Source organism: Streptomyces sp. NPDC059092 (assembly GCF_042756365.1).
GTDB lineage: Bacteria > Actinomycetota > Actinomycetes > Streptomycetales > Streptomycetaceae > Streptomyces.
This window is the reverse complement of sequence record NZ_JBHZEJ010000006.1, coordinates 57332-172674: the sequence shown is the minus strand read 5'-3', so window position 1 is coordinate 172674 and position 115343 is coordinate 57332. Positions and strand designations below refer to the sequence as shown.

Annotated in this window: 97 protein-coding genes and 5 pseudogenes (2 of these 102 running past the window's edge); 54 read left to right on the top strand and 48 right to left on the bottom strand. The window is 69.9% G+C overall.

The features are described 5' to 3' along the window. On the top strand, window positions 1–106 hold the end of the coding sequence (locus ACFXPL_RS06325) for an ATP-binding protein (protein WP_384913326.1). Its footprint begins 329 nt before the window's first position; only the last 106 of its 435 coding nucleotides appear in the window; its start codon lies beyond the left edge, outside the window; its stop codon occupies window positions 104–106. Window positions 107–264: 158 nt separating this feature from the next. Here the strand turns inward: ACFXPL_RS06325 and dapC are convergent, their stop codons facing one another. Together dapC and fdxA are read right to left on the bottom strand one after the other, a co-directional pair. Further along, window positions 265–1359, bottom strand: a complete 1095-nt coding sequence (gene dapC / locus ACFXPL_RS06320; protein ID WP_384913323.1) for a succinyldiaminopimelate transaminase — start codon at window positions 1357–1359, stop codon at window positions 265–267. Between the two features lie 90 nt (window positions 1360–1449). Then, window positions 1450–1770 (bottom strand): ferredoxin, encoded by a 321-nt coding sequence (gene fdxA / locus ACFXPL_RS06315; RefSeq protein ID WP_003985062.1) that lies wholly within the window; start codon window positions 1768–1770, stop codon window positions 1450–1452. Between the two features lie 140 nt (window positions 1771–1910). Between fdxA and ACFXPL_RS06310 the strand changes: the two genes are divergently transcribed. Together ACFXPL_RS06310 and ACFXPL_RS06305 are read left to right on the top strand one after the other, a co-directional pair. Further along, window positions 1911–2930 (top strand): GNAT family N-acetyltransferase, encoded by a 1020-nt coding sequence (locus ACFXPL_RS06310; protein WP_384913319.1) that lies wholly within the window; start codon window positions 1911–1913, stop codon window positions 2928–2930. After that, window positions 2927–3748 carry a tetratricopeptide repeat protein gene (locus tag ACFXPL_RS06305; RefSeq protein WP_384913317.1) on the top strand — a complete coding sequence of 274 codons (822 nt, stop codon included), beginning with the start codon at window positions 2927–2929 and terminating at the stop codon, window positions 3746–3748. Before ACFXPL_RS06310 ends, ACFXPL_RS06305 begins: the two co-directional genes overlap by 4 nt. Window positions 3749–3858: 110 nt before the next feature. On the opposite strand, the gene ACFXPL_RS06300 is transcribed toward ACFXPL_RS06305, so the two are convergent. From ACFXPL_RS06300 to ACFXPL_RS06285, 4 genes are all read right to left on the bottom strand, one after another. Then, on the bottom strand, window positions 3859–6072 hold the full coding sequence (locus ACFXPL_RS06300) for a hypothetical protein (RefSeq protein WP_384913314.1): 2214 nt from the start codon (window positions 6070–6072) through the stop codon (window positions 3859–3861). A 197-nt stretch (window positions 6073–6269) separates the two neighbouring features. Continuing rightward, a complete protein-coding gene (locus ACFXPL_RS06295; protein ID WP_384913311.1) occupies window positions 6270–6665 on the bottom strand; it encodes a DUF6113 family protein in 396 nt (131 codons plus the stop codon). 26 nt (window positions 6666–6691) lie between these two features. Continuing rightward, a complete protein-coding gene (gene mshB / locus ACFXPL_RS06290) occupies window positions 6692–7636 on the bottom strand; it encodes an N-acetyl-1-D-myo-inositol-2-amino-2-deoxy-alpha-D-glucopyranoside deacetylase (RefSeq protein ID WP_384913308.1) in 945 nt (314 codons plus the stop codon). A gap of 199 nt (window positions 7637–7835) precedes the next feature. After that, window positions 7836–8030 (bottom strand): hypothetical protein, encoded by a 195-nt coding sequence (locus tag ACFXPL_RS06285; protein ID WP_329829152.1) that lies wholly within the window; start codon window positions 8028–8030, stop codon window positions 7836–7838. A 218-nt stretch (window positions 8031–8248) separates the two neighbouring features. Between ACFXPL_RS06285 and ACFXPL_RS06280 the strand changes: the two genes are divergently transcribed. Next, on the top strand, window positions 8249–10558 hold the full coding sequence (locus tag ACFXPL_RS06280; RefSeq protein WP_384913304.1) for a prolyl oligopeptidase family serine peptidase: 2310 nt from the start codon (window positions 8249–8251) through the stop codon (window positions 10556–10558). A 169-nt stretch (window positions 10559–10727) separates the two neighbouring features. Here ACFXPL_RS06280 and ACFXPL_RS06275 read toward each other — a convergent pair whose 3' ends face one another. The 5 genes from ACFXPL_RS06275 to ACFXPL_RS06255 are packed head-to-tail and all read right to left on the bottom strand — an operon-like array spanning window position 10728 to window position 16433. Beyond that, window positions 10728–11777 (bottom strand): ABC transporter ATP-binding protein, encoded by a 1050-nt coding sequence (locus ACFXPL_RS06275; RefSeq protein ID WP_384913301.1) that lies wholly within the window; start codon window positions 11775–11777, stop codon window positions 10728–10730. Then, a complete protein-coding gene (locus tag ACFXPL_RS06270) occupies window positions 11770–12795 on the bottom strand; it encodes an ABC transporter ATP-binding protein (protein WP_384913298.1) in 1026 nt (341 codons plus the stop codon). Before ACFXPL_RS06270 ends, ACFXPL_RS06275 begins: the two co-directional genes overlap by 8 nt. Window positions 12796–12808: 13 nt before the next feature. Further along, on the bottom strand, window positions 12809–13831 hold the full coding sequence (locus ACFXPL_RS06265) for an ABC transporter permease (protein WP_384913295.1): 1023 nt from the start codon (window positions 13829–13831) through the stop codon (window positions 12809–12811). Then, complete coding sequence (locus ACFXPL_RS06260; RefSeq protein WP_384913292.1) at window positions 13824–14747, bottom strand: ABC transporter permease; 924 nt, start codon at window positions 14745–14747, stop codon at window positions 13824–13826. The genes ACFXPL_RS06265 and ACFXPL_RS06260 overlap by 8 nt, the downstream gene beginning before the upstream one ends. A gap of 51 nt (window positions 14748–14798) precedes the next feature. Then, window positions 14799–16433 carry an ABC transporter substrate-binding protein gene (locus ACFXPL_RS06255; protein WP_384913288.1) on the bottom strand — a complete coding sequence of 545 codons (1635 nt, stop codon included), beginning with the start codon at window positions 16431–16433 and terminating at the stop codon, window positions 14799–14801. A gap of 337 nt (window positions 16434–16770) precedes the next feature. Here ACFXPL_RS06255 and ACFXPL_RS06250 point away from each other — a divergent pair, with 337 nt between their 5' ends. From ACFXPL_RS06250 to ACFXPL_RS06220, 7 genes are all read left to right on the top strand, one after another. Further along, window positions 16771–17799, top strand: coding sequence for an ABC transporter permease (locus ACFXPL_RS06250; protein WP_384913285.1), 1029 nt, complete (start codon window positions 16771–16773; stop codon window positions 17797–17799). 142 nt (window positions 17800–17941) lie between these two features. After that, entirely contained in the window at window positions 17942–19747 is a 1806-nt protein-coding gene (locus ACFXPL_RS06245) for an ABC transporter substrate-binding protein (protein ID WP_384913282.1), read from the top strand. Window positions 19748–19813: 66 nt separating this feature from the next. Continuing rightward, window positions 19814–20794 carry an ABC transporter permease gene (locus tag ACFXPL_RS06240; RefSeq protein WP_384913279.1) on the top strand — a complete coding sequence of 327 codons (981 nt, stop codon included), beginning with the start codon at window positions 19814–19816 and terminating at the stop codon, window positions 20792–20794. Between the two features lie 22 nt (window positions 20795–20816). Then, window positions 20817–21863, top strand: coding sequence for an ABC transporter ATP-binding protein (locus ACFXPL_RS06235; RefSeq protein WP_384913276.1), 1047 nt, complete (start codon window positions 20817–20819; stop codon window positions 21861–21863). Window positions 21864–21919: 56 nt separating this feature from the next. Next, window positions 21920–22957 (top strand): ABC transporter ATP-binding protein, encoded by a 1038-nt coding sequence (locus ACFXPL_RS06230; RefSeq protein WP_384913273.1) that lies wholly within the window; start codon window positions 21920–21922, stop codon window positions 22955–22957. Between the two features lie 247 nt (window positions 22958–23204). Next, window positions 23205–23504, top strand: a complete 300-nt coding sequence (locus ACFXPL_RS06225; RefSeq protein ID WP_384913270.1) for a Scr1 family TA system antitoxin-like transcriptional regulator — start codon at window positions 23205–23207, stop codon at window positions 23502–23504. Between the two features lie 3 nt (window positions 23505–23507). After that, window positions 23508–23732 carry a DUF397 domain-containing protein gene (locus ACFXPL_RS06220; RefSeq protein WP_384913267.1) on the top strand — a complete coding sequence of 75 codons (225 nt, stop codon included), beginning with the start codon at window positions 23508–23510 and terminating at the stop codon, window positions 23730–23732. Window positions 23733–23819: 87 nt separating this feature from the next. Here the strand turns inward: ACFXPL_RS06220 and ACFXPL_RS06215 are convergent, their stop codons facing one another. The 9 genes from ACFXPL_RS06215 to ACFXPL_RS06175 all read right to left on the bottom strand — a co-directional run bounded on the left by ACFXPL_RS06215 (window position 23820) and on the right by ACFXPL_RS06175 (window position 36147). Continuing rightward, entirely contained in the window at window positions 23820–24419 is a 600-nt protein-coding gene (locus ACFXPL_RS06215; protein WP_384913265.1) for a DUF4291 domain-containing protein, read from the bottom strand. Next, a complete protein-coding gene (locus tag ACFXPL_RS06210; RefSeq protein WP_384913262.1) occupies window positions 24416–24715 on the bottom strand; it encodes a hypothetical protein in 300 nt (99 codons plus the stop codon). The genes ACFXPL_RS06215 and ACFXPL_RS06210 overlap by 4 nt, the downstream gene beginning before the upstream one ends. A 303-nt stretch (window positions 24716–25018) precedes the next feature. Next, a complete protein-coding gene (locus tag ACFXPL_RS06205; protein WP_384913259.1) occupies window positions 25019–26191 on the bottom strand; it encodes an ABC transporter ATP-binding protein in 1173 nt (390 codons plus the stop codon). Beyond that, window positions 26184–27242 carry an ABC transporter ATP-binding protein gene (locus tag ACFXPL_RS06200; protein WP_384913257.1) on the bottom strand — a complete coding sequence of 353 codons (1059 nt, stop codon included), beginning with the start codon at window positions 27240–27242 and terminating at the stop codon, window positions 26184–26186. The genes ACFXPL_RS06205 and ACFXPL_RS06200 overlap by 8 nt, the downstream gene beginning before the upstream one ends. 11 nt (window positions 27243–27253) lie before the next feature. Further along, window positions 27254–28219 (bottom strand): ABC transporter permease, encoded by a 966-nt coding sequence (locus ACFXPL_RS06195; RefSeq protein WP_384913254.1) that lies wholly within the window; start codon window positions 28217–28219, stop codon window positions 27254–27256. Beyond that, complete coding sequence (locus ACFXPL_RS06190) at window positions 28212–29141, bottom strand: ABC transporter permease (protein ID WP_384913251.1); 930 nt, start codon at window positions 29139–29141, stop codon at window positions 28212–28214. The genes ACFXPL_RS06195 and ACFXPL_RS06190 overlap by 8 nt, the downstream gene beginning before the upstream one ends. 124 nt (window positions 29142–29265) lie before the next feature. Then, complete coding sequence (locus ACFXPL_RS06185; RefSeq protein WP_384913249.1) at window positions 29266–30888, bottom strand: ABC transporter substrate-binding protein; 1623 nt, start codon at window positions 30886–30888, stop codon at window positions 29266–29268. Between the two features lie 518 nt (window positions 30889–31406). Continuing rightward, the gene (gene typA, locus ACFXPL_RS06180; protein ID WP_384913245.1) at window positions 31407–33281 is read right to left on the bottom strand and encodes a translational GTPase TypA; all 1875 of its coding nucleotides are present in this window, start codon (window positions 33279–33281) and stop codon (window positions 31407–31409) included. A 385-nt stretch (window positions 33282–33666) separates the two neighbouring features. Continuing rightward, window positions 33667–36147, bottom strand: coding sequence for an ABC transporter substrate-binding protein (locus tag ACFXPL_RS06175; RefSeq protein ID WP_384913243.1), 2481 nt, complete (start codon window positions 36145–36147; stop codon window positions 33667–33669). Between the two features lie 324 nt (window positions 36148–36471). Here ACFXPL_RS06175 and ACFXPL_RS06170 point away from each other — a divergent pair, with 324 nt between their 5' ends. From ACFXPL_RS06170 to ACFXPL_RS06155, 4 genes are all read left to right on the top strand, one after another. Next, window positions 36472–36702 (top strand): hypothetical protein, encoded by a 231-nt coding sequence (locus ACFXPL_RS06170; protein WP_384913240.1) that lies wholly within the window; start codon window positions 36472–36474, stop codon window positions 36700–36702. 109 nt (window positions 36703–36811) lie between these two features. Continuing rightward, window positions 36812–37654, top strand: a complete 843-nt coding sequence (locus tag ACFXPL_RS06165) for a hypothetical protein (protein WP_384913237.1) — start codon at window positions 36812–36814, stop codon at window positions 37652–37654. 68 nt (window positions 37655–37722) lie between these two features. Beyond that, a complete protein-coding gene (locus tag ACFXPL_RS06160; protein ID WP_384913234.1) occupies window positions 37723–39654 on the top strand; it encodes a fumarate reductase/succinate dehydrogenase flavoprotein subunit in 1932 nt (643 codons plus the stop codon). After that, entirely contained in the window at window positions 39651–40475 is an 825-nt protein-coding gene (locus tag ACFXPL_RS06155; protein WP_384913231.1) for a succinate dehydrogenase/fumarate reductase iron-sulfur subunit, read from the top strand. Before ACFXPL_RS06160 ends, ACFXPL_RS06155 begins: the two co-directional genes overlap by 4 nt. A gap of 58 nt (window positions 40476–40533) precedes the next feature. Here ACFXPL_RS06155 and ACFXPL_RS06150 read toward each other — a convergent pair whose 3' ends face one another. From ACFXPL_RS06150 to ACFXPL_RS06140, 3 genes are all read right to left on the bottom strand, one after another. Next, complete coding sequence (locus tag ACFXPL_RS06150) at window positions 40534–41088, bottom strand: isochorismatase family protein (protein WP_384913228.1); 555 nt, start codon at window positions 41086–41088, stop codon at window positions 40534–40536. A 79-nt stretch (window positions 41089–41167) separates the two neighbouring features. Continuing rightward, on the bottom strand, window positions 41168–41656 hold the full coding sequence (locus tag ACFXPL_RS06145) for a MarR family winged helix-turn-helix transcriptional regulator (RefSeq protein ID WP_384913224.1): 489 nt from the start codon (window positions 41654–41656) through the stop codon (window positions 41168–41170). 150 nt (window positions 41657–41806) lie between these two features. Continuing rightward, a complete protein-coding gene (locus ACFXPL_RS06140; protein ID WP_384913221.1) occupies window positions 41807–42826 on the bottom strand; it encodes an acetylxylan esterase in 1020 nt (339 codons plus the stop codon). A 181-nt stretch (window positions 42827–43007) separates the two neighbouring features. Between ACFXPL_RS06140 and ACFXPL_RS06135 the strand changes: the two genes are divergently transcribed. Beyond that, window positions 43008–44741: a TPM domain-containing protein gene (locus ACFXPL_RS06135; protein WP_384913218.1), complete on the top strand. Its 1734-nt coding sequence runs from the start codon at window positions 43008–43010 to the stop codon at window positions 44739–44741. Window positions 44742–44900: 159 nt separating this feature from the next. Here the strand turns inward: ACFXPL_RS06135 and ACFXPL_RS06130 are convergent, their stop codons facing one another. The 5 genes from ACFXPL_RS06130 to ACFXPL_RS06110 all read right to left on the bottom strand — a co-directional run bounded on the left by ACFXPL_RS06130 (window position 44901) and on the right by ACFXPL_RS06110 (window position 50137). Continuing rightward, window positions 44901–47453, bottom strand: coding sequence for a SpoIIE family protein phosphatase (locus ACFXPL_RS06130; protein ID WP_384913215.1), 2553 nt, complete (start codon window positions 47451–47453; stop codon window positions 44901–44903). 146 nt (window positions 47454–47599) lie between these two features. Continuing rightward, window positions 47600–48091 carry an ATP-binding protein gene (locus tag ACFXPL_RS06125; RefSeq protein ID WP_384913352.1) on the bottom strand — a complete coding sequence of 164 codons (492 nt, stop codon included), beginning with the start codon at window positions 48089–48091 and terminating at the stop codon, window positions 47600–47602. Window positions 48092–48340: 249 nt separating this feature from the next. Further along, entirely contained in the window at window positions 48341–48736 is a 396-nt protein-coding gene (locus ACFXPL_RS06120; protein ID WP_384913212.1) for a (deoxy)nucleoside triphosphate pyrophosphohydrolase, read from the bottom strand. A gap of 65 nt (window positions 48737–48801) precedes the next feature. Next, the gene (locus tag ACFXPL_RS06115) at window positions 48802–48981 is read right to left on the bottom strand and encodes an SPOR domain-containing protein (protein WP_384913209.1); all 180 of its coding nucleotides are present in this window, start codon (window positions 48979–48981) and stop codon (window positions 48802–48804) included. Window positions 48982–49384: 403 nt separating this feature from the next. Continuing rightward, window positions 49385–50137, bottom strand: coding sequence for a GntR family transcriptional regulator (locus ACFXPL_RS06110; protein WP_384913206.1), 753 nt, complete (start codon window positions 50135–50137; stop codon window positions 49385–49387). An 89-nt stretch (window positions 50138–50226) separates the two neighbouring features. Here ACFXPL_RS06110 and ACFXPL_RS06105 point away from each other — a divergent pair, with 89 nt between their 5' ends. Further along, complete coding sequence (locus ACFXPL_RS06105) at window positions 50227–53016, top strand: discoidin domain-containing protein (protein ID WP_384913204.1); 2790 nt, start codon at window positions 50227–50229, stop codon at window positions 53014–53016. Window positions 53017–53033: 17 nt separating this feature from the next. On the opposite strand, the gene ACFXPL_RS06100 is transcribed toward ACFXPL_RS06105, so the two are convergent. Both ACFXPL_RS06100 and ACFXPL_RS06095 read right to left on the bottom strand, forming a co-directional pair. After that, a complete protein-coding gene (locus ACFXPL_RS06100) occupies window positions 53034–53396 on the bottom strand; it encodes a hypothetical protein (RefSeq protein WP_384913202.1) in 363 nt (120 codons plus the stop codon). Between the two features lie 71 nt (window positions 53397–53467). Next, entirely contained in the window at window positions 53468–54217 is a 750-nt protein-coding gene (locus ACFXPL_RS06095; protein WP_384913199.1) for a LysR substrate-binding domain-containing protein, read from the bottom strand. Window positions 54218–54275: 58 nt separating this feature from the next. On the opposite strand from ACFXPL_RS06095, the gene ACFXPL_RS06090 reads away from it, so the two are divergent. Next, window positions 54276–54683, top strand: a complete 408-nt coding sequence (locus tag ACFXPL_RS06090) for a DUF5997 family protein (RefSeq protein ID WP_384913196.1) — start codon at window positions 54276–54278, stop codon at window positions 54681–54683. Window positions 54684–54917: 234 nt separating this feature from the next. Here ACFXPL_RS06090 and ACFXPL_RS06085 read toward each other — a convergent pair whose 3' ends face one another. Then, the gene (locus ACFXPL_RS06085) at window positions 54918–55364 is read right to left on the bottom strand and encodes a PPOX class F420-dependent oxidoreductase (protein WP_384913193.1); all 447 of its coding nucleotides are present in this window, start codon (window positions 55362–55364) and stop codon (window positions 54918–54920) included. A gap of 279 nt (window positions 55365–55643) precedes the next feature. Here ACFXPL_RS06085 and ACFXPL_RS06080 point away from each other — a divergent pair. From ACFXPL_RS06080 to ACFXPL_RS06025, 12 genes and pseudogenes are all read left to right on the top strand, one after another. Continuing rightward, window positions 55644–55784: pseudogene (locus ACFXPL_RS06080) on the top strand (type II toxin-antitoxin system Phd/YefM family antitoxin); the annotation flags it as partial. A gap of 215 nt (window positions 55785–55999) precedes the next feature. Continuing rightward, entirely contained in the window at window positions 56000–57730 is a 1731-nt protein-coding gene (locus ACFXPL_RS06075; protein ID WP_384913190.1) for a serine protease, read from the top strand. Window positions 57731–57733: 3 nt separating this feature from the next. Further along, complete coding sequence (locus ACFXPL_RS06070) at window positions 57734–59881, top strand: tetratricopeptide repeat protein (protein ID WP_384913187.1); 2148 nt, start codon at window positions 57734–57736, stop codon at window positions 59879–59881. Between the two features lie 84 nt (window positions 59882–59965). Next, on the top strand, window positions 59966–61402 hold the full coding sequence (locus ACFXPL_RS06065) for a VWA domain-containing protein (RefSeq protein ID WP_384913183.1): 1437 nt from the start codon (window positions 59966–59968) through the stop codon (window positions 61400–61402). Further along, window positions 61399–62247, top strand: coding sequence for a hypothetical protein (locus tag ACFXPL_RS06060; protein ID WP_384913181.1), 849 nt, complete (start codon window positions 61399–61401; stop codon window positions 62245–62247). The genes ACFXPL_RS06065 and ACFXPL_RS06060 overlap by 4 nt, the downstream gene beginning before the upstream one ends. After that, entirely contained in the window at window positions 62244–63476 is a 1233-nt protein-coding gene (locus ACFXPL_RS06055; protein WP_384913176.1) for an extracellular solute-binding protein, read from the top strand. Before ACFXPL_RS06060 ends, ACFXPL_RS06055 begins: the two co-directional genes overlap by 4 nt. 18 nt (window positions 63477–63494) lie before the next feature. Then, window positions 63495–63824 carry a CU044_2847 family protein gene (locus tag ACFXPL_RS06050; RefSeq protein WP_384913173.1) on the top strand — a complete coding sequence of 110 codons (330 nt, stop codon included), beginning with the start codon at window positions 63495–63497 and terminating at the stop codon, window positions 63822–63824. Window positions 63825–64213: 389 nt separating this feature from the next. After that, the gene (locus tag ACFXPL_RS06045) at window positions 64214–64600 is read left to right on the top strand and encodes a CPCC family cysteine-rich protein (protein WP_384913170.1); all 387 of its coding nucleotides are present in this window, start codon (window positions 64214–64216) and stop codon (window positions 64598–64600) included. Further along, window positions 64597–65361, top strand: a complete 765-nt coding sequence (locus ACFXPL_RS06040; RefSeq protein ID WP_384913167.1) for a HEAT repeat domain-containing protein — start codon at window positions 64597–64599, stop codon at window positions 65359–65361. The genes ACFXPL_RS06045 and ACFXPL_RS06040 overlap by 4 nt, the downstream gene beginning before the upstream one ends. Window positions 65362–65759: 398 nt before the next feature. After that, window positions 65760–67121, top strand: coding sequence for a hypothetical protein (locus ACFXPL_RS06035; RefSeq protein ID WP_384913164.1), 1362 nt, complete (start codon window positions 65760–65762; stop codon window positions 67119–67121). After that, on the top strand, window positions 67118–67681 hold the full coding sequence (locus ACFXPL_RS06030) for a hypothetical protein (protein ID WP_384913161.1): 564 nt from the start codon (window positions 67118–67120) through the stop codon (window positions 67679–67681). Before ACFXPL_RS06035 ends, ACFXPL_RS06030 begins: the two co-directional genes overlap by 4 nt. Beyond that, a complete protein-coding gene (locus ACFXPL_RS06025; RefSeq protein WP_384913158.1) occupies window positions 67678–69597 on the top strand; it encodes an AAA family ATPase in 1920 nt (639 codons plus the stop codon). The genes ACFXPL_RS06030 and ACFXPL_RS06025 overlap by 4 nt, the downstream gene beginning before the upstream one ends. 188 nt (window positions 69598–69785) lie before the next feature. On the opposite strand, the gene ACFXPL_RS06020 is transcribed toward ACFXPL_RS06025, so the two are convergent. Next, a complete protein-coding gene (locus tag ACFXPL_RS06020) occupies window positions 69786–70316 on the bottom strand; it encodes an NUDIX domain-containing protein (RefSeq protein ID WP_384913155.1) in 531 nt (176 codons plus the stop codon). Between the two features lies 1 nt (window position 70317). After that, window positions 70318–71673, bottom strand: coding sequence for a tetratricopeptide repeat protein (locus ACFXPL_RS06015; protein WP_384913152.1), 1356 nt, complete (start codon window positions 71671–71673; stop codon window positions 70318–70320). Between the two features lie 202 nt (window positions 71674–71875). Between ACFXPL_RS06015 and ACFXPL_RS06010 the strand changes: the two genes are divergently transcribed. The 6 genes and pseudogenes from ACFXPL_RS06010 to ACFXPL_RS05985 all read left to right on the top strand — a co-directional run bounded on the left by ACFXPL_RS06010 (window position 71876) and on the right by ACFXPL_RS05985 (window position 76265). Further along, on the top strand, window positions 71876–72625 hold the full coding sequence (locus ACFXPL_RS06010) for a hypothetical protein (RefSeq protein WP_384913149.1): 750 nt from the start codon (window positions 71876–71878) through the stop codon (window positions 72623–72625). Between the two features lie 78 nt (window positions 72626–72703). After that, window positions 72704–73614 (top strand): annotated as a pseudogene (locus tag ACFXPL_RS06005) (aminoglycoside phosphotransferase family protein). Next, window positions 73615–74308 (top strand): annotated as a pseudogene (locus ACFXPL_RS06000) (class I SAM-dependent methyltransferase). Between the two features lie 15 nt (window positions 74309–74323). Then, window positions 74324–74869 carry an HAD domain-containing protein gene (locus ACFXPL_RS05995; RefSeq protein WP_384913147.1) on the top strand — a complete coding sequence of 182 codons (546 nt, stop codon included), beginning with the start codon at window positions 74324–74326 and terminating at the stop codon, window positions 74867–74869. 116 nt (window positions 74870–74985) lie between these two features. Next, complete coding sequence (locus ACFXPL_RS05990; RefSeq protein WP_384913144.1) at window positions 74986–75651, top strand: hypothetical protein; 666 nt, start codon at window positions 74986–74988, stop codon at window positions 75649–75651. Window positions 75652–75780: 129 nt separating this feature from the next. Beyond that, window positions 75781–76265, top strand: a pseudogene (locus tag ACFXPL_RS05985) (SMI1/KNR4 family protein). A gap of 51 nt (window positions 76266–76316) precedes the next feature. Here the strand turns inward: ACFXPL_RS05985 and ACFXPL_RS05980 are convergent. The 4 genes from ACFXPL_RS05980 to ACFXPL_RS05965 all read right to left on the bottom strand — a co-directional run bounded on the left by ACFXPL_RS05980 (window position 76317) and on the right by ACFXPL_RS05965 (window position 80677). Beyond that, a complete protein-coding gene (locus tag ACFXPL_RS05980; protein WP_384913141.1) occupies window positions 76317–78014 on the bottom strand; it encodes a relaxase/mobilization nuclease domain-containing protein in 1698 nt (565 codons plus the stop codon). After that, window positions 78004–78573, bottom strand: a complete 570-nt coding sequence (locus ACFXPL_RS05975) for a hypothetical protein (RefSeq protein WP_384913349.1) — start codon at window positions 78571–78573, stop codon at window positions 78004–78006. The genes ACFXPL_RS05980 and ACFXPL_RS05975 overlap by 11 nt, the downstream gene beginning before the upstream one ends. Before the next feature lie 314 nt (window positions 78574–78887). Further along, the gene (locus tag ACFXPL_RS05970) at window positions 78888–80339 is read right to left on the bottom strand and encodes a DUF3631 domain-containing protein (protein ID WP_384913137.1); all 1452 of its coding nucleotides are present in this window, start codon (window positions 80337–80339) and stop codon (window positions 78888–78890) included. Between the two features lie 143 nt (window positions 80340–80482). Continuing rightward, window positions 80483–80677, bottom strand: coding sequence for a helix-turn-helix domain-containing protein (locus ACFXPL_RS05965; protein ID WP_329147669.1), 195 nt, complete (start codon window positions 80675–80677; stop codon window positions 80483–80485). A gap of 120 nt (window positions 80678–80797) precedes the next feature. Between ACFXPL_RS05965 and ACFXPL_RS05960 the strand changes: the two genes are divergently transcribed. Beyond that, window positions 80798–81298, top strand: a complete 501-nt coding sequence (locus ACFXPL_RS05960) for a helix-turn-helix transcriptional regulator (protein WP_136204661.1) — start codon at window positions 80798–80800, stop codon at window positions 81296–81298. A gap of 24 nt (window positions 81299–81322) precedes the next feature. Next, entirely contained in the window at window positions 81323–82432 is a 1110-nt protein-coding gene (locus ACFXPL_RS05955) for a tyrosine-type recombinase/integrase (RefSeq protein WP_384913132.1), read from the top strand. A gap of 86 nt (window positions 82433–82518) precedes the next feature. Here the strand turns inward: ACFXPL_RS05955 and ACFXPL_RS05950 are convergent, their stop codons facing one another. From ACFXPL_RS05950 to ychF, 5 genes are all read right to left on the bottom strand, one after another. Further along, on the bottom strand, window positions 82519–85458 hold the full coding sequence (locus tag ACFXPL_RS05950; RefSeq protein WP_384913128.1) for a type I restriction endonuclease subunit R: 2940 nt from the start codon (window positions 85456–85458) through the stop codon (window positions 82519–82521). Further along, window positions 85455–86648: a restriction endonuclease subunit S gene (locus ACFXPL_RS05945; RefSeq protein WP_384913125.1), complete on the bottom strand. Its 1194-nt coding sequence runs from the start codon at window positions 86646–86648 to the stop codon at window positions 85455–85457. Before ACFXPL_RS05945 ends, ACFXPL_RS05950 begins: the two co-directional genes overlap by 4 nt. Beyond that, window positions 86645–88150 carry an N-6 DNA methylase gene (locus ACFXPL_RS05940; RefSeq protein ID WP_384913122.1) on the bottom strand — a complete coding sequence of 502 codons (1506 nt, stop codon included), beginning with the start codon at window positions 88148–88150 and terminating at the stop codon, window positions 86645–86647. The genes ACFXPL_RS05945 and ACFXPL_RS05940 overlap by 4 nt, the downstream gene beginning before the upstream one ends. Next, a complete protein-coding gene (locus ACFXPL_RS05935) occupies window positions 88147–89619 on the bottom strand; it encodes an N-6 DNA methylase (protein WP_384913119.1) in 1473 nt (490 codons plus the stop codon). The genes ACFXPL_RS05940 and ACFXPL_RS05935 overlap by 4 nt, the downstream gene beginning before the upstream one ends. A gap of 246 nt (window positions 89620–89865) precedes the next feature. Beyond that, the gene (gene ychF, locus ACFXPL_RS05930) at window positions 89866–90954 is read right to left on the bottom strand and encodes a redox-regulated ATPase YchF (RefSeq protein WP_384913116.1); all 1089 of its coding nucleotides are present in this window, start codon (window positions 90952–90954) and stop codon (window positions 89866–89868) included. Between the two features lie 307 nt (window positions 90955–91261). Here ychF and ACFXPL_RS05925 point away from each other — a divergent pair, with 307 nt between their 5' ends. Further along, a complete protein-coding gene (locus ACFXPL_RS05925; RefSeq protein WP_384913346.1) occupies window positions 91262–91813 on the top strand; it encodes a DUF6542 domain-containing protein in 552 nt (183 codons plus the stop codon). Between the two features lie 36 nt (window positions 91814–91849). Here ACFXPL_RS05925 and ppgK read toward each other — a convergent pair whose 3' ends face one another. Together ppgK and ACFXPL_RS05915 are read right to left on the bottom strand one after the other, a co-directional pair. After that, window positions 91850–92587, bottom strand: coding sequence for a polyphosphate--glucose phosphotransferase (ppgK, locus tag ACFXPL_RS05920; protein ID WP_384913113.1), 738 nt, complete (start codon window positions 92585–92587; stop codon window positions 91850–91852). Window positions 92588–92681: 94 nt separating this feature from the next. Next, window positions 92682–93710: a 4-hydroxy-3-methylbut-2-enyl diphosphate reductase gene (locus ACFXPL_RS05915; protein WP_384913110.1), complete on the bottom strand. Its 1029-nt coding sequence runs from the start codon at window positions 93708–93710 to the stop codon at window positions 92682–92684. Window positions 93711–93797: 87 nt separating this feature from the next. On the opposite strand from ACFXPL_RS05915, the gene ACFXPL_RS05910 reads away from it, so the two are divergent. From ACFXPL_RS05910 to ACFXPL_RS05895, 4 genes are all read left to right on the top strand, one after another. Further along, window positions 93798–95231: an APC family permease gene (locus tag ACFXPL_RS05910; RefSeq protein WP_384913107.1), complete on the top strand. Its 1434-nt coding sequence runs from the start codon at window positions 93798–93800 to the stop codon at window positions 95229–95231. An 86-nt stretch (window positions 95232–95317) separates the two neighbouring features. Continuing rightward, window positions 95318–96529, top strand: a complete 1212-nt coding sequence (gene xseA / locus ACFXPL_RS05905) for an exodeoxyribonuclease VII large subunit (protein WP_384913105.1) — start codon at window positions 95318–95320, stop codon at window positions 96527–96529. 88 nt (window positions 96530–96617) lie between these two features. After that, on the top strand, window positions 96618–96875 hold the full coding sequence (locus ACFXPL_RS05900) for an exodeoxyribonuclease VII small subunit (protein ID WP_384913102.1): 258 nt from the start codon (window positions 96618–96620) through the stop codon (window positions 96873–96875). Between the two features lie 182 nt (window positions 96876–97057). Continuing rightward, window positions 97058–97645, top strand: a complete 588-nt coding sequence (locus tag ACFXPL_RS05895) for a malonic semialdehyde reductase (protein ID WP_384913099.1) — start codon at window positions 97058–97060, stop codon at window positions 97643–97645. A gap of 101 nt (window positions 97646–97746) precedes the next feature. On the opposite strand, the gene ACFXPL_RS05890 is transcribed toward ACFXPL_RS05895, so the two are convergent. Further along, window positions 97747–98322, bottom strand: coding sequence for a DUF4245 domain-containing protein (locus tag ACFXPL_RS05890; protein ID WP_384913096.1), 576 nt, complete (start codon window positions 98320–98322; stop codon window positions 97747–97749). Between the two features lie 123 nt (window positions 98323–98445). Here ACFXPL_RS05890 and glpX point away from each other — a divergent pair, with 123 nt between their 5' ends. Next, on the top strand, window positions 98446–99477 hold the full coding sequence (gene glpX, locus ACFXPL_RS05885; protein WP_384913093.1) for a class II fructose-bisphosphatase: 1032 nt from the start codon (window positions 98446–98448) through the stop codon (window positions 99475–99477). Window positions 99478–99721: 244 nt separating this feature from the next. On the opposite strand, the gene ACFXPL_RS05880 is transcribed toward glpX, so the two are convergent. Both ACFXPL_RS05880 and ACFXPL_RS05875 read right to left on the bottom strand, forming a co-directional pair. Further along, window positions 99722–100093, bottom strand: coding sequence for a WhiB family transcriptional regulator (locus ACFXPL_RS05880; protein WP_384913090.1), 372 nt, complete (start codon window positions 100091–100093; stop codon window positions 99722–99724). Window positions 100094–100297: 204 nt separating this feature from the next. Then, window positions 100298–101014 (bottom strand): DUF1707 domain-containing protein, encoded by a 717-nt coding sequence (locus ACFXPL_RS05875; RefSeq protein WP_384913088.1) that lies wholly within the window; start codon window positions 101012–101014, stop codon window positions 100298–100300. Between the two features lie 186 nt (window positions 101015–101200). Here ACFXPL_RS05875 and ACFXPL_RS05870 point away from each other — a divergent pair, with 186 nt between their 5' ends. The 5 genes and pseudogenes from ACFXPL_RS05870 to ACFXPL_RS05850 all read left to right on the top strand — a co-directional run bounded on the left by ACFXPL_RS05870 (window position 101201) and on the right by ACFXPL_RS05850 (window position 109135). Continuing rightward, window positions 101201–102886: a fumarate hydratase gene (locus tag ACFXPL_RS05870; RefSeq protein ID WP_384913085.1), complete on the top strand. Its 1686-nt coding sequence runs from the start codon at window positions 101201–101203 to the stop codon at window positions 102884–102886. 96 nt (window positions 102887–102982) lie between these two features. Next, window positions 102983–104380, top strand: coding sequence for a class II fumarate hydratase (locus ACFXPL_RS05865; RefSeq protein ID WP_384913082.1), 1398 nt, complete (start codon window positions 102983–102985; stop codon window positions 104378–104380). A 62-nt stretch (window positions 104381–104442) separates the two neighbouring features. Next, on the top strand, window positions 104443–105108 hold the full coding sequence (locus ACFXPL_RS05860) for a DUF402 domain-containing protein (RefSeq protein WP_384913079.1): 666 nt from the start codon (window positions 104443–104445) through the stop codon (window positions 105106–105108). A gap of 471 nt (window positions 105109–105579) precedes the next feature. After that, window positions 105580–107455: pseudogene (locus ACFXPL_RS05855) on the top strand (SpoIIE family protein phosphatase). A 216-nt stretch (window positions 107456–107671) separates the two neighbouring features. Continuing rightward, a complete protein-coding gene (locus tag ACFXPL_RS05850; protein WP_384913076.1) occupies window positions 107672–109135 on the top strand; it encodes a catalase in 1464 nt (487 codons plus the stop codon). A gap of 78 nt (window positions 109136–109213) precedes the next feature. On the opposite strand, the gene ACFXPL_RS05845 is transcribed toward ACFXPL_RS05850, so the two are convergent. After that, window positions 109214–111454, bottom strand: a complete 2241-nt coding sequence (locus ACFXPL_RS05845; protein WP_384913073.1) for a transglycosylase domain-containing protein — start codon at window positions 111452–111454, stop codon at window positions 109214–109216. A 271-nt stretch (window positions 111455–111725) separates the two neighbouring features. Between ACFXPL_RS05845 and ACFXPL_RS05840 the strand changes: the two genes are divergently transcribed. The 5 genes from ACFXPL_RS05840 to ACFXPL_RS05820 form a co-directional block, all read left to right on the top strand. Then, window positions 111726–112694: an SPFH domain-containing protein gene (locus tag ACFXPL_RS05840; RefSeq protein ID WP_384913071.1), complete on the top strand. Its 969-nt coding sequence runs from the start codon at window positions 111726–111728 to the stop codon at window positions 112692–112694. A 236-nt stretch (window positions 112695–112930) separates the two neighbouring features. Continuing rightward, window positions 112931–113131, top strand: a complete 201-nt coding sequence (locus ACFXPL_RS05835; RefSeq protein ID WP_384913068.1) for a hypothetical protein — start codon at window positions 112931–112933, stop codon at window positions 113129–113131. Between the two features lie 92 nt (window positions 113132–113223). Beyond that, window positions 113224–113748: a PadR family transcriptional regulator gene (locus ACFXPL_RS05830; RefSeq protein ID WP_384913064.1), complete on the top strand. Its 525-nt coding sequence runs from the start codon at window positions 113224–113226 to the stop codon at window positions 113746–113748. Continuing rightward, the gene (locus ACFXPL_RS05825; protein ID WP_384913061.1) at window positions 113745–114485 is read left to right on the top strand and encodes an ABC transporter ATP-binding protein; all 741 of its coding nucleotides are present in this window, start codon (window positions 113745–113747) and stop codon (window positions 114483–114485) included. Before ACFXPL_RS05830 ends, ACFXPL_RS05825 begins: the two co-directional genes overlap by 4 nt. Further along, window positions 114482–115343, top strand: the beginning of a protein-coding gene (locus tag ACFXPL_RS05820; protein WP_384913058.1) for an FtsX-like permease family protein. It continues 1565 nt past the right edge of the window; only the first 862 of its 2427 coding nucleotides appear in the window; it begins with the start codon at window positions 114482–114484; the stop codon falls past the right edge of the window. The genes ACFXPL_RS05825 and ACFXPL_RS05820 overlap by 4 nt, the downstream gene beginning before the upstream one ends.

Here is a 115343-nt window from a genome sequence, read left to right as displayed (position 1 = left end):
GGGCGAGACCGCGAAGACGGCCACGGAGGGCGCCGCTCCGGCCAAGGCCGCACAGGGCGGTCTGCCGCTGGGGCAGCTCCCGGTCAAGGGCCTGCCGATCGGCTGACCCGGCCCCGTACGCGACCGATCGGCCGCCCCGGCCCGGTACCCGACCTTCGCCTCACCGGCCCCGTACCCGGCCTCGCCCACCGGTCCCGTACCCGTAACGCGCCTGAGGGCTCGGGGAGCGCGCGCTCCCCGAGCCCTCAGGCGTACGCCGGTGGATCACGTCAGGCGCTTGACCGCCGCGTCGATCCGCTCGTCGGTGGCCGTCAGCGCCACCCGTACGTGCCGCTCGCCCGCCGTGCCGTAGAAGTCGCCGGGCGCGACCAGGATGCCCAGCCCCGCGAGGTGCGCCACGGTGTCCCAGCACGGCTCGTCGCGGGTCGACCAGAGGTAGAGGCTCGCCTCGCTGTGGTCGACGCGGAAGCCGTGCGTCTCCAGCGCGGCGCGCAGGGCGGTGCGCCGGGCCGCGTACCGCTCGCGCTGCTCCTGTACGTGCGTGTCGTCGCCGAGCGCCGCGACCGTGGCCGCCTGCACCGGCGCGGGCACCATCATCCCGCCGTGCTTGCGGATCTTCAGCAGCTCGCCCAGGACGGCCGGGTCGCCCGCGAGGAAGGCCGCGCGGTATCCGGCCAGGTTGGAGCGCTTGGAGAGCGAGTGCACGGCGACGACGCCCTCGTACGTGCCGCCGCAGACGTCCGGGTGCAGGACGGAGACGGGCTCGGTCTCCCAGCCCAGCTCCAGGTAGCACTCGTCGCTGAACAGCAGCACGCCGTGCTCCCGCGCCCAGGCGACGATCCGGGTCAGCTCGTCCTTGGACAGCACCCGTCCGGTGGGGTTGGACGGCGAGTTCAGCCAGAGGAGCTTCAGCCCCGCCGGATCCAGCTCGGTGGGGTCGTCGTACGGCACGGGCTCGGCGCCGCAGAGCCGCGCCCCCACCTCGTACGTCGGGTACGCGAGCAGCGGATACGCGACCCGGTCGCCCGCCCCGAGTCCGAGCTGTGTCGGCAGCCAGGCCACCAGCTCCTTGGAGCCGACCACCGGCAGGACGTTCGTGTGGCTCACCCCACGCGCGCCGAGCCGTCGCTCCACCCAGCCGGTCAGCGCGTCCCGCAGTTCGGCCGTCCCCCACACCGTCGGGTACCCGGGCGAGTTCGCGGCGCCGATCAGGGCCTGCTGGATCAGCGGGGGAACCGGGTCCACGGGCGTGCCGACGGACAGGTCCACGATCCCGTCCGGATGGGCCGCCGCCGTCGCTTTGTACGGCTCCAGCTTGTCCCAGGGAAAGACGGGAAGGCGCGAAGAGACTGCGGACACGTACTCACTCACTCTTTCTCGTGTGCCGAACACCTGCCAAACACCGCGGTCCCGTACAGCGGGGAGCCGTACGGGACCGGGGGCGCACTGTCAGCCGTTCTGGGGCGGCAGTGCGGCGATGAAGGGGTGGTCACGCTCGATCAGGCCGAGCTTGGAAGCACCGCCGGGCGAACCGAGCTCGTCGAAGAACTCGACGTTCGCCTTGTAGTAGTCCTTCCACTCCTCCGGGGTGTCGTCCTCGTAGAAGATGGCCTCGACCGGGCAGACCGGCTCACAGGCTCCACAGTCGACGCATTCGTCCGGGTGGATGTACAAGGACCGGGAGCCCTCGTAGATGCAGTCGACCGGGCACTCCTCGATGCACGCCTTGTCCTTGACGTCGACACAAGGCTGCGCGATGACGTAGGTCACGCTGTCGTTCCTCCTCGATAGGGCGCGGCGGGCCGATCTGCGGCTCCGTCCACGGGCGCGCGGGAGCGCGGCGTCGTCGATGCCCACATCTAGTATCTCCGTTCTTGAGCGCGTTCCGAACAGGAGGGGCGGACAGAGCTGTGGAATTCACTGCCGGCGGACGATTCGAGGTCCGGGTGACCCCCTCCGACGTGGGCAAACGGGTATCAGTCAGACAACTGACGGAGGACGGTACGGGCCCGGAGAAGTTCACCGACACGGTGGGCGTTCTCACATCCTGGGACGGTGGTGTGCTGGTCATCACACGACGGACCGGCGAGAGCGTGCGCGTCCCGGAATCCGCGCTGGTCGCGGGGAAGGTCGTGCCCGCCGCGCCGGCCAGGCGGCGGGGGCCCGCGGCGTCGTTCGAGGAGCTGGCACGGGTCTGCGCCCGCTCCTGGCAGCCGGTGGAGAGCGAGCCGCTGGGCGGATGGCTTCTGAGGGCCGCGTCCGGCTTCACGCGGCGGGCCAATTCGGTCCTGCCCCTCGGTGACCCGGGCATGCCGCTCGACGAGGCGTTGGCGCGGGTACGCCAGTGGTACGGGGAGCGGGGGCTGCCCGCGTACGTCCAGACCGCGACCGGCGCCGAGTCCACGCAGGAGGTGCTCTGCGCGGAGCTGGAGCGGCGCGGCTGGCGCTCGGAGGTGACCGCGGAGGTACGCGTCGGCGCGCTCGCGCCGCTGGCCGACCGGGACGACGGCCTCTCCGCCGTACGGCTCGACCGGCCCGCCCAGCTGAGCGAGGCGTGGCTGCGGCGCTACCAGCGCTCCTCCGAGCGGCCGGGGCCCCACGTGCTCCAGGTCCTGCGGAGCGGCCCCTCGGTGTGGTTCGCGACCGTTCCCGGGGAGGACGCCCCGGAGGAGGGCGGGACGCCCGCGGCGATCGGCCGGTGCGTGGTCGACGGGCGGTGGGCGGGGTTCATGGCGGTGGAGGTCGACCCCGCGTACCGCAGAAGGGGCCTGGCCACGGCCGTGATGACCGCGCTCGCCCGCCGCGCGCTGGACGAGGGCGCGTCCGCCGCCTGGCTCCAGGTCGAGACGGACAACGAGGGCGCGCGGGCCCTGTACGACGGCATGGGTTTCGCCGTCCATCACCGCTACCACCATTTCCGGTCACCGTGAGCGGCGACCGGCGCCGGCGGTTCGCCGAGGAGGCCCGCGCGGAGCGGCCCGATCTGGCGACGCTCTGCCTGCTCATCGGCGCGGAGGGCGAACCGTCCCTCACCGAGCGGGACCTCGACGCCGCCCAGGCCGAGCTGGACCGGCTCGCCGGGCTGCTGCCCTTCGGCGTCACGGGCGCGCGCGCGTGGGCGGCGGCGCTCGCGGAACTGCTCGGCGGGCGGTGCGGTTTCCACGGCTCCTCCACCGACTACGAGCGGCTGGAGTCCTCGCTGCTGCCCGCGGTGCTGCGACGGCGGCGCGGGCTGCCGATCCTCCTCTCGGTGGTCTGGATCGAGGTCGCCCGCCGGGCCGGGGCGCCGGTGTACGGGGTGGCGCTGCCCGGTCACTTCGTGGTCGGCTTCGGCGACCCGGCCGAGCGGGTCCTGGCTGATCCGTTCGCCGCCGGCCGCCTGCTGACGGGCGACGACGCGGACCTCCTGGTCACGAGCGTGACGGGCGCGCCGCCCGACCCGGCCGCGTTCCGCCCCGCGGGGGCGCTGGACATCGTCCAGCGTGTCCTGAACAACGTCCGCGCCTGGGCCACGCCCCGCCCCGAGCGCACCGACGCGGCGCTCTGGGCCGTCGAACTCGCCCTCCTCCTCCCGTCCCACCCGGCCCGGCTGCGCTACGAGCGGGCCCAGTTGCTGGTCCGGCGCGGGGAGTTCCTCAGCGGGGCGGCGGAGATGGAGGAGTACGCGCGGGTGGTGGCGGCGGTGGAACCCGCCGCGGCGGAGGCCATCCGCGGAAAGGCCCGCGCGGCCCGGGCCATGCTGAACTGACCTCCGGGGGCCTGGGCCGGCCTCCGGGAGCGCGGGTCCCTTAACGGCGGAAACGGTGCTGGGCGGGCCTCGGAGGAGGCCCGCCCAGCACTCTCAGACAGGGCCTAGGCCTAACTCGGGTCGAGGTTGATCGTCTGCGTGCGCTCCTCAGGGGTCCTGCCCCGTAGCGCCGTCTGCATGGCCTGCGCCACGTCGGTCGAGGAGACCGGGTACTGCTTGCCGTCGCCCTTGGTGATCGTGATGCCGTCGAAGACGCCTTCGAGGAGCTGGTCGATGGCGTTCCTGTCGTAGACCTCGACGAGCTTTCCGTCGACCGCCTTCATCGACAGGATCTTCGGCAGCGACTTGGCGGGGCCGAACTGGATCTGCTTGCCGCCCGCCTGGATGGTGATCAGGCCGGACATCGCGGGCTCGGCGAACTCCCTCATCGCCCGGTCGAGCTCCGCCTGGTCGACGGTCGGCTCGCGGGTGACGACGGGCAGCTCGATGCTGTTCGCCTTGCCCGTCTGGACCTGGGCGCGATAGGCGTCCCGGGTCGAGATGATCGAGTGGTTGACGTCCAGCGCCTTGCCCGCCTTACCGGGTACGGCGACGGCCTTGCCCGGCTCGAAGGTGATCGTGCCCTCACGGGCCGAGCCGGAGACGCCCGCCAGATCGGCCAGCGCGACGGTCAGCTTCTCGTCGTCGACGAGGATCACCGGCTCGGCGACGCGCGCGCCGCCGAAGAGCGAGCCGATCACCGAGACCGGGTTGTAGTCGCTGCCCGCCGCGTTGCGCACCGTCGCCTGGCTGTCCAGGCTGAGGCCCGCCTTGTCGGGGGCCAGCTCCTCCACCTTGCCGCCGATGCTGAGCCGCAGCGGGGCGGAGGCGCGCTGGCCGAGGGCGCCGTCGAGCTTGTTGACCGCCTGGTCACGGGTGCCGCCGCCGATGTCGGCGCCGAGGACCGTGGTGCCCTTCGGCACGTCGGAGTGGTTCATCAGCAGTCCGGCGCCGTAGAGACCGCCGGCCACCACCACGACGGCGACCGCGAGGAGCGCCACCTTGGAGCGGCCCTTCTTGGCGGGCGCGGACGAGGACGAGGACCCGGACGACGAGGACCCGGACGGGGACGCCGGTGACGGAGCGCCCGCCGCGGCCGTGCCCGGGGCCGGCTTGCCCGGGGACGGCGTGGCGCCCGCGGCACCGACCGGGCCGGGGAAGTCGGGCGCCGAGAAGTCGTGTTCGCTGCCGAACGGGCCGGCCCCTTCGCCGCCGGGGCCGCCAGGACCCGTGCCACCGGGCCCCGCGTCGGTACGCGGACCACCGGCCCCCGGGCTCGACCCGGGGAACGGCGAACGACGCTCCGCCGGAACCACCGGGATGCCGCTGGTCAGCGTGTCGCCCGAGACATGGCCGCCGGAGGCAGGCTCCGGCGCGGGCTGCTGCGGGGTCAGGACGGCGGTGTCGTCGGAGAGCCGGGGGGCGCCGACCCGGCCCGCCCCCGGCGAGGCGCTCAGGGACGCCGGCGGGGTGCCGAACGACGCGCTGCCGGGGACCGGGCCCGTGGTGGGGCCGCTCGGGCCGGTGGCCGCGCCCGGGGGGCGGGTGCCGAACGCCGGGGTGGTGGGCCCGCCGCCGGTCGCCAGCCCCTCGGCGGCGAGATCGCTGAGCGAGGAGCCGCCCGCGCCGCCGATCCGGTGGGATCCGGTGGAGTAGTCGGTGCCGTTGGAGTAGTCCGAGCCGTACGGCGACTCCGCGCGGCTCTCTCCGCCCGGCTCCGCCGACAGCGGCGAGGACGGGGTGGACGGCGGCGCCGAGGTGGCACCCGCGACGGCCGCGGCGCCCGCGCTCATCCCCGCTGCCGTGCCGGTGGACGCCTTGCGCGGCGCGAACCAGTCGCTGGTCGGCTTGTCCCGGCCGTCGCCGTGGTCGCCGTCCGCGCCCTGGCCGGCCTTGCCCGCGGAGCGCTGCTCCCCGACCAGGTCGATCGGCCGGGTCTCGGACATGTCCTGGGCCGCCGCGGGCTTCGGGGTGCTGCCCGTGCGCTCGCCGGCCGGGACGCCCCGGCCGTCGGTGCTGTCGATGTCGCTCATGGGCGTACGCATCACGACGGGCGGAATCGGCCGCGAACCCGGGATGTTGATCCGGATCCGTGTGGTCAGCGTCGTCTCGGTCTTCGGCTCGTCCGGCTGTGCGGCGGGCGCGGTCTCTCTCTCCTCCGGAGCGTCCTGCTGGGGATGCAGCGACGGATACTGGCGGGATCCGTACGGCGGTGTTCCCGAGGGGTACGCGGCTCCGCCGCGCCCCTGGGGCCCGGAGGACGAACTGTCAGTTTCACGACTCAAAGCAGGTTCTCCCGGTTGGCTCCGCCGCCCGTTCTTACTGGTACTCAACTGTTCAGGTCCCCCACAGCCGGAGAGCGGGGGGAAGGCCCGGAGCGCGCACCACCATACTGGCCTCCACCGACGGAGACCCGACGACCGTGAGAAGCGATGCTCCGCCGACCGTACGCGCATGGTCAATTCAGCGGCTGCCGGGCGCGTCACTTCCCAAGTCGGCCGGACTTCGTGCCCGGTTGCGGCAACCGCGACATCGTGGCACACATCACAGCCACCACCATGCCGCCCAGCAGGTAGACAAGGGGCCCGGCACCTGCGGCGAAGGCCGCGTCGCCCTCGGCGCGGCCCATGCTCAGCCCGATCGTCGCGATCAGCCATCCGGCGGCGGGCGCCCCCACTCCGAGCTGGGTGCCCGTCGCGTACAGCCCACCGAAGAAGGCCCCGGCCGTGGCGAGCAGGGCGAGCACCAAGCCGCCCGGGAACCAGCCGCCTTGGACGAGGGAACCCGCGACCCCGACGAGCGCGCCGAGCACCACCAGCGCCAGATATGCGGCGATACGCCCGGGTCTGAAACTGAGCGGAGTCGTGAGCGGAGTCACGGCCGGGCCCCCCGGCTCGCGCGTGCTCACGTGTCCGCTCCGGCGTGCGGAACGGCGCCCGGCCCTTCGCCCGATCCGGCGCCCGATCCGGCGGTTCCGGCGAAAAGATCGCTCTCACGTTCGCCGGTGGGCGCTCCCGACGTGCCGTGCACCAACTGGTAGTACTCTGCGGCGAAGATCGGCTGGCCGAGGTCGTTGGAGAGCGCGAAGAAGGGCCCGTCCACGGCGATCTGGGTGGCGTGGGCGCGCATCGCCGCCGCCTTCCGCCGGGTGTACGGCGCGCCGTCGATCGCCGCGGTGATCTCCTCGTCGGCCACGACGCCCGGGATGTCGTCGATCTCCGCGACCCCGGGGAAGTCGGCACCGGCCGCGCGCAGCCGGGCGAAGCCCTCCTCGGCGACCGAGCGCGGGATCCGGTTCCAGTAGATCTTGCCGATGGCGTGCGCCGCGCCCAGCTCGGGCCGGTAGGCGGGGTCGGCCGCCAGTTCGGCGGCGCGCATGGCGACGCGGTGGGCCTGGATGTGGTCCGGGTGTCCGTACCCGCCGTTCGGGTCGTAGGTGACGAGCACCTGCGGGCGCACCTCGCGGATCACCTCCACGAGATACGGAGCGGCCGCGTCCACACCGGTGTGCCAGAACGCGCCCTCGCGGTCGTTCTGCTCCAGGCCCATCATCCCGGAGTCCCGGAAGCGGCCGGGGCCCCCGAGGAAGCGGTGGTCGGTGACGCCCAGCTCCCGCATCGCCTCGGCGAGTTCGCCGACGCGGTGGGGGCCGAGCCGGTCCTCCTGATCGGCCGCCAGGTGGGCGAGTCCGGGCAGGATGACCTCACCCTCCTCGCCGAGGGTGCAGGTCACCAGCGTGACCAGGGCGCCGTCGGCCGCGTACCTGGCCATGGTGGCGCCGTTGTTGATCGACTCGTCGTCGGGGTGCGCGTGGACGAGCAGCAGACGACGGGCGGGGAGATCGGTCATGGGGACAGCCTACGAGGCGCCACCGACAGCCGCCCCGAGAGCCCGCGGGCGGCAGGCGGGAGCAGCGGTCGGCGACGTCGGAGACGTACGGGAGCACCGGTCGGCGCCCCTCGGCGGGTGGGCGGTGGCGAAGACCGAGGGGCGGTACCGGATCGATGGCGCGCTCAGCGAAGAATGGCCGATTACCGATGGCCGGTGGCTAGAACTTGATGCCACCGATCATCCCGGCCACGTTCGTGGTCAGTTCGCTGATGGTGGGAGCGATGGAGGAACTGGCCATGTAGAACCCGAGCAGCATGCAGACCACCGCGTGTCCTGCTTTCAGCCCGGACTTCCGGACCAGCAGGAAGACGATGATCGCCAGCAGCACCACCGCCGAAATCGAGAGTGCCACGGCGGTTCACCTCCATAGATATTCAGTCGGGAAAACGCAGCGTGCATGTGCCCGGCTCATTCATACCCAGCTATCGCTAGGGATCATAACTATCCGTACGTACGCATCGATCGGTGCACGGCAGCACACGGGGGCGCACGGAACGCCGGCACAGGGATCGTGAAGCGCCGCTTCCGGCTCTCTCGCTCCGTCAGGTCCGGTCGCATAGGTTCGGTCGCATGACCTTGAGCCCTCGTCCCTCGTTCCCCCGCCAGCACGCCAGGACCCAGCGGTTCACGCTCGGCGCTCCCCGGTCGTTCACGGTCTCCCCCGACGGGACGCGGGTGGTCTTCCTGCGTTCCGCCTCGGGGACCGACCGCGTGAACCGCCTCTGGGTGCTCGACCTCGACGGCTCCGCGGCGGGCGCGGAGGGCGCCCGGCTCGCCGCCGATCCCGGCGTGCTGCTCGGCGGCGCCTCGGAGCGGCTCTCGGCCGAGGAGCGGGCCCGGCGCGAACGCGGCAGGGAGGGCTCTGGAGGCATCGTCGGGTACGCGGTGGACTCCGGGGTCGAGCTGGCCGCGTTCGCCCTCTCAGGGCGCCTCTACGCGGCCGAGCTGCGGGCCGGGACGGCGCGTGAACTCCCCGTGCCGGGGCCGGTGATCGACCCGCGCCCTTCACCGGACGGCCGGTACGTCGCCTACGTGGCCGGCGGGGCGCTGCGGGTGATCGGGGCGGACGGGGAAGGGGACCGCGAGCTGGCCGGCCCCCGTACGGAAGAGGCCCTCGCGGAAGAGGCCTTCGCGGCAGCGGCACGCGGAGAAGAACCCCACGAAGGAGTGGTCCGCCAGGAAGCGGCCGGGAGCGAGGAAGCGCCTCACAAGGAAGCGCGCGGGAGCGCGGACGTCACCTATGGTCTCGCGGAGTTCATCGCGGCCGAGGAGATGAGCCGTACCCGTGGCTACTGGTGGTCGCCCGCCTCCGACCGGCTGCTCGTCGCACGCGTGGACACGGCGGACGTACAGCGCTGGTGGATCTCCGACCCGGCGCACCCGGACCGGGAGCCGTCGCGGGTGCCCTACCCGGCGGCCGGTACGCCCAACGCCGACGTACGGCTCTTCCTGGTCCCGTTGACGGACGGCGCGGAGACGCACGGCACCGGCACGCCTCCCGCAGAGGTGATCTGGGACCGGGCCCGATACCCGTACCTCGCACGCGTCCACTGGTCGGCGGGAGGCACCGACCCGCTGCTGCTCGTCCAGAGCCGGGATCAGCGCAGCCACCTCTACCTCACGGTGGACACCGGGACCGGTGCCACCCGCACCGTGCACCGGGACGAGGACCCCGCGTGGCTCGAACTCTCCCCCGGGGTGCCCGCATGGGCGCCGGACGGGCGGCTCGTACGCCTGGCCGACGAAGGGGGCGCGCGGGTCCTGATGGCCGGCGACCGGCCGCTCACCGGGCCGCAGCTGCATGTGCGGGCGGTGCTGGACATCGGCGAGCACGACGTGCTGGTCTCGGCGTCGGCAGGGGAGGAGGCAGCCGATCCCGAGACCGGCGAGATCCACGTGTACCGCGTCAGCGAGCTGGGCATCGAGCGGTTCTCGGCGGGCCCCGGGGTCCACTCGGCCGTCCGTGCGGGCGAGGTGACCGTCCTCGTGTCGGCCCGTCCCGAGACCGCGGGGGCGTCCGTGGGGGTCTTCCGGGACGGCAAGCGGCTCGCCTCGATCGCCTCGTACGCGGAGGCCCCGGCGCTCACGGCGCACGCGCGCCTCACCGAGGGGGGCGCACGGCGCATTCCGTGCGCCGTCCTGCTCCCCACGGGCTACCAGGAGTCGGACGGCCCGCTCCCGGTGCTGCTCGACCCGTACGGCGGTCCGCACGGCCAGCGCGTGGTCGCCGCCCAGAACGCGTACCTCACCTCGCAGTGGTTCGCCGACCAGGGGTTCGCGGTGCTCGTCGCCGACGGGCGCGGCACCCCCGGCCGGTCCCCCGCGTGGGAGAAGTCCGTCCACCGGAATCTGCTGCTCACCCTGGACGACCAGATCGAGGCCCTGCACGACCTCGCCGGCCGGTACCCGTTCGATCTCGGCCGGGTCGCGATCCGCGGCTGGTCGTACGGCGGCTACCTCTCCGCGCTCGCGGTGCTGCGCCGCCCCGACGTCTTCCACGCGGCGGTCGTGGGCGCGCCGGTCACCGATCTGCGGCTCTACGACACGCACTACATGGAGCGCTATCTCGGTACCCCGCAGGAGGCGCCCGAGGTGTACGCCGCCAACTCGCTCGTGACGGACGACGGACTCTCGTCCCCGGCGGACGCGGCGGACCCGACGACCCCGGCGCGGCCCATGATGATCATCCATGGCCTGGCCGACGACAACGTGGTGGTCGCCCACTCGCTCAAGCTCTCCGCCGCGCTCCTGGCGGCGGGGCTCCCCCATGAGGTGCTGCCGCTCACAGGTGTGACGCACATGACACCGCAGGAGGAGATCGCGGAGAACCTGCTGCTGCTCCAGGTCGACTTCCTCAAGCGGTCACTGGGCCTGTCGTAGGCCTGGACCTGCCGCGAAGAACCGGACGGGAGACGGCAACCGGCCGGGACTCCTGGAAGTCCCGGCCGGTTTACGGCACCCGCACGGCCGTACGCTCCGCAGTCTGACGGGTCCGTATATCGGTACCGGGTCCGCCAAGTTGCCTGCGTGTTAACGAAATTGTTGTGCTTTATTGGCTTTTCTTCCCCTCCGGCCCGGCGGGAACGATCGTCCGCTCCTCCGCGAAGTGGCAGGCCGAGGGGTGCGCGGCCGGCCCCTTCGCCGTCCGGAAGAGCTCCGGGACCGTCAGCTGCGGCACCTCCACCGCGCACCGCTCCCGCGCCTTCCAGCAGCGCGTACGGAAGCGGCAGCCGGACGGCGGGTTCGCCGGGGACGGTACGTCGCCCGCGAGGATGATCCGGTCCCGGCGCGCCCGCGCGGAGGGGTCGGGCAGCGGCACCGCCGACAGCAGCGCCTGGGTGTACGGATGCGTCGGGTGGTCGTAGATCTGCGCGTCCGAGCCGATCTCCGCCAGCCGCCCCAGATACATGACGCCCACCCGGTCGGAGATGTGCCGGACGATCGACAGGTCGTGGGCGATGAAGATGTACGACAGGCCGAACTCGTCCTGGAGCTTCTCCATCAGGTTGATGACCTGGGCCTGGACGGAGACGTCCAGCGCCGAGACCGGCTCGTCGGCCACGATGATCTCCGGCCGGAGCGCGAGGCCGCGGGCGATGCCGATGCGCTGACGCTGTCCGCCGGAGAACTGGTGCGGGTAGCGGTTGATGTACTCCGGATTGAGCCCGACGACGTCCAGCAGGTCCTGGACCCTGCGCCGCCGGTCGCCCTTCGGGGCGACCTCGGGGTGGATCTCGTACGGCTCCCCGATGATGTCGCCCACCGTCATACGGGGGTTGAGCGAGGTGTACGGGTCCTGGAACACCATCTGGATGTTGCGCCGTACCGCCTTCAGCGCCCGTCCCGACAGCTTCGTGATGTCCTCGCCCTTGTACCGGATCGCGCCGGACGTCGGCCGCTCCAGGTTGACCAGCAGCTTCGCCACGGTCGACTTGCCGCAGCCGGACTCCCCCACGATGCCCAGGGTCTCGCCGGGTGCCAGGCCGAAGGAGACCCCGTCGACTGCCCGCACCGCGCCGATCTGCCGCCGGAAGAGGATGCCCTGGGTGAGCGGATAGTGCTTGACCAGGTCGCGCACCTCCAGGAGGGGTTCAGCCATCGAGCGTCTCCTTCCAGAAGTGGCAGGCGCTCCGCCGCTCCCCCGCGGCCCCGCCTTCCTCCGTCACCCCGCCCTCGTCCATCACCTCGTACAGCGGCGGCACCTCCGTACGGCACACGTCGCGGGCCCTCGGGCAGCGCGGGTTGAAGGCGCAGCCCGGTGGGATGTGCAGCAGGTTGGGCGGGAGGCCCTTGATCGCGTAGAGCTCGTGGCCCTTCTGGTCCAGACGCGGGATCGAGTCCAGCAGCCCCCGCGTGTACGGATGCGCCGGACGCTTGTAGATCTCGTGGACCGGAGCGGTCTCCACGATCCGCCCCGCGTACATCACCGCGATCTTGTCCGCGACATCAGCGACCACACCAAGATCATGGGTGATCAGAATCAACCCCATGTTGAACTCACGCTGAAGCTCCGCGAGCAGATCCATCACCTGCGCCTGCACCGTCACATCGAGCGCCGTCGTCGGCTCGTCCGCGATGATCAGATCCGGCTCCAGAGCCAGCGCCATCGCGATCATGATCCGCTGACGCATACCCCCCGAGAACTGATGCGGATAATCGTTCACCCGGTCCTTGGCCGCCGGGATACGCACCCGGTCCATCAGCTCGACGGCCCTCACCCGCGCCTGTTTGCGGCCCGTTCCCCGGTGAACCTCGAACATCTCCCCGAGTTGGGCGCCCACCGTGAGCACGGGGTTGAGGGAGGACAGCGCGTCCTGGAAGATCATCGCCATCTCGGCGCCGCGGATCCGGCGGCGCTGCTCCTCCTTGAGCTTCAGCAGGTCCTGGCCGCGGAAGAGCACTTCGCCGCCCGCGATCCGGCCGGGCGGGGTGTCCAGGATCCCCATGATCGCCTGGGCGGTGACGGACTTGCCCGACCCCGACTCACCGAGCACGGCGAGGGTTTCGCCCGCCGCCACCGCGTACGTGACGCCGTTGACGGCCTTGGCGACCCCTTCACGGGTGTGGAACTCCACCTGGAGATCGCGCACTTCGAGCAGGACGGGAGACGGCGGCATGGAATGGGGCTCCTCAGCGCAGCTTGGGGTCGAGGGCGTCGCGTACCGCGTCGCCGAGCATGATGAACGCCAGCACGGTGATCGCCAGCGCGCCGGCGGGCCAGAGCAGCATGTGCGGGGCGTTGCGGATGTACGGGGAGGCGTCGGAGATGTCGATCCCCCAGGAGACCGTCGGTGGTTTGAGGCCCACACCGAGGTACGAGAGGGTCGCCTCCAGTGCGATGAACGTACCGAGCGCGATGGTCGCCACGACGATCACCGGCGCGACCGCGTTGGGCAGCACGTGCCGCAGCATCATCCGCGGGCTGGAGGCGCCGAGCGCCCGCGCCGCCTGGACGTAGTCGTTCTGTTTGACGGTGATGACGGAGCCGCGGGCGATCCGGGAGATCTGCGGCCAGCCGAGCAGCACCATGAAGCCGATCACCGGCCAGACGGTGGCGCTGGTGACGACGGACAGCAGCACCAGACCGCCGAGGACGACGGGGATCCCGAAGAAGATGTCGGTGATCCGGGAGAGGCTCGCGTCCCAGGATCCGCCGAAGAAGCCGGCGAGCCCGCCGAGGACCGAGCCGACGACGGCGACGCCGAGACTGGCGAGGACGCCGACGACGACGGAGGTCCTGGCGCCGTAGACGGTACGGGTGTAGACGTCGCAGCCCTGTCCGTTGAAGCCGAAGGGGTGGCCGGGCCGGGAGCCGTCCTGGGCGTAGGCGAGGTTGCAGGAGAGCGGGTTGCCACTGGCGATCAGCGACGGCCAGATCGAGATGATCACCAGAAAGATGATGATCAGACCCGAGATGATGAAGACGGGGTTGCGCCGCAGATCCCGCCAGGCGTCGGACCACAGGCTGCGCGCCCTGCCCGCGGGACCGCCCGCCGCGGGGCCGCCGGGCCCGCCGTCCTTCTCCAGGGTGAACCCCTCGCTGGTGGCGAGGTCCATCGCGCCCCCGGCGCCGGTTCCTGCGATGGCGCCCCCGTCGGCCGTGGGCCCGTCGGGGTCGGGTCCGTCGGGGTTCGGGCGCTGCGGGTCAGGCATACCGGATCCTCGGGTCGAGTACCGCGTACAACAGGTCGACCAGCAGGTTCGCCACCAGGAAGACGATGACGAGCACGGTCACGAAGCCGACGACGGTCTGGGTGTTCTGGCGCAGAATGCCCTGGTAGAGCTGGAATCCGACCCCGTGGATGTTGAAGATCCGCTCGGTGACGATGGCGCCGCCCATCAGGGCGCCGATGTCCGTACCGATGAAGGTGACCACCGGGATCAGTGAATTGCGCAGCAGATGTCTGACGATCACCCGCCGCCTGGGCAACCCCTTGGCGACGGCCGTCCGGACGTAGTCGGAGCGGGCGTTCTCCGCGATGGAGGTCCGGGTGAGCCGGGTGACGTACGCGAGGGAGACGGAGGCGAGCACCAGCCCCGGCAGGATCAGCTCGTCGAGCGGCGCCGCCGGGGAGACCGAGGGCTCGATGATCCTCCACTTCACGCCGAAGAGGAGCTGCGCCAGCAGTCCGGTGACGAACGTCGGTACGGAGATGACGACGAGCGTCAGCAGCAGGACGGAGGTGTCGACCGGGCGGCCCCGGCGCAGCCCCGTGACCACGCCGAAGATGATCCCGATGAGAATCTCGAAGAAGATGGCGACGAGCGTCAGCCGGATGGTGATCGGGAAGGCGGAGGCCATCAGGTCGATGACCTTCTGCCCGTTGAAGGCGGTGCCGAAGTCTCCCGAGAAGACGTGGCCCATGTAGGTGAGGTACTGCTGCCAGACGGGCTTGTCGAGGCCGAAGTCCTTGCGGAGCCGGGCCTCGGTGGCGGGGTCGCACTGCCGGTCGCCGCAGAGGCCCGCGACGGGGTCGCCCATCACATTGACCATCAGGAAGATCAGCAGCGTGGCGCCGATGAAGACCGGGATCATCTGGAGCAGACGCCGGATCACATAACGTCCCATGCACAGCTCCGGGGGAAGGGGCGAACGGTGGCCGTGGGCTCCGTTCCGGCGTCAGTGGACGGTGATCTCGTTGTAGACCGGGACGCTGAACGGGTTGAGCGCCACGTGCGAGACCCGGTCCGAGTAGCCCGCGCTGCCGTTCTGGTACCAGAGCGGGATGGCCGCCATCTGGTCCCGTACGACGGCCTCGGCCTGCTGGAACTTGGTGATCGCCGCTTTCGTGTCGGTCTCGGCGTTGGCCTCGTTGATCAGCTTGTCGAACTGCGGGTTGCTCCACTTTCCGTCGTTGGACGAGGCGTTGGTGTAGTAGAGCGGCTGGAGGAAGTTCTGGATCAGCGGGTAGTCCATCTGCCAGCCCGCGCGGAAGGGCCCGGTGAGCTTCTTCCGCCCGATCTGGTTGCGGAAGTCCGCGAAGGTGCCGACGGGGCTGCCGACGCACGCCTTGTCCTGGCCGAGCGCGTTGTTGATGCTGTTGCAGACGGCGTCGACCCACTCCTTGTGGGAGCCGGTGTCCGCGTTGTACGTGATCTTCAGCCGGCCGCCGGGGATGCCGCCGCCCTCCTGGACCAGCTTCTTCGCGGCGGCGGCGTCGTACGCGCAGGCCGAACCGCAGAGCCCGGCCTTGTAGCCGCCGTCCGCGCCGAGCACCGGTGAGGTCCAGTCGGTGGCCGGGGTACGGGTCTTGCGGAAGATGGTCTCGGTGATCTGCTCGCGGTTGATCGCCCGGGAGAGCCCGGTACGGACCTTGACCGCCTTCGCGGTGTTCCACCGCTTGTCGTAGTAGGGGAAGGCGAGGGTCTGGATGATGCCGGCGGGGGTGTTGATGTACCGGCCGTTCAGATCGGACTTCACGTTCTTGAGCTGCGAGGCGGGGACGTCGTCGACCAGGTCGAGATTGCCGGCGACGAGGTCGGTGTAGGCCGTGTTGTTGTCGGTGTAGACGACGAGGTCCACACCGCCGTTGCGCGCCTTGTCCGCTCCGGGGTACGCCTTCCAGGCGCGCAGCGACATCTGGGAGCCCTTGGTGTACTGCCTCACGGTGTAGGGCCCGTTGCCGACCGGCTTGGCGAGCCACGCCGCGTGCTGGTCGTAGAACGCCCTGGGCAGCGGCGCGAAGGCCGCGTACCCCAGGGTGTCGGGCCAGGTGGAGAAGCGCTGCGACAGCTTGACGGTGAAGGTCCGCGGCCCGGTGGCCTTCAGGCCGGAGAGGGTCTGGGCGGTCGGCGCGCCGGAGGCCGGATGGACCTTGTCGTACCCGTCGATGTACTGGAAGAAGTACGCGTTCTTCTGGTTGTTCTTGAGGTTCGCGCCGTAGTTCCAGGCGTCCACGAAGGAGTTGGCGGTGACCTTCTCACCGTTGCTGAAGGTCCAGCCGTCCTTGACGGTGACGGTGAAGTGCGTCGAGTCCGTGGTCTCGATCCTCTCGGCCAGCTCGTCCTCGGCCTTGCCGGTCTTCGGGTTGTACCGCTTCAGTCCGCGGAAGATCATGTCGAGGACCTTGCCGCCCTGGACCTCGTTGGTGTTCGCGGGTTCCAGCGGGTTCTGCGGGTCCCCCCAGGAGGAGCGCACCACCCCGTCGGCACCGCCGCCGGTTCCGCCGCCTCCCCCGCCGCAGGCCGTCGCCGCGAGGGTGACGGCCACCGCGCAGGCGGCCCATGTGGCGTGCGTCGGCGTGGCTCCTCGCATGAATGTGCCTCCTCGGGGTGGCGGGCTCAGGTGACGTTCAATATCCACCCATAGGGCGCAATACGCTCATTCGACTCACCTGAACGGACGGATCCCCCTCCGGATGTACGCATACCGGCGAGTGACGCGCACGCGGGCCGGGGACCGGCCGTCTTTCGGCCGGGTCACGACCGGAGCGCATTCGCACCAACGGTTGGCCATGCGCGCGCCAAGCCGCAAAAGAGGCATTCAAGGCCACGAAGAATTCATTGACCGTGCACGTATCCGATTGAAAAATTCCCATTGAGCCGCGGATCTGACCGTGGAGCTTTCGATCTCTTCCGGCCAGGGGAGCATCATGACCTCCGCACCCTCTCCGGCCGCCGTCCCTCTGGAGACGGTCGCCGGGCACGACGGCCACCCGCCGGCGCCCGCGGCGCCGGGAGGCGGGACCGGCCGCTCCCCGGGACAACTCGCGCTGAGGCGCTTCCGGCGCGACCGTACAGGCGTCGTCTCGGGCTGTGTCGTCGCCTTCTTCTTCGTGGTGGCCGTCTGCGCCCCGCTGATCGCCCGGCTCTACGGGAAGAATCCGTACGACACCTACGGCCAGGACAACCCGGGCCTGCTCAACGACTTCGGCTTCCCCGTCCGCCCCAACGGCGGTATCAGCGGCACGTACTGGTTCGGCATCGAACCCGGGCTCGGCCGCGACGTCTTCACCTTCCTGCTGTACGGGATCCGCAACTCGCTGCTGATCGCCACCGTGACCACGCTGCTGGTCGCGCTGTTCGGGGTCGTCATCGGCGTCACGGCGGGCTATCTCGGCGGAAAGACGGACTACCTCGTCGGCCGGGTCATCGACATCCTGCTGGCGTTCCCCTCGACGCTGTTCTTCATCGCGTTCTGGCCGGTGCTGATCTCGATCCTGGTCTCGCCGGAGGAGAACACCCCGGTCTGGCTCACCGTCGTCTCGCTGATCTCGGTGATGACCGCCTTCGGCTGGGCCCCCATCGCCCGGCTGCTGCGCGGCGAGGTACTCGCCCTGCGCGAGCGGGAGTTCGTGGAGGCGGCCAAGGTGACCGGCGCGTCCCCGGCGCGGATCATCTTCAGGGAACTGCTCCCCAACCTGTGGACGCCGATCCTCATCCAGGCGACCCTCGCGCTCCCCCTCTTCGTCACCACCGAGGCGGGGCTCGCCTTCCTGGGCGTGGGGCTCAGCTCACCGACGCCCGACTGGGGCGTGATGATCCAGCGCGGTTCGAACGTGTACCAGAACGACATCACCTTCCTGCTCTTCCCGGGGCTCACGATGGTGATCTTCGTGATCGCCTTCAACCTCCTCGGCGACTCGGTACGCGACGCGCTGGACCCGAAGACCAGGCGCTGACCTCCGCGCACCCCTCGCACCCCGGGACCGGCCCGGGGTCCCGTACCGCCGCACCACGCGCACCCCGTACCGCCGTACCCCGAGCATCCCCAGCACCGCAGAACCCACTCGGCTTCACCGACGCACCGACAGGGCAGGAAACATGTCCCTCTCCCGCAGAAACTTCGTCATCGCCACCTCCGTCGCCGCCGGGGGCTCCGCACTCCTCTCCGCCTGTAGCAGCGGCAACTCCGGCTCCGGCGGATCCGGCGGCAGCGGATCGGGCGGCGGAGGCGGCGGCGCGGGCACGGCGACGTACACCGGCAGTACGGTCGCCATCGGCACCGCCGCGGACTCCACCGGGCCCGCCCCCGCCGTCGCCGGTTCCCGCAAGGGCGGCACGATCCGCGGCATCGGCCCCGACGACTTCTCCCATCTCGACCCGCAGCGCATCTACTTCTCCTGGAACTCCACGGTCGGCAACCTCTACATCCGCTGCCTCACCGGCTACCGGATCGCGCCGGACGGCTCCATGAAGCTGGTCGGCGACCTCGCCACCGACGCGGGCACCATGTCCGACGGCGGCAAGACCTGGACGTTCACGCTGAAGGACGGCCTCAAGTGGGAGGACGGCAGTGAGCTGACCGTCGACGACGTGCGCCACGGCATCGAGCGGGGCTTCGCGAGCTTCACCACCGAGGGCGCCGGCTACCTCCAGACCGCGCTGACCGGCTCCACCGACTTCCGGGCCGCGTACAAGGGCCCGTACAGCGGCAAGCACCTCGACTCCGTCGTCACCGACGCACGGCGGAAGACCATCGCCTTCCATCTGGAGCTGGCCCGCCCCGACCTCAACTTCACGCTGGCGATGCACTCGTACGGCGCCGTACCGGTCAAGCTGGACACCAAGGAGAAGTACGACAAGGACCCGGTCTCGGCAGGACCGTACAAGCTCACCCAGCACGCCGTCGACAAGTCGATGACGCTCACCCGCAATCCGCACTGGGACGAGAGGACGGACGCGATCCGCACCGCCTACCCGGACGGTTTCGCCTTCGAGTTCGGTCCGCAGGCGCTCGCGGCCTCGGACCGGCTGATCGCCGACTCGGGCGACGACCAGTACGCCGTGATGGCGTACAGCGGGGTGCCGGCCGAGCGTATCCAGAACGTCCTCACGGACCCCGCGCTGAAGAAACGCACCATCAACGGCCTGCTCACCGGCGTCTACTACTACGCCATCAACACCCGGCGCGTCCCCGACCTGAGGGTGCGCCAGGCCCTGATCCACGCCTGGCCGCTGGAGCAGATCCGGCAGATCTACGGCGGCCCCTCCGCGGGCGACATCGCGACGACGATCCTCAGCCCGGACATCCTGGGGCGCGAGAAGTTCGACGTCTACGGGAAGCTGAAGAGGCCGCAGGGCGACCCGGCGACCGCGAAGAAGCTGCTCAAGGAGGCCGGCAAGTCCGGCCAGAAGATCGTCTACGCCTTCCCGCAGGGCGACAACTACGACAAGACGAAGGTCGTCATCGAGAACGCGCTGCGGAAGGCGGGGTTCAACCCCGTCATCAAGCCGCTCGACTCGACCAGTTACTACGACCAGGTCCAGCAGATCGACAACCAGTTCGACGTCATGTGGTTCGGCTGGGCCCCGGACTGGCCCACCGGCTACACCCTGATCCAGCCGCTCTTCGACAGCGGCACGATCGCCAACGGCGCCAACAACATCTCCCAGCTCAGGGTCGGCTGGGTCGACGCGGCGATCAAGAAGGACGTGGTGATCGCCGACCCGAAGCGGGCGGGGAAGGCATGGGCCGCGCTGGACCGGCGGATCATGACCGAGGAGGCGCCGATCATCCCGGAGACGTACCAGCGCCGCTTCTACCTGGCCGGCTCGAAGGTCGGCGGGGCCCTGTTCGACCCACTGTTCTCGGCGGCCGTGCTCTACAAGCTGTACGCGAAGGCCTGAGGAATCCGGAGGAGCCCGAGGACCCAAGAAAACCGAGGAACCTGAGGAACCCGAGGAAAACACGCCATGTTCCGCTTCCTGGTACGCCGCGCGCTCGGCGCCGCGGTGATTCTGCTGATCATCAGCGCCTTCACCTTCGTCCTCTTCTACGTCGCGCCCCGCGACCCCGCCCGGGTCGCCTGCGGCAAGGTCTGCACCCCCGAGACGCTGGCGCTCGTACGCCGCAACCTGGGCATCGCCGATCCGCTGCCCGCGCAGTACTGGCACTGGCTCCAGGCGGTGTTCACCGGCCGCGACTACGCCTCGTTCGGGCACTGCCCGGCGCCCTGCCTCGGCTACTCGTTCCACAACCGCGAGCCGGTTCTCGGCACCATCCTCGACCGCTTCCCGACCACGCTGTCGCTCTCCCTCGGCAGCGCCGTCGTCTTCGTGGTGCTGGGCGTGGGCGCGGGCATGCTCGCCGCGGTCAAGCAGGGCAGGGCGCTGGACAAGGTGGCGTCCTCGGCCTCGCTGATCGGCTCCTCGCTCCAGATCTACATCGTCGGGGTGGTCGCCATGTACTACCTGACCGACCAGTGGCACCTCCTGAGCCGCCCCCAGGACGTCCCGATCACCCAGGATCCGGCGGGCTGGTTCCAGGGGCTGCTGCTGCCCTGGTTCGTCCTCGCCCTGATCTTCACCGCCAACTACACGCGGATGGCCCGCTCCCAGCTGGTCGAGACGCTCAGCGAGGAGTACGTACGGACGGCACGCGCCAAGGGCCTCTCACGCCGCACGGTCTTCTTCCGCTTCGCCTGGCGGGGCGCGATGGGCCCGATCGTCACGATCTTCGGGCTGGACATCGGCGCGCTGCTCGGCGGCGCCATCATCACCGAGCAGACGTTCAACCTGCACGGCATCGGCGCGCTCTCCGTCAAGGCCGTGCAGGACAACGACCTGCCCCTGCTGCTCGGGGTCGTCCTCGTCGCGGCGGGCGCGATCGTCGTCTTCAACATCGTCGTCGACGCCGTGTACGCCGTCATCGACCCGCGCGTACGCCTCGCCTAGGACCCAGGAGGCACCACACCCCATGACCACGCACCCGGTGAACGCCCCCTTCCTGTCCGTCCGCGACCTGCGGGTGCACTTCGCCACCGAGGACGGCACCGTACGCGCCGTCGACGGGCTCTCCTTCGACGTGGCGCGCGGCAGAACCCTCGGGATCGTCGGCGAGTCGGGCTCCGGCAAGTCCGTCACCAGCCTGGCGATCCTGGGCCTGCACGACCGCGAGCGCGACCGCACGACGATCGACGGGGAGATCCTGCTCGAAGGACGCGACCTGCTCACCACGGGCGAACGACAGCTCGAACGGCTGCGCGGCAACACGATGGCCATGATCTTCCAGGACGCGCTGGCCTCGCTCTCGCCGTACCACACGGTCGGCCGGCAGATCGCGGAGACGTACCGCAAGCACACCGGCGCCTCCCGGAAGGCCGCCCGCGCGCGGGCCGTCGAGATGCTGGGGCGCGTCGGGATCCCGCAGCCGGACGTACGGGCCGACGACTACCCGCACCAGTTCTCCGGCGGGATGCGCCAGCGCGCGATGATCGCGATGGCGCTGGTCTGCGACCCCGCGCTGCTGATCGCGGACGAACCGACGACCGCGCTGGACGTCACCGTGCAGGCCCAGATCATGGATCTGCTGAAGGACCTCCAGCGGGAGACCGGCACCGCGATCATCTTCATCACCCATGACCTGGGCGTGATCGCCGACATCGCGGACGACGTCCTCGTGATGTACGGCGGCCGGTGCGTGGAGCGCGGCACGAAGAAGGAGGTCCTGCGCACCCCCCAACACCCCTACACCTGGGGCCTGCTGGGCTCCATGCCGAGCCTCGACTCCCCGGTGGACATACCACTCGCCCCCATCCCCGGCACCCCGCCCAGCCTGCTCGACCCGCCCGCCGGCTGCCGCTTCCACCCGCGCTGCGCCTTCACCGAGCAGGTGGGCGGCGCGCTCTGCGCGACCCGGCTGCCGCCACTGGAACCGGTGACGGGGCACGGGGCGGCCTGCCACCTGGACGCCGCCCAACGGGTCGAGTTCTCGGCCGACTTCGCGGGCGCGGGCCCGGGGTGAGCGCGCGGACATGGGCCCGCCCCCGTACTCCCCCACCGAAAGGAACCCCACACCCCATGACCGCCCCCACCCCCCTCCTGGAGATCTCCGGGCTCACCAAGCACTTCCCCATCACGGGCGGCTTCCCGATCCGGCGCACGGTCGGCGCGGTCCAGGCCGTCGACGGCCTCGACTTCACGGTCGCGGAGGGCGAGAGCCTGGGTCTGGTCGGCGAGTCCGGCTGCGGCAAGTCCACGACGGGCCGGCTCGTCACCCGGCTCCTGGAACCGACCGGCGGCCGGATCACCTACCGCGGCCAGGACATCACGCACGCCTCACGCAGGGGGCTCGCCCCGGTGCGCCCCGAGATCCAGATGATCTTCCAGGACCCGTACGCCTCGCTCAACCCGAGACAGACGGTCGGCCGGATCATCGCCGGGCCCATGGAGATCAACGGCATCGATCCGCCGGGCGGCCGGGAGAGACGCGTACGCGAACTCCTGGACACGGTCGGCCTCAACCCCGAGCACTACAACCGCTTCCCGCACGAGTTCTCCGGCGGCCAGCGCCAGCGCATCGGGGTCGCCAGGGCACTCGCCCTGCGCCCGAAGCTGATCGTGGCCGACGAGCCGGTCTCGGCGCTGGACGTCTCGATCCAGGCGCAGGTGGTCAACCTGCTCCAGCAGCTCCAGCGGGAGCTGGGCATCGCGTTCGTCTTCATCGCCCACGACCTGGCCGTCGTACGCCACTTCTCGCAGCGCGTGGCGGTGATGTACCTGGGCCGGATCGTGGAGATCGCGGACCGGGACGAGCTGTACGGCGCCCCGCGCCACCCGTACACCAGGGCGCTCCTCTCGGCGGTGCCGGAGACGACGCTCCCGGACGACACCACCCCGCCCCGCGCCCGCATCCGCCTGACCGGCGACGTCCCGTCCCCGGTCCACCCGCCGTCCGGCTGCCGCTTCCGCACCCGCTGCTGGAAGGCGACGGACCACTGCGCGACGACGACGCCTCCACTGGTACGCCCGGAAGGCAGCCGCGAGGGCCACCTGACGGCCTGCCACTACCCGGAGGCGCTGCCGCACGCGGCTGCGCCCGCGCCCACGGATCCCTGAACAGCCCGGTGAACTGGCATCGCGTATCCGCTCGGCGAGATCACCGGGCCCTTCCGTCCTCCCGAGCGACTCCTCGATGGCGCATCAGCGCATCCCGAAGGCGTCGGCGAGATCATCAGGAAGGTCGTCGACGTCGTGCGGGATGTGGATACGCCCACGCAGCGAGCCTCTGCCGACCCTCATCGCCGCGGAACCGGGCGGCACCGCCGGCTCTCCTGCTCTGCTGATGCTCGCCCTGGTCTCATGAATGTTGGAACAGCTCAGGTACCTGCTGGAGATCTCGGCGCACGCATCCGTCGGCCTCAGGGTCATCCCGTACGAGAAGGGCGAGGAGGCAGCCCAGATCGGGGCGTTCAGAATCCTTCAGTTCGCGGACGATGACGTACCGGACGTGGCCTTCGGAGAGTCCGTCGCAGGGAGCCTGACCATGGAAGGACTCCGTGACCTGCGCCGACTGCACCGGCTCTTCCGTGGCCTCACCGAGTCCGCCTACTCTCGGGAGGAGAGCCGTGACGTCATCGCGCGCACCCTGAGCAAGGAAGAATGACTGATGGAGAAGGCAGACCTCTACTCGATCGACCCGGCCGCGCTGTCCTGGCAGAAGAGCAGCTTCACCGCCAACAATGGCCAGTGCTTCGAGCTGGCGCCGCTCCCCGGCGGCGGAGTGGCGGTCCGCGACTCGAAGAACCCGTCGGGCCCGCATCTGTGCTTCACACCCGGTGAGTGGCAGGCCTTCAAGTCCGGTATGGCCACAGGCGACTTCGACAACCTGTAGCCAACCACCGGCGGGCGTGGTCAGCCGAGAGGCCGGCGCACTTCGTCGCATACCCACGCAGCGGGTACGGGTCTGCACGCCGACCGATCACACCGCCACCCGCGTGGGCACGATCCGTTCCCTCACGGCCGCCGGAAGCGGATACTCGCGCTCCACCGGCAGCAGGGCAGCCACTTCCTCGTCGTCCCCACCGCGAACCGCCCGGCGAATGTCGCCGGCCATGCCCGTGACGTCGGTCATGCCGACGATCCACTCATCCAGATACCTGTCGACCGCCTCCCCCGACAGACCGACCTGAATGGCACGCCGGGACAGCGCATTCAGCCCGGTATCACGGTCCGGATCCCACTGCACCCGGACCGGACTCGACTCCAGCTCCGCCCGCCACTCCGCCTTGGTGCCGAACCGGGTCCGGTCGAAATGGCTGAGGCAGGCACGGGAAAGCGCCCACTCGAAGCCTTCCCGCGTGATCTCGATGGACAGGATCCGCTCCTGATCCGGTTTCGTGGCCCAGCCCGAGCGATACATCATCCAGAGGAACGAGGGCTTGATCCAGGTCATCCTGGCACGCCTGAACGGATCGACAAACGTGCCCGCATCCAATGCGGGGGCAGCAATCCTTGCCGGGTACGCCTGATACACCGTGATGGTGTCGTCCGTGAAAACCGCGCGAACTTTCTCATTCATGCGGATACCTCTTCCGCCCAAGCCTCTGGACGCCTGAGGATCGGTCCCTCGACCTCACACGCACCGCGATTCTTTTTGTTGCCCCAATTGTGATCAAGCATGTGCTCTTGGGCCGCCTTGACCTTGGTGAGCAGATCCGCGCGTAGCTTGGGATCGGTGTTCACTGCGTCCACGGCAGCCTGAACGCTCTTTTCTGAAGCCCAGCCAGTTTCGAGCCTGATGGGCGATCCTGCAATGTTTCCGGCATCATCCACATATACATGCACCTCATCTTCGAGGCCCGGCTTCTTTTTCAAGGGAATGTGTATATGAGCACCCTTGGTGGCCCAGTCGGATGCCACCGGAGATACCCGTGTCTTGCACGGCTTCAGCCCCAGTGGATCCGCCCAGGTGTGCGGATTGCGTACGTACGTCGCCGGGTTCGGGCCGTTGGTGCCCTGGTGTTCCCTTGCCGCTCGTGGTCATGAGCCGGATTCTGTCGTGATCGTATTACTCAACGCAACGCGGAAAGAGCGCACCGCGAACGGGCCAGGGCCCGGAACCGTGCGTACGGTTCCGGGCCCTGGTGCGGGGCGTGGCGGTGACGGCGTGACGCGCGGTCAGGCCGCGTGGACCACGTCCTTCTCCTCAGCGAAGTGGCACGCGGACTCGTGCGCGTTCCCGGTGTCCGAGTCCTTGAAGCGCTCCGGGACGGCGAGCAGCGGCACCTCCTCCGCGCACCGGTCCTGCGCCTTCCAGCAGCGGGTGCGGAAGCGGCAGCCGGACGGGGGGTTCGCCGGGGAGGGGACGTCTCCGGTGAGGATGATCCGCTCGCGGCCCTCGCGGGCCTCCGGGTCGGGGACCGGGACCGCCGACAGCAGCGCCTGGGTGTAGGGGTGCGTCGGGTGGTCGTAGATCTGGGTGTCCGTACCGATCTCGGCCATCTTGCCGAGGTACATGACGCCGACCCGGTCGGAGATGTGCCGGACGATCGACAGGTCGTGGGCGATGAAGAGGTAGGAGAGGTTGAACTCGTCCTGGAGCTTCTCCATCAGGTTGATGACCTGGGCCTGGACGGAGACGTCCAGCGCCGAGACCGGCTCGTCGCAGATGATGATCTCGGGGTTGAGCGCGAGGCCGCGGGCGATGCCGATGCGCTGGCGCTGTCCGCCGGAGAACTGGTGCGGGTAGCGGTTGATGTACTCCGGGTTCAGGCCGACGACGTCCAGCAGGTCCTGGACCCTGCGCCGCCGGTCGCCCTTCGGGGCGACCTCGGGGTGGATGTCGAACGGCTCCCCGATGATGTCGCCCACCGTCATACGGGGGTTGAGCGAGGTGTACGGGTCCTGGAACACCATCTGGATGTTGCGCCGTACCGCCTTCAGGGCCCGCCCGGACAGCTTGGTGATGTCCTGGCCCTTGAAGAAGACCTCGCCCGCGGTGGCCGTCTCCAGCATCATCAGCAGCTTGGCGACGGTGGACTTGCCGCAGCCGGACTCGCCGACGATGCCCAGGGTCTCGCCCTGGTACAGGTCGAAGGAGATGCCGTCCACGGCCTTGACCGCGCCGACCTGCCGCTTGAAGAGGATGCCCTGCGTCAGCGGGAAGTGCTTGACGAGGTTACGAACCTGGAGGATCGGCTCGCCCCGCTCGACGGGCGCCTCGATCGCGGCGACGGAGGCCGACTCGCTCCCCGCGTCGACCACGTCCACCTCGGTGACGTTCGGGGTGGTGTCCGCCGCTTCCGCGCCGCCCATGGCCGCGGCCTCGTCACGTTTCGCCGGCTCAGCCATGGATCGTCTCCTTCCAGAAGTGGCATGCGCTGCCGCGTCCGGGCAGCTCGCCGCCGTCCCGCTCGGTCACCTGCGCCAGCGCGGGGACCTCCGTACGGCAGATGTCCTGCGCCGAGGGGCAGCGCGGGTTGAAGGCGCACCCGCTCGGGATCTTGAGCAGGTTGGGCGGGAGGCCCTTGATCGCGTAGAGCTCGTGGCCCTTCTGGTCGAGGCGCGGGATCGAGTCCAGCAGGCCCCGGGTGTACGGGTGCGCGGGGCGCTTGTAGATCTCGTGGACCGGCGCGGTCTCCACGATGCGGCCCGCGTACATCACCGCGATCTTGTCCGCGACGTCGGCCACGACGCCGAGGTCGTGGGTGATCAGGATCAGCCCCATGTTGAACTCGCGCTGGAGCTCGGCGAGGAGGTCCATCACCTGGGCCTGCACGGTCACGTCGAGCGCGGTCGTCGGCTCGTCCGCGATGATCAGGTCGGGCTCCAGGGCGAGCGCCATGGCGATCATGATGCGCTGGCGCATACCGCCGGAGAACTGGTGCGGGTAGTCGTTCACCCGGTCCTTGGCCGCCGGGATACGGACCCGGTCCATCAGCTCGATGGACTTGGCCTTGGCTTCCTTCTTGGAGAGGCCCTGGTGCACCCGGAACATCTCACCGAGCTGGTAGCCGACGGAGAGCACCGGGTTGAGCGAGGACAGCGCGTCCTGGAAGATCATCGCGATCTTCCGGCCGCGGATCTTGCGCCGCTCGTCGTTGCTCATCTTGAGCATGTCCCGTCCCTGGAAGAGGATCTCTCCCTGGGGGATACGGCCGGGGGGCATGTCGAGGATGCCCATGATCGCCTGGGCGGTGACGGACTTGCCGGAGCCGGATTCACCCAGCACGGCCAGGGTCTCCCCGGCGGCGACGCTGTAGTTGACCCCGTTGACCGCCTTGGCCACGCCGTCCCGGGTGTGGAACTCGACGTGCAGGTCACGGACTTCCAGCAGCATGCCGCTTTCGCCGTCCGCGTCCTGTGGAGCGGAGCTGTCCGCTGTCTTCTCGATGATGGTCATGTACGCCTCCCTCAGCGCAGCTTGGGGTCGAGGGCGTTGCGTACCGCATCGCCGAGCATGATGAACGCCAGAACGGTGATCGACACCATGACGGACGGGATGATCAGGACGAACGCGGCGTTACGGAGCTGTTCCTGGCCCGAGGAGATGTCGACACCCCACGAGACGGTCGGCTCGGCGAGGCCGATGCCCAGGAAGGACAGCGTGGCCTCGGCCGAGATGTAGCCGCCGAGCGCGATGGTGGCGACGACGATCACCGGTGCGATCGCGTTGGGCAGGATGTGCCGGAGCAGGATCCGGGTGGTCGAGGCGCCGAGCGCCTTGGCCGCCATCACGTAGTCCGCCTGCTTGACGGTGAGCACCGAGCCTCGGGCGACACGGGCGATCTGGGTCCAGCCGAGGAAGGCCAGGGCCAGGATCACGACGTACACGTGACGCTCCTCGAAGGAGGTCAGGACGACCATCGCGCCGAGGATGAAGGGCACGCCGAAGAAGATGTCGGTGACCCGGGAGAGCAGCGTGTCGATCCAGCCGCCGAAGTATCCGGCGAGCATGCCGACGACCGTACCGAGCAGGGTGACGAGCGCGGTGACGACGAGGGCGACGGTGATCGAGGCGCGGGCCCCGTAGATCACGCGCGCGTAGATCGAGCGGCCCTGGATGTCGTACCCGAACCAGTCGTCCTTGAAGAGGTGGCTCCAGTTCGGCTTCTGCAGGTAGTGGTTGGCGAGGTCCGCGTACCGCGGGTCCGCACCGGTGAACAGCCCGGGGAAGGTCGCCATCACCAGCAGGACCACGATCAGCACGGCCGAGACCAGGAAGAGCGGGTTGCGGCGCAGATCGTGCCAGGCGTCCGACCAGAGGCTGCGGGGCTTGCCCACCGAGGCGTCGGCGGGCGTCGCCGGGGTGTCCGCCAGTGCCTCGGCCGGCTTCACCCCACCGGTGTCCTTGGTGGTGTCCTTGAGTGCCTCAGGCATAACGGATCCTCGGGTCCAGGACCGCGTAAAGCAGGTCGACGAGCAGGCTGGCGACGAGATACACGATCACGATCAGGGTGACGATGCCCACGACCGTGGCGCCCTCGCGGTGCCTGAGCGCGTCGAAGGTGACGTACCCGACACCCTTGACGTTGAAGATGCCCTCGGTGACGACCGCGCCGCCCAGCAGGGCGCCCAGGTCGGTGCCGAGGAACGTGACCACCGGGATCATGGAGTTACGCATCAGGTGCACTCCGACGATACGACGGCGCGGCAGCCCCTTGGCCACCGCGGTGCGCATGTAGTCGGAGCGGAGGTTCTCCGCGATCGAGGTACGGGTGAGCCGTGCCACGTACGCCAGGGAGAGCGAGCCGAGCACCACAGCGGGCAGGAACAGCTCGTCCCAGTTCGCGTCCGCGCTCACGTTCGGGTCCACCCAGCCGAGCTGGAAGGCGAAGAAGTACTGGCCGAGGAAGCCGAGCACGAAGGACGGAACGGAGATCAGCAGAAGGGTCAGGACGAGCAGCCCGCGGTCCCGGAGGGTGTCGGCCTTCAGACCGGCGAAGACCCCCATCGAGATACCGACGAGCACGGTGAAGGCGAAGGCGAACAGGGCCAACCGGACCGTGATCGGGAACGCCTCGGAAATGATGTCGGCGACAGGTCGCCCACTGGCGATCTGGGTACCGAAATCACCCTGGAACAGACCGGTCAGATAGTTCCAGTACTGGTGCCAGAGCGGCAGATCGAGCCCGAGATCCTTCTTCATCGCAGCGATCTGCGAGGGATCGACGGTCTGCTCACCGGCGAGCGCGCGCACGGGGTCACCGGGCAGCGCGAACATCATGGAGAAGACCAGCAAGGTTGACCCGATGAACACCGGGATCATCTGGAGCAGTCGCCGCGCGACATAACGCCCCATGTGTGCCTCCGAATGGATAACTTCAGCCCCGAAGGCCGCTCCCCCTGACAGAGGGGAGCGGCCCCGGGACTACCGCCGTGACGGCGGCTTCCGGCCGAGTGGGGGGAATAGGCCCTGGGGCCCGCTACTTGACGGTGACGTTGGTGAGGACGTAGTCACCGTGGAAGTCGATCCCCACGTTGTCCACAGCCTTGGAGAAACCGCCGTTGGTCTTGTACTCCCACAGCGGGATCGCCGGCATCTTCTCCAGGAGAAGCTGCTCCGCGTCCTGGAACGCCTTGACCGACTCGTCCAGGGACTTGGCGTTGTCGCCCTTCTTGAAGGCCGCGTCGACCTCCTTGTCGGAGAAGAAGCCGTTGTTGGCCTCGGCGCCGGTGCCGTACAGCTCCTTCATGAAGTTGGCGTTCACCGGGTAGTCGGCGACCCAGCCACCGCGGTACGCGGACTTGACCTGCTTGTTGTCGCGCGCCTCCAGGTCGGTCTGGAAGTCCGGCTTGGCGTCCGGGATGCAGTCCACACCGGTGGAGTTACGGATCGACTCGCAGACCGCGGTCACCCACTCCTTGTGGCCACCGTCGGCGTTGTACTGGATCCACATCTTGTTGTCCGGGACGCCACCGTTCTCGGTGACGAGCTTCTTCGCCTTGGCGGCGTCGAACGTGAAGACGTCGGTGTTCAGGTTCTGGTGGCCGGCGACACCGGGCGGGGTGAAGCTGGTGGCCGGGTTACGGGTGCCGTTGAGGACCGTCTTGGTGATCGTGGCACGGTCGATACCCATCGACAGGCCCTGGATGACCTTGGGGTTGATCCCCTTGAAGGTCTTCGAGTAGAACACCGGCGTGATGGTCTGGAGACCGGCCCACGGCTCGTCGATCACACGGTCGCCGAGGTCCGCCTTGTACTTCGGCAGGTCCTTCGGGCCGACCTGCTTGATCAGGTCCAGGTTGCCGGAGAGGAGGTCCTGGTACGCGGCCTCGATGGTCGCGTAGTTCTTGAAGAGGACACCCTTGTTCTTGGCCTTGTTCGGACCCGTGTAGTCCGGGTTGGCCTTGACCTGGATGAGCTTCTTGTGGTCCCACTTCTCGAAGACGTAGGGACCGTTGCCCACCGGGGCCTGGCCGAACGCCTTGGTGTCCTTGTAGAAGACCTCGGGCAGCGGCGCGAAGGTGGAGTAGCCGAGCTTGTACTCGAAGTACGGCACGGCCTCGGTGAGCTCGATGGTGAAGGTCGTGTCGTCGACGACCTTCAGGCCGGACATGCTGTCCTTCTTGGCCTTGCCCTTCTCCGGGTGGACGTCGGCGTAACCGGCGATGTCACCGAACCAGAAGGCGTTCTGCATGTTGTTGTCGACGTTGGCGTACCAGTTCCACGCCTTGACGTACGACTCGGCCGTGACGGGGGTGCCGTCGTGGAACTTCCAGCCGTCCTTGAGCTTGACCGTCCACGTCTTCGAGTCGGTCGACTTCACGGACTCGGCGTTCGTGTAGACGATGCCGCCGTCCTTGTCGAACTCAAGCAGCTGGGTGAACAGCGACCTGATGACGTTGGAGCCCACCGACTCGTTCGTGTCGGCCGGGATCAGCGGCTTCTGCGGCTCGCCGTTGTCCATGGAGATGTAGCCCGCGGGCTTGCCCTTCTCCTTCGACGCCGCCTTGCCCTCGTCATCGCTGCCGCCACCGCACGCCGTCATCGTCATTGCGACGACAATCGCGCCCACGACCCACTTGGCGCTCTTGGCACCGCGCATGGGTTTCCTCCTCATGAGTCCACTTAGTCACTACAAGACGGGCACTGTCTACGCGCGCTGACACCCCTGACAGCGGGCTGTTCGGCAGTACCCCGAGTGTGCTCGTGAGTCGGCGCTCCCCATCGCGCATGACCCATTGACCCGAGCTCAACGGAGCCAACTATTGAGTACGCCCGACCTGTAAACCACACTTAAAGGGTCTCGTTTTGACAACATCGACCCGGCGTGCTGGCCCGAAATCCGGACAAACGAGAACAGACAGACACACCCGAAACGGACTGTTAACACATGTTCCGGAGAGCGCACACCGATATCCGGACGTTTTGGTCGGGTCCAGAGGTGTTTCCGGGGTGTAAATCGAATGGACGAACGGCCCGGTCCGACGCGCTTCCGCGAGGGTCCGGGCCGTCATTCTGCGTACCTGCTCTGGTCCTGATGACGTACCCGCTCAGGACCGGACGCCGGGCCTCAGCCGCAGCCCGGTCCCGAGCACGTCAGCCGTGCCCGGCGGGAGCGTGTCAGCCGTGCTTGGCGCGCGAGGCGGTACGGCCGCGCTGCTTCTGGTCCAGGACGACCTTGCGGATACGGACCGTCTCCGGGGTCACCTCGATGCACTCGTCGTCGCGGCAGAACTCCAGGGACTGCTCCAGCGACAGCTTCCGCGCCGGCACCACGTTCTCCGTGGTGTCCGCGGAGGCGGCGCGCATGTTGGTGAGCTTCTTCTCCTTGGTGATGTTGACGTCCATGTCGTCGGCGCGCGAGTTCTCGCCGACGATCATGCCCTCGTACACCTCGGTGCCGGCCTCGGTGAAGATGACACCGCGCTCCTGGAGGTTGACCATCGCGAACGGCGTCACCGAGCCCGAGCGGTCCGCCACCAGCGAGCCGTTGTGACGGGTGCGCAGCTCGCCGAACCACGGCTCGTGGCCCTCGAAGATGGAGTGGGCGATGCCGGTGCCGCGGGTCTGCGTGAGGAACTCCGTACGGAAGCCGATGAGCCCGCGCGACGGAACGATCCACTCCATGCGGATCCACCCCGAGCCGTGGTTCGTCATCGTCTCCATGCGGCCCTTGCGGGTCGCCATGAGCTGCGTGATGGCACCGAGGTGCTCCTCGGGGGAGTCGATCGTCATGCGCTCGATCGGCTCGTGCGTCTTGCCGTCGACCTGCTTGGTGACGACCTCCGGCTTGCCGACGGTCAGCTCGAAGCCCTCGCGGCGCATCTGCTCCACCAGGATGGCCAGCGCCAGCTCACCGCGGCCCTGCACCTCCCAGGCGTCGGGGCGCTCGGTGTCCAGGACGCGCAGCGAGACGTTACCGATCAGCTCGCGGTCCAAGCGGTCCTTGACCTGGCGGGCCGTGACCTTGTGGCCCTTGCCGCCCTTGCCGACCAGCGGTGAGGTGTTCGTACCGATGGTCATGGAGATCGCGGGCTCGTCGACCGTGATCAGCGGCAGCGCGATGGGGTTCTCGGGGTCGGCCAGGGTCTCGCCGATCATGATGTCCGGGATACCGGCGATGGCACAGATGTCGCCGGGGCCCGCCTTCTCGGCGGGCTTGCGGGTCAGCGCCTCCGTCATCATCAGCTCGGTGATGCGGACGTTGGACATCGTGCCGTCACGCTTGATCCACGTGACGGTCTGGCCCTTCTTCAGCTCGCCCTGCTCGACGCGGCACAGCGCGATACGGCCGAGGAAGTTGTCGGCGTCCAGGTTGGTGACGTGGGCCTGGAGCGGCGCGGACTCGTCGTACTCGGGGGCCGGGACATGGGCGAGGATCGTGGAGAAGAACGGCTCCAGGTTCTCGCTGTCGGTCGGGACCGTACCGTCCTCGGGCTTGGTCAGCGAGGCGACGCCGTCCCGCGCACAGGCGTAGACGATCGGGAACTCGATCTGCTCCTCGGTCGCGTCCAGGTCCAGGAACAGGTCGTACGTCTCGTCGACGACCTCGGCGATCCGGGAGTCGGGGCGGTCCGTCTTGTTGATGCAGAGGATGACCGGCATCTTCGCGGAGAGGGCCTTGCGGAGCACGAAGCGCGTCTGCGGAAGAGGGCCTTCCGACGCGTCGACGAGCAGCACGACGGCGTCGACCATCGACAGACCGCGCTCGACCTCGCCGCCGAAGTCGGCGTGGCCGGGGGTGTCGATGATGTTGATCGTGACGGGGTCGCCACCCGACTTCGGGTGGTACTTCACCGCCGTGTTCTTGGCGAGGATCGTGATGCCCTTCTCACGCTCCAGGTCGTTCGAGTCCATCATCCGATCGTCGAGGTGCTCGGCGGCGTGCGCGGCGAACGCGCCGGCCTGCTTCAGCATGGCGTCGACCAGAGTGGTCTTGCCATGGTCGACGTGGGCGACGATGGCGACGTTACGGATGTCGTGGCGCGTGGGCATGCTGGCTGGCGCTTCTCTCGATCGTGGGTGCGGCGTTTTTCCTCGTACGCCCGCCGGGCGGACACGCCACGGCTCTTCCATCGTACGGGGCCAAGGCGTATGGGGCTTCCCGGCCCGATCGGAGAGGGATGGATCACGGTGCCGCGGGGGTGCGCGCGGGGTGGTTACGGGGTGCTTGCGTGGGGTGTGCGCGGTGGATCGCGGCGGATACGGAGGGTGGAGACGCCCGGGTCAGGGACGGGAACGAGCTTGCCCGCCGGGGTGGCCGGCGGGCAAGTGAATTGATGGGTTCCTGAGCTTACGAAACGGCGCTGACCTGGTGCTTCACGGCTATTTCCGCGCCGCTTCCCGTTTCCGCCCAGCCCCCTTCTCGTTCTCGCTTCCGCTACTTCTTCTTGTTGGCGTTCGGGCCCGCGTCGCCCGGCTTCTCCCAGCCGATGTCCTCGTAGCGGGGGGCGGCGAAGCCGAAGGCGCCCGCGTTCACCAGTCCCGGCCTGACGGCCACGAGCTGGGGGCGCTGGTAGAGGGGGATGGATCCCGCGGCGGCCCAGATCCGGGCGTCGGCCTGGCGTACGAGGTCGCGGGACGTCTTCTCGTCCAGTTCGGCGGCGGCGCGGTTGAAGAGCTGGTCGATGTGGTCCGTACCGACCCGCGTGTAGTTCTGCTCCACCAGCAGCGATCCGTCGCTGGCGGGTACGGGCTTGGCGTAGATCGGCCGGCCGTCGGTGGCCGGGTAGGGGCTGGCGGGCCAGGAGTAGAGCGCCAGGTCGTAGTCGCCGGAGGCGATGTGGTCCTTGAAGTAGCTGTCGTCGGCGACCTTGGTGACCTCCGTGCTGATCCCGACGCGGTCGAGCATCCGCGAGATCCGCTCGCCGACGGCGCGCAGCGACTCGGTGCCCTCACCGGCGGGCAGCACGAAGCGGAGCGTGAGGGGCTTGCCCTCCTTGCCGAGCGGGCCGCCCACCGGGACGGGCGAGGCGGAGGCGGAGCCCTTGGCGCCGGGGGCGGCCGTGCCGCGGGGGGCGTACGCGCCCGCCATGCCGCCCGGCCGGTCCTGGCTGTCCTGGGCGGCCTTCACGGCCTGCCGTGCGGTGTCGGTGTCGTCGACCGCCGCGGCCTGGCGCAGCAGGGCCGTGGTCTGGAGGGCGGCGGCCGGTGCGGGGGCGAGGACGTACGTGACGGACTCGCGGCGGGGCGCCGGTTGGCCCGGCTTCCCGTCGTCGCCGACGATGTAGATGCCCTCGTCGGAGGCGGCGTCGTTCTCCGCGTCCGCGTCACGCCTCTTCTTGTCGGCGGGCTTGTCGGCGGCCCCGTCGGAGGCTTTGTCGGCGGCCTTGGTGTCCGGGCCGTTCTGCCCTCGTTCGGCGCGCTTCTCGTCGGTCGTCGACTCGTCGGACTCGTCGGACGCCTCGCCGTCCTCGCCGTTCTCCCCGGCGGCCTTCTTCCGCTCGCCCGCGCTCCCCGCCTTCGTACCGTCCGGCTTCTGCACCGCGCCGCCGGGCGTCCAGCCCGCGTCGGCCAGCAGCGCCAGCGCCTCGTGCGTGTCCTGCTTGCCGAGCGCCCGGCTGCTGTCCGCGTACGCCTCCTGCCCGGCCAGCGCGAGATGGCTGCCCGGCGGCTTGGCCGGCAGGTCGAGCGGCTTGAGCACGGTCTCGGCCAGCTCCTTGCGGTCGAGCGCGCGGGCCACGGCGCGCCGTACCCGCTCGTCGGCCAGCGGCCCCGACTCGCCGTTCAGGGCGAGTTGCGTGTAGGCGGGCTCCAGCGACTTGCGGACGACGATCCCGCTCAGCCCGTTCTGCTCGGTCGCGTACTGCCTGACGGCCTCGGCGTTGGCCTTCCTGGCCTCCTGTGCCAGCTCCGCCTGCTCCTCGTCGGAGCCGTGGGCCAGCGCCCAGGAGCGGAGGGCGGAGGCCGGGGTGGTCTCGGAGCCGGGGCCGTGGGTGAGCGCCTGGCCGCCGGATCCCTTCTCCTTGACCGCCAAGGCGATACGTTTCGCCGCGCCGCTGTCGATCTCCGCGAGATCGAGCTTCCCGGCGGCGAGTTCGGCGGCCCGCTTGGAGCGCGGCACGGCGCTCAGGACGAGCGAGCCGAGCTTGGCGGGCTGTCCCCACCAGCGCGGGTCGCGGACGAGCGTGACCTGCTTGGCCTTGCGGTCCACCTTCTTGAGGGTGAAGGGGCCCGCCGTCTTCTTCAGAGCGGCCCTGGCGCCGTCGTTGAACGCGTTCGGCTTCCCGGTCACCTCCTTGGGATAGAGGGGGGTGAACAGGGACTTCCAGTCGGCGTAGGGTTTGTTGAAGGTGACGCGCACCTCCAGGTTGTTCGCCCCGCGCTCGATCTTCTCGATCCGCTCGTAGCCGGCGTTGCGCGCCGTCCAGAACGCGGAGTCCTTGCCGCGCAGCGCGCGCCACTGCGCCACGAAGTCCGGTGCCCCGATCTCCCTGCCGTCGCTCCACACCGCCTGCTGGTTGAGCTTGTAGAGCACGACCTGCTTGGGCTCACGCTCGACGATCTTGGCGGATTCCAGATAGTCGGGGTTGCGCTGCGGCCGGCCGGCCTTGTCGATCCGGAAGAGCGAGGGCAGTACGGCGTCGGCGATCCGGCCGGTGGCGGCGTCCGCGTCGGCCTGGAAGGCGTTGAGGGTGGCGGGCATGGTGTCGATCGCCCAGCGTACGGAGCCGCCCTGCTTGACGCCGTCCCGGTGGGTGGCCGCGATGTCCGGGGCGGCGGCGGCCGAGGACTCGCTCCCGTCCGTCTCCGAGGTGCATGCGGACAGGGTGGGCAGGGCGAGCACACCGGTGGTCAGAAGCGCGACGGAGCGGAGCGTTCGGGAGCATGTCCTCCCGCGTGGGGCGCCGACGTGGGACATGGCTTGTACCTCTTCGTCCTGTTTGTGGAATTTAGAGATGATCACACCTATTGCCCACTCACTGAAGGGGACGGGACGGGAGTGACGGCGCAGACACGTCGGCGCGCGCCGCGAATCCCACCCGCACGGCGCAACGCGCCCCGGCGCACGCCCGAGCGGCCGTCCCGCGCGGGCCGGCCGGGCCCCCGTTCCGAAAAGGCGGGCCGACGCCTTCACAAGCGGGTGTGTGACGCGCGACACTCGCAGCCGCACACAGAGAGCGTCCGACGGGTCACCCGGCGGACCCCCGCATGCCACCGGCGATCGTGGAAGTGAGGGCAACTCATGTCCCTGCAAGACGAGATGGCAGCGGTCAGGCGCCGCCTCGACGACCTGGAGTCCACCGTCGAGCGGCTGGAACGCCAACTGGCCCAGGCTCGCGACAACGCGTTGAGGCCCGAGCCGGCCCGCCCGGTCGACGACCTGGTCACCATCCCCGACACCCCGTACGACACCGCCCTGTGGACGGACTCGGACGACGAGGGCCTGGGCGTACGCCACCGGCGCGCCCCCTGAGGACCCGCACGGCCCGGACGCCCCGGCGGTGCTCCCGCCCTCCGGCAAGGCCCCGGCCCCGCGCCCGCCCCCATACCCCTACCGGCCCCCGTACTGCGAGGAGAGCTCGTTGGCCACCGGTACTCAGCCCCCGGCCCCCGGCACGGACGCGCCACGCGGCGGACGCGGCGTGCGGGGCGCCTCGCGCGCCGCCATCGCACCCCGCCATCTGCGGACCGACCGCTGGTGGCTCGCGCCGGCCGGGACCGCCGCCGGGCTCTTCGCCTTCATCGTCTACTCGACCTGGCGCGCCTTCGCGAACAGCGACTACTACGCGGCGCCGTACGTCTCACCGTTCTACTCCCCCTGCCTCGCCGAGAGCTGCGTCCCGATGCGGCACGGCCCCAACTGGGAGCTGTTCGGCAGCTGGTGGGGACTCTCGCCCGCGCTGCTGATCCTGATCTTCCCGCTGGGCTTCCGGCTGACCTGCTACTACTACCGCAAGGCCTACTACCGGGGCTTCTGGGCCTCGCCGCCCGCCTGCGCCGTCGCCGAGCCGCACGCGACGTACACCGGCGAGACCCGCTTCCCGCTGATCCTCCAGAACCTGCACCGGTACTTCTTCTACGCGGCGGTGCCGGTCGCGGGCATCCTCTCGTACGACACGGCCCTCACGTTCCGCGACGAGCACTACGCGTGGGGCCATATGGGCCTGGGCACGCTGCTCTTCCTCGTCAACATCGGGCTGATCTGGGCGTACACCCTCTCCTGCCACTCCTGCCGGCACATCATCGGCGGCCGGCTGCGGCACTTCTCCAAGCACCCGGTGCGCTACCGGCTCTGGAGCTGGGCCGGGAAGCTGAACCACCGCCATATGCAGCTCGCCTGGGCCTCGTTGATCAGCGTCGCCGCCAGCGACTTCTACGTCTATCTGCTGGCCACCGGCGTCTTCGACGATCCGCGCTTCTTCTAGTCACTGCGGCGGTCGCTCCGACAGCCTCTCCACGCTTCTTCCCGTCACTCCGAGGTGAGCCTTCACACATGACGCAACTGGAACGCCGGCCCTGGGACGTCGTCGTGGTGGGCGCGGGAGGGGCGGGGCTGCGCGCGGCCGTCGAGGCGCGCGAGCGCGGTGCCCGTACCGCCGTCATCTGCAAGTCCCTCTTCGGCAAGGCCCATACGGTGATGGCGGAGGGCGGCATCGCCGCCTCCATGGGCAACGTCAACGCGGGCGACAACTGGCAGGTGCACTTCCGCGACACCCTGCGCGGCGGGAAGTTCCTCAACCAGTGGCGGATGGCCGAACTGCACGCCCAGGAGGCCCCCGACCGGGTCTGGGAGCTGGAGACCTGGGGCGCGCTGTTCGACCGTACGCCCGACGGCAGGATCTCCCAGCGCAACTTCGGCGGCCACGAGTACCCCCGGCTCGCCCACGTCGGCGACCGTACCGGCCTCGAACTGATCCGTACCCTCCAGCAGAAGATCGTCTCCCTCCAGCAGGAGGACTTCCGGAAGTACGGCGACCACGAGGCGCGCCTGAAGATCTATCAGGAGTGCACGGTCACCAGGATCCTGAAGGACGACGGCGGCCGGGTCGCCGGGACCTTCTGCTACGCGCGGGAGTCCGGCCGTTTCTTCGTGCTGGAGGCCCCGTCCGTCGTGCTCGCCACGGGCGGCATCGGCAAGTCCTTCAAGGTGACGTCGAACTCCTGGGAGTACACGGGCGACGGCCACGCGCTGGCACTGCTCGCGGGCGCGCCCCTGCTGAACATGGAGTTCGTGCAGTTCCACCCCACGGGGATGGTCTGGCCGCCGTCCGTGAAGGGCATCCTCGTCACGGAGTCGGTGCGCGGCGACGGCGGGGTGCTGCGCAACTCCGAGGGCAGGCGGTTCATGTTCGACTACGTCCCCGATGTCTTCAAGGAGAAGTACGCGGAGTCCGAGGAGGAGGGCGACCGCTGGTACGAGGACCCGGACCACAACCGGCGCCCGCCCGAACTGCTCCCCCGCGACGAGGTGGCCCGCGCCATCAACTCCGAGGTCAAGGCGGGCCGCGGATCGCCGCACGGCGGGGTCTTCCTCGACGTCTCGACGCGGATGCCCGCCGAGGTCGTACGGCGACGGCTGCCGTCGATGTACCACCAGTTCAAGGAGCTGGCGGACGTCGACATCACGGCGGAGCCGATGGAGGTCGGCCCGACCTGCCACTACGTGATGGGCGGGATCGCCGTCGACTCGGAGACCGCGGCGGCGGCCGGTGTGCCGGGGCTGTACGCGGCGGGCGAGGTGGCCGGAGGCATGCACGGCTCCAACCGGCTCGGCGGGAACTCCCTCTCCGACCTGCTGGTCTTCGGACGGCGGGCGGGCCTGTACGCGGCGGAGCACGCGGCCGGGTTCGCCGCCGGGGCCGACCGGCCCGACGGCGCCGCACGCCCGGTCCCCGACGAGGCGCAGATCGACGCGGCGGCGGCCGAGGCGCTGCGCCCCTTCAGCGCGGAGGGACCGGTGGGCGACCCGGTCGGCGGCCCGGCCGAGAACCCGTACACCCTGCACCAGGAGCTCCAGCGGACGATGAACGACCTGGTCGGCATCATCCGGCGGCAGGCCGAGATGGAGCAGGCCCTGGAGAAGCTGGCCGAGCTGCGCGTACGGGCCACGCGCGCCGGGGTCGAGGGACACCGGCAGTTCAACCCCGGGTGGCATCTCGCCCTCGACCTGCGGAACATGCTGCTGGTCAGCGAGTGCGTGGCGCGGGCGGCCCTGGAGCGTACGGAGAGCAGGGGAGGCCATACGCGGGAGGACTGGCCGGGCATGGTGCCCGACTGGCGCCGGATCAATCTGTACTGCCGTCTCACGGAGGGGCGCGTCGAGCTCGGCCGGCGGACGACGGAGCCGATCCGGCCGGACCTGCTGGCGCTGTTCGACAAGGAAGAGCTGGTCAAGTACCTCGCCGAAGAGGAGCTTCACGAGTGAGCACAGAGACGGGCGCGGACGCGGGTACAGGTGAGGTCCAGGGCGCGGCTTCCCCCTCGTACGAGGCGAGGTTCAGGCTCTGGCGCGGCGACGCGGACGGCGGCGAGCTGACGGACTTCGCGGTCGAGGTGAACGAGGGGGAGGTCGTCCTCGACATCATCCACCGGATCCAGGCGACCCAGGCCCCGGACCTCGCGGTGCGCTGGAACTGCAAGGCGGGCAAGTGCGGTTCGTGCAGCGCGGAGATCAACGGCAGGCCCCGGCTGATGTGCATGACCCGGATGTCCGTCTTCTCGCGGGAGGAGACGCTCACGGTCACGCCGCTGCGCGCCTTCCCGGTGATCCGCGACCTGGTGACGGACGTGTCCTTCAACTACGCGAAGGCACGGGAGATCCCGGCGTTCGTACCGCCGCCGGGGGTGGCGGCCGGGGAGTACCGGATGCAGCAGATCGACGTGGAGCGCTCGCAGGAGTTCCGCAAGTGCATCGAGTGCTTCCTGTGCCAGGACACCTGCCATGTGGTGCGGGACCACGAGGAGAACAAGACGGCCTTCGCCGGGCCGCGCTTCCTGATGCGCGTGGCCGAGCTGGACATGCATCCGCTGGACGCGGCCGGGGAGTCGGGGCTCGACCGCAGGAGGACGGCGCAGGACGAACACGGGCTGGGGTACTGCAACATCACCAAGTGCTGCACGGAGGTGTGCCCCGAGAACATCAGGATCACGGACAACGCGCTGATCCCGCTGAAGGAGCGGGCGGCGGACCGGAAGTACGACCCGCTGGTCTGGCTGGGCGACAAGATCCGGCGCCGGGGCGCGTAGCGACGGCCGTCCTGGTGGAGATACGCGTACGCACCCCCACCAGGGCCGGTGTCGCCGGTCAGCCGAGGAGCTTGATGATCTCGTCGGTGGTACCGGTCTCGCCGAGCGCCGGGAAGATCCGCTCGACGGAGTTGCGGTGGGTGGCCTCGTCCATGTCGGTCACCGCGTCCGTGGCGACCGTGACGTGGTAGCCGTGCTCGTAGGCGGCGCGGGCCGTGGACTCGACGCCCTTGCTGGTCGCGATGCCGGTCACCACGATCTGGGTGATGCCCAGGCGGCGCAGGTGAAGGTCGAGGTCGGTGCCGTGGAAGGCGCCCCACACGCGCTTGATGACGACGTGGTCGCTCTCCTCGGCGCCCAGGCCGTCCGCCGGGTCGGCCCAGTCGGCGGCGGGCCGGCCACGGCCGCGCATCGGCGTCTCCGTACGGCCGGGGGCGGCGGCCACGGCGCGGACGAGGACGACGGGCAGGTCCTTGGCCCGGAAGGCGGCGGCGAGTTCGGCGGAGCGGGCGACGACGTCCTCGGCCGGGTGGGCGGTGGGCAGGCCGACGATGCCCTTCTGGAGGTCGACGACGACCAGGGCGGTCCTCGGGTCCAGGGTGGTGGCGGTCATGGGGGTGGCTCCTTGCGTGAGGCGTGTGGAGGTTCAAGGGGGCCGCGCCCGGCGGCGTACGACGGGGGCGCGCCCGCGGTCATCTCTCGCCGAGGCGGCGCATCAGCTCCGTGGCGTCGGCCAGGGCGCGGCGCTCGGTGGCGTCGAGTTCGTCGGTGATCGCCCGGGAGAGCCAGTCCTGCTTGGCGGCGTAGACCGCGGCGAGCGTCGTACGGCCGGTCTCCGTGACGGAGACGACGGACTGACGGCCGTCGTCGGGGTCGGGTGTCCGCCGGACCAGGTGCTGCTCCTCCAGGGCGGCGAGCGTGAGCCGCATGGACTGCGGCCGTACGTACTCGGCGCGGGCCAGCGCCGCCGTGGTGGCCGGGCCCTCGCCGAGGAGGCGGGCCAGGACGGAGCGCTGGGAGGGGGTGAGGCGGTCGTCGGGCGAGGTGGTACGGAGCCGGCGCATCAGCCGGCCGACGACGGCGGTCAGCTCGGCGGCGACCCGCTCGGGGCTCGGCTCCCCGCCGACGGCGGGCGCGGGGCCTCCGTACGGCTGCTCGGTCGGTGCGGTCGGCTCGGGCATGGGCTCACCGTAGGAGGTGGACAGGCAACCTTGCAAGGCTGCCTGTCTTTCTTTCGGGTGCCTTTACCTTTACCTCGCTCGGGCCCTCAGGCGCTCAGGCGTTCAGGCGCTCGGGCCCTCAGGCGTTCAGGCGCTCGGGCCCTCAGGCGTTCAGGCGCTCAGGCGTTCCGCGAAGAAGCTCCGGCGCTCCGCGGCCAGCTCCTTCGTCTCCTGCTCGCCGCCCGCGTGCTCGAAGTGGCCGGCACGCAGGACGTGCAGCTCGCGCGGGCCCGTCAGCGCGTTGTAGACGGCGAACTGCCCGGGCGGCGGCACGGCGGGGTCGAAGAGCGCGGGCGCCACCAGCACCGGGACGCGGATCCGGCTCGCGGCCGTGGCGGCGTCGAAATACGGCAGGACGTCCAGGACCTCGGGGTGGTCGCGGTAGTACTTCCGTACGGCCTCACCGCTGCCCACGCCGGGGAGCGCGAGCCGGAGCGGGTGGTCGCCGAAGGTCGGGACCGTGAGCTGGCCGCACGCGAAGCGCCGGTCCCACGGCAGCGCCAGCGCGCCGAGTCCGCCGCCGAGGCTCCCGCCCACGTAACCGAGCCTCCCGCCGGGCGTCCCGGCCTCCCCGCCCTCCCCCGGCTCCGGGTCCCGCGCCAGCTCCGGCACCAGCTCCAGCAGCGCGGACGCCGCGCACCACAGGTCGGCCACGCAGTCACCGATGACATACGTGTCGCGCGACCCGATGCCGTGCAGCACATGCAGGTCCGCCTCGCCCGGGATGCCGGGGCGGCGGCTGCGCGCGCCCAGTCCCCGGACGCACGGCAGGATCGCCGCCGAGCGCGGCAGCGGGAGGGGTACGGCGTCGCCGGTGTCCTGGCGTCCGCCGTAGCCGTGCCCGATGACGAAGCCGTGCTCCGCGGGACCGTCGCCGGGCAGCACCAGCCAGCCGCCGAGCCGCAGCCCGCCGACGGAGGTGAAGGAGACCCCGAAGATCCGGAACCCGTCGCGTTCCTCCTCCTGCGGACCGACCGCGGGCGCGGTCGCCACCCGGCGCGCCGCCTCGTACCGCTCCTGCCAGAACGCGTCGAAATCCGGCGGTGCGGCCGGTGCGGGGAGGGTGAGGAGCTGGTCAAGGGTCCGGCCGTACGCCGGATCGAAGGGGAAGCCATGCTCGAACACGGACATGATCGCGACATTAGCGGACGGGCCGGCCACCAGGCAGGACGTACGGGAGAGGCAGGTCGGCGGCCCCTTCGGCAGCCCGCCGGCGGGCCCTCAGCAGCCCGCAGGCGGGCCCTCGCCAGTCCGGGGCGGGCCCTCGCCAGTCCGGTCGCGGGCCCCTCCGCGCAGACATAACCTCCGAAATGTGACGCCCTTCAAAAGCCGCCCCCCGCCCCGCACAGCCGGCCGGTCCCTGCTGGCCCTGCTGGTCCTGGCGTGCTGGCTGCTCCTGCCCGGGGCGGAGGACGCCCGCGCCGAGGACCCGGTCACGCTCTCCCTCTCCCGGCAGGGGCAGAGCACCGGCAAGGCGGGCGCGGCGACCGGTACCGCCGACGGGTACGGCGCCGCGCGGGACGGGGGCGCCGCGACCAATCTGGTGCTGCCGGTCGTCGTGGTGGTCGGGGCGGGGGCGGTCGCCGCGTACGCCTTCGCCAAGCGCCGGCGCCGGGTCGGTGCCCGTACGACGCCCGGCCACGGCAGAGGCCCCGGCCCCGGCAGAGGCAGGGCGGCGGGTGGCCGGCCGAGTGAGCCCCCGGCGACCCCGCTGACCGAGCTGGACGCCGGGGCGCGGCGGCGGCTCGTCGGGACGGACGACGCCCTGCGCACCAGCGAGGAGGAACTCGGCGTCGTCAGGGCGCGGTTCGGGGCGGAGGAGGCGGCGCCCTTCACCGACGCGGTGGCGTTCGCGAAGGGCGAGCTGACCGTGGCGTTCCGGCTGCGCCAGGAGCTGGACGACGCGTGTCCGGAGGACGACGCGACCCGCCGTCGGATGCTCGACGAGATCGTCGCCCGCTGCGCGGAGGCCGACAGGCGGCTGGACGCGGAGTCCGGGGCGTTCGACCGGCTGCGGTCCCTGGAGCGGAACGCGCCACAGGCGCTCGCCACGGCCCGTACGGCGTTCCGCGAGCTGGGCGACCGGGCCGGCGCGGCGCGCACCACGCTCGCGGGGCTGCGCGAACGGTACGCCGGGTCGGCGTCCGCTCCGGTCGCCGACTGCCCCGCCCAGGCGGAGGACCGGCTCGTCTTCGCGTCCGACAGCCTGGACACGGCGGGCGGGTTCGTGGAGTCCGGGGAGAACGGGCGGGCCGCCGTCCACATACGGGCCGCCGAGGGTGCCGTCGGGCAGGCGGAGACGCTGGTCGGCGCGGTCGAGCGGCGGGCGCGGGAGCTGGCGGAGGCGGCCGGGAAGCTCCCCGGCGCGCTCACGGCGACGGAGACGGACCTCGTAGACGCCCGGGGCCTGCTGAAGGACGCCCCGGCCGACGTGCCTACGGCCGGTCTCCGGGGCGGGATCGGCCGCGCCGAGGCGGTGACGGCGGCGGTTCGGCGTGCGGTGAACGCGGGACCGTACGACCCGATCGACGCCCTGCGCCGGGTCGAGGAGGCGGCCGCCGTGCTGGACGAGGCGCTGGACGCGGCGCCGACCGGCGGGAGGCAGCGGGAGGCGGGCGGCCGGCGGGCGGGCTCGCTCCTCGACCAGGCGATGCTGACGGCACGTTCGGCGATCGGCGCCGCCGCCGACTACGTCACCACGCACCGCGGGGCGGTCGGCAGCCAGGCTCGGACGCGGCTCGCGGAGGCGCGGCGGCGGCTGGAGTGGGCGCGGGCCCAGGCGGGGACGGGCGAGATCCGGCCGGCGCGGGCGGAGGCCCAGCGGGCGGACGCGCTGGCCCGGCAGGCGCAGGAACTCGCGGAGCGGGACGTGCGGTCGTACGGGAGCCACTACGGCGCGAGCGGTGTACGGGGAACGGGCGGCGGCGTCGGCGGGGCCCTGCTCGGCGGCATCGTCATCGGCGGCCTGTCCGGCGGCGGGCGTGGTCCCGGCAGCTTCGGCGGCGGCGGTACGCGCGGCCGGATGGGCGGCGGCGGCCGGTTCTGATCCCTCCCCGGAAGCCCTCCCACGAGGGCCACGAGCGCCACGAGGGGCCGGGCGGGTCCGCCTCCCGGGTGCCCGCCCCTCCCCACGGCACACGCGCGGGCTCGGCGCACGCGCCGGCTCGGCACGCGCGGGCTGAAAACACACGCGGGCTCAGGAGGCTCAGAACATGCTCAGAAGCTGCTCCACGGTCGGTTCCGCCGTCGAGTCCCCGTCCGGGAGGGCGAGTTCGAACCAGACCGTCTTGCCGCGCGGCGTACGGCGCGACCCCCACGCCGCGCTCAGCAGCCCGACCAGTTGCAGCCCCCGGCCGCCCTCGTCGGTGTCGCGGGCCCGCCGCCTCCGCGGCTGGACGAGGCCCGCGTCCCAGACCTCGCAGACGAGCGTACGGTCGCGCAGCAGCCGCAGCCTGATCTCGCCCTCGCCGTACCGCAGGGCGTTGGTGACCAGCTCACTGACGAGCAGTTCGACGGTGTCCACGAGCGGTTCGAGGTCCCAGGCGACGAGCTGCGCGCGGGCCAGCTCCCTGGCGCGGCCCACCGAACGCGGCTCGCGCGGCAGGCTCCAGTCGCCGACGGCCTCGGCGGGCAGCCCCTGGATCCGCGCCATCAGCAATGCGATGTCGTCCTCGCCGTGCCGGGTGTCGAGCGTGGTGAGGACGTGGTCGCAGACGTCCTCCAGCGGGCGGGCCGCGTCGCCGAGGGCCGCGCGGAAGGCGCTCAGTCCCTCGTCGAGCGGCTGGTCCCGTGACTCGACGAGCCCGTCCGTGTAGAGGGCGAGCAGCGAGCCCTCGGCCAGGTCGACCTCCACCTGTTCGAAGGGTTCCCCGCCCACGCCGAGCGGCATGCCTGGCGGCACGTCGAGCAGCAGCGCCGCCTCGTCCGGTTCGACGACGACGGGCGGCGGATGGCCCGCGTTGGCGAACGTACAGCGCCGGGTGACCGGGTCGTAGACGGCGTACACGCAGGTGGCGAGGTACACCTCGGACAGCTCCGCGTCGCGGGACCTGTGGGCGACCCGTGACGCCTGCTGCGCCCCGCTGGGGGTGCCGAGGCCGCGCGCGATCTCGTCGAGCGCGGAGAGCACTTCGGCGGGCTCCAGGTCGAGCAGCGCCAGGGTGCGTACGGCCGTACGGAGTTCGCCCATCGCGACGGCCGCCCGCAGGCCGCGACCCATGACGTCGCCGACGACCAGCGCGGTCCTGTGGCCGGGCAGTTCGATGACGTCGAACCAGTCGCCGCCGACCTCCGTGGCGGTGTTGCCCGGCAGATAGCGGCAGGCGATGTCGAGACCGGCGGCCTCGGGGTCCCCCGGCGGCAGCAGGCTGCGCTGGAGGATGAGAGCGCGCTCGTGCTCCCTGCGGTAGAGGCGGGCGTTGTCGATGCAGACCGCGGCGCGTGCGGCGAGTTCGACGGCGAGCGCCCGGTCCTGGTCGCCGAAGGGCTCGCTGCCCTTCGTACGGGAGAACTGGGCGAGGCCGATGACCGTGTCCTGGGCGACCATCGGAACGGCCAGCGTGGACTGTACGAGACTGCCGGTCTGCCCAGGGATGGACTGCACCCGGGCGGTGCGCAGGGCGCTCGCGCTCAGCGAATTGAACGGGAATCGGTGGACCGCGCCGACATCCGGCGGCACGTATCCGTCGCCACCGCCCGGCACGCCCAGCGGGCCGTCGGAGACGGCGCTGGCGAAGGCGACCCGGCGCAGCCTGGCGCTGCCGCCGCCGGACTCGGCGCCGGAGGAGCCCCACCGGCCCGGTGGCGCTTCCTCGCCGGTGAGCAGGGACTGGTAGAGGTCGACGGCTGCGAGGTCGCAGAAACCGGGCACGGCGACCCCGAGCAGTTCGCGCGCGGTGGTCTCCAGGTCGAGGGAGTTGCCGATCCGGGCGCTGGCCTCGTTGAGGAGCGCGAGGTCGCGCCGGGCGCTGGCGGCCTCCCGGGCGGCGTTGTGACGGCGCGTGACATCCGTACCGACTCCGGCGACGCCGATCGCGCGCCCCGAGCCGCTGTGCACCCGGTAGAGGTTGATCGACCAGTGCCGCCGCTCCTGGTCCTCGGGCGCGGTGCCGACGATCTGGAGGTCGCTGACGGTGTCTCCGGTCTCCAGGACCCGCTTGAGGGCCCCGGTCAGCCGGTCGGCCTCGGGGCGGGAGAGGTAGTCGTAGACCGTGCGGCCCCGGTGGTCGGCGACGGCGCCACCGAAGACCGTCGCGAAGCGCTCGTTGGCGCGCCGCACCTTGAGGTCGGTGCCGAACAGCATGAATCCGAAAGGAGATTGGCCGAAAATCGCCTGCGAAGAGGCGAGATCGGTTTCGATCCGCTGGAGCGCCCGCACGTCCACGACGAGACAGAGCGCCCCCCGATCGCCGTTCTCCGTCTCGCTCGGCATGACATAGATCTCGGCGAGCCCGTGCTCCTTGACCCCTTCGCCGGTGCGGAACGGGACCAGTCCGGTCCACTCCTTGCCGTCGAGGATCTCCTTGACCGCGCGGTGACCTTGCGGGCGCAGGTCCGCCGGGACGAACACCTCGACCGGGTCCCGGCCCCTGACCTGGTGCGCACTGAGCCCGAACAGCTCCGCGGCACGCCCGCTCCACTGGTCGACCAGCCCGTCGGGGCCGATCGAGAAGGAAGCCACCTTGATGTAGTCATAGATCGAGCCGGGCGGATTGCTCTGCCACACGACGTCGCCCGCCGTCCCAGATATCTCGCTCACGCGACCGTCCCCTCCAGCTCACGCACCGGACCGGCCATGCCCGCAGTATTCAGCACTACGGCCCCGGCCGGCACGCCGTTCACGATCACAGCACAGTCTCGCTCTTTTTGAGCCGAGTCCGTCGTGATCGTTCTCCCTTCACTCTTCTAACCAGGGAGGGGCAGCTCGAACCACACGGTCTTGCCCGTCTTCCCGCGCCGCGTCCCCCAGCGCCGTGCGGAACAGGCCACGAGACCCAGCCCGCGGCCCCCTTCGTCCTCTGGACCGGCGAGACGTTCCGTCGGGGGCTCGGGCAGCGGGTCGGAGATCTCCACCAGCAGAGCGGCGCCGGCTCCGGCCGGTCCCCCACCGAGGCCCCCGCGATCCCCGGCACCCCCGGTATCCCCGGCACCTCCGGCCCCCTCGGCCGCGAGGGCGTGCACCGCGAGCCGTACGCCGATCGGCCCGGAGGTGTAGCGCAGGGAGTTGGTCACCAGCTCGCTGACGAGCAGGACCGCCATGTCACGGAGGGAGGCGGGCGCGCCCCAGGCGTGGAGGGTGTCATGAACCGCGTGACGTGCGGTGCGTACGGTGTCGGGTTCGGCAGGGAAGGTCCACTCGGCGCGGGCGCCATCCGCTGTGTCGATCAAGCCGACCACATCCCAGGACCGACGGCAGACCCTCATCCGTGCGAGAGGGGCAGTTCGACATATACCCGGATTTCAGGACAACTACGCTCGCGGGGCACCGGGAGCCGCCGGGCCCGGAGCGGAAGCGGGTACGGGCCCGGAGCGGGTACGGGCCTGGGCCTGGGCCCGGAGCAGGAGCGGGCACGGCGCGCAGGGCACGAGGCCGAGGCACCGGGCATGAGACATGGGGCGCGGAGCGCCGGGGCGCCTGCACCGGCCTCACGGGAGCCGGCGCGCCGCCTCCGCGACCGCCGGGCGGTCCTGGTCGAGCCAGTCCACCGTGTGGATCTCGTCCGGGCCGAGCCAGCGCAGCTCGTCGTGGTCCTCAAGGGGCAGGGGTTCGGGCTCCCCGGCGAGCAGCCGGGCCGTCCACACCTGGAGTACATAGCCCGGCTTGAGCGGCCACTCGCCGGGGACCCGCTCCACCGGGCGCGTCTCCACGCCCAGTTCTTCCCGCAGCTCACGCACGAGGGCCTGTTCGGGCCTCTCCCCCGGCTCCACCTTGCCGCCGGGCAGCTCCCAGCGGCCGGCCAGCTCGGGCGGCGCGCTGCGCCGGGCCGCCAGCAGCCTGCCGCGGTCGTACACGGCGCCCGCCACCACCACACGATCACTCATGCGCCGGAGCGTAACGCGAGCGCGCTACGGGGCGGTGCGCGCTACGGCCCCACCATGGGGCCTTCCTACGGGGTGGTCTGGCTGACGCGCTCCACCCAGTACACCTGCCGGTGTCCGCGCGCCCCGAGGCCGTCGGCCATCTTCTGGGCCTCGTCCTCCGTGGCGTACCTGCCGACGCGGTAGCGATTGCCGTTGTCGTCCTGCCGTATGACCAGCCATGGGAGCAGGGCTCCGCTGTCGTTCATCGAGCCCCTTCCACCGACGACCCGCGTCTTTCCGAAGATCTCCAGGAAACCGCATTCCGCATATGCCCGAGCGTACGCCTGACCTTTACTGAGCGAATACGGGTTTACACAAAGAGGTACGCATCCGGCCAACAAAGCGCCGAAAACCGGGGGCGGGGGGCGCATTCAGCCGAACGCGCCCCCTCCGCAGGCCGCTCCCGCCGCCCGGCCCCGGCCCCCGCCCGCGTGCCAGGAAAGCCGCTCCACCCCCGGGACGGCACCGGCCCGGGAGCGGGAATCGGCCGTGGTCAGACGCGTCACGGCCGGTCCGCGAGGGCGCGGGAGCGGCGCACGGGAGGTCCGGCGAACCCGCCGGAGCGCGCTCCCCGTCACCGCCGTGCGGGCGGGAACACCCGCCCTCCGGTCATTTGACCGAAAGGTGGTAGGCGATGCGGTAGCGGTCGGCGGGGACGACGACGTCCGCCGTCTCCACCGCGCGCCCCGACGCGTAGTACGTCCGCTCCAGGACCATCACGACATGGCCGGGCACGCCGCCGAGCGTGATCAGCTCGTCGGCCAGCCCCGGGCGCGCGCCGACCTCTTCCAGGACGTTGTCCACGACGATGTCGATGGCCGCCATCCGCTCCACCACCCCGCACCCCCCGAGCGGCCCCTCCTCGGGCAGCATCACCGGCGTACGCCCGGTCACCGCCAAGGGCTCCCAGGAGGTGGAGAGCATCATCGGATCGCCCGCCTCCCGGAAGACGTAGCGCGTACGCATCACCCGGTCGCCGGGCTCGATGCCGAGCCGGGCGGCGATCTCCTGCGACGCCTCGTCCTGCTCGCTCCTCGACTCCCACGTCCCCCGCACGCCCGCCTCCGCCTGCTCCTGGCGGAACGGGCTGGACCCCACCGGCGGCCGGTAGCCGGACCGTGCGATCCGGCGCGGCACGGGCCGCTCCCGTACGTACGTACCCGACCCGGAGCGGCCCTCCACCAGGCCCTCGGCCATCAGCACCTTGCGTGCCTCCAGCGCGACCGTGTCGGACACGCCGTACTCCTGGCGGATGCGGGCCTGCGACGGGAGTCGGGTGTGCGGGGGCAGCGCGCCGTTGACGATCTTCTCGCGCAGATCACTCGCCACGCGCAGATAAGCGGGCTGCTCACCGAAGGCCACGGGCCACTCCCATCAGGTTGACAGACAGCAACAGATTGGCAACCGTCGGTTGTGGACCGCAAGCGTGGGCCAAGGTTTCACTCGAAGTGATGATTCGCGTTTACGCTGCGGCTTCCCGGAGGAACCGCCACATCCCGGCCCCTCCGCCACGCGCGCCGCACCGGGACACCGGGCACGCCCTTCCTACCGTCGTACCCGTGATCTCCCCCTCTCCTTCCCCCCGCACCCGTCTCGCCGCACCGCTCGTCGCCGCCTCGCTGCTCCTGGCCGTCCCGCCGCCCTCGTACGCGGGCCCCGCCCGGGGCGCCCGCACCGCCCCCGGGCCCGACGCCTCGTCAGGACCGCCCTGCGGGCAGGAGACCGGGCCCGGCTGGTCCCCCACCGCCACCCGGATCGACCCCGCCGACAGCTACCACGCGTACACCGGCAACGGTTATCTGGGCATCCGCGTCCCGCCCACCGGCGCCGGTTACGACGAGCCGGGCGGCGCGACGGGATGGCCGCTGTACACGCCCCGCTACGACGGCGCGTTCGCCGCGGGGCTCTACGCCCACGATCCTGGGACCACCGCCGACCGCCAGGTGATCGCCGCCCTGCCCACCTGGACGACGCTCGACGTACGCGTGGGCGACGAGACCTTCGGCCCCGGCAGCCGGATCTCCCACTACCGCCAGCGCCTGCTGCTGCGCTGCGGGGCCGTCGTCACCAGCCTGCGCTGGACCGCCGCCGACGGCCGCGTCACCGACCTGACGTACGAGGTGCTCACCGACCGCTCCGACGCGCACACCGGCGCCGTACGGCTGCGGCTGACCCCGCGCTGGAGCGGCACGGCCACCGTCACCGCCGCGCTCGACTGGCGCGGGGCGCGCCGGCTGACCCGTACCGGAGACGACGGGCGGACCGGCGACCAGGCCGACGTGGCGGCCGACGTGGCGGCCGACGTGAGCGCCGACACCTTCCGTACCGAAGGGACGGGGACGGCCGGCGCGGTCGCCTCGGCGCTGCGGCCCGTCCTCCGGGGCCCCGTGGAGGTACGGGCGGACCGTACGTACACCGTCGTGAAGTACGTGGGCGTCAACACGGCGCTGACGGCGAGGAACCCGCGCGCCGCCGCCGTCGCCGCGGCCCGGCGCGCGGCCGGACGCGGCTGGCCCGCGCTGTTCGCCGCCAACGCCGCCGCGTGGGCGCCCCTGTGGTCCGCCGATGTCGAGGTCCCCGGGCGGCCGGACCTGCTCGCCTGGCTGCGCGCGGCCCAGTACGGGCTGCTGACCGGCGCCCGCGAGGGCTCCGCCGACAGCATCGCGCCGACGGGAACGAGCAGCGACAACTACGCGGGCCTGATCTTCTGGGACGCCGAGGTCTTCATGTTCCCCGGTCTGCTCGCCACCCGCCCGGAACTGGCGCGCTCCGTCGTGGAGTACCGCTACCGCACCAGGGAAGCCGCCGCCGAGAACGCCGGGAAGCTGGGCTTCAAAGGGCTGTTCTACCCGTGGACCAGCGGCGGTTCCGGCCATCTCTGGTCGGAATGCCAGTCCTGGAATCCGCCGCACTGTGTCACCCAGATCCATCTGCAGAGCGACATCGCGCTCGCCGTATGGCAGTACTACGAGGCGACCGGGGACCACCGCTGGCTGCGGGAGCGCGGCTGGCCGCTGCTGAAGGGGATCGCGGAGTTCTGGGCCTCCCGGGTCACCGCCGACGGCGACGGCGGTTACTCCGTCAAGGAGGTCGCGGGCCCCGACGAGTACAGCAACGGCGTCACGGACGGCGTCTTCACCAACGCGGGCGCCGCCACCGCGCTGCGCCGCGCCACCGAGGCCGCCGTGCTCGTCGGCGAGGAACCCCCTGCCGTGTGGACCCGTATCGCGGAGCGGATCCGTATCCCCTACGACCCGGAACGCAAGATCTACCTTCAGTACGCGGGGTACAACGGCTCGCGCATCAAACAGGCCGACACCGTCCTGCTGACCTATCCCCTGGAGTGGCCGATGCCCCCGGGCGCCGCGGCGGCGACGCTCGACTATTACGCGGAACGCACCGATCCGGACGGGCCCGCCATGACGGACTCGGTCCACGCGATCGACGCCGCGGAGATCGGGGAGCCGGGGTGCGCGACGTACACGTACCTCCAGCGGGCGATCAGGCCCTTCGTCCGGGGCCCGTTCGCGCTCTTCTCCGAGGCGCGCGGCGACAAGGCGGGCGCGGACGACCCGCTCTCGGGCTCACCCGCGCAGGACTTCCTGACCGGCAAGGGCGGCTTCCTCCAGGTCTTCACCCACGGTCTGACGGGGCTGCGGCAGCGCGCGGACGGCGTACGGCTCGACCCGATGCTGCCGCCGCAGCTCGCGCGGGGCGTGACCGTACGGGGGCTGCGCTGGCAGGGCCGTACGTACGAGGTCGCCCTCGGCGCCCACGAGACCACGGTGCGGCTGACGTCCGGCGCGCCGTTCACCCTCCACACCCCGGCGGGCGACCGCCGGCTCGACTCCACGCTCACGCTCCCCACCCGCCGCCCCGACCTCACCGCGACGCGGAACGCGGCCCGCTGCCGCCCGGCGAGCGCCACCTCGGAGCAGCCGGGCCTGTACGCGGCGGCGGCGGTCGACGGCAGTCCGGCGACCGCGTGGGTCCCCAAGGACGCCACAGCGGCGCTCACGGTCGATCTGGGCCGTACGGAGCAGGTCGCCGCCGTCACCCCGCGGTGGACGGATCCGCGCCCCACCGGGTACGAGATCGAGACGTCCACGGACGCGGCCCACTGGCAGCCGCTGCGGCCGGGCGCACCGGCCCGTCACGTGAGGGTCACCCTCCACGCCGCGGCCGGCTCGGGTGCGGGCATCGGCGAACTGGACGTCCGCACCGACGGGGCGCACCGATAGCGCCCCGCGTCAGCGGGTCACCAGCGGGCCCCGGGCCGGAACGGGGCGGTCCGTACGTCGAGCCACTCCAACCCGGCCCACGCGGCGAGGGCGAGCACCGCCACCATGACGAGCGCGGCCACGCCCTCCCTGACCCGCAGGACGCCGGTGACCAGCGCCCAGACGCCGAGAGCCAGCGCGGGCATCCCGAAGAGCAGCAGGGGCAGTTCGACGTAGAGGAGGCTGTAGTCCCGCTCCCCCTCCAGCGCGCCCCGCACCCCGGGCCCGGCGCCGGCCATCCACACCACGGCCCCCGCCAGGAACCCGCCCACCACGGCCAGGCATCCGGCCCACCCGCGGGTGACCGGCTTCTCGTCTCCGTACCTCTCACGTAGCGCCATCACGGAGAGGGACGTGCGGGGGGCGGCCCCGGTTCCCGCGACCGCTCAGGACCGGCCCTCGGAACCGCCGCTCAGGACCGGCGGCGCGGCTTCCCGCGCTTCGCCCCGCCCTTGGCCGGCCCGCCGCCACCGGGCTTCCGCCCCGTACCGCCCCGCCCCGCACTCCTGGACGCCGGCTTCGGCTTCGCCTTCTCGGCGGGGGCGGGCGCGGGACGCCCCCGTGTGCTGTTGACGGTCCGCCCCCGGACGATCCCGATGAACTCCTCCACCAGGTCGGTGGTCTCGTCCTCCAGCCACGACAGCGCCACCCGCGACTCGGGGGCGTCCGTCACCGGCCGGTACGTGAGGTCCCTGCGGTGGTACAGCCGGGCCAGCGACTGCGGCACCACGAGCACCCCCACCCCCGCCGCCACCAGCTCGACGGCGTCCTCCGTCGTGGCGGGCCGCTCGACCGCGGGCAGCCCCGGCAGCCGCTCCCACTCCAGAGTGTCGTCAAGGGGGTGCAGCACCACCTCGTCGGCCAGATCCTCGGCGGAGACCTCTTCGACGGCGGCCACGACGTGGTCCTTGGGCACCACCACGACGGTCGTCTCGGTGTAGAGGGGAATCGCGCTCAGCCCCGTCCGGTCCATCGGCAGCCGCACGAACCCGGCGTCGGCGCCCCGGCCACGCAGCACGTCGGGCGCCTCGGCGGCGGAGACCCCGTCGAGGGTCAGGGGCACCCCGGGCAGCCGCTCGTGCCAGATCCGTACCCACTTGGCGGGCGTCACCCCCGGTACGTAGGCGAGCCTGAATGCGGGAGGTGTGTCCGAGCCTGTCACCCGGCCAGGTTACCGGCCGTGGTCAGAGGCCGCTCACACGCTCGATACGCTTGACTTCATGACATCGCACAAGACCACTGTCCAGACGATGAAGCCCGCGACCGCGGCGAAGAAGCTGGGCGTGTACCTGGAGGCCACCCCCGCGGAGTTCCAGGAGGGCGTCGTCTCCCGCAACGAGCTGAACGCACTGCAGACCGACCCGCCCGAGTGGCTGACGACCCTCCGCGACAACGGCCCGCACCCCCGCCCGGTCGTCGCGGCCAAACTGGGCGTCTCCATCGCGGGCCTCGCCCGCGGCGGCGTGACGGACCCCCTCACCACGGAGCAGATCGACGCGCTGAAGGCGGACAGCCCCGAATGGCTGGTCCGGGAACGCGCCACCCAGGCGGACGTCCGTAAGGAAGCGGCCCGCATCAAGGAGAAGAACGCGGAACGTGCCGCCCAGTCCCCCGGGGACCGCGCCTGACCGGTACGACCGGGCCGTGACCGATACGAGCCTTCACGCAGCGCCGCGTAGTCCTCGGCCGAGATGAGCACGGCGTTACCGCACGTGCACCTGGCTGGCGTCCCGGCAGGAGCCTCCGAAGCGCTGCCCGGCCCGCAGGCGGATTCCGGACAGCGAGAGACATCCGCGCCGGTGGATCCGCCGTCTCAGGGCTCAGGGCTCAGGGCTCAGGGCTCAGGGGAGGCTGCCGCCCGGTCACGGCGCGGGGACGGGGCCACCGGGCCGGAAGCGCTCCACCCCGACGATGTGCCGCACCTTGACCGGGCGCACGATCACCGCGACCCGCCGCTCCCCCGGCATGATCCACTCGAACCCTTCGCCACCCAGGTACTTCCGGGCCAGCCGGTCCATCCGGTCGTGCGCCTCCCGACCGTCGACGAAGCGGGCCACCTCGCCGCTGATCTGCACCCGGTCGAAGGGATCGGCGGCGTCCGCGTGCGAGAGACAGACGCGGGGATCACGGCGCAGGTTCTCCTCCTTCACCCGGCCCACCGAGGTGTTGAAGGTCAGCTCACCCTCTCCCTCCAGATCCACCCACATCGGGCTGACCTGCGGCGCCCCGTCGGCGAACACGGTGGCGACGTACCAGATGTTGGGGGCCCGCAGCCGGGCACGGACGGCTTCGTCGAAGATCGCGGTCATCCCGGGAGGTTACCAACCGTGACCGGGCGGGACCGCCTGCCGAGGAAAGGAGCGAACGACGCCGCGCGGAGGGGAGCGGGCGCGCCGTCGGCGGGCCGGCCGCCGCCCCGGACGCGAGCGCCACCTCGTCGGGAGTGGCGGGGGCCAAACGGATTTCCGTGCGGCCGCATCCAGCACCGATCCGGCACGGGCGGAGTCCATGCGCGTCCAGCATCCGACCGTGGCGACAAAGCCGTCCAGGCGCTGTGTACACATGGGACACTCGGCGCACTTGAGGGCATGACTCACCCACTGCCCATAGAGTCCATCCGCGACGTGCGCGCACACCTGGCCGAGGTCGTGGAACGTGCTGATCGCGACGACGTGCCCACAGTGATCACACGCCGGGGCAAGGGAGTCTCCGCGGTTGTGTCCGTCGAGACCCGGTCCGCTCCAGGCGGCGCGCGGCCACTTACAACTGGTCATCCCCAGCGCTCGATTCGAGACCGTCATCAAAGATCACACCGAACGGCCGGCGCACCGGGAGCGCGGTCCGGTACGTGGGGGTGAGCGTGCGCGGTGAGGCGGTGGCGCCGGCCGAACCGGACGTACGGACGTGACGGCCTGGATGGGTCTCCTCACGACAACCCGGGTCAATGTGGCGCTCGTTGCCATATCTTGGGCGTATGGCGCTGCATCACCACAGTGACCGTCCGTGGCGTGTGCGAGTGGACGACGAGGAAGGCACGCCCTGTGGCGCCGGAGTGCTGCTCGACGACCGGCATGTGCTCACCTGCGCGCATGTGATCCGGTACGCAGGGGCGGCCCCCGGGGGCACCACGTCCCGCGTGCGGATCAGCAGTGTGGCGTGCCGCCCCGAGTGGACCCGCACCGCGCGCGTGGCCCCGGGCACGTGGGTGCACGACCACGGCACGCAACGCGGCGACGTGGCCCTGCTCGAACTCGACGAGCCGGCCGGCTGCGGCACCCGGACCACGCTGTGGAAGGCACCCATCTCCGGCGGCACGGTCCAGGTGTACGGCTTTCCCGACCACACACCGTTCGGCATGGGGACGGACGCGCGGCTGGCGGGATCCGGTCACCGGCAGGGCGAGTGGGGCCTGTTGAACCGGGTGCGCCGGGGCGACCCGTGGATCGAGCCGGGATACTCGGGCGCCGGGGCGATGGCGGTGGGCGGCGAGTTCGACGGCCGGGTGATCGGCATCGTGGTGGCCGACTACGTCCATGGTGACGAGAAGGCGGCCTGGATGCTGCCGACCGAGACGATCCTGAGGTATCTGCCCGGGATCAAGGAGTTCACCGGCGGTGAGGGCAGTGACGAACTGGGTCCCTCACGCGGCGAGTTGCCCGGGGACATGCTGGGCGACCCGCTGCGGCTGGCGCTGACCCGGGAGCTCACCCGGCTGCTCGACAGCGGCTGGTCCGGCACCGCCGTCGTCGGCACCGGCGGTACGAACGCCGTGGGCGACTCCTGGCTCGTCCGTCTGGTGCGGACGAGCGGTCCGGCGGCCCGGGCCGGCGTCACGGACGCCGAACTCACCGGTGCCCCCGGGGGCACGGTCCTCGGGCTCGGCACCATCGACGCGGCCTACGACGCGCGCGGCAAGTCGGTCGGCGACCTCAGCGGCTATCTCACGGGCCGGTTCGGGCTCGACGGCGGAAACACCCACGAGGTGCGGCGGCAACTGCTGCGCCGCAGACCGCCCGCCTGCCTGGTGGTGGGCGGCGTCGACCGGGCCCAGGACCCGGAAGACCTCGTACGGGAGCTGCTGGGGCAACTGGCCGCCCGCGCCCGGTCACGCGGGGTCCGCCTCGTCCTCGGCTTCGAGGGCATGCCACCGGCCGGTCTGGCCTACGACGTCTCCCTCGACCCCGAACCGCTCCGCGGGGACGCCGCCCGAGGCGTGAGCGCCGCCGAGGTCCAGACGGCCGTCGGACAACTCGCCGCGCAGGAGGACGCCGCGTCCGCGCTGCACCAGGAGTGGGGCGTACGGTTCTTCGCCGCACCCCGGCCGCCACCCCTGACCGCCCCCCGGTTACGGGTCCGGCTGGCCGTGGCCCGGGCGACGGAGCCCAACCCCGAACTCACCGCGATCCTCGGTCAGGCCGACGACGCCCGCGCCGCCCTGACCGAGTTCGAGCACGACCTGAGCCGGCTGATCACAGCCCACGAGGACCTCACCACCTCCCTGGAACTGCACCGCGTCCGGGCGGCGCGGCACTTCGGCGACGAGGACCCGCGGCTCGCCGATCGGCACGCCCCCGCCGCCCGCGCCCTGGGGACCGAGCCGATCGACCTCCGGGCCGCCCGCGAGCTGGTCAGGCGCTACATCGACGAGGTCAACCGACGCTTCGACGAGAGGTGACACGTGGGGACGGGCCGTCAGATGTGCAACCGCCCCGGCTGCGGGGGCGGCGCGATCGACGCGCAGGGCTTCTGCGACGTGTGCGACCGCCAGCCACTGCCGCGGGACGGCGCCGCGCCGACGGGCCCCGTTCCGGAACCGGTGCCGCCGACGCGGGACGGTGCGAGCGTCGGCGTGGCGCGGGTACGCGCTGACCCCTGGTACGGCCTCGCCCTGGTCGACCCCGTGCAGGCCCCGGAGGCCCCGGACGTACCGGCGGGTTCGTCGGACCCGGTCCCCGAGCCGTACCGCTTCTGCCCCAACCCCTCCTGCGGACAGCCGGTCGGCCGCGACCACGACGGCGAGCCGGGCCTGACCGCCGGTTTCTGCCCGCACTGCGGCACCCGTTTCGACTTCGCGCAGCCGGGCGGCCTCACCATCGCCGGCCGCTACGACGTCAGACGCACCCTGGGTTCGGGGGCGTACGGCGCCGCCTACCTCGCCCACGACCGGAACCTCGCGACCCACGTCGTCCTCAAGGCCCTGCACAAGTCGGTGGCCAAGACCGCCCTGCACGAACGGGATGTCCTGGTCGAGCTCCGGCACGACAGCATCGTCCGCATCCTGGGCTACGAGGCGGAAGGGCCGCACCTGGTCCTCGAATACGTGCCGGGCGAACCGCTCTCGGCCCGCGCCGACGACCGTCTCGAAACCCTCCTCGCGCACGGAGTCCGGGTCCTCCAGGCACTCGACTACCTCCACGCCCGGGGCCTGTTGCACTGCGACGTCAAACCCCTGAACATCATCCGCTTCCGCGAGGAGAACCCGGCGGGCGCGCTCGACAGGGTGCGGCTCATCGACTTCGGCGCGGTACGCAGCCAGACGAAGGACACCGGGCCGGTCGTGGCGTACACGAGGGCGTACGCACCGCCGGAGTCCGATCCGGAACATCTGCGCCCCGGCCCCGGCTTCGACCTCTACGGACTCGGCATGACCCTGCGCGAGGTCTGCCGCTCCCACGGGACGGACCGCTCCGCTCCGGGCGTCGACTCGCTCCATCTGCTGCTTGACCGTGCCACGCACCCCGAGCGGTGGCGGCGGTTCGGGTCGGCACGGCAGTTCGCGGAGCAGCTCAGCGGTGTCATCCGACAGGTCGTGGCGGCCCCGCCGACGCACCGTCAGGTGGCCCGTCCCTCGGCCCTGTTCGGCGCGGCGCCGGAGCCACTGCACGGCGGGCTGGGCGCGGCCCGGCCTCTTGCCCACTGGGTCGAGGCGCAGCCGGACCAGGAAGCGCCGCTGAAGATGCCCGCGCCGTTCTCCGCACCGGAACCCGGCGACGTCGCGGCCACCCTTCCGGCGCCCCTGTCCGATCCCGACGACCCGGGCGTCACCGGCTCGGCCGGCAGTGCGCTGGCCGAGAGCCGACTCGCCCTGCGCAGAAAGGACGCCGCGGCGGCGGCAGGGCGGCTCGCGGCGGCGGGCCTGCCCGACTGGCACTGGCTGACCGACTGGTACCGCGGCCTGATCGCCCTGGCCGACGGGTCCCCGACGCGGGCCGCCGTCGCACTCGCCCAGGTGCGCAGGGCACTTCCCGGTGAGCTGATACCGCACCTCGCCCTCGGCCTGTGCACCGAGCTCCGCGGCGACCGCACCGTCGCGCGGTCGCACTACAGCGAGGTCTTCGACACCGCCCCCGCGCTCGGTGCGGCCGGTTTCGGCCTGGCCCGCATGCTGCTGCTGGCCGGCGAGCGCGCGGAGGCGGTCGAGGTCGCCCAGAAGCTGGCCGGGGAGTTCCGCTACGAGCGCGAGGCGCGCGTCGCGGCGGTACGCCTGCGCGTCATGGTCCTCTCCGATCCGGACCACCAGGCGCCGACCGAGGACGACGTGGCCCGGGCCAGGGCGGCCCTGCCAGGCCTCGACGTGAACGCGGCGGCGGCCGCCGCACTGCGTGCCGAGATCCAGTACGCGGAGTTCCTGTACACCCATGACCGGCTGAAACTGTCCGACACGATCCGCGCCCTCGGCCCGCACGCACCCACCGAGCGTGAGTACGTCGCACTGGTGGACCTGGCGAACCGGCTGCGTCCGGCGCTGAGTTGGGGATGGCCGGGAAAGCATGGCAGATCGGGTCATTCCCGTTCCGGATCAGCGTTCGGGAGGCTAAGCTCGTAGCACGTTCCGTCGAGGGCGCCAGTACGCTCCGTAGCGGCACCAGGCAGCGGCAGATCGGGGGCGCCGGTGGGGAACAGGCCATCCTTGGGACTCGGCTTCGCCCTGGAAGTGGACTCACCCTCGGATCTGCCCTACGACGAGGGGCGCGCGGACGCCCTGATCACCGTCGCGGCACACGCCGCCGCGGGCTCGGCGCCGCAGACCCCGAGTGCCGGGATCCTCATCATGGACCGCTCGTTGTCCATGTCCGGACACCGACTGGACGAGGCGAAACGCGCGATGTGCGCGGCCATCGACGCCCTGCGGGACGGCACCCACCTGGGGATCATCGCGGGCAACCACAAGGCCGACGTGATCTTCCCGACGACGGAGGGCCTGGCCCGCGTCGACGCCCGGGCCCGGGAGGACGCCAAGCTCCGGGTCATCGGCCAGCTCCCGGAAGGCGGCACGGCGATCGGCCAGTGGCTGGACCGCGCCCGCCGCCTCTTCGCGTCGGTGGAATCCCCCGGCACGGTGCGCCACGCGGTGCTCTACACGGACGGCAAGGACGAGCACGAAACGCCCGAACAGCTCGGGAACATCCTCACGTCGTGCGTCGACCGGTTCATCTGCCACGCGAGGGGCCTGGGCGACGACTGGCACTACACCGAACTCCTCCGCGTCACCGAGGCCCTGCACGGCACCGCCGAGGCCGTCGTCACCATCTCCGGCCTCGCCGGGGACTTCACCCGCCTGATGCACGACGCGCAGCGGATCGTCGTACCCCGGGTGTATCTGGGCCTGCGCCCCAACAGCCGTTTCCAGCTCGCGTTCGTACGGCAGACCCGCCCGGTCGAGGCCGAACTGACGGCGCGTCAACAGCGGGACGGAGAGACGCACGTCCCCCTGGGCTCCTGGGCTCCGGAGACCCGCCAGTACCAGGTCTCCTTCCGTTTCGACCCCGACAGTCTGACCGTCGACGAGCTCCTGCGCGCCGCCCGTGTCACCCTGCACGCCGAGTTCCCCGACGGGACCCGCCGGCCCTGCTCGGAGACCGCGGCCATGGTCGTACGCCGCCGCCCGACACCCGGCTTCGGCATCGCCCGCTCCCCCGACCTCACCCGCGTCGAGAACGAACGCGAACTCGGCATGGCCATGCGCGCCTGCGCGGACGCCCATCTGCGCGGAGACCTCGACCGCGCGGACCACGAACTGCGCCTCGCGATCGGCCTCGCGGATTCCCTCCGGGACACCACGCGCCTGCGGCTGCTGCGCGCGGTGGCGGCCGACGGCCCCGACGGCCGGCCGCAGGTGCGGCGGGACGTCTCCCGCGGACAGATGCTGGGAATCGGCGTCGACTCGACCAAGACCGTGAGCCGACCGGTCGAGCCGCACGAACTCCCGCTCGGTGACTCCGGTCCGCCACGCGTGTGCCCCCGGTGCGGCAGGACGCCGACGTCGCCCACGGCCAAGTTCTGCGAGGAGTGCGGGCATCGGTTCGGGGACGTGGGTGTGACCGGTGGACCGGTGGACGCGTGGTGAACGGCGGGCTGCCGCGCAGGCCCCATCCGGTCATGGTGCTGCGCTGGCTGAGGGCGGGCGTGCTGGGCATGGTGGCGGTGACGGCGCTGCTGTACCTGGTGGTGGCGAACGGGGCCGGAGAGCAGATCGCCGCCGCTCACCGCACGGGGACCGCCATCCGGCACATAGAGGACGCGCGCGAACAGGCCGGGAAGGCCGGCACCGCGCTCGACGCCGTCTCCCGGACCGGGGCGATCGACCTGATCGGCACCAGCGGCGACTTCGCCAACGCCACCGCCCGTGTGAGCTCCCTCCTCACCTCGGCGACAGAGGGGAACGCGGCCGGGGATCGGGGACTCAGCCACATCCAGTTCGTCCAGGGCCAGTTGGCCACGTGTGTGCAGATGGCCAACACGGCGGTCCTCGACGGGAAACCGGGCCTGGAGAGAGCGCGGGACGCACTGGACGACACACGGGAGTACGACGGCAAGGACCCGGTCCCCTTCACGGGCGGTCTCCGGCAGTCGCTCAGCGATCTCAGGGACCTGGAGGTCGAAGCACGCGATCGCCGGCACCACTCGGGCTGGCGCGACCCCGGCCTCCTCCGGCCGCTGTTCATCGGACCGTTGGCGGTCATGCTGCTGCTGGTCTGTGCGACCGGCTACATCTTCGTCCACCGCTTCCGGCGCTACCCGGGCCCGGCCCTCGTCGTGGCCACGCCGGCCACCGCGTCGATCAGCGTGGCCATGTGCACGATCAACCCACCACCCGTGGCGATCGCGCTGCCCGTGCTCGCCGCCGCCGGTGCGCTCGCGTATCTGGCCTACCGCCCCCGACTCGCCGAGTACAGGTTCCCTCGCCCATGAGAAGACCTTACGCACCGCTCCTGCGCTGCGCCCTGCTCCTCGGACTGCTCCTGGCGTCCGTCTCGTGCGGCGAACCGGAGAAGGACAAGGTGACGATCATGGTTCCCTGGTCCGGTACCGAGTTCGCAGCGTTCTACGCGGTCGTCAAGGACTTCGAACGCGACCACCCCGGCATCGACGTGGAACCGCAGGTCACTCGTGCCCTCACCCAGCAGCTCGACGCCGCGGTGGCCGCGGACGCGAAGCCCGACCTGGCCGTGCTGCCCAGTGTGGGAGCGATCACCAAGTACCGGGAGGAAAGGGACCTCCTGAAGCTCGACGTCGACACGGACGCGTATGTGCAGCCCTTCCGCGGGCTCGGCATGAACGGCGAGGACGTCTACGCGGTCCCCGTCAAGGCCGACGTCAAGAGCCTCATCTGGTACGACGCCAGGTCCACCGCGCGGCCGGCCGAGAGCTGGACCGCCCTGCGGGCCGGCTCCTACCGCTGGTGCCTGGGACTGGAGTCCGGTCCGACCTCCGGCTGGCCGGGCGCCGACTGGATAGCGGACATCCTGCTCTCCGACGCGGACGCCGGCACCTACACCGCCTGGGCCTCGGGTGCCAAGGCGTGGGACAAGGGGCCCGTCGAAGACGCCTGGACCACGTGGGGGAACCTCGTAGCGGACTCCCTCGAAGACGCGTCCACGCTCAACTTCCGCGATGCCGGCAGGAGCATGACCACGAAGGGGTGTTCTCTGAGCCACGGCGCCCTGTCCGCGATGCCTTTCGAGTCGGACCAGGTGAGGGACGACCAGTACACGTACGTACCGTCCTCTCGTGACGCCCTGGAGGTCTCGGCGGACTTCGTCGGAAAGTTCACCCGGAGCAAGAGCGCCGACGAGTTCATCAGGTACCTGGCGAGTACGGAAGCCCAGCGGGTCTGGGTGAACCAACCCGGCTTCGCGCTCTCCGCCGACAAGAAGGTGACGGAGTACGACAACACCACCCAGGGCCGGATAGCCGGAATACTCCGCTCCTCCCGTTACACGCTCTGTTTCAGCGCCGCCGACGCGATGGATCCCGATGTGTCCGCCGCCTTCTACCGAGCGGTGCTGGACTACGCGAACGGCAAAAAGCCGACGCCACTGCTGGCGGCACTCAACAAGGTCCAGAACGAACTCGGGTATGCGTCCCCGCAGTCCCCGCCACCGCCCAAGCCGCTCTGCGGCACCCCGAACCCTCACTGACCCTTCCAAGGAGACTTCATGGCGGACGCCATCCGGTTCACCCTCGACGACGGAACCGCCGTCCTCGTAGCCCCACCCGCCCGCACCGGAACCGGAGCCGTGGGCCTGGGAACCCGTCTGGAGAGCGCGGGAGAAAGCCTCCGCCAGGCACTGACGCCGATCACCGCCGCCGCGTCCGAGGTGATCGGCCAGTTCCGCGAGGTCGCCGAACGGCCCGACGAGGTGGAAGTCACCTTCGGTGTCGTCCTGGACGCCAAGCTCGGCGCGGTCCTGGCAAGCGCCGGCACCAGCACCCACCTCGACGTCACACTCCGCTGGAGCGGCAGGCAGCCCACACCACCGAACTGACCCCGGGCCCGGCATCCACCGCACCGGGCGGGGTGGCCGTCACCGCTGTTCAAGCGGACTTCGGAAGTGGGTCCGCGAACGAGCGCTGCGGCACGGTAAAAATCCGTGGGCCTGACCCTGACGAGTCAGGCCCCATTCGACCTGAACGTTTACCGGATCGGCGACGTGGTGATATGTCAACCGCTACACATTGAAGCGGAATGTCTGCGGTCTGATCCTGACCTGCGGCGGAGCCCCTCCCAGAGCCCTGACCTGGGATTTCCTCATTGGGATGCGTTGGCTCCCGACGGCCTTTTACGAGTGTCCTGCGGACTGGCTGCGGACTGGTCGGGGGCCCGAGGCAGAGAAATCCATGGCACACCGGTGGGACCTGCAACGAGACTGCGCAGGTGAGCGACTCCTACCCCTGTCCCTGCTGCGGGCACCGCGTGCTCGACGACATGCCCGGCTCGTACGAGATCTGCCCCGTCTGCTTCTGGGAGGACGACGGGGTCCAGTTCCGCTGGCCGACCATGGGCGGCGGAGCGAACAAGGTCTCCCTGATCGAGGCCCAGCGCAACTACCAGGACTTCGGAGCCTGCGACCAACACGGCCGTCGGCATGTCCGCCCTCCGGCCGAGGACGAGCCGCTTGACCCTGCCTGGCGCCCCATCGACCTGACGCGCGACTGCTTCGAGGACTGGGAGGCCGAGGACCGAGCCCCGTGGCCCGACGACCGCTCGGTGCTCTGCTGGTGGCTCCCCACATTCTGGCGCCGGGACCACCCGGCGTCATGACCACCCACATCGAGAGGCTCGCCCAGCAGCTCGACGGCGAGTCCGGCGAGTCCTACGACGCCCGCGCTGAACTGATCCACATCGGATGCGTCGCCATCCCCGCCATCCTCGACGCCCTCCCCTCCCTCGGGGGCTTCGGGCAGCTGACCGCCATCGAAGTCTTCGAGGAAGTCGCCGACCCCCACTGCGGCCCCACCCTGATCCCCCTGCTCGACGACGACAACCCCACCGTCCGGCAGTGGGCGGCCTCGGCCCTGGCGATCTTGGAGATCGAGGACGCGATTAAGCCCCTGCGCCGCGCCTACCGCGCCTGCCTGGAGCGGCGGACTCCACCCGACGAGTCCGAACCCGTCGCCATCCGCTGGGCCCTGACCGATCTCGGCGCCCGCAGCCCCGTCGTCCCCTCCCTGACCGCCCGGCTGCAAGCAAGTACCGGACTGGACAGCCCCGGCTGGCCCTCGGCCCACTTCGCGGAGATCATCGGCGACCTGGCCAGCCACTCCCAACTGGTCCTCTACTCCCAGTTCTGGCGAGTGGACGCCGGCCAGACGTACGGCGTCTCCGGCACCGGCCTCGACTGGACCGCGCCCTGGGAGCACCTGGTCGAGGGAGCCCGCGTCTGGTCCCTCCTGGAAGCCACCGAAGCCCCCGTCGCCGACAATATCTTCGTTGTCCCCACCTGGATCGACCGGACCGACTTGTGCCCGATGAGGTCGTCAGTGCCGTTCCAGCGCTCGCGGATCTCGGCTACGGCTACGTGATCGAGCGCCACGTGACGAGGAGGGGATCGGGCCACGCGCGCTACCTCGATCTGAGAAGCCGCAGCGTCCTGCAGCCCGGGTGGCCACCCGCCGAACGCTTCGCCCACCACCTCATCGACGACGACGACGCCGCCGTCACCGGCGCCGAACTGTCCGCACTCTTACCACGTGTCCCGCGCAGGTCGTGTCGCGTTGGCGAACCTCCGGGCGGTGCCCCGCGCCGTCGCATGACGCACTGGGGCACTATCGGCAAAACAAGGCTCTCGAAGGCTGAGTTGCCCCCTGACCAGCAGATTCGCAACAAAGGCACATGCGTGCGAAGCGGGCCGTCTTGACTGATCGCCACTGAGTACGCACAGTTAGCGGACGCGCGTCGGAGGGTTACATTGGAGTCGTCAGTGGGGGTGCAGAGTGCACGGCAACTCCTGTTGTCCACGCCTCAACTCGACGACTCGGGTGCGGACACCCTTGACCGGTACAACTGGCAAGCCTCGATGGCGGCTGCAGACGGCCTACGTCTGTACTTAGACGCCCTCAACGACGACGACCGCCCTTCTCAAGACGTTCACAGCCGCCTCGTCTGCGAGTGGCAAGAGGACTGGGCAGCGGTCGATGGTGATGCCGTGGAGTTGGTCTCCGCCAAGCATCGAGAGGTCACAACCGGGCCATTCACCACCATCAACAGCCTTGCGGACATCGGCGGCGTCGCCCATCTCTTCGGGCGTTGGCACGCTCTCGGTGAGACACCGAGTTGCCGGATGGTCACCACCTTTGGTCTGTCTTCCGAGGTGCAGAAGCTCGAGAAGGCGTGGCAGAAGCTAAGAGAGCTTCGGCTGGCTGAGCAGTCCCTGACCGTGTCCGACGAGCACCATAAGCCGGTTACTGATCTCTGTCAGGCACTGCGCTCCTACTGCAAGGAGCTACCCCCTACCTGGGCGCCAGCAGCGAAACGCATGCCGTCTCCGACCGACGCGGAGCTGGCGCAAGTAGTGCGATTCATGGCGGTACTGGACGTTGAGGCGGGAAAGCCTCCCCGCGACCACCTCGCATACGCCGCGGCGAACATGTACGCACGCCCTCTCTGCGACCGCCTGCGTCTCCACATCGATCCCGAGTCGGTCTGGGCCGCTGTGCACGACCTCTTCTACGCACGCATGCGCAAGGCAGGGCCAATACCGACCGGAAAGCTGCCTGCAGTACTGGCCTACCGAGTCGGCGCGAGTACACCCAGCACAACACAGCTGGAACGCGCCCTCATCAATCGAATCGTCACGCTCGATGACATAGATCTGGCGGTCAGGACCGCCATCTCTCAGCCTCACGGCTACCGGCCGCTTCCTCGCCTGCAACGAACCACCAAGCTTGCAGTGAAGATGTCTGCAGGCCAGTGTTCAGACAACAGCATCGAGCGCGCTGAGCATCTAGCGCAGGAGTACCGAGACTTCTGGCGCGAGGAGCGCAGCGGCAACCCCGCCGCCCGAGCAGCTCAAACGCGCCTTGAGCGCCAACTACTGCGCATCAGCGACGATGCGACCCAAGCCACGCTCGCTGAAGTGCCGCGCGGGCCAGCCTTCTGGCAAGCCTTGCAACGACTTCTCGCAACCATGCCGCTGCCGGACCTGCCTAGCGGCATGGATTCCGAGCTCTTGCTCGGCGGGCTCTGCGAGCTAACCAGCCAGTGCAAAGTGTGGTTCAGTGACAGTTTCGACGTAGACCAAGCGATCGAAGCCATCCAACGAGGACGGGGGCAGACCTCATGAGCAACGCCCTTGACCGCGCACTGTTGCGCGAGGATCTTGCCTACCACCAAGCGCGTGTCCTGATCCTCGTAACGTCCGTCGCTGGCACGGCAGGACACAACGGCAAGCTCGATGGTCTCACAAAGCTGGCCAAGCTTGATTTCCTTTTGCGCTACCCGGCCTTGGCGTCAACAGTTCTCGACCCTCTAAATCCGCAAGATGCACGCCTGGATTTGGCACCCGAGGAATTGGCAGCCCCAACCGAGGTTGAGGCGCCGATGACACGGTACAAATACGGGCCTTGGGACGATCGGTACTACGCAGTAATTGGTGCTCTCGTAGGACGCGGCCTACTTCGCTACGCCAAGGGCCGAAGAGGGAGCGTTGCGTTGGTTCCCACGCCACAAGGTAAGAAGTTGGTGACTGTTTTGGCTGCCACAGATGCATGGGCAACCATCAAACACCGCTGCGATGCAGTAGCAGAGGCTTCGGCAAACATGAGCGGAAATACCTTGAAGGACCTCATCTATGAGCGGCTTGCCGATCTGATGAACCGTCCCCACAGGGAGGTAATTCAGTGACTACGAAATTCCGAATCGAAAAGGTAACTATTCACTCAACGGAAGGCCCCGTCGAGTACCAGTTCCCTTCCAACCTCACAGTCTTGGCTGGCCCGACAGGCGTCGGAAAGACGACACTTTTCGAGTTGATCAAGTGGGGCTTGGGAGGCGACGGCCTACTCGCCCCAGTGGTTACCGATAGCGTCCAAGATCTCTCGCTGTGCATCACGATTGGCGAACATCGATTCCGCATCTCCCGTAGCATCGATCCACAAAAGAGGAACAACGTACGAGTCACGGATCTAGTGACCGGTGAGCGACTTCCGGATCACCAGATCAAGCAAGGCGAGACTCGAAGTCTCAACACGCTCCTCATGGAGAGCTTGGGGCTTCCTACCGATATGCGCGCTGCCGCGCAGACGGGCCGCAGTACGAAGGCTGGGTCCCGCATCACGTTCGCGGACATCTACACCTACATGTACATCCCCCAGTCTGAAATCAACCGCGATATCGCAAAGAGTAACGAAGGGTATCTTGAACCGAAACGCAAGGCGGTTTTCGAGCTCCTATTCGCACTCGCCGATAAAGACCTATTCGACAAGCGTTCGCGAGCAAACACACTTAAGGGCTTGGTCGACGAAGCCGTAGATCACCACGCCAAAATTCTACAATTCTTGCGCGACAGTAACACTCAAAGTCGAGAAGAAGCGCAACAAGAACTCGAAAGGGCGCTTACCTCGCAACGAGAGGCAGAAGAGCAAAGGGCGCAACTCAGGGATGACATTGACCCTATCACCGATAGGGAAACGCAAGCGCTTCGAGACCTCCTCAATGAGGCCGAGCGAAGCTTGGCAGATGCTCGTAGCGCTGAAGTTGGTCTGCGCCGGCAGATAAGGGAACTTACAGTTGAGCGCCGCCGGGTCACCTCTGATATCGCTCGCCTAAATCGAATGCGTGACGCAGGAGAGCGTCTGGCGCAGATCGAGTTCACCACCTGCCCTCGCTGTATGCAGGCGCTCAAGAGCCGCGAGGTGCCGCATGGACACTGCCGGCTGTGCCTTTTGCCTGATGAAGCAGCATCGACAGACGAACTTGACCAGTATGAGAGCGTGCAGCTCACGGACCAATTGGAGGAGATGGAAAAACAACTGACATTCATTGAACACCAGACTCAGAATGCGCGCCAACTAATCCTGGACCGGCAAGAACTCGTCCGCCATTTGGAAATGGCAATCGATTCTCGGACGGCTGATCGCGTAAGTCCGCGCCTCCAAGCGTACAGTGACATATCCGAGAAGATTGCCGCAGCACGCACGGCACAAAAGCACTTTGAGAATGTCTTGCAGCAATGGGATCGGGTATCCGATCTCGCCAGAACAGAGGAGGAGGCGAGGAAGCGTTACGAGCGGCTCGTTCGAGAGATTGACCAGCGGGACATCGAGCTAAAGGCCCGCCGCGCTTACATTGTGCGCGAAATCTCCCAAGAATTTAATCGAGTCGTGGCAGATCTCCAAATCCCGGGGGTCGAAGAGGCCAGCATTCACGAAACAAACTACCTCCCCCTTCTAAATGGGAAATCATTCAAGCAATTTTCCAGAGGCGGCGGCATCGTGACCGCCACCCAGGTTGCCTATTGGACATCCTTGATCGCAGTAGCACTGCGGGAAATGGACGTCCCCTATCCAGCTTTTCTCCTCATCGACAGTCCGCGTCTAGCACTGAATGAGGAACAGGACCTTAGCTCCGGGCTTTACCGAAGGCTAGTGACGCTGGCCGAGGCGAACGCTGGACGGCTTCAGATGATCATTGCCGATCACGCTTTGCCGGCTGAATACAGGAGAGATTACACCGAGATCGTCTTCAACTACACGAAGCCAAGTATCAGCTCCGTCAAGCATCCCGGAAAGGGAGGTGTGAAGCCGCTGGTTTCCACATAACAAAGCGGTACAGCACTCGGCGGGATCGGCATCACTTGCGCCACCTATTTGCCTCCGATCCCGGCACTGCATCCGCCCGGTTCTCACGCATTCTTCGACATCCCTCGCGTCGCGATCCACGGAGTTTTGACGAAATCAGCGCAGGGCGCGACAAGGCGTCGCCCGAAAGCCATCATGCAAGATCGAGGTTAATTCCACCCATCAAGTGATACCTGAAATCTGCCGCTCAGGTACTTGTGGAGAGCGTTGGCGGTTGTATCGACAAAAGCCTCGGGAATGGCATTGGTACTGACCCAGCGAACCTGGGAGTGCTTGCGGGGTTCACGGTTCTCTGGCTCGCCGGTCCATTCGTGGGCGACGAAGACGACCGTGAGGAAGCCGTTGGGGGCTTCGACGCCCCAGGCGCCGTGGATGATATGGGCGACCTTGAGGGACTCCGGCTTCACCGTGAGGCCCGTCTCCTCGTAGAGCTCGCGGACCGCCGTTTCGGTGATGGGCTCGCCCGGCTCGCTCTTGCCGACGGGGAGGTCCCACAGGCCCTGGGCGAACTTGGCGTTCTCGCTGCGCTGGAGGAGGACGACTCGCTTGGTGGCCTTGTCGTGGACGATGACGGCCGCGACCAGCAGCGTCATCGAGTCGAGCGCCGGCTTGAGGGCTGGGGGGCGGTTGTCGGTCTGCTGGGCCACGGGGTTCCCTTCGTCGGGCAGGTTGTTGGGCATGTTAGGCGCGGGCCTCGCGGGCACGGCGGGCGAGATCGGCGGCGCCGGGAACGCGGCGGCGCTGGTAGATCGCGAGCGTGGAACGGATCGAGGTGATCGCCTTGCGGGTGCGGTCGGAGGACATGCCCTCCATGAGAACCAGGGCCTGGGTCCAGGCCGCGACCGCTTCGTCGGCTCGGGCCTGGGCGGCAAGACTGTCGCCGAGGTCGGCGTGGGTGAGGGCATGGACGCGCTTGTACTTCTCCGGGTCCCAGCGGGTGAGCGCGTCACGGTGCTGCTGTTCGGTGCCGATGTGGTCGGCGAGGTCGGTCAGCGTGCGGGCGGTGTGGCTGGCCACGGTGCCGGCTGCTGGGCCGCTGACACAGGAGAAGCTGGGCTGGGGACCGTCCTCGCGCAGGAGCGCGTCTTCGGCGGCGAGGAGAGCGCGGGCTGCCAATGGGTTATCGCCGACCGCTGCGTAGGCGCGGGCGTGCGTGATGTGGAGGAGCGCTTCCGTCTGGCCGTCGACGTGGCCGAGGCCGCGGGTGAGGGCACCTTTGACGAGGTCCACGCAGTGGTGGGGTTGCTTGAGGCTGAGGGACTGGTGGGCGAGGGCGCGCATCATCCATGCGGCATGGCCGTGGGGGTCGGCTTCGCAGGCGAGCTGGTAGCCGACCTGGTAGTAGCGCTGGGCAGCGCCTTCGTGGCCGAGGTCGTGGTGCTTCCACCCTGCGAGATAGGCGAGTTCGGCGACAGCGCCGAAGGCGGCCCGGCGTAGGGCTTCTGTGGGGAAGCGGCCGCGCAACATGGGGGCGGCTGTGTCGGCGAGGTACGCGGTGACGGTGGTCAGGCCATGGCCGCCGCCGAGGCGTTCGTCGGCGGCGCTGAAGGCTGCCGTGATCTGTCGAACGACGTCGATGTCGTCGCTGCCGACGAGGGAGCGGGCGGTGCGGGCACGGAGCATCCGCGAGGTGGCTTCCTGGTCGTGCAGGAGCGGCATGGCCACGCCGGCCGTGGTGAACGCGGCGATGGCGAGGAAGCGGCGGCGTTCGACGTCCGCGCGGCCGAGGTCGGTGACCGCCGTGACGGGGTCAGTGTCCGGTAGCGCCTCCACGTCGGGTGAGTGAAGACCGAGTTCGGTTCGGGTGACGACGCGACCCAGCCGCCGGGAGAGGGCTTCGGCGAGGTACTGGCCTGCCTGGCCGGACGGCGTGCGGGCACCGCCCACCCAGTGGGAGATGGCCGACTTGTTGGTCTGGAGCAGTTCGCCGTTCTCTGCGGCGATGCGGCGTACGTCCCTGGCGAGCGCGTCGTACGTGCACCCGGCGGCGTTGATCGTTTCGCGTAAGCGGGAGTTGGCGCTGGTCGGTGTCGACACGATCGCCTCCGCTCCGAATCCGTAAACCGCGTATACCGCTTGGCCTCGGTCACACCGTACCCACTCTGCGTAGCGGACGGTTCACTTATCGACAGCCGCCCCACTCACGGCATCACGGGCCGGGCGGCCCCCAAGTTCCGTACGCCCCAACGGACTCGGGCATTCCTGTGCCCCGGCCCGGACGATCAGAGACGGAGACACGGTGACAACCATCGACACAACGACCATCACGGTCGAGCTGCCCCACGCCTTCGACCCGCGCTGGAACCGCCTGCCCGGCATCCAGGTCGACGGCCGGCGCATCACCATCGACCCGGCCGAGTACTTCTTCCGCTTCGAGTCCAGCACCTGGCTTGTCGCCGACTGGGAGCTGGTCAAGGCCCAGCTCCTCGACGTGGACGAGACGGCCGAGAGCGCGGTCGAGCAGCTCGCGCTCGACTTCATCAAACAGCACAGCGAGTCCACCTCCGATGCAGCCCGTGTGCTGGCGACGGCGTACGGGGTGTACTCGTACCTTTTCCGCGAGGAGCACCTGGCCGGCCTCGGCCTCCCGCAGATCACCGCCGACCACCTGCGCATGCTGCGCGAGGCGGCCACGCTGATGGCGCTCAACAAGGTCGAACTGGACGGGCACATCTCCAACGTCGGCCCGTGCTGGTTCTTCCCCGCCGCCACCTCCGTCGTCTTCGACCTGGACGACGCGACGGGCGGAATGCTCGACGAGGTCTACCACGGCGGCTGGTTCAACGAGCACCGCCGGATCGAGTCCATCAAGGCCCACGCCGCGCTCGGCGGCCGGCTCGTGCACGGCTGCCAGTCCGTGCCGGACCAGTCCGGCGGCGTCGTCGCGCCCTACGGTGCCTCGATGGCCAACTTCCGTGACGCCCTGGCCGAGTTCAAGGCGGGCTGGATCGAGCAGGTCTACGCCCGCCGCGTGACCGCAGCCGAGTAACCCCGCCCCAGTACGGCTCCGGGGCGGGCCAGCTCGCGCGCGCCCGCCCCGGAGCCCACCAGCTCCCTGGAGACCCTCATGGACCAGAGCCTGTCCGCCGCCCTGCTGGACGACCTGTGCAACCTTGTCGGCAAGCCCCTCCCCGAACGTGCCGAGATTCGCGTCTGGGGCATGTCCGGCGTCGAACGCGTCACCTTCCCCGACGGCACCACAGCCGTTTTCAAGTACGCCAAGGAGCCCTTCGACCGCGAGGCCCAGGCCCTGCGGGCGGCATACCAGCGCGGCCTCCCGGTCCCCGCCCTCCACGCCACTGCCACGCAGGACAAGCGGCTCGGGCTGCTCATGGACGACCTCGGCACTCCCGTACGGGACGCCGACGACCTCGACGGTGTCGCCGCCGCCGTGATGCTCCATGCCGCCCGCCCAGCGGGCGGTCTGCCCCTCCTCGACGGTGCCGGCCTCGCAGCCCTGCCCGGCCGAACCTCGATCACCTCCAGCGGCTGCGGAAGACCGACCGCTGGACGGACTGCGACGACATCGAGACCACGCTGGGGAAGATCTCCGCCGCGGCCGAGACCCGTGTCCAGGGGGCGACGCTCGACCCGTTTGGCTGGGTCCACTCCGAGTTCCATCCCACGAGCGTCCACATCGGGGAGAACGGCTGGCATCTCCTCGACTTCGCCCGCGCCTTCACCGGACCCGGCCTGATCGACCTCGCCTCCTACCACGGCACCACCGACGTACCGAGCCCCTTCCGTATGCGGGTGTTCTTGGAGCAGTACGTCACCGCAGGCGGTCATGAGGACGCCCTCGCCGTTCGGGGCGGCCTGGCCGCAGAGGCATGGGCCCTGGGCTGGCATCGCATGTGGGCCGTGGAGTGGTTCATGGAGCAGGCCATCCGCTGGATCGACGACCCGGCCAAGGACCCCGCCTACATCCCCGTCGTCCGCCGCCACCTGAACGACGTGGTCCAACTCCTGGAGGTCTAGGTGCTCGCCCAGGTCTCCCCCTGGTACACCCACGCAGCCCAGCGCACAGCCGCCGCCCCCCTCACACGCCCTCACCGCGCCGACCCGGATGGAATGGAGTACCCACGCTGGCCTCGGTCCCGGCGCCGAGATTTTGGGACGGGACCTCTGCGGCAAACGCGTCCTGGAGCTGGGCTGCGGCCCCGGCCACAACGCGGCCCACCTCGCGAAGCACCACCGGGCCCGCGCCACCGGCGTGGACTTGATCGGCCTCCAGGTGCGTCGGGCCCGCTCCCACTACGGCCACATCGACGGCGCCATCTTCGCCGCCGGCCACGCACTGCACCACCTACAGGCCATTGGTCAGACCTTCGACGCGATCTACTCGGTCTTCGGCGCCGTCGGCCTCGTCGCCCCCGAGCTCCTCCTCGCCGCAATCTCCCGACGCCTGAAACCGGGCAGTGTCCTGGCCTTCTCCGTCCCTCACCCGGCACGGGCCGGAAGACATCCATCCACGGACGACCGTCCGCACAAGGACTACGTCACCATGCCCGACCGCACCCGACTTCCCCTCGCCCGATGGGAGTTCGACGCCCGCCGCTGGGGAGCCCACCTCTTCCGGACCGGCCTGCGCATCACCTCGACGGTGGAGCTGCGGCACCCGCGCCGCGACCCCTGGCCCACCACCCTCCTGATCACCGCCCGCAAACGCTGACCGACGGAGGAAACGATGCCCCTTCCCTATCTGCTCTTGGACATCGACGGCGTCCTCATCCCGTTCCCGGCCGCCGACGGCAGCACCCCGCCCACCCACGTCCGCCACACCGTCCTGCCCACAGGCCGACACCCCGACGACCCTGTCGCCATCTGGCTCGACCCTCGGCAGAGCAGCATTCTCACCGACCTCCTGACCAGCGGACTCGTCACCCCCGCGTGGTGCACGAGCTGGCGCAAGGACGCCACCACGATCATCGGCCCTCTCCTGGGGCTGCCCGACTTCCCCTACCTCGACCTGCCTCGCCCCCAGATCACCACCAGCCACCCCGACGGCTACCTCTGGAAACGCGACCATGTCAACGTCTGGCTGGCAGACGCCCCCGCCGTCTGGATCGACGACGACTTCACCGGCCTCGACCATGACTGGGCGATGGAGCGCACTAGGAAGGGAACAGCGACCCTCCTCATTCAGCCCGACCCGCACCTCGGTCTACAGCCCGAGCACCTGACTGAGGTCACGAGGTGGCTCACACAGGTACCCACAGCTCGCGCAACCTGACGACCGATGCACTCGCCGCCACGGACGGGGAGGGAAAGTGAGTCTCGTTGTTGGGGAGTTCTTCCCCCGAAGGCCGGTCAAGGCCCCTCCTGCACCGTCCGGGATAGCGTCCTCGGATGAATCTTCATCTCATCAACGATGTGCCCGACGGTCTGACCCGACGAGCGCGAACCTTTGTCGGCACGCATGGCGTCAAAGTAGACGTTCGCCCCGTTGAGGGGCACCGGGAGTGGTGGCTCGAACGAGACGTTCCACCAGCGGTGATTGACCGGATGGCCTCCTACCAGAACCGATGGGGCGGTCTGCTCCTGCCACCCGCACCGAAGTACGACGGAGGCCCGAAGTACCTTGATCCGGACTCGCCGGAGGAGGGTTCCGCAGGATGGTGGTTCGAAGCCGGAATGCAGCGGACCGCGGTCCCCTACTCGTTCATGATCAGTCCGTCCGGCGAGTTCGGCATTCAGGCAGAAGAGTGGGCCCCCCTCCACGCAACCATCGAGGGTTGGGTGGAGTCGGTGGCCCTGGCCCACCACGCGTCCGGGTGGGCGAAACAGGTCACCAAGCTCGTCGGAGATGACGTCTCCAGCATCGACTTGACGGGTTACGTGCAAGTACGCGAGGTGACGGGCCTGACGGACACCTGGTGGCGAGGGCAAGATTCGTTGATCGCTCTCTACAGCGGTGAGGCCGCTGCGCTGAACTTGCCCAGAGGCCGCACTGCCGTGATCTACTCCGGCCTCGACGATTGGGGGCTGCGAGGAGGTGTGGATGACGACGGCTGACGTGCCGTCCACCTCATCTCGGTTGCGGTTTAAGCGAGGTAGGCACGGTGTCCGTCAAGAGGCGATCGACAGTCTCTTCGTGTGACCGCCAACGAAGATCGCCAGTTGCCCGACGCCCTTGCCGATGCGATGGCAGTTCGGATTGAGTGCATCGGCGAGGACGGGGTCGACTTCGAGCCCTATGAGTACTTCCTGTCTGCCGATGAGACCACTGACTGGTTTCGCGCGTGGACAGGCAACACCGAGGTGAACGGAGCCGAGTTCCGTGTATTCGGACAGGACGGCACCGGCGGTTACGCGGCGTTCTAGCTGGTTCGGCCGGGTAGGGGGTCGCACAGCAGCCCATCGTTTTCCTAGGCTCCGAAGGGGAGACAGGCGTCGTCGCCAGCAACCTGGCTGCCTTCCTGTGGCTTCTGGCTGACGGCTTCGGCCCGTGGGAGGCTGCCACTTCGGACGAGCCCGAGCCCGATTGGGCTCCACAGGTCAATCGTGGCCTGGCGGCTGTTGCGGAGCGTTTCGCTCCGGACCACCGTGCAGCGGCCGCAGCGATCATCGCTCAGGCTGCTCACGAGTTCCCCGACTTCGAGGACACCATCGAGAAGCTCTGCCGTTGAACCCGAACCGATGCCCTCGCCGCGATGGCCGACGAGGGCATCAGGTCGGCGTCAGCGGCGTCGACTGCGGTCTTCAGCCCTCCTCGCTACTGGGGCAGCCGAAGTGACTTGCGCGGAAGGAACCAACGACGCCTGCTTGAAGGTGCTTCGGCTGCGAGCCGCGGGTATCCGTCGATTCGGCTGGGCGGTGATACGCCAGTTCAGGACCTCGGCGGGGTGCTCGGCGCTGTCGAGTTCCCGCTCGGTGCCCACCTCAGCCAGGAGGCGGCCGGCATTGTGACCCTCGGCTTCGGCACGGGCGAGGGTCGTGGTCAGCGCAGGCCAGGAAGGGTCGGCCATGATGCGGTCGGCGTGGTCGGGGAGGGTCGCGCGCAGGTCGCGCTCGAAGCGGCGGGCGGTCTCGGCTCGTGGGGCGCGGCGCGTCAGGTCTGCCAGGACGGGTGTGGCGGCCTGCTGGTAGCCGGCTTGGAGGTGGCGGAAGGCTTCGTCGGCTGCTGCCGCTTGCTGTTGGTGGCCGCGCTGCTCGTGCCACTTGGCGGCGGCGCGGGCCAAGTGCAGGGTGGCGAAGAGCAGGGCGATGGCGAGTCCGCCGGGTTCGTTAGAGGTGTAGGCGAGTTCCTTGGCGGCTTGGCGTAGTGCGGTGGCTGCTTGGTGGTCGGCGCGGGTGGCGGAGCGACGGGCGCGGTTGAAGGCCGAGGCGGCTGCACGCAGCTCCGTGCGGTGCGGGCCGGGTGTGGCGGTAGCGACGTTGTAGAGGACGTCGCCAAAGGCGGCGAGGTGGGCCTGGGCGGCGGCATCGTCGTCGGAGTCGAGGACGGTGTGCGTCGTCTGCATCACGGCGATGGTGTGCTGCCAGGGCTCGGCGGGATCTGCCGCGAACCTAGGGCGGTCGACGACCTCCTGGTCGGGGAGACGCTCGCGGAGGCGGTTGATGGAGAGGTCGGGGGCGAGTTTCGAACCGCCGTACCAGACGGGTTCGCCGGCGCTGTTGGTGTCGCCGGGTGCGGCGAGGCTGTAGCCGATCACGTCGCCGCTCTCGGGGCCGAGGCGTGTCTTGACCGTGATGCCGAGAGACTGCAGCACGGTGAAGTAGTCGGCCTCGGTGTGTACGGCGGCGGCGACCGCGTAGGCCCGCTCGCGCAGCCAGTGCCGTGCCGTCACGGTCTGGCCCTGGCGCTCGACCTTGGCGCGTTCGGCGCCGGTGGGGGTGCGGGGGGCCGTGAGGTCTCCGGACTTCAGGCGGCGCAGGCCGAACTCGGTCTCGATCCTGCGGCACTCGGCTTGGGCCCGTCGGCCGTCCTGGTGGGTGCGGGGGCGGCGGCCGTCGGCGCGGACGGTGGTGGCCATGATGTGGATGTGGTCGTCGGCGTGGCGCACTGCGATCCATCGGCATGCCCTCTCGTCGCCGTCGGGGGCGATGCCCGTGGCGTGCACGATGCGGCGGGCGACCTCGGCCCACTCGGCGTCGGTGAGGTAGCGGTCGCCGGGCGCGGTGCGGACCGGGCAGTGCCAGACGTGCTGCGGTGGCTTCTTGCCGCCCAGTTCGCGGGTGCGGAGGTCGACGTGGTGGTCGAGTCGCCTGGCGAGCTGGGAGTAGGTGGCTGCCGGGTCGCGGCCGGGGTCGGGAGCGCCGGCCATGTCCCAGGCGGCGACGATGTGGGGGTTGGTGTGCTCGTCGCGGCGGCCAGGGCCGAAGAGGTAGGCGATCAGTCCGCGGCTGTCGGAGCCGGTGGAGACGTCAGGAACCATGGGTCGTGCCCTCTGACAGGAGCTGGTCGATGAGGTGGAAGCTGTTCTGTGCTGCTTGCTCGACGCGGTCCAGAACCGCCTCGGCGCGCTCGGGCACGGTTCCCCGGTTGATGGCTGCGGTGATCTGGTTGAGGTTGCCGCCGATGCGGTTCAGCGCGACCGTGTGCGCCTCGACGGCCTCGATCAGCGGGCGGAGAGGATCGTCCTCCGGGCTGCCGACCATCCCCGCTTTGCCCTGCGCGACGGCCAGGGCCGCGTCTCCGACGAATCCGGCGAACCTCTGACCGCGCTGGTGAGCGGCTGCGCTGATCACCTGGACCGCGGTGCGTGTAAAGCGGATGGTCTTCTCCTGGTCGCGCTTCTCCACGGTGCGCTTGCGGTTCATCTGCGCGGGCAGGGCGGGGGCGTCGAGATCCCGCCAAGAGGGCTGCTCGACGAGCGGTTGGGCATCGGTAGGCGTACGGGGAGGAGCGGAGTCGGCTGCGGGCCGGCCAGAGTCCTCGGCCACCCCCTGCTCCGGCTCGGGCGCCCCCTGGCGCTCGGCCTTGTCCTCCGCCACCCCTGGGGCGGGGGCAAGCGCGGACGAAGCCTCGTTAGAGGCTCGTTCGCTCCAGCTTGCTGCTGGTCGTCGGGTGAGCCTGAACAGCTTCCTGCGGCGGCGGGAGGTGGTGTCGTCGGCGTTTGATTCGGGCATGGTGGTGCTCCGTCAGTCGTGGGGTGGGGCTTCGTTGCATCCGTCGCATCCGTCGCGTGGCTGGTCAGCACAGGTACGGAGAGGGCCGCAGGGTACGGATCGATCCGTAACGGCGAGGAGATCCGTCCCCACGCTGACCTGCGCGGGGACGGATGCGACGGATTGATGCGGACCTGGAGTCAGCGAGTGGGCCTGGGGCCTGCGGGCCCTCCCGGCGGGCCGGTGGGCAGCATCCCGGACGGAGGGGCGGGTGGCCTGCCCGGGGTCGGACGTGCCGGGACCTCGGCGGTGGGTGCCGACGGGGCGGGGGCGGGGCAGTAGCGGGCCCAGGCGTCCACGAACTGATTGCGGGCGTACGCCTTGGCTTGCCTGCCGTTCTCGAACCGGTAATTGGCCGGGCTGATACCGAAGTCGCGCAGCAGATTCGCCAGGTGGTAGGCGTTCAGGCCCTTGGTGCCGTACTCCGCCCACGGAGCCTCGTCGTCCTGGATGAGCACGGCGAGCAGGTCCTGGCTGCGCAGAGCCTCCCGACCGCCCTCCTGCTCGAAGACCCGGCGGATGTCACGCAGCAGCCGTGTTTTCAGCGTCGTCTGCTCGTCCTGGACCACCTCGTTGCGCGTCATCGCCAGACAGGCGGCACGTGCCAACGCGGGCCAGTGCCCGCCGGCGAGGTCGGCGACGATGACGAGCGGCTCCCATGTGTCGGCGGCGCGGTCCTCGACGGGCATCTTCGGCACCGAGCCCGCGACGGTGCCGCGCAGCGGGACCAGCCAGTCGGCCAGCCGGTCGCGCAGCGCGTGCAGTTCCGGTACGGAGTACCGCGAACGGAACGGGGTGATCCGCTCGCCCGGCTTGCGCTTCTGCATACGGATGACAATCGCCCGGTCCATGATCGTGTCCGGCAGGTCGCCGATACCGGCCAGAGCCGCCATGGCGAAGGTGGGGAACGCGGTCGGCTTGTGCTCCGGCCCGGAGATCCGCCAGGCCGGCCGGTTGCGCTGGTGCCCGGCGTTCAGCAGGCCGCGCAGGTCCTCCTTGTCGCCCGCCTTGGGGCCGAAGATGGTGTCGGCCTCGTCCACCAGGAGCGTTGGCGGGTTCTTGCCGATGACGCGGAAGACGACGGCGGGGGAGGTGTTCACCGTCATCATCGGCTGGTGGACGGTTTCGTAGAGAACGTCCAGGAGGCGGGACTTGCCGCACCCCTTGGTCGGTCCGACCACCGCCAGCCGCGGCGCGTGCTGGAGGCCGGGCTGGATGTGGGAGGCCGCGACCCAGAGGGTGACGGCGGTCAGGGCCTCGTCACTCGGCAGCACCACGTACCGCCCGATCGCCGTGCGGAGGTCGTCCAGCAGCGCACTGCCTTCACCTACCACCCCGGCGCCGTCTCGGGTTTCTGATCCGCCTGGAGAAGGATCGACTGCGCTGTCCGACGCGGTTGTCGGGGCGCTGACCTGAGCCGGTCGCGAACCGGGCGTGCTCCGATTCAGAGCATCCGAGGTCGCGCCTCCCGTGTCGGGACGTGGTTCCGTCCGGTCCTCGCGGTTCCGAGGCAGACCCTGGCCCGGGACCGCGATCGGTGGCCAGGCAACACCGGATGCCTTCGAGGTGGCGGGGGACGTAGGGTCCTTCATAGATGTTCCTCTCGGGTGGGGGCGAGACGGGCAAGGTCTCGCCCCCGACCAGTTCGTTCAGGGATGGGCGACGTGCAAGGGGATCTCCGGCCCTCGGCGTACGCGCGCCGAGGGCCTTTGCTGTGTCCGGACGGGCCAGCGGCTCATGAGGCCAGGCCCCAGTCCCCTCCGCCGTCGATCAGCGCGCGCTCGTAGCGCAGCAGCTCGGCCTCGGGGTAGAGCACTCGCTTGCCGACCTTGATGCCGCGCGGCCCCTTCTGGAGATGGCGCCAGTAACGGACGGTGCTCTCGGCGGTGCGGTATCGCTCGGCGACCTCGGCGGTGGTCAGGTATCGCACGCGTTCCCATTCGGCTAGATAGCGATTCGATCTGCATAATCAGTACCTCATGATCGGCGGTTAGCCAAACCGGGAAGCCCATGTTTCAATTCGGATAACGATGGTCGCGATGGAGGTTCGATGGCAGGCGAGAAGGCCGAGGGCGGCGAAGTGCCGCTGCTCTACAGCGAAGGCAACGTGGCGGGCCGCGTTGCCTTGGAGCGCGAGGTCAGAGGGTGGAGCACGACCGAGCTGGCCGAGCGGGTGACCAGAGCCGGCGTGAAGATGAACCAGACGGCCGTGTGGCGCATCGAGAACGGCTCTCCCCGCCGGCGCATCAACCTCGACGAGGCCCTCGCCTTCTCCCGCGTCTTCGAGCTCCCCCTCGAAGAACTCATGTCACCGCCCCTGGAAGGGCTCGACATCGATAGCCGACGGCTCGTCCAGGAAGCCGTCGAAGCGTTCTACGAAACCCGCGACGCCCGCGACCGCCTGCACCGCGCCGTGGTCGCCGTCGCCGACCACATCAAGGCACACCCCGACAGCTCACGCGCGATCAACGAACAGTGCCTCCGCCTCATGGGCGACGAGCGAGACGCTCGCACCCTCACCAGCGATATCGAGGACGGCGGCCACTACTGACAACCAACACCAAGGAGAACCCACTTGGCGAACATCCAGAAGCGCCCCAACGGCAAATGGCGTGCCCGATACCGCGACCTCGACGGCAAGGAGCACGCCCGCCACTTCGACCGCAAGATCGACGCCCAGCGCTGGCTCGACGAAGTAACGACTAGCGTGGTCACCGGCCAGTACGTCGACCCGCGCTCGGCGAAGAAGCCCTTCAAGGAGTACGCGGAAAAGTGGCGGGCCAGCCAGCCGCACCGGCCGTCGACGGCCAAGGCCGTAGCCCAGCACCTACGTTGCTACGCCTACCCCGTCTGGGAGAAGCGGGCACTCGGCACGATCAAGCCCGGTGACGTGCAGAGCTGGATCACCAGCCTGACGACCACCCACAAGCTCGCCGCGAGCACCTCCCGCACCGTCTTCAACACGGTCAACGCGGTCTTCCGGGCAGCGGTCCGCGACCGCATGATTCCGCACAACCCCTGCACCGACGCGAAGCTGCCCTCAGTTCCGAGGAAGAAGGTCGTACCCCTGGCCGTCGAGCAGGTGCGGACGCTGGCCGAGGAGATACCCGGCCGCTACAAGGGCCTGGTCCTGCTGGGCGCATGCACAGGGCTCCGCCCCGGCGAGCTCTTCGGCCTGCAGCTTCGGCACGTGGACCTGCTGCACGCGACCGTCTCGGTCGAGCAGCAGGTCCAGCAGACCGCCAAGCACGGCGTGTACGTCTGCCCGCCCAAGACCGCTCGATCACACCGCACGGTCCCACTCCCCCGCATAGCGGTGGATGCGATGAAGGCCCACCTGCGGGACTTCCCCGCCGATGGGTCCGAGAGCTGGATCTTCACGGCGCCGCAAGGCGGGCCTGTGGTCTACACGCACTTCATGGACGGGTCCTGGCGGCCCGCCTGCGCGAAGGCTGGCATAGCGAAGGGCACCGGACCTCATGCCCTGCGGCATCACTACGCCAGCCTGCTGATCAAGCACGGTGAGTCGGTGAAGACCGTCTCCGAGCGCCTCGGCCACACCAACGCGGCCATGACGCTGAACATCTACACCCACCTGTGGCCCGACTCCGAGGAGCGGACCCGGGCCGCCGTCGACAAGGCGTACGCGGACCGCCCTGCGGACGGCGAGGCGCCTGGCCGCTGAAGCAGCGTAGCGGCTAGCCCCGCCGCTGGTGTACATGGCAACGGGGCCGGCGGCTGGTCGATGAGACCGCCAGAGCTCCGGCGCCTCTAGTAGTACTCCCGGATGTATCCCAGTGCCTTCCCAAAGACATCTTGGTCGCGGATCTTGAACTTGATGTAGAGCGCCTTGCGAAGCGCCTGTTGAACGAGGCGATCGCCTTCGTTGGTGTCCTGCCAGCCGTCAAAGCGAACGGTACGGACGACGGAGTCGACCTCGTCGACGACCCTTTCGGCGATAATCGGGGTCTCCTCACCCTTGAGCGACTCGAAGAGGTCGGTCAAGGCGGCCTTTCCACGCTCCTCGCGGGGCACCTCAGCGGCGACCTTCTCCGCTGCGACCGTGTCACGCGCCAGCGCGAAGAGCTCCTTGAGGAAGTCCAGAGATGACTGCTGAGAGTGGGTGTACTTCTCGCGCAGGGCATTCAACCGCTGGCCAAGCTCGACGAAGGCTGGGTTGCCGACGTGCTTGGCAATGCGGGCGGTGATCCATTTCTCGACCTCGACGGGGTCGATGTCCTTGCGGTTGCCGGTCATCAGGTCCTCGATAACCTTCGCATCGAGGACGATGGTGTCCAGGTCGGTACGGGGGACCTCGACGGTGACGTGCTCGTTTATGAGGTCAAGGGTTTTGGCGCCCAGCGTGTGCCAAACCAATCGGCCGGTGACGTCCGTGGGTTGCACGGACTGGTAAACGTCGGTCAGCCAGCGGTAGTCCGCTTCGTATGCGGACAGGCTCGGGTCCGGGGACAAGGTCTCCCACAGCTGCGCAACGACGCTGTACGCGGCTCCGAAGGCGTCGCGGGACTCATCGGAGTCGATCGCGGTCTGCGCCTGGATCAGGCCCTCATAGCCACCGACGGTGCGGTCGACACCCGAGAAGAACGCCAGAGCAGCCTCGATCGCGGGGCCGAGCTGCTCGCGGAGTACAGCGATGTTGGAGATGACCTGCTGGACAGACTTGTCGTCGAACTCGAAGGCCTTGGCAACGTCGTCGAAGATGCCTAGGTAGTCCACTATCAGGCCGTGGGTCTTCGTGGGCGGGTAGACCCGATTGGTGCGGCAGATCGCCTGGAGCAGGGTGTGCTCGCGCAGCGGCTTGTCGATGTATTGGGCATAGAGGATCGGGGCGTCGAAGCCCGTGAGCAGCTTCGCGGTCACGATGATGATCTTCAGCGGGTCGGCCGGGTCGTTAAAGCGGGCGGTGATCCGCTCCAGCTCCTCACGGCCCGGGGTCCACTGCTTCCACGTCGGCTTGTCGCTGCGGCCGGTGGACATCACGATCGTGGACACGTCTGGGCCAAGCAGGCCGTCGAGCTCTTTCTTGTACGCCACACAGGTGGCCTTGTCGTAGACCACGACCTGCGCCTTGAAGCCCTGTGGGGCGACCTTAGCAGTGAAGTGCTCGGCAATGTCGGCGGCGATCTTGCCGACCCGGGCGGGGGCCTTGATCAGGACTTCCAGGGAGGCGGCCTTCTTCGACAGGGTGGTGCGGTCCTCCTCGGTGAGCCCGTGGCGGTTAGCGAGCTCGGTAAAGGCCGTGGTGATCGCCTCCTCGTCCAAGTGGATCTCCGAGAGGCGTGGCTCGAAGTGCAGCGGCAAGGTGGCGCCGTCGCGGATGGAGTCGGAAAAGGAGTAACGCGAGAGATACCCGTGCTCGTCGGCCTCGTCCCCGAACCACATGAACGTATTGCGGTCACGCTTGTTGATCGGCGTCCCGGTCAGCCCGAACAGGAACGCGTTGGGCAGCGCCTCGCGCATCTTGCGGCCGTAGTCGCCCTCCTGGGAGCGGTGGGCCTCGTCGACCATCACGATGATGTTGTCGCGCACGTCCAATACACCGGGGGCTTCGCCGAACTTGTGGATCGTGGTGATGATGATCTTCCGCGCGCCCGCAGCCAGGAGCTCCTGCAGCTCCTTGCGGGACTCCGTTGAGACGAGGTTCGGTACGTCCGAGGCGTTGAATGTCGCGGTGATCTGGGTGTCCAGGTCGATCCGGTCGACCACGATGATCACCGTCGGCGAGGTCAGCCCCGCCGTTGCGCGCAACTTCTGTGCAGTGAACACCATCAGCAGCGACTTCCCCGACCCCTGGAAGTGCCAGATCAGCCCTTGCTTGATCTGCCCGTGCAGCACCCGCTCCACGATCAGGTTGGTCGCCTGGAGCTGCTGGTACCTCGCGATCACCTTGATCTTGCGGTGCTTCTTGTCGGTCGCGAACAGTGTGAAGAACCGCAGGAAGCCCAAGATCGCGTCCGGATCCAGAACGCCCTCGACCGCCTCCTTGACCGCCGAGAGGCCTACTTTCACCGGCGTATGGTCGTCACCGGACTCATCCGCGCGCCACGGCCCCCACAGCTCCACCGGCATCCCGACCGAGCCGTAGCGGAAGTCCTTGCCCTCGGTCGCGAAGTTGAGCACGTTCGGCACGAAGAACGCCGGCACGTTGACCTCATAGTCCTCCTTGACCTGCGCGGCAGCGTCGATCCAGGAGTACGCCGGCCGCACCGGCGACTTCGCCTCCCCAACGACGAGCGGGAACCCGTTGCACCAGATCACCAGGTCGAAGCGCCGCTCCAGTCGCCCGCCCCTGTAGGTCACCTCGGTGGAGACGATCCAGTTGTTCGCACTGTGCTCGCCGGGGTGGTCGAAGTCGATCAGCTTGACGGTCACATGCTCGCCGTCGGGCCCGAACGGCATCGACTTCTGCCCCGTGAGCCATGCCGCGAACTCCTCGTTCGCCACCACCGGATTCGGCGTGTTGCGCGCGGAGATCAGGATCGCGCGCAGCCGGTAGATCACCTCATCTGCCAGACTCGGATCCGTGTCGATGGTCGGGTTGAGGCGGATTAACGCCTCCCGCACTTGCTGCTCCAGCAACACCTCGTCGGTGCGCCGCGGCAGATCGCTCCCCGGCACGAACCGCACGTCCCCCGACTCCACGAGGTCCCGGACGAAGTCGCGGACGGTGTTCGCCTCGTTGAAGATCACTCGGCACCCCCGAAGACCTGGTCGTGAAGGCTTCTACGGAGCACGTCGATTTCTGAGCGTTCCCCTGCCACACTCGCGAGTGTGTCTTCGAACGAGCTCACACGACCGAGCAAGTGGGTCTGATCTGCAATGGAAGGCACCGCGATGCTGCGCGCAATGTAGTCCTTGACTGACAGATTCGTGATATTGGTCGTCTTCTTTGCATAATTTCGAGTCACGCCAGCCACCCAGTCATGCCGAAGACGCCAAAACAGGAAACGCGGCTCCACAACCTCCCGGTTCGGCCGAAGCAGCCGCTGAAAGTCGGTGGGGATACACGGAGCCGGGTATCCATGAGCGATAACGACGCGCCCGACTGGTTGCGAGGGTGATCCTCCAGAGCGCTCGAGAATAATGTCCCCATCGCGGACAAGGCGCACCTCGGCCTGCCGCCTGCTCACGGAACGAACAGGCGACCCGTCAGTTGTCAGTTGAGTCGCGCCATCCGCATACACGCGTGGCCCGAGCGCCAGTACGTCGACCTCAGCCTCGCCCTCTGCTGAGCCCCAGATCCCACCGATGACATCGGTACAGAGGTCAATGATCTTTTTGTGCGAGCCAGAGGCCGCCCGGAACGAGTCAGCGAGGAAACGCTGCATCGCGACCTCGATTGTCGAGACCTGGCCACCCAATTCGGCTTTGTGGCGCTCCAGCGCCCAGAGCAGATCGGCGAGGCGCTGCTGTTCATCGACGGGAGGGAGGTCAAACTCGTACGCAGCCAGCTCGCCCCAGTTCAGGTATGGGTTGACCGAGCCACGTGAGTGGGCGATCGCGTAGGCGTGGAACCTCTCGGCCGAGAGAACGAACGGAAGGAACTCCTGCAGGAGCAAGTTCTTGTCGAGGGTCTCCAGTACGAAGGTCTTCTCGCCTGTGATCCCCTCGAATTCCGGGACGGCGACTTTGCGAAGATATGTTCGCCTGGAGACGTAGAGGACGTGGCCTGGCTTGAACCGCTTGTAGAACATCGGCCCTATCGGGTCGCGCCCGATAACCCCCCAGTCGGCGATCGAGAGACTGCCGCTGGGAATGTGCTCGCCAGCGAGGAACCGCTCCAGGCCAGAGGTCTCGGCGTCGACCCGGTCGGTGACGTGCCGGACCACATCTCTAAGGGTGACACGCTTCCAGCCGGACTTGTCGAGGTTCAGGCTCATGCCAAGGCCTCCGTTCGCAGCAGGGACAGCACATCGACGACGGCCGCATCAGAGCTCTGCGCAGCCGTACGCCAGGCAGCAAGGGCCTCGGCGAGGTCGATTTGTTCTCCCCCGCTGCTGTCCATGGCTCCTCCGACGTATGTCGGGATGGCCAGGCTGAAGCCCTTGGCCGCAATCTCATCGAGCGTGGCGACCGTCGCGAACTGCTTGATGTTCGCGAAGCCACGGTAAGCATCGAGAATCTTCTGCTGGTGAGTGTCGCGCAGGAAGGCCTGCCCCTGTTCGCGGGAAACCTCGTTGAGGGCGTTGATGAAGAGAACCTTGCCCTGGCGTTCGGCGGGCTTGCGCGTCCGCAGGATGACGACGACGGCCGGCATCGGGGAGTTGTAGAACAGACCCTCGCCAAGACCGAGCACACACTCGACCAGGTCGGACTTGACCAGCCGCTCGCGCATGGCGGCCTCGTCACGGCGGAACAGGACCCCGTGGGGGAAGAGAATCGCGGAACGCCCAGTGGTGGGGTCCAGACTCTTGGCGATGTGCTGGAAGAAGGCGTAGTCGGCGCGCCCCTGAGGTGGTAGGCCCCACATGTTGCGCCCGTAGGGGTCCTTGGCGAACGCGTCGCGGTTCCATGCCTTGATGGAGTAGGGCGGGTTGGCCAGGACGACGTCGAAGGTTTGCGGGCCGCCGTGGGTGTTGAGGAAAGCAGGCCTGCCGAGGGTATCGCCATGGGCGATGCGGCTGTCAGTGACACCGTGCAGGAACAGGTTCATGCGGGCGATGGCTGACGTGCCGTAGTTGAGCTCCTGGCCATACAGGCGCAGGTTTCGCCACTCCTTGCCTTGACGCCTGACCTCGGCTGCGGTGGAGATGAGCATGCCGCCGGTGCCGCAGGTCGGGTCGTATACAGACTCGCCGGGCCGGGGTTCGAGCATGAGCGTCATCAGGTGCACCAGGGTGCGGTTGGTGTAGAACTCCTGGGCGGTGTGGCCGGAGTCGTCGGCGAACTTTTTGATCAGGTACTCATAGCCCTGCCCGAGCTCGTCCTCGGGCAAGTTCGCCACTGACAGCGTCTTGGTCGAGAAGTGCTCGATCAGGTCCGAGAGGGTCGAGTCGGGGAGCAGGTCCTTGTTGGTCCACTCGCCGTCGCCGAAGACGCCGGGGAGGGTGTCGGGGTTGGCGGACTCGATGGCCCGCATGGCTGCCTTGAGCGAGGTGCCGACATTGCTGGTGACCGTACGCAGGTCGGCCCAGTGGGTGCCATCGGGGATGGCGAAGCGGTGGTTCTCCGGGAGGTCAGCGAGCTCCTCGTCGCCGTACGCCTCCAGGGCCGTGGCATGCTCCTCGTCGTAGACATCGGAGAGTCGCTTGAGGAAGACCAGCGGGAAGATGTACTGCTTGTAGTCGCCCGCGTCGATCAGCCCCCTCAGCAGCACTGCGGCGCCCCACAGGTAGGACTCCAGTTCCCGCTGGGTGATCTGCTTCAGGCCCGTCGCAGTCATGCGTCCAGCCCCCACTTCGCCAGCTCGGCCTCCAACACTGCGCGGGTCTCGCGGGCCTTCGCGTGCGCGGTCTCCAGGTCGGCCAAGACTTGCTCCAGGGTGATCTGCTCGCCGACCTCGGCCAGCTCGACATATAGCGGGATGTTCAGGTTCCAGCCGTTGGTCTTGATGTCGTCCAAGGTCGCGACCGCGGCCAGACCGGGCTGATCGGCGTACTCCTGATACGCCTTCAGGAGGGTCTCTGCGTGGTCAGGCTCGAGGGTGTTCTGGTTGCGGCCGCGCTTGAAGAGCGACTCTCCATTGACGAAGAGCACCTTGTCCTGCTGCTCAGCGGGGCGCTGGCGACGCAGGATCAGCAGGCAGGCGGCCAGGCCGGTGCCGTAGAACAGGTTGGGTGCCAGGCCGATGACGGCCTCCACCAAACCGGCTTTGAGGACATGCTCGCGAACGCGGCCCTCGGCGCCCTGGCGGAACAGGGCGCCCTGCGGGAGGACGACCGCGACCCTTCCTCCGGTGGGTGCAGCGGAGGTGAGCATGTGCTGGGCCCAGGCCCAGTCGGCGTACCCCTTCGGAGGCACCCCGCCCAACTCATTGCGGCCCCACGAATCGGAGGCCCACTGCTCGTGGCCCCAGTTCTTCAACGAGAACGGTGGGTTGGCGATCACACAGTCGAACCTCGCCAACCGGCCGTGGTCGAAGTAGGCCGGGTCGCGCAGCGTGTCGCCGCGCTCGACGTGGAAGTCCTCCATGCCGTGCAGCAGCAGGTTCATCCGGGCGATCGCGGAGGTTGTAAGCACCTTCTCCTGGCCGTACAGCCTTCCGAGCACGGTCTTCGGGTCACCGCGGCGGGCCTTGATGTGCTGGATGACCTCGATCAGCATGCCGCCAGTGCCACAGGCCGGGTCGTACACCGTCTCCCCCTCCTGGGGGTCGAGGATCTTGACTAGTAGGGCGACCACCTCGCGCGGGGTGTAGTACTCGCCAGCCTTCTTGTTGGACTGGTCGGCGAACCGCTTGATCAGGTACTCGTACGCCTGCCCCAGCACGTCAGGAACGGCTTGGGAGATCGAAAGGGTCTTGATCGAGAAGTGTTCGATCAGATCAATCAGCTTGCTGTCCGGCAGCTTGTCCTTGTTGGTCCAGGTTGCGCCGCCGAAGATGCCGTACAGCGTGCCCTGGTTGGCCTGCTCGATACCGCGGAAGGCGGTTTTGAGGGCCCCACCGACGTTCTCGGTGCGTTCGCGTACGTCTGCCCAGTGGCAGCCATCAGGGATGGTGAACCGGTGGTTCTCCTCGAACGCCGCATACGTGTGGTCGCCACCTGACTCGTCCAGCGCGTGGGCATACTCCTCGTCGTACACATCGCTAATCCGCTTGAAGAACATCAACGGGAAGATGTACGCCTTGAAATCCGCCTGATCGATGCTGCCCCGCAGTAGATCAGCCGCCTTCGCCAGATACGACTCCATCTCCCCCAGTGTCAACGGCATCGGAAGCTCCTGCTCCCCCGCACCGACCGCACTCGACCCCACTCGATCACTACTCGTTTCCATACTCTGCCTGGTCGGCTCGCCGTCCCGGCGACCACGTGTCGGAGCGTAACGGGATCCGCCAGGGCTGTATCACATACACGTCAAACGCTGCGGACTCCGTGCGGACCTTAAAGGCCGCCCAACCCGCTCCGCCGCAGGTCAGACGGCCTTTCGCCGAACGTATTACACGTTGAAGCGGAACTCCACCACGTCGCCGTCCTGCATGACGTACTCCTTGCCCTCCATACGGGCCTTGCCCGCCGCGCGGGCCTCGGCCACCGAGCCGGTCTCCACCAGGTCGGCGAAGGAGATGACCTCCGCCTTGATGAAGCCCTTCTGGAAGTCGGTGTGGATCACGCCGGCCGCCTCGGGGGCCGTGGCGTTCTGTTTGATCGTCCAGGCGCGGGATTCCTTCGGGCCTGCCGTCAGGTAGGTCTGGAGGCCCAGGGTGCGGAAGCCCACGTGGGCGAGGGTGGCGAGGCCCGGTTCTTCCTGGCCTACCGACTGGAGGAGTTCCAGGGCCTCGTCGTCGTCCAGTTCCGCGAGGTCGGACTCCAGCTTCGCGTTGAGGAAGATCGCCTCGCCGGGGGCGACCAGGGCGCGCTGTTCGTCCTTGAAGGTGTCGTCCGTCAGCTCCTCCTCGTCCACGTTGAAGACGTAGAGGAAGGGCTTGGTCGTCAGGAGGTGCAGCTCGCGCAGGGGCTCGGCCTTCTCCGTGCCCTGGACGATGCCCGTGGAGAAGAGCGTCTCGCCGGTCTCCAGGATGGCCTGGGCTTCTTCGATCGCCTTGACCTGGCCCAGGACCTCCTTCTTGATGCGCGACTCGCGCTGGAGGCGGGGGAGGACCTTCTCGATCGTCTGGAGGTCGGCGAGGATCAGCTCGGTGTTGATCGTCTCGATGTCGCTCCGGGGCGAGACCTTGCCGTCGACGTGGACGACGTTCTCGTCCTTGAAGGCCCGGATGACCTGGCAGATCGCGTCCGACTCACGGATGTTCGCCAGGAACTTGTTGCCCAGCCCCTCCCCCTCGGAGGCGCCGCGCACGATGCCGGCGATGTCGACGAAGTCGACCGTGGCCGGGAGGATCTTCTGCGAGCCGAAGATCTCCGCGAGCTTGTTCAGGCGCGGGTCCGGTACGCCGACCACGCCGACGTTGGGCTCGATGGTGGCGAACGGGTAGTTGGCCGCCAGCACGTCGTTCTTGGTCAGGGCGTTGAACAGGGTCGACTTGCCGACATTCGGCAGACCGACGATTCCGATCGTGAGCGACACGTTGGCGACTTCCTGGAGTGAGGACCGGCCGGCGGCCGAGGACTGGCTGAGGACCTTCGCGGCCCGATCCCCCAGTTTACGGGCGTGGTGCGGCGGCCGACGACGGGTGCGCGGCGGCGGTCGTGCGGGGCCTCACGTGGCCGGCCCGGCGCCGGGCGCTCGAACTCACCTCCGGCGTCACCCGTGGGGCGTGTCCCGACCCCGGTTCCCCGGTTCGGCCCCCTCCGCCACCTACGTTGGTCCGGTGGAGCAGCAGCAGAGGACACGTCAGCAGCCCCAGCGGCGGCAACGGCCGCGGCACCACCCCGTGGCGCGCCGGCGGCGCGTGCCGCCCGTCGTGCAGCGGCTGCGCAGACTGCCCAACCCGCGGTTCACCGGGCTGGGCGCCGGGCTCTTCGCGACGGCCTCGATGCTCTTCTTCGCCTTCTTGGACACGCTGCTCTTCGACGCCGAGCCGGTGGTGTACGGAGTGCTGTTCCTGCCGGTCAGCGCCGTGACCGCGCTGTGGGTGCGCCCCGCCGACCTGGTCACCGCGCCGATCACCGTGCCGATCGCCTTCGCCGTCGGCGCGCTGCCGATCACCGGCGGGAGCGGTGGGTTCGGCGGGCAAGTCATGGGGCTCGTCACCACGCTGGCCGTGCACGCGGGCTGGCTGTACGGCGGCACGCTCGTCGCCGGGCTCATCGCCACCGTACGGAAGGTGCGCGAGATGGGGCGGCGGCAGCTCGCCAGGGATCTGGCCGCCACCCGGGCCGCCACCCGCGCGGGCGCCGGGCCGCGGGGCCGGGCGGCCGGGAGCGGCCGGACCCCGGCTCCGCGGAGCGGCGCCGGGGCCGCCCGGGCGGTACGGCGGGGGTAGGCCGCGCCGCTCAGCGGGCGGCCCGCCGGGCCTGTGTCAGCGGCCCGCCGCCGCCATGGCCGCGCCGACGATCCCCGCGTTGTTCTGCAGCTCGGCCGGGAGGATCTCGGCCCTGATCCCCTCGATCAGCGGGATGAACTTGTCGGCCTTGCGGCTGACCCCGCCGCCGATGATGAACAGCTCGGGCGAGAACAGCATCTCCACATGGGCCAGATACTTCTGTACCCGGTGCGCCCAGTGGTGCCAGCTCAGCTCTTCGTCGTCCTTGGCCTTCGTGGACGCGTGCTTCTCCGCGTCGTGGCCGTGCAGTTCGAGATGGCCCAGCTCCGTGTTGGGCACCAGTCGGCCGTCGATGAAGAGCGCGCTGCCGATGCCCGTACCGAAGGTCAGCAGGAAGACCGTGCCCTTGCGGCCGCGCCCCGCGCCGAAGGCCATCTCCGCCACGCCCGCCGCGTCGGCGTCGTTCAGGACGGTGGTCCGCAGGTTCAGCCGGTCACCGAGGACCTGGCCCGCGTCGACGTCGATCCATGCCTTGTCGACATTGGCGGCCGTGCGGATCACCGAGCCCGTCACCACCCCGGGGAAGGTGATGCCGACCGGCCCGGACCAGCCGAAGTGCCGGACGACCTCCACCACACCGTCGGCGACGCTCTCGGGCGTCGCCGGGTGCGGCGTGAGTACTTTGTAGCGGGGCTCGACCAGGTCGCCGCGGTCGAGGTCCACGGGCGCACCCTTGATCCCCGAGCCGCCGATGTCCACTCCGAAGACGTTCATGGACACAACGTTACGGGCAGATGCTGACAGCGACGTACGTGGAGGCGGAACGGCTCGTCCAGTTTCCGGAACGGTCCGGTCCGTCCGGCGGTCCTTACTGCTGCGAGAGCGCCGCCGCCTCGGCCCGCAGGTCCCTGCGCAGCTCCTTGGGGAGCGAGAACGTGATCGACTCCTCGGCGGCCTTGACGATCTCGACATCCTCGAAGCCGCGCTGCGAGAGCCATTCCAGGACACCGTCGACCAGGACCTCCGGTACGGAGGCACCCGAGGTGACACCGACCGTGGACACGCCGTCGAGCCATGCCTCGTCGATCTCGGCGGCCTCGTCCACCAGGTGCGAGGCGCGGGCGCCGGCGCCGAGGGCGACCTCGACCAGGCGTACGGAGTTGGAGGAGTTCCTGGAGCCGACGACGATCACCAGGTCCGCGTCGGCGCCCATCTGCTTGACCGCGATCTGCCGGTTCTGGGTGGCATAGCAGATGTCGTCGCTCGGCGGCGCGATCAACAGCGGGAACTTCTCCTTGAGGGCGTCGACCGTCTCCATCGTCTCGTCCACGGAGAGGGTGGTCTGGGAGAGCCAGACGACCTTCGACTCGTCGCGGACCTCGACGTTCGCGACGTCCTCCGGGCCGTCGACGAGCGTGATGTGGTCCGGGGCCTCGCCCGAGGTGCCGATGACCTCTTCGTGGCCCTCATGGCCGATGAGAAGGATGTCGTAGTCCTCATCGGCGAAGCGCACGGCTTCCTTGTGGACCTTGGTGACCAGGGGGCAGGTGGCGTCGATGGTGGCGAGCTTGCGTTCGGCCGCCTCGTCGTGGACGACCGGTGCGACACCGTGCGCGGAGAACATGACGATGGATCCCTCGGGGACCTCCGCCGTCCTGTCGACGAAGATGGCGCCCTTGTTCTCCAGGGTCTTGACGACGTGCTTGTTGTGGACGATCTCGTGCCGGACGTAGATCGGCGCCCCGTACTGCTCCAGGGCCTTCTCGACGGCGATCACGGCACGGTCGACACCCGCGCAGTAGCCGCGCGGAGCGGCGAGGAGGACGCGTTTGCCGGCGCGGCGCGCGGCGTCTCCACTGGGGGTGGCGGCGGGCGACGGGCGGGACGTTGCAGTCATGCGTCCCATCGTAAGGCCGTGCACAAGAGGCGGAACGTCCTCCCTCTGCACGACACTGGTGCGTACGCGATCGAGGGAGGGACCCGGATGGCCGACAGTGGCACCGGTGGCGGTGGTGGGGCCAGGACGACCGCCGGAGCCGGGGGCGCGGGCGCCACGTCGGGCGGCGACGGGCTGCGGCGGACGCTGGGCTTCCGGGATCTCGTCGTCTACGGGCTGCTCTTCATCGCCCCCATGGCCCCCGTCGGCGTCTTCGGCACCCTCGACGCCAGGTCGCACGGCGCCGTGGCCCTGGTCTACGTGGTGGCGACCGTCGCGATGGCGTTCACGGCGTTCAGCTACGCCCAGATGGTGCGGGTCGCCCCGCAGGCCGGGTCGGTCTTCGCGTACGCGCGCAAGGGGCTCGGCGAAGGGCCCGGCTTCATCGCCGGGTGGATGGCGATGCTCGACTATCTGCTGATCCCGGCGGTGGCGTACCTCTTCGCGGGGATCGCGATGGAGGCGCTGGTGCCCTCCGTGGACCGGTGGGTGTGGACGGCGATCGCCGTGGTGGTCACGACGCTGCTCAACCTCTGGGGGGTACGGGCGGCGGCCCGCGTCGGCTTCGCGGTGCTGGCGATGGAGCTCGTCGTCCTGCTGGTCTTCGTCGTATCGGCCGTGGTGGTGCTGGTACGGGACGGGGCGACGCGCGGCTGGTGGTCGCCGTTCACGAGCGATACGGGGTTCTCCCTGGCGGCGGTCCTGGGCGCGGTGTCGGTCGCGGTGCTGTCGTACCTCGGGTTCGACGCGATCGCCTCGTTCGCCGAGGAGGTGACGGGGGGTTCGCGGCAGGTGGCGCGGGCCGTACTGCTCTGTCTGGTGCTGGCGGGCGTGCTGTTCATCGCGCAGACGTATCTGGTGGCGTTGCTGGAGCCGGTGACCTCGGCGGAGCTGGCGGCCGATCCCGCGAAGCAGGGGTCGGCGTTCTACGACGCGGTGGACACGGCGGTCGGCTCCTGGCTGCACGACCTGGTGGCGGTGAGCAAGGCGATCGGCGCGGCGTTCGCGGCGCTGGCCGGGCAGGCGGCGGCCGGCCGGCTGCTCTTCGCCATGGGCCGCGAGCGCAGGCTGCCGCACGCCCTGTCCCGTACGAGCGGGGGCGTGCCCAGGGTGGCGCTGCTGCTGGCCGCCGTGGTGACGCTGGTGGCCGCCGTGTGGGCGGCGCGGCGCCCGGACGGTCTGGACCACCTGGTCTCGGTGGTGGACGTGGGGGCGCTGACGGCGTTCGTGCTGCTGCACGCCTCGGTGGTGGGCTGGTTCGCGGTACGGCGCCGGGAGGGGCCGCCGCTCTGGTTCCCGCATGTGGTGCTGCCGGTGGTCGGGGCGGCGATCCTGATCGCGGTGATCGTGGAGGCGGCGGCCTCGGCGCAGGTGGTGGGCGCGATCTGGCTGGCCGTGGGGCTGGTGGTGCTGCTGGTGCAACGGGGGCGCGGTGGACGGACGGGCGGTACGGCGGCCGGCGGAGGCGCGGCGACGAAGTGACGTGCGCCGTGGAGCTGAGGCGGGCGACAAGCTGAGGCGGGGCGGGAACCGGGGCGTTGTCAGAGGCGGCCGATACGCTCCTCGGCATGGCACTCAACACGTCCGCGGACGCTCCGCTGCCCGTTGGTGAGGTCTCGCGGCTCATCGGCGGATGGATCGACCGCCTCGGCGCCATCTGGGTCGAGGGGCAGATCACCCAGCTCTCGCGCCGGCCGGGCGCGGGCGTCGTCTTCCTGACCCTGCGCGACCCCTCGTACGACATCTCGGTGAGCGTCACGTGCTACCGGCAGGTGTTCGACGCGATCGCGGACGTGGTGTCCGAGGGTGCGCGGGTCGTGGTGCAGGCCAAGCCCGAGTGGTACGCGCCGCGCGGGCAGCTCTCGCTGCGGGCGACGGAGATACGGCCGGTCGGGATCGGCGAGTTGCTGGTGCGGCTGGAGCAGTTGAAGCGGTCGCTGGGGGCGGAGGGGCTGTTCGCGGCCGACCGCAAGAGGCCGCTGCCGTTTCTGCCGCAGCTCGTGGGGCTGGTCTGTGGGCGGGCGTCGGCGGCCGAGCGCGACGTGCTGGAGAACGCGCGGCGCCGGTGGCCCGCGGTGCGCTTCGAGGTACGCAACACGGCGGTGCAGGGGGTCAACGCGGTGGCGCAGGTCGTCCAGGCGGTCAAGGAGCTGGACGGGCTGCCGGAGGTGGACGTGATCATCGTGGCGCGCGGCGGCGGCAGCGTGGAGGACCTGCTGCCTTTCTCGGACGAGCAGTTGATCCGGGCGGTGGCGGCGTGCCGTACGCCGGTGGTCTCCGCGATCGGGCACGAGCCGGACGCGCCGCTGCTGGATCTGGTGGCGGACGTACGGGCGTCGACGCCGACCGACGCGGCGAAGAGGACCGTGCCGGACGTGGGTGAGGAGCTGGACCGCGTCCAGGGTCTGCGCGACCGGGCGCTGCGTACGGTGCGGGGGCTGCTGGACCGCGAGGAGCGCGGGCTGGCCCACGCGCTCGCCCGGCCCGTGATGGAGCGGCCCCACCGGATGGTGGAGGAGCGCGACGCCGAGGTGGCCGCGCTGGCCGACCGGAGCCGGCGGGTGCTGCGTCATCTGCTGGACCGGGCGGACTCGGAGCTGTCGCACACCCGGGCGCGGGTGGTGGCGCTGTCGCCCGCGGCGACGCTGGAGCGCGGTTACGCGGTGCTTCAGCGGCCGGACGGCACGGTCGTCCGGGCGCCGGGGGACGTCACGGCGGCCGAGGAGCTGCGGGCCAGGGTGGCGGAGGGTGACTTCACGGTGCGGGTCGTCGAGGATTGAGCGCCGCGGATTGAGCGCCGCGAAGCGAGCACGGCGGACGGAATCGTTGTCGGATCGCGCGGCCACGCGCGTACAAAGGGTGGATGACATGACGAGCAGGGACAACGCCGCGGAAGCGGTCTCCGCCACGGGCACACCGGGGTACGAGCAGGCGCGCGACGAGCTGATCGAGGTCGTACGACGGCTGGAGGCGGGCGGTACGTCGCTGGAGGACTCGCTGGCGCTGTGGGAGCGCGGCGAGGAACTGGCGAAGGTGTGCCGCCACTGGCTGGAGGGGGCGAGGGCCCGGCTGGACGCGTCCCTGGCCGAGAAGAAGCCGGAGGGGGAGCAGAAGGGCGACGGGTGAGTCGGCGGGGAGCCGGACGGGTGAGCGGGGGGGCAAAAACGCGGGGGCACGGCGGGGCGGCCGAGCGGGGCCGTGCCTGTGAAGCGGATCACCGTGTCCAGCTTTTGTTGAATGTTCACCTATTCGGCGGCTACCGTGAAACCGTCAACACCTGATCGATCCGCTCGGAAGGCCCTTCCAAGATGTCTCTTGTTATCGACCCGGCCGCCCAGGACCTCCTCTTCCGCGAGGCCCGTACCGCCAACACGTTCTCCGCGGAGCCGGTGACCGAGGAGCAGGTCCAGGCCATCTACGACCTGGTCAAGTACGGCCCCACCTCGATGAACCAGTCGCCGCTGCGGGTCGTTCTGGTCCGCTCCGCCGAGGCTCGCGGGCGGCTCGCCCCGCTGATGTCGGACGGCAACCGGGACAAGACCGTCTCCGCGCCGCTCGTCGCGATCCTGGCCGCGGACAACGAGTTCCACGAGGAGCTGCCCCAGCTCTTCCCGCACTTCCCCCAGGCCAAGGACCTCTTCGGTGACCGCTCGGCCCGCGAGCGGTCGGCCGCGCTGAACGCCACGCTCCAGGCCGGTTACTTCATCGTCGGCGTCCGCGCCGCCGGTCTCGCCGCGGGTCCGATGACCGGCTTCGACGCCGCCGGTGTCCAGAAGGAGTTCCTGGACGACGACCACACCCCGCTGATGATCGTCAACATCGGCAAGCCCGGCGAGGACGCCTGGTTCCCGCGCTCCCCCCGCCTCACCTTCGACGAGGCCGTCACCACCGTCTGAGCCGTCACGGGACAACCCGTACGAGCCCGTACAGCACAAACGATGCCGCCGCCTTGCCCGGAAGCTCCGGAACGAGCGGCGGCATCGCGTCGTCAGGGTCGTTACCGCCCCGCGCCCGCTTCCCCGCCCGCTTCCGTGCCGGGCTCCTTGCCCGACTCCTTGCCGGCCTCCAGCGCCCCGGCCATCTCGCCCAGCCGCTCGTAGGACGCGGTGCCGGTCACCACCGTCGTGGCGTCGCCGTCCGTGCGCGCCAGCGCGTCGTACTTCGGGCCCTTCCAGCGCTGCCAGGTCTCGCCCGCCACCTGCTGGGTCTCGCCGGTGTCCTCGGCCTGGTGGCTGACCTCCGCCACGAACTTCTTCGCGGGCGCCGTCGACTGCTCGACCGCCACGTACTCGCCGTCCGGAGCCAGATAGCCGAGGTGCCACGCGTTGGCGTTCTGCCGCTGGTACGAGACCGAGGTCGGCTTCCACGTCTGCGCCAGCCCCGCCGGGGCCAGCACCGGGTACGGCGCCGCGCGCCGCGCGGTCACCAGCTCGACCCGGTAGTCGACCGCCTTGACCGGAGCCGGGGTGTCGTCGTGCGGAATGAACACGTAGATCGCGGCGACGACGACCCCGATGACCGCCATCGACAGGAACATGTCCCGCACTGTCTGTCTGCCTCGCATACCTGCCACGGCACCATCGTCGCATCACCCCGTCGCGCTCATACGTGGGCCCCTCTGCTCAATTTGTCGATGTACGGATAGAGTCGTATCACCCTCTTTTCCGGTCGTCGCCGTACAGAAAGGTGCGCTCCGTTGACCGAACATCAAATTCCGTCCCCCCTTGAGGTGTCTCCCGAGGCCCCCGACCGCAACCTCGCCCTGGAGCTGGTGCGGGTCACCGAGGCCGCCGCGATGGCGGCCGGCCGGTGGGTCGGGCGCGGCGACAAGAACGGCGCGGACGGCGCCGCGGTGAACGCCATGCGCACCCTCGTCTCCACCGTCTCGATGAACGGCGTCGTCGTCATCGGCGAGGGCGAGAAGGACGAAGCCCCGATGCTGTTCAACGGTGAGGAGATCGGGGACGGCACCGGCGCCGAGGTCGACATCGCCGTGGACCCGATCGACGGCACCACCCTGAACGCCAAGGGCATGCCGAACGCCATCGCGGTGCTCGCCGCGGCCGACCGCGGCACGATGTTCGACCCGTCCGCGGTCTTCTACATGGACAAGCTGGTCACCGGCCCCGAGGCCGCCGACTTCGTGGACATCAACGCGCCCGTCGCGGTCAACATCCGCCGGGTCGCCAAGGCGAAGCGCTCCTCGCCCCAGGACGTGACGGTCGTCGTCCTCGACCGCCCCCGTCACGAGGGCATCGTCAAGGAGATCCGGGAGACCGGCGCCCGGATCAAGTTCATCTCGGACGGCGACGTGGCCGGCTCGATCATGGCCGCCCGCGAGGGCACCGGCGTCGACCTGCTGATGGGCATCGGCGGCACCCCGGAGGGCATCATCTCCGCGTGCGCCATAAAGTGCCTCGGCGGTGTCATCCAGGGCAAGCTCTGGCCGAAGGACGACCGGGAGCGGCAGCGCGCCATCGACGCGGGTCATGACCTGGACCGGGTGCTCTCCACCAACGACCTGGTCAGCGGCGACAACGTGTTCTTCGTGGCCACGGGCATCACGGACGGCGAACTGTTGCGGGGCGTGCGCTACCGCTCGGAGACAGCGACCACCCAGTCCCTGGTGATGCGCTCCAAGTCGGGCACGATCCGGCAGATCGACTCGACCCACCGGCTGTCGAAGCTCCGCGCCTACAGCACGATCGACTTCGACCGCGCCAAGTAACGTCTGCCAAGTAACGCCTGCCGCGTGGCGCCTGCCGGGCCGGGACTCGTCAGGATCCGGTACTCGCGGGACGGACTCGGCGGAAGGGGTGCCCCTCTGTGCGGCGGGGCACCCCTTCCGTCCGTTCACGTCCTCGTGTACGCGTCCCCCGTACACGCGTCCCCGCGCCGTGTCGTACTCGTACGCGCGTCCCCGCGCCGAAAGCCGGGAAAAGCCCGGAAGGGCCGGAAGCCCCCGGGCGGCGTCAGCCCGCGGCGGCGATGCGGTCGCCGGCCGGCGCCTTTCTCAGCTCCACCTCGCGCCGCCTGCGGCGCGCCAGCACCACCCGGCGCTCGGCCGCCGTCAGCCCGCCCCACACCCCGTAGGGCTCGGGTTGGAGCAGCGCGTGCTCCTGGCATTCGAGCATCACCGGACACCGGGCACAGACCCGCTTCGCGGCCTCCTCCCGCGCCAGCCTCGCGGCTGTCGGCTCCTTGGAGGGGGCGAAGAACAATCCGGCTTCGTCCCGACGGCATACAGCCTCCGAATGCCAGGGTCCGGCCTGGTCCTCCCGAGCGGGACTCCGCTGGGTCGGAAGGGCGGCCACCTGGAGGGGCTGATGCGGCAGTTGCAGCACGGTCTACTCCTGACGACGGCTTCGCGAGCGAGAGACGATGCAGCTTTCCCTACCCGCTGTGCGCACGCCTATGCACTGAGTGGCACCCAGTTCCGGCGCCCGGAACGCCGTACGGAATGCCGGACACCGCGACCCAACTGACCTCCTTTGGCCGGAAATCAGCTATCCAGGCACGCGGGCGCCGACGGCCGAGGTGTGGAAGGGCTAGCGGCCGAGGTGCTTACGGAGGGCGTCGTTGACGAGATTCGCGATCCACTTGCCGCGCTTCGGTTTGGCCTCGACATTGCCGAAGACGGAGTAGCCGTTCACCACGACCGTGGGCGCGTCCCGGTCCGGGGCCTCCAGCGTACGGACCTCGAAATTGCCGAAGACACCGTTGCCGTTGCCGCGCAGGGTGATGTTCTCCGGAACCGTGATCTCCACATTTCCGAAAATGGACGTCGCGTTGATCACGGTGACCCGCTGGCCGAAGAGTGCCTCTGTCAGATCGATCTCGACATTCCCGAAGAGCGCGAACGCGTTGACCTTGGCGCCAATACGCCAACGCCCCTTGCGCGTCGAACTGCTGAAAATCGCGATCATGTTCTCGGCGGAGGCCGCCGGGTCCTCGGGCCCGTAGCCGTACCCGCCCGCCGCGGCGCGCGCCGGTCCAGCGGCGCGGCCGTCGGCGCCGAGGGCCGGCAGGTCCCGTACCAGAGGCTCCAGTTCACCGACCGTCTTCGCCCGGTAGACGGCGTCGATCCGCTCGCCGTGCTCCTCGGCGTCCAGACGGCCCTCCGCCAGCGCCTCCCTGAGGATGTCAGCGGTCCTGTCCCGGTCGGCGTCGGAGGCGCGGAGACCCGCGGGCGCGGGCTCCGCCGGCGCGACAGGCTTCCGCTCGGCCGGCTTCTGAGGCTGCTGAGGCTGCTTTTCGAGGTCCACCTCCCCAGGGTAGCGAAACGCGATAGATCGCGACTAGGCCCTGTCCGCTGTCGGCCGCGTCGGCATGCCCGGCGCCCCCTACTGAGCCTTACCTCACAGGAGCGGTGTCGGTGGCGCGCCCTACGCTGGAGCGTGCCGCAGCCAATGGGGGCCGCGCCGCCGTCTGTCGAGTGAGGAATGGCCGTCATGCCGGAATTTGCGTACTCCGATCTGCTTCCGCTGGGGGAGGACACCACGCCCTACCGCCTGGTGACCTCCGAAGGTGTCTCCACCTTCGAGGCCGACGGGCGTACGTTCCTCAAGGTCGCCCCCGAGGCGCTGCGCACGCTCGCCGCCGAGGCGATGCACGACATCTCGCACTACCTGCGCCCGGCCCATCTCGCGCAGCTCCGCAGGATCGTGGACGACCCCGAGGCGTCCTCGAACGACAAGTTCGTGGCGCTCGACCTCCTGAAGAACGCGAATATCGCGGCGGCGGGCGTTCTCCCCATGTGCCAGGACACCGGTACGGCGATCGTGATGGGCAAGCGCGGGCAGCGGGTGCTGACCGAGGGCGGCGACGAAAAAGCCCTTTCGCACGGAATCTTCGACGCGTACACGAAGCTGAATCTGCGCTATTCGCAGATGGCCCCGCTCACCATGTGGGACGAGAAGAACACCGGCTCGAACCTGCCCGCGCAGATCGAGCTGTACGCGACCGACGGCGGCGCGTACAAGTTCCTCTTCATGGCGAAGGGCGGCGGCTCGGCCAACAAGTCGTTCCTGTACCAGGAGACGAAGGCGGTGCTGAACGAGACCTCCATGATGAAGTTCCTGGAGGAGAAGATCCGTTCGCTGGGCACGGCCGCGTGCCCGCCGTACCACCTCGCGATCGTCGTCGGCGGCACGTCGGCGGAGTTCGCCCTCAAGACCGCGAAGTACGCCTCGGCGCACTACCTGGACGAGCTGCCCGCCGAGGGCTCCCCCACCGGCCACGGCTTCCGCGACAAGGAGCTGGAGCAGAAGGTCTTCGAGCTGACGCAGCGGATCGGGATCGGCGCGCAGTTCGGCGGCAAGTACTTCTGCCACGACGTACGGGTGGTGCGGCTGCCTCGGCACGGTGCCTCGCTCCCGGTCGCGATCGCCGTCTCCTGCTCGGCCGACCGCCAGGCCGTCGCGAAGATCACCGCCGAGGGTGTCTTCCTGGAGGAGCTGGAGAAGGACCCGGCGCGCTTCCTGCCGGACACCACGGACGAGCACCTGGGCGAGGACGAAGGGGAGAACGCGGGCGGCGACGTCGTACGGATCGACCTGCGCCGCCCTATGGACGAGATCCTGGCCGAGCTGACGAAGTACCCGGTCAAGACGCGGCTCTCGCTCACCGGGCCGCTGGTGGTGGCCCGTGACATCGCGCACGCCAAGATCAAGGAGCGGCTGGACGCGGGCGAGGAGATGCCGCAGTACCTGAAGGACCACCCGGTCTACTACGCGGGCCCGGCGAAGACCCCCGAGGGGTACGCCTCCGGCTCCTTCGGTCCGACGACCGCCGGCCGCATGGACAGTTACGTGGCGCAGTTCCAGGCCGCGGGCGGCTCGAAGGTCATGCTCGCCAAGGGCAACCGCTCGAAGCAGGTGACCGACGCGTGCGACGCGCACGGCGGCTTCTACCTCGGCTCGATCGGCGGCCCCGCGGCCCGGCTGGCGCAGGACTGCATCAAGAAGGTCGAGGTCGTCGAGTACGAGGAGCTGGGCATGGAGGCGGTCTGGCGGATCGAGGTGGAGGACTTCCCCGCGTTCGTCGTCGTGGACGACAAGGGCAACGACTTCTTCACCGAGCCCGCCCCCGCGCCCACCTTCACCAGCATCCCGGTCCGCGGCCCCGGTCTCGGCTGACCGCTCGGCCGTACGGCCCGTTCCGGTGCGGGAACGGGCCGTACGGGAACACATCGGATCGGCCGGACGCTCACCTTTGACGGAGGTACGACGACGATGACGACCGATGAGAACCAGTACCGGACCGAGCACGACTCGATGGGTGAGGTACGGGTCCCCGCCCACGCCAAGTGGCGCGCGCAGACGCAGCGGGCGGTGGAGAACTTCCCCATCTCGGGCCAGCGGCTGGAACGTACGCACATCGAGGCCCTGGCCCGGATCAAGGCCGCCGCCGCCAAGGTCAACGCCGGGCTCGGGGTGATCGGCCAGGACATCGCGGACGCCATCCAGGAGGCCGCCGCCGAGGTCGCGGACGGCCGTTGGGACGACCACTTCCCGGTGGACGTCTTCCAGACGGGCTCCGGCACCTCCTCGAACATGAATACGAATGAAGTGCTCGCCACGCTCGCCACCGAGCGGCTGGGCCGGGACGTCCACCCCAACGACCACGTCAACGCCTCGCAGAGCTCCAACGACGTCTTCCCGTCCAGCATCCACGTGGCCGCGACCGCCGCGGTCACCGGCGGGCTGATCCCGGCGCTGGAGCATCTCGCCGCCTCGCTGGAGCGCAAGGCGGAGGAGTTCGCGGACGTCGTGAAGTCGGGCCGTACGCACCTCATGGACGCCACGCCCGTCACCCTCGGCCAGGAGTTCGGCGGTTACGCGGCGCAGATCCGGTACGCGGTGGAGCGGCTGGCCGCGTCGCTGCCGCGCCTGGCCGAGCTGCCGCTGGGCGGTACGGCGGTGGGCACCGGCATCAACACCCCGCCCGGCTTCTCCGCCGCCGTCATCGCCGAGGTGGCGCGCGCGACCGGGCTGCCGCTGACGGAGGCCCGCAACCACTTCGAGGCGCAGGGCGCCCGCGACGGGCTGGTGGAGACGTCCGGCCAGCTCCGTACGCTCGCCGTGTCGCTCACCAAGATCTCCAACGATCTGCGCTGGATGGCGTCGGGCCCGCGCACCGGCCTCGCCGAGATCTCCCTGCCCGACCTCCAGCCCGGCTCCTCGATCATGCCCGGCAAGGTCAACCCGGTGATCCCTGAGGCCGTCCTGATGGTCGCCGCGCAGGTCACGGGCGCGGACGCGACGATCGCCGCGGCGGGCGCCGCCGGGAACTTCGAGCTGAACGTGATGCTCCCGGTGATCGCCAAGAACCTCCTGGAGTCCGTACGCCTGCTGACGAACGTCTCGCGGCTGCTGGCGGACCGTACGGTCGACGGGATCACCGCCCACGTCGAGCGGGCCCGCGCGTACGCCGAGTCCTCGCCGTCCGTCGTCACCCCGCTGAACAAGTACCTCGGGTACGAGGCCGCCGCGAAGGTCGCGAAGAAGTCCCTGGCGGACCACACCACGATCCGCGAGACCGTCCTGGCGCTGGGGTACGTGGAGCGCGGGGAGCTCACCCTGGAACAGCTCGACGAGGCGCTGGATGTCCTGCGCATGACACACCCGTAAACGCCCGCGGTGGAGCCGGCAACGGCCCGGCACCGGCCGCGCACACCCCGTAAGATCCCTCCATGAAGGAGACGGCGGCGAACGAACACTGGGCGGCAGGCACCCAGATCCTGTGGCGGTACCGGGAGAACGCCGGGGACGGCGTGCACATCTGCCGCCCCGTCACGGTCGTGCAGGACACGGACGAACTGCTCGCGGTGTGGCTGGCACCGGGCACCCCGTGCGTCCGGCCGGCCCGCGCGGACGGCGCCCCGGTGCACCACGAGCCGCTGGCGACCCGCTACACCGCGCCGCGCACGGTCGTGCACGACCGGTGGTACGGGATGGGCGTGCTGAAGCTGGCGCGGCCCGGCGAACCGTGGTCGGTCTGGCTGTGGTGGGAGCGCGGCTGGCGCTTCCAGAACTGGTACGTGAACCTGGAGGAGCCGCGCACCCGGTGGGCCGGGGGCATCGACTCCGAGGACCACTTCCTCGACATCGAGGTCTACCCGGACCGGAGTTGGCGGTGGCGCGACGAGGACGAGTTCGCCCAGGCCCAGCGCGACGGCCTGATGCCGGCGGACCAGGCGCGGCGGGTCGAGGCGGCCGGGCGCGCGGCGATCGAGCTGATCGGCGCGTGGGGCGCCCCGTTCCGCGACGGCTGGGAGCACTGGCGCCCCGAGCCCCACTGGCCGGTGCCCCGCCTCCCGGACGGCTGGGACCGCACCCCGGCGGGGCTGACCACCTGAGCGCGGACGCGGCCCTCCCGCTGCCCCTCACGCGCCCCGGGCCCCCCTTCGAACATTTCCCTGAGTGCGTCGCCGTGACGGACGGGGGAAGGGACGGGGGAACGCGTGAAGCAACGGGTGAGGTGAAGGATGAGGTGACGGATTCGGGTCGGGGTAACCACCCCGGCGCATACGACCTCGTGAGATCCTTGATGTGCCCCCAGGGTGCAAACGTAGGATCGTCCTCCGGAACACCGCGTCCGGTCGCGTCCGGTCGCAGCCCCGTGGCATCCGTCAACGGGGTGACCCGGCAACTGGCCTGACCACCAGTCACCACACGACACAACGCAACACTGTTGACCGTTGACCGCTACGACCGCACGCCACAACGACAGTGACTCACTACGAGGGGGGTGGAGCCGTGCGCCAGGGCTGTCGCCCCGTCGAAAAGAGCGCATCGCACCCCCGGCCCGGACGGACGGAATCCCACGCGTGACGGAGCATCCCCCCTCCCACGAAGGCCGGCAGCCCCTGGTTGCCCGGCAGCAGGAACGCACACGACCGCGGCAGGAGTCCGCCGTCTCCGTGCCCCAGCCCGCGGGGCCCGCCCCGGACCCCGTCGGTACGGCCCGGCGCGAGGGGGACCGGCTGCGCTTCGTGGGGGCCGCCACCCGGCGGATCGCCCGCGGCATAGACCTGGACGAGATCGTGCTGGGCCTGTGCCGGGCGACCGTACCCACCTTCTCGGACGCCATACTCGTCTATCTGCGTGATCCGCTGCCGGTCGGCGACGAGCGTCCGGTGTCGCCGTTCGTGCTGCGGCTGCGGCGTACGGACCGGCTGCGGCTGACCGACGAGGATCCCGAGAACCCCACGGCCGGCGCCCTGCCCCCGCAGATCACCGAGGGCCTGCGGCTGCCGATCCTCGACCCGCAGTCCGACGCGATGCCGGCCGCCGAACTCTGCGAGGTCTTCTCCGGCGGCGCGCTCTCCGAGGTGCTGCGCGGGGTACGCCCGGTCTTCGGCGACTCGGCGGCGGCCCGGGCCGCGCTTGCCCGAGCTGCTCGGCGCCGACCGCATCGTCCCGACCGGGCACCGCGCGATCCTCGCGCCGCTGCGCGGCCGGCGGCGGGTCATCGGCGCGGCCGTCTTCCTGCGCCGCCCCGACCGCGCGGCCTTCGAGCCGAACGATCTGCTGGTCGCGGCGCAGCTCGCCACGCACACGGCGCTGGGCATCGACAAGGCGGTGCTGTACGGGCGCGAGGCGTACATCGCGGACGAGCTCCAGCGCACGATGCTGCCGGAGAACCTGCCCCAGCCCACCGGCGTACGGCTCGCCTCGCGCTATCTGCCGGCCGCCGAGACCGCCCGCGTCGGCGGCGACTGGTACGACGCGATCCCGCTGCCCGGCAGCCGGGTCGCGCTGGTCGTGGGCGACGTCATGGGCCACTCCATGACCTCCGCCGCGATCATGGGCCAGCTCAGGACGACGGCGCAGACCCTGGCCGGACTCGACCTGCCGCCGCAGGAGGTGCTGCACCACCTCGACGAGCAGGCGCAGCGGCTCGGCACGGACCGGATGGCGACCTGCCTCTACGCGGTGTACGACCCGGTCGCGCACCGGATCACCATCGCCAACGCGGGCCATCCGCCGCCCATACTGCTGCATCTCGGCGGCCGGGCCGAAGTGCTGCGGGTGCCGCCCGGGGCGCCGATCGGGGTCGGCGGCGTCGACTTCGAGGCCGTCGAGCTGGACGCGCCTGCCGGGGCGACGCTGCTGCTCTACACGGACGGCCTGGTCGAGTCGCGGCTGCGTGATGTGTGGACCGGGATCGAGCAGCTCAGGGAGCGGCTGGCGGCCACCGCGCAGCTCACCGGGCCCGATCACTCGCCGCCGCTGGAGGCGCTCTGCGACGATGTGCTCGACGTACTGGGACCGGGCGACCGCGACGACGACATCGCGCTGCTCGCCGCCCGGTTCGACGGGATCGCGCCGAGTGACGTGGCGTACTGGTTCCTGGAGCCGGAGGACGCCGCGCCGGGGCGGGCCAGGCGGCTGGCCCGGCGGGCGCTGGCCCGCTGGGACCTGGAGGAGCTGAGCGACGCGGTCGAGCTGCTGATCAGCGAGGTCGTGACCAACGCGGTGCGGTACGCGGAGCGTCCGGTGACGCTGCGGCTGCTCCGTACGGACGTACTGCGCTGCGAGGTGGGCGACGATTCGCCGCAGCTTCCGCGGCAGCGGCGCGCGCGGGACACGGACGAGGGCGGCCGGGGGCTGTTCCTGGTCAACCGGCTGGCACGGCGGTGGGGGGCCACCCGGCTCTCGACCGGCAAGGTGGTCTGGTTCGAGATCCCGACACGGGCGTGAGCCGTCGCGGGGCCCGCGACGCGACGCGTGAGCGGGCCCGCTCACACCTCACCGCGCGGCTCGCCCGGCACGGGCGCGCATATGTTGCCGACAAGGTGTCGTCGGGGTTAGCTGGGGCACGCGGCCAGCAGTGACCGCTGCCCCGGCCCGGGACCTGTCCGGGATCTCCCCGGCCCCCCGGCCTTGGCTCCCCGACCCCCGACGGGAGGACATCTCGTGGCCGCCTCATCCCCCAAGACGCCGTACACGACCAACAACGTCGGCATCCCGGTGGAGAGCGACGAGCACTCGCTCACCATCAGCCCCGACGGCCCCATCCTGCTCCAGGATCACTACCTCATCGAGAAGATGGCCCAGTTCAACCGGGAACGCGTCCCGGAGCGCGTGGTGCACGCCAAGGGCGCGGGCGCGTACGGCTTCTTCGAAGTGACGAACGACGTCAGCCAGTTCACCAAGGCCGACCTCTTCCAGCCCGGCCGGCGTACGGACATGCTGGCCCGCTTCTCCACCGTCGCCGGGGAGCTGGGTTCGCCCGACACCTGGCGCGACCCGCGCGGCTTCGCGCTGAAGTTCTACACGGAGCACGGCAATTACGACATGGTCGGCAACAACACGCCGGTCTTCTTCGTCCGTGACCCCATCAAGTTCCAGGACTTCATCCGCTCGCAGAAGCGCCATCCGGCGACCGGACTGCGCAGCAACGACATGCAGTGGGACTTCTGGACCCTCTCGCCCGAGTCCGCGCACCAGGTGACGTGGCTGATGGGCGACCGGGGCATCCCGAAGTCGTTCCGGCACATGAACGGCTACAGCTCGCACACCTATATGTGGGTGAACGGCGCGGGCGAGCGGTTCTGGGTGAAGTACCACTTCAAGACCGACCAGGGCATCGACTTCATCCCCCAGGCCGAGGCCGACGCGATGGCCGGCTCGGACGGTGACCACCACCGCAGGGACCTGTACGAGTCGATCGAGTCCGGGAACGCGCCGACCTGGAGCCTGAAGGTCCAGATCATGCCGTTCGAGGACGCGGCCACCTACCGCTTCAACCCGTTCGACCTGACCAAGGTGTGGCCGCACGGCGACTACCCGCTGATCGACGTCGGCCGGATGACCCTGGACAAGAACCCGGACAACTTCTTCGTCCACATCGAGCAGGCCGCGTTCGAACCGTCGAACCTGGTGCCCGGCATCGGCCCGTCCCCGGACAAGATGCTGCTCGGGCGGCTCTTCTCGTACCCGGACACGCACCGCTACCGGATCGGCCCGAACTACGCCCAGCTCCCGCCCAACCGGGCGCGCTCGCAGGTGCACTCGTACGCCAAGGACGGTCCGATGCGGTACGAGGCGTCCAGCGCGGCGATGCCGTACGCGCCGAACTCGTACGGCGGCCCGGCGGCCGACGTGGCGCGGTTCGGGGAGCCCGCCGGCTGGGCCTCGGCGGGCGAGATGGTGCGCGAGGCGTACAAGCCGCGCGCCGAGGACGACGACTGGGGCCAGCCGGGCACCATGGTGCGCCAGGTGTTCGACGACGCGCAGCGCGAGCGGCTGGTGGGGAACGTCAGCGGTCATCTCGCGCAGGGGGTGACCCGTCCCGTGGTGGACCGGGCGCTCCAGTACTGGCGGAACATCGACAAGGAGATCGGTGACCGCATCGCCAAGAAGACGAACGGCGGCTGAGCGCGCGCGGCACGCGGGAAGACGGGCGAGGGGCGGACACCCGGTGGTGTCCGCCCCTCGCCTCTGCGCTCGTGTGCGCTACTGGCCCCACGGGGGCCGTGCGGTGTTGGTCGGCCCGTCGCCGGGGAAGCCGGTCTCCCCGCCCCCGTCGGTGGGGGTCACGTCGTCGGTGGGCTCCGGGAAGATCGGCGACGTGGTGGGCGGGTCCGGGGTCCCGGGCTCACTCGTCGTGTCCGACGGCTCGGGCTCGGGCGAGGTGGTCTCGGACTCCGAGGGCGTCGGGGTCGGGGTCGGCGTCGGGGTCGGCGTGGACGGCTCGACCGTCGGGGTCGGCTTGACGGGCTCCGTGACGTCCAGGTCGAACTCCGTGCCGGAGCCGCCGTTCAGCGCGCCGCGCGTGTAGTCCGCCCAGATCCTGGCGGGGAAGCCGCCGCCGTTGGCCCGGCCGGAGTTGGCGGTGCCGGTCAGGGTGACCTGGCCGCCGCCCTCCTTGGGGGACTCGCCGAACAGCGCGACGACCGTGGTGAGCTGCGGCGTGTATCCGGCGAACCACGCGGACTTGTTGTTCTCGGAGGTGCCGGTCTTGCCCGCCGCGTCGTAGTCCGTGGTGTCGGCCTCGTGTCCCGAGCCGTTGTCGACCACGCCCTGGAGGACATGGGTGACGGTGTCGGCGGTCTCGCGGCCGACGACCTGGGTGCCGACCGGGTCGGCGAGTTCGACCGTACGGTCCTTGTGCGCCGCGGACTTGACGATCGACGGCGTGATCTTCTTGCCGTGGTTGTCGAGCGTCGCGTACACCCCGGCCATGTCCCAGGTGGAGGCGTTCATCGTGCCGAGGGTGATCGCGGGCCGCTCCGGGAAGTTCTTGTCCCGCATGCCCAGTTCCAGGGCGGTCCGCTTGACGGCGGCGGGCGTGACGTCCACGACCATCTGCGCGAAGACGGAGTTGATGGACTGGTTCATGGCGGTCTGGACGCTGACGTCGCCGTAGTCCTGGTCGTCCTCGTTCTCCGGGGCGAACGGGGTGTCGCTGCCCTCGACCGGCCGTTTGCTGGTGCCGTCGTACATGGTGCCGATGTCGATCTTCCGGCCGTCCTGGGTCCGCGAGCCGTTCTCCAGGGCGGAGGTGAGCACGAGGGGCTTGAACGTCGAGGCCGGCTGGTAGTCGGAACGGGTGGCGTTGGATATCCAGTGCTCGGTGGCGCCCGTTCCGCCGTAGAGAGCCACCACGCGCCCGGTCTTCGGGTCGACGGAGGTCGCGCCGGCCTGCACCGTCGCGTCCGTGGTGTTCTTCTTGCGGTCGATCTTGGACTCCAGCTCCCTGTCGACCGCCTTGACCAGGGACTGCTGCCGCTTCCTGTCGATGTTGAGGGTGATCGTCCAGCCGCCCCTGGCGATGTCCGCCTTGTCGACGCCCTGACGCGCCAGTTCGTCCTGCGCCGCCTCGACGAGATAGCCGGTCTGGCCCTCCATGCCGGGGGCCGCCTTGGGCTCCCGCGGTACGGGGAACTTCAGCCCGGAGCGCTCGGAGGCGTCCAGCCAGTGCTGTCCGACCATGTTGTCGAGCACGTAGTTCCACCGCTCGGTGACGAGCTTCTTGCCGTTGGCGGTGGCCTCGGACCAGTTGTACTGGTTGGGAGCCTGGAGCAGCGAGGCGAGGTACGCGCCCTGCGCGACGTTCAGCTTCGACGCGTCGACGCCGTAGTACGCCTGGGCCGCGGCCTGGATGCCGTACGCGCCCCGCCCGTAGTAGCTCGTGTTGATGTAGCCGGCGAGGATCTCTTCCTTCTTCTTCTGCCGGTCCACCTTCAGGGAGATCACCAGCTCCTTGAGCTTGCGGGTGACAGTCTGGTCCTGGTTCAGGTAGTAGTTCTTGACGTACTGCTGGGTGATGGTCGAGCCGCCCTGCCTGCCCTTGCCGGAGAGGGTGTTGACGACGCCGCGGGCCGTGCCCTTCAGGTCGATGCCGTTGTCCTTGTAGAAGGACTTGTTCTCGGCGGCGACGAAGGTGTGCTGGACCTGCTTGGGGATCTTCTCCAGGCCGACGATCTCGCGGTTGACCTGTCCCGTACGGGCGAGGATCGTGCCGTCGCTGTACTTGTAGACGTTGCTCTGCATCTCGGCCTGCGCGTTGACGCTCGGCACCGGGACGACCAGATAGAGCACGAACAGCCCGCCCATGCCGAGCAGGCAGAGGACGAAGAAGGTTCCGAGGAGTTTCCGCAGCGTGAAGATCCGGCGTATGCCGCTCTTCCTGCCTGTCCGGCCCGTCCGGCGCGCGTCCCGCTGCCGGGCCAGTCTCTCGTCCGCTCGGCCCATCGCCGTGTCGCTCCGCTCTCGTGTCAGGTCACCTGTCGGGTCGTCCGTACGGACTCGTTCACGGCGCTCCCCCACCGGAATCAGCTCAGAAAGCTAACACCGGCACCTGTGACAAAGGCCAACTGATCCGGTCTTTTGGGACGTGACAATCAGCACCCATCCCACTGGAACCGACTCCCCGGAGCGCCAAAGGGTTGCCGGAAGAGATAATGTGTAATCACAATGCTAGCCACCGCCTCCCGGCGGGACGGATCGGAAACGGGGAACGAACATGGCCTCCACCAGCACACGTACCGGCACACCCGGCGCGCGGGACACCGCGGGAACCGCCGACGGCGCACCGGAGATTCCCGAGCCACAGGTGAGGGAATTCGCGGCGCGCAGCATCGGCGGCGGGCTCGCGCTCCTCCTCGGACTGCTCGGCGTCGTCGTCGGCGTGGTCCTGGTCGTCGCGGGCGCCGCGGCCGGCTCGGGCGGGACGAAGGCGATATTGATCGTCGCCGGCGCCCTCGTCGTGAGCGGCGCGCTCTTCGCGATGGGCGGACTGAACATGGTCGCGCCGGGCGAGGCCCGGGTCGTCCAGCTCTTCGGCCGCTACCGCGGCACGATCCGCACCGACGGACTGCGCTGGGTGAACCCGCTGACCTCGCGCACCGAGATCTCGACGCGGGTACGGAACCACGAGACGGCCGTCCTCAAGGTCAACGACGCCTACGGCAACCCGATCGAGCTGGCGGCGGTCGTGGTCTGGAAGGTCGAGGACACCGCGCGGGCGACCTTCGAGGTGGACAACTTCCTGGAGTTCGTCTCCACCCAGACCGAGGCGGCCGTACGGCACATCGCCATCGAATACCCGTACGACGCCCACGAGGAGGCCGGGCTCTCGCTGCGCGGCAACGCCGAGGAGATCACCGAGAAGCTCGCCGTCGAGCTGCACGCCCGGGTGGAGGCGGCCGGTGTCCAGATCATCGAGTCCCGCTTCACGCATCTCGCGTACGCGCCCGAGATCGCCTCGGCGATGCTCCAGCGCCAGCAGGCGGGCGCCGTCGTCGCGGCCCGCCGGCTGATCGTGGACGGCGCGGTCGGCATGGTCGAGGCGGCCCTGACCCGGCTCACCGAGCAGGACATCGTCGAGCTGGACGCGGAGCGCAAGGCGGCGATGGTGAGCAATCTGCTGGTCGTGCTCTGCGGGGACCGCGCCGCGCAGCCGGTCGTGAACACGGGCACGCTCTACCAGTGACCGGCCCCGAACGCCCAGAACACCCCGAGCGGGGGCCCGACCGGAACCGCGGGCCGGGCCGGAGTCCGGGTCCGGGTCCGGGTCCGGGTCCGGGTCCGGGTCCGGGCCAGAGTCCGGGTCCGGGCCAGAGTCCGGGTCCGGGCCAGAGTCCGGGTCCGGGCCAGAGTCCGGGCCCGAGCCAGAGTCCGGGCCCGAGCCAGAGTCCGGGCCCGAGCAGCAGGCCGGAGCGCAAGCAGGTGCTGCTGCGGCTGGACCCGACGGTGTACGACGCGCTGGCGCGCTGGGCCTCCGACGAACTGCGCAGCGCCAACGCGCAGATCGAGTTCCTGCTCCGCCGCGCCCTGGCCGAGGCGGGCCGGCTCCCGGGCAACGCGGCCCCCATCCCGCGCCGGGGCCGGCCGCCCAAGGCCCGGCCGGAGCCGGAGGAGACCGAGTAGGCGGTACGGGGCTTCGGCGCCCTTCGAGGAGCCCCGCAGCCCCGTACCGAGGCCCCGGACCCCCTCTATACACACGCTGTAGAGTGCGCCCCATGTCAATCGGCCACACCCTCCTCGGGCTCCTGGAATCGGGCCCGCGCCACGGCTACGACCTCAAGCGGGCCTTCGACGACCAGTTCGGCCAGGACCGTCCCCTCCACTACGGGCAGGTCTACGCGACCATGTCCCGGCTGCTGAAGAACGGGCTCGTCGCCGTCGACGGCGTCGAGAGCGGCGGCGGCCCCGAGCGCAAGCGGTACGCCATCACCGACGCCGGCGTCATCGACGTCGAGCACTGGCTCGGCCGGCCGGAGAGCCCGCAGCCGTACCTCCAGTCGACCCTCTACACGAAGGTCGTCATCGCGCTGCTCACCGGCCGCAGCGCCCAGAGCCTGCTCGACGCCCAGCGCGCCGAACACCTGCGGATGATGCGCGGCCTGACCGCCCGCAAGCGCGACGGCGACTTCGCCGACCAGCTCATCTGCGACCACGCGCTCTTCCACCTCGAAGCCGATCTGCGCTGGCTCGAACTGGTCGCGGCGCGGCTGGACCGGCTCGCCACGGAGGTCAGGCCGTGACGCACGCCCCCGCCGGGTCCCTGCTCGTCGCCCGCGCACTGTGCAAGGCGTACGGCCCGACCACCGCCCTCGACGGCGCGGCGTTCTCCGTCCACCCCGGCGAGGTCGTCGCCGTCATGGGCCCGTCGGGCTCCGGGAAGTCGACCCTGCTGCACTGCCTCGCCGGGATCGTCCTGCCCGACTCGGGCACGGTCACCTACCGGGGCCGCGACCTGGCCGGTATGACCGACGCCGAGCGCTCCGCCCTGCGCCGTACCGAGTTCGGCTTCGTGTTCCAGTTCGGACAGCTCGTACCGGAGCTGACGTGCGTGGAGAACGTGGCGCTGCCGCTGCGCCTCGCCGGTGCCCGGCGCAAGGACGCGGAGCGTGCCGCGCTGGAGTGGCTGGAGCGGCTGGAGGTCGCCGACGTGGCGGCCAAGCGGCCCGGTGAGGCCTCCGGCGGGCAGGGCCAGCGCGTGGCGGTCGCCCGCTCCCTGGTCACCACACCGCGCCTGATCTTCGCGGACGAGCCGACCGGGGCGCTGGACTCCCTCAACGGCGAGCGGGTGATGGAGCTGCTGAGCGAGGCGGCCAGGTCCACCGGCGCGGCCGTCGTCCTGGTCACGCACGAGGCGCGGGTGGCCGCGTACTCGGACCGCGAGATCGTCGTGCGCGACGGCAGGACGCACGACCCGGACCACGCCCTCGCGTACGAGCCGGAGCGCTCCCCCACGTACGGCCCGGGCCGCACCGGATGACCGTTCAGGCCCGGCCCGCGCCCCCCGCCCGGCCCGCGATCCCGCCCGCTCCCCCGGGCCGCCTCCGGCGCTGGGCGCGCGATCTGGCGCTGGGCGTACGGTTCGCGGCGGCCGGCGGGCGCGAGGGCTGGACCCGTACGGCCCTGACCGCCCTCGGGGTCGGCCTCGGGGTCGCCCTGCTCTTCTTCGCCGCGTCCGTACCGCACATGATCGACGCACGGACCGAGCGGGCGGACGCGCGCACCACCGTCTACCGGACGGACTTCACTCCGGTCCCGCGCTCGGACGCGACGCTCGTCCACCTCGACGTGTCCACCGCGTACCGCGGCGACACCGTCCGCGGCGAACTGCTCCGCGCCGACGGCGCCCGTCCGCCGAAACCGCCCGGCGTCACCGAACTCCCGCGCCCCGGCGAGATGGTGGTCTCCCCCGCCCTGCGGGACCTGCTCGGCTCGCCCGGAGGCGCGGGGCTGAAGCAGCGGCTCGGCCACCGGATCGGCGGCACGATCGGCGACGGCGGCCTGAGCGACCCGTCCGAACTCGTCTTCTACGCGGGCAGCGACACCCTCACCCCGGCCAAGGGCGGGGAGAGGACGGCCGGTTACGGCTCCACCACCGACCTCGGGAAACCGGACGGGACGCTGGTGTCGCTGATCACCCTGATCTGTGTCGTCCTGCTGGTCCCGGTGACCGTCTTCATGGCCACCGCCGTACGCTTCGGCGGCGAGCGCAGGGACCGCAGGCTCGCCGCGCTGCGGCTGGTGGGCGCCGACATCAGGACGACACGGCGCATCGCCGCCGGGGAGGCCCTGTTCGGGGCGGTCCTCGGACTGCTGACCGGCGTCGCGCTCTTCCTGG

Excerpts from the sequence above, each read along its gene's own strand:
- mshB (WP_384913308.1), bottom strand. The coding sequence starts at position 7,636 with ATGACCGATCTCCCCGCCCGTCGTCTGCTGCTCGTCCACGCGCACCCC.
- ACFXPL_RS06280 (WP_384913304.1), top strand. The coding sequence starts at position 8,249 with ATGACCTTGAGCCCTCGTCCCTCGTTCCCCCGCCAGCACGCCAGGACC.
- ACFXPL_RS06275 (WP_384913301.1), bottom strand. The coding sequence starts at position 11,777 with ATGGCTGAACCCCTCCTGGAGGTGCGCGACCTGGTCAAGCACTATCCG.
- ACFXPL_RS06270 (WP_384913298.1), bottom strand. The coding sequence starts at position 12,795 with ATGCCGCCGTCTCCCGTCCTGCTCGAAGTGCGCGATCTCCAGGTGGAG.
- ACFXPL_RS06265 (WP_384913295.1), bottom strand. The coding sequence starts at position 13,831 with ATGCCTGACCCGCAGCGCCCGAACCCCGACGGACCCGACCCCGACGGG.
- ACFXPL_RS06260 (WP_384913292.1), bottom strand. The coding sequence starts at position 14,747 with ATGGGACGTTATGTGATCCGGCGTCTGCTCCAGATGATCCCGGTCTTC.
- ACFXPL_RS06255 (WP_384913288.1), bottom strand. The coding sequence starts at position 16,433 with ATGCGAGGAGCCACGCCGACGCACGCCACATGGGCCGCCTGCGCGGTG.
- ACFXPL_RS06250 (WP_384913285.1), top strand. The coding sequence starts at position 16,771 with ATGACCTCCGCACCCTCTCCGGCCGCCGTCCCTCTGGAGACGGTCGCC.
- ACFXPL_RS06245 (WP_384913282.1), top strand. The coding sequence starts at position 17,942 with ATGTCCCTCTCCCGCAGAAACTTCGTCATCGCCACCTCCGTCGCCGCC.
- ACFXPL_RS06240 (WP_384913279.1), top strand. The coding sequence starts at position 19,814 with ATGTTCCGCTTCCTGGTACGCCGCGCGCTCGGCGCCGCGGTGATTCTG.
- ACFXPL_RS06235 (WP_384913276.1), top strand. The coding sequence starts at position 20,817 with ATGACCACGCACCCGGTGAACGCCCCCTTCCTGTCCGTCCGCGACCTG.
- ACFXPL_RS06230 (WP_384913273.1), top strand. The coding sequence starts at position 21,920 with ATGACCGCCCCCACCCCCCTCCTGGAGATCTCCGGGCTCACCAAGCAC.
- ACFXPL_RS06225 (WP_384913270.1), top strand. The coding sequence starts at position 23,205 with ATGTTGGAACAGCTCAGGTACCTGCTGGAGATCTCGGCGCACGCATCC.
- ACFXPL_RS06220 (WP_384913267.1), top strand. The coding sequence starts at position 23,508 with ATGGAGAAGGCAGACCTCTACTCGATCGACCCGGCCGCGCTGTCCTGG.
- ACFXPL_RS06215 (WP_384913265.1), bottom strand. The coding sequence starts at position 24,419 with ATGAATGAGAAAGTTCGCGCGGTTTTCACGGACGACACCATCACGGTG.
- ACFXPL_RS06205 (WP_384913259.1), bottom strand. The coding sequence starts at position 26,191 with ATGGCTGAGCCGGCGAAACGTGACGAGGCCGCGGCCATGGGCGGCGCG.
- ACFXPL_RS06200 (WP_384913257.1), bottom strand. The coding sequence starts at position 27,242 with ATGACCATCATCGAGAAGACAGCGGACAGCTCCGCTCCACAGGACGCG.
- ACFXPL_RS06195 (WP_384913254.1), bottom strand. The coding sequence starts at position 28,219 with ATGCCTGAGGCACTCAAGGACACCACCAAGGACACCGGTGGGGTGAAG.
- ACFXPL_RS06190 (WP_384913251.1), bottom strand. The coding sequence starts at position 29,141 with ATGGGGCGTTATGTCGCGCGGCGACTGCTCCAGATGATCCCGGTGTTC.
- ACFXPL_RS06185 (WP_384913249.1), bottom strand. The coding sequence starts at position 30,888 with ATGCGCGGTGCCAAGAGCGCCAAGTGGGTCGTGGGCGCGATTGTCGTC.
- typA (WP_384913245.1), bottom strand. The coding sequence starts at position 33,281 with ATGCCCACGCGCCACGACATCCGTAACGTCGCCATCGTCGCCCACGTC.
- ACFXPL_RS06175 (WP_384913243.1), bottom strand. The coding sequence starts at position 36,147 with ATGTCCCACGTCGGCGCCCCACGCGGGAGGACATGCTCCCGAACGCTC.
- ACFXPL_RS06170 (WP_384913240.1), top strand. The coding sequence starts at position 36,472 with ATGTCCCTGCAAGACGAGATGGCAGCGGTCAGGCGCCGCCTCGACGAC.
- ACFXPL_RS06160 (WP_384913234.1), top strand. The coding sequence starts at position 37,723 with ATGACGCAACTGGAACGCCGGCCCTGGGACGTCGTCGTGGTGGGCGCG.
- ACFXPL_RS06150 (WP_384913228.1), bottom strand. The coding sequence starts at position 41,088 with ATGACCGCCACCACCCTGGACCCGAGGACCGCCCTGGTCGTCGTCGAC.
- ACFXPL_RS06145 (WP_384913224.1), bottom strand. The coding sequence starts at position 41,656 with ATGCCCGAGCCGACCGCACCGACCGAGCAGCCGTACGGAGGCCCCGCG.
- ACFXPL_RS06140 (WP_384913221.1), bottom strand. The coding sequence starts at position 42,826 with ATGTCCGTGTTCGAGCATGGCTTCCCCTTCGATCCGGCGTACGGCCGG.
- ACFXPL_RS06120 (WP_384913212.1), bottom strand. The coding sequence starts at position 48,736 with ATGAGTGATCGTGTGGTGGTGGCGGGCGCCGTGTACGACCGCGGCAGG.
- ACFXPL_RS06115 (WP_384913209.1), bottom strand. The coding sequence starts at position 48,981 with ATGAACGACAGCGGAGCCCTGCTCCCATGGCTGGTCATACGGCAGGAC.
- ACFXPL_RS06105 (WP_384913204.1), top strand. The coding sequence starts at position 50,227 with ATGATTCGCGTTTACGCTGCGGCTTCCCGGAGGAACCGCCACATCCCG.
- ACFXPL_RS06100 (WP_384913202.1), bottom strand. The coding sequence starts at position 53,396 with ATGGCGCTACGTGAGAGGTACGGAGACGAGAAGCCGGTCACCCGCGGG.
- ACFXPL_RS06090 (WP_384913196.1), top strand. The coding sequence starts at position 54,276 with ATGACATCGCACAAGACCACTGTCCAGACGATGAAGCCCGCGACCGCG.
- ACFXPL_RS06085 (WP_384913193.1), bottom strand. The coding sequence starts at position 55,364 with ATGACCGCGATCTTCGACGAAGCCGTCCGTGCCCGGCTGCGGGCCCCC.
- ACFXPL_RS06075 (WP_384913190.1), top strand. The coding sequence starts at position 56,000 with ATGTGGCGCTCGTTGCCATATCTTGGGCGTATGGCGCTGCATCACCAC.
- ACFXPL_RS06055 (WP_384913176.1), top strand. The coding sequence starts at position 62,244 with ATGAGAAGACCTTACGCACCGCTCCTGCGCTGCGCCCTGCTCCTCGGA.
- ACFXPL_RS06050 (WP_384913173.1), top strand. The coding sequence starts at position 63,495 with ATGGCGGACGCCATCCGGTTCACCCTCGACGACGGAACCGCCGTCCTC.
- ACFXPL_RS06040 (WP_384913167.1), top strand. The coding sequence starts at position 64,597 with ATGACCACCCACATCGAGAGGCTCGCCCAGCAGCTCGACGGCGAGTCC.
- ACFXPL_RS06030 (WP_384913161.1), top strand. The coding sequence starts at position 67,118 with ATGAGCAACGCCCTTGACCGCGCACTGTTGCGCGAGGATCTTGCCTAC.
- ACFXPL_RS06020 (WP_384913155.1), bottom strand. The coding sequence starts at position 70,316 with ATGCCCAACAACCTGCCCGACGAAGGGAACCCCGTGGCCCAGCAGACC.
- ACFXPL_RS05995 (WP_384913147.1), top strand. The coding sequence starts at position 74,324 with ATGCCCCTTCCCTATCTGCTCTTGGACATCGACGGCGTCCTCATCCCG.
- ACFXPL_RS05990 (WP_384913144.1), top strand. The coding sequence starts at position 74,986 with ATGAATCTTCATCTCATCAACGATGTGCCCGACGGTCTGACCCGACGA.
- ACFXPL_RS05980 (WP_384913141.1), bottom strand. The coding sequence starts at position 78,014 with ATGGTTCCTGACGTCTCCACCGGCTCCGACAGCCGCGGACTGATCGCC.
- ACFXPL_RS05970 (WP_384913137.1), bottom strand. The coding sequence starts at position 80,339 with ATGAAGGACCCTACGTCCCCCGCCACCTCGAAGGCATCCGGTGTTGCC.
- ACFXPL_RS05960 (WP_136204661.1), top strand. The coding sequence starts at position 80,798 with ATGGCAGGCGAGAAGGCCGAGGGCGGCGAAGTGCCGCTGCTCTACAGC.
- ACFXPL_RS05945 (WP_384913125.1), bottom strand. The coding sequence starts at position 86,648 with ATGAGCCTGAACCTCGACAAGTCCGGCTGGAAGCGTGTCACCCTTAGA.
- ACFXPL_RS05940 (WP_384913122.1), bottom strand. The coding sequence starts at position 88,150 with ATGACTGCGACGGGCCTGAAGCAGATCACCCAGCGGGAACTGGAGTCC.
- ACFXPL_RS05935 (WP_384913119.1), bottom strand. The coding sequence starts at position 89,619 with ATGGAGTCGTATCTGGCGAAGGCGGCTGATCTACTGCGGGGCAGCATC.
- ppgK (WP_384913113.1), bottom strand. The coding sequence starts at position 92,587 with ATGAACGTCTTCGGAGTGGACATCGGCGGCTCGGGGATCAAGGGTGCG.
- ACFXPL_RS05915 (WP_384913110.1), bottom strand. The coding sequence starts at position 93,710 with ATGACTGCAACGTCCCGCCCGTCGCCCGCCGCCACCCCCAGTGGAGAC.
- ACFXPL_RS05910 (WP_384913107.1), top strand. The coding sequence starts at position 93,798 with ATGGCCGACAGTGGCACCGGTGGCGGTGGTGGGGCCAGGACGACCGCC.
- xseA (WP_384913105.1), top strand. The coding sequence starts at position 95,318 with ATGGCACTCAACACGTCCGCGGACGCTCCGCTGCCCGTTGGTGAGGTC.
- ACFXPL_RS05900 (WP_384913102.1), top strand. The coding sequence starts at position 96,618 with ATGACGAGCAGGGACAACGCCGCGGAAGCGGTCTCCGCCACGGGCACA.
- ACFXPL_RS05895 (WP_384913099.1), top strand. The coding sequence starts at position 97,058 with ATGTCTCTTGTTATCGACCCGGCCGCCCAGGACCTCCTCTTCCGCGAG.
- ACFXPL_RS05870 (WP_384913085.1), top strand. The coding sequence starts at position 101,201 with ATGCCGGAATTTGCGTACTCCGATCTGCTTCCGCTGGGGGAGGACACC.
- ACFXPL_RS05865 (WP_384913082.1), top strand. The coding sequence starts at position 102,983 with ATGACGACCGATGAGAACCAGTACCGGACCGAGCACGACTCGATGGGT.
- ACFXPL_RS05860 (WP_384913079.1), top strand. The coding sequence starts at position 104,443 with ATGAAGGAGACGGCGGCGAACGAACACTGGGCGGCAGGCACCCAGATC.
- ACFXPL_RS05845 (WP_384913073.1), bottom strand. The coding sequence starts at position 111,454 with ATGGGCCGAGCGGACGAGAGACTGGCCCGGCAGCGGGACGCGCGCCGG.
- ACFXPL_RS05840 (WP_384913071.1), top strand. The coding sequence starts at position 111,726 with ATGGCCTCCACCAGCACACGTACCGGCACACCCGGCGCGCGGGACACC.
- ACFXPL_RS05830 (WP_384913064.1), top strand. The coding sequence starts at position 113,224 with ATGTCAATCGGCCACACCCTCCTCGGGCTCCTGGAATCGGGCCCGCGC.